This is a genomic window from Acinetobacter sp. ANC 3929 (genome assembly GCF_000369405.1).
In the GTDB taxonomy this organism is placed as follows: domain Bacteria; phylum Pseudomonadota; class Gammaproteobacteria; order Pseudomonadales; family Moraxellaceae; genus Acinetobacter.
Window position 1 is genome coordinate 16,433 of record NZ_KB849994.1, and the last position, 112,821, is coordinate 129,253.

At 39.7% G+C, this 112,821-nt stretch carries 131 protein-coding genes, 3 tRNA genes and 2 pseudogenes (1 of these 136 running past the window's edge); 99 read left to right on the plus strand and 37 right to left on the minus strand.

What is annotated here, in order from left to right; genetic code table 11:
• On the plus strand, positions 1-558 hold a 558-nt coding region (locus F909_RS19670), incomplete at its 5' end, for a YagK/YfjJ domain-containing protein (protein ID WP_032877450.1).
• A 1-nt stretch (position 559) separates the two neighbouring features.
• Positions 560-1,489: a hypothetical protein gene (locus F909_RS19665; RefSeq protein ID WP_004699700.1), complete on the plus strand. Its 930-nt coding sequence runs from the start codon at positions 560-562 to the stop codon at positions 1,487-1,489.
• A gap of 71 nt (positions 1,490-1,560) precedes the next feature.
• Here the strand turns inward: F909_RS19665 and F909_RS19660 are convergent, their stop codons facing one another.
• Positions 1,561-2,070: a hypothetical protein gene (locus F909_RS19660; protein ID WP_004699703.1), complete on the minus strand. Its 510-nt coding sequence runs from the start codon at positions 2,068-2,070 to the stop codon at positions 1,561-1,563.
• Positions 2,071-2,183: 113 nt separating this feature from the next.
• The gene (locus tag F909_RS19655) at positions 2,184-3,305 is read right to left on the minus strand and encodes a putative periplasmic lipoprotein (protein WP_005003187.1); all 1,122 of its coding nucleotides are present in this window, start codon (positions 3,303-3,305) and stop codon (positions 2,184-2,186) included.
• A gap of 800 nt (positions 3,306-4,105) precedes the next feature.
• Here F909_RS19655 and F909_RS19650 point away from each other — a divergent pair.
• From F909_RS19650 to F909_RS19635, 4 genes are all read left to right on the plus strand, one after another.
• Complete coding sequence (locus F909_RS19650; protein WP_004801552.1) at positions 4,106-4,423, plus strand: hypothetical protein; 318 nt, start codon at positions 4,106-4,108, stop codon at positions 4,421-4,423.
• A 63-nt stretch (positions 4,424-4,486) separates the two neighbouring features.
• Complete coding sequence (locus F909_RS19645; protein WP_004801549.1) at positions 4,487-5,542, plus strand: DUF932 domain-containing protein; 1,056 nt, start codon at positions 4,487-4,489, stop codon at positions 5,540-5,542.
• A 146-nt stretch (positions 5,543-5,688) separates the two neighbouring features.
• Positions 5,689-6,816 carry a YqaJ viral recombinase family nuclease gene (locus F909_RS19640; protein WP_004801545.1) on the plus strand — a complete coding sequence of 376 codons (1,128 nt, stop codon included), beginning with the start codon at positions 5,689-5,691 and terminating at the stop codon, positions 6,814-6,816.
• A 146-nt stretch (positions 6,817-6,962) separates the two neighbouring features.
• Positions 6,963-7,862, plus strand: a complete 900-nt coding sequence (locus F909_RS19635; protein ID WP_004801544.1) for a recombination directionality factor — start codon at positions 6,963-6,965, stop codon at positions 7,860-7,862.
• Positions 7,863-7,965: 103 nt separating this feature from the next.
• Here the strand turns inward: F909_RS19635 and F909_RS19630 are convergent, their stop codons facing one another.
• From F909_RS19630 to F909_RS19620, 3 genes are all read right to left on the minus strand, one after another.
• Complete coding sequence (locus F909_RS19630; RefSeq protein ID WP_004722342.1) at positions 7,966-8,235, minus strand: hypothetical protein; 270 nt, start codon at positions 8,233-8,235, stop codon at positions 7,966-7,968.
• Positions 8,236-8,249: 14 nt separating this feature from the next.
• Positions 8,250-9,131 carry a copper resistance D family protein gene (locus tag F909_RS19625; RefSeq protein WP_004801541.1) on the minus strand — a complete coding sequence of 294 codons (882 nt, stop codon included), beginning with the start codon at positions 9,129-9,131 and terminating at the stop codon, positions 8,250-8,252.
• Between the two features lie 67 nt (positions 9,132-9,198).
• Entirely contained in the window at positions 9,199-9,579 is a 381-nt protein-coding gene (locus F909_RS19620; protein WP_004722340.1) for a copper resistance CopC family protein, read from the minus strand.
• Positions 9,580-9,860: 281 nt separating this feature from the next.
• Here F909_RS19620 and F909_RS19615 point away from each other — a divergent pair, with 281 nt between their 5' ends.
• Positions 9,861-12,224 carry a heavy metal translocating P-type ATPase gene (locus tag F909_RS19615; RefSeq protein WP_005144782.1) on the plus strand — a complete coding sequence of 788 codons (2,364 nt, stop codon included), beginning with the start codon at positions 9,861-9,863 and terminating at the stop codon, positions 12,222-12,224.
• A 78-nt stretch (positions 12,225-12,302) separates the two neighbouring features.
• On the opposite strand, the gene F909_RS19610 is transcribed toward F909_RS19615, so the two are convergent.
• Positions 12,303-13,679, minus strand: coding sequence for a heavy metal sensor histidine kinase (locus F909_RS19610; protein ID WP_004801537.1), 1,377 nt, complete (start codon positions 13,677-13,679; stop codon positions 12,303-12,305).
• A complete protein-coding gene (locus tag F909_RS19605) occupies positions 13,669-14,352 on the minus strand; it encodes a heavy metal response regulator transcription factor (protein WP_004722337.1) in 684 nt (227 codons plus the stop codon). Before F909_RS19605 ends, F909_RS19610 begins: the two co-directional genes overlap by 11 nt.
• A gap of 150 nt (positions 14,353-14,502) precedes the next feature.
• Here F909_RS19605 and F909_RS19600 point away from each other — a divergent pair, with 150 nt between their 5' ends.
• From F909_RS19600 to F909_RS19590, 3 genes are all read left to right on the plus strand, one after another.
• Positions 14,503-14,853 carry a hypothetical protein gene (locus F909_RS19600; RefSeq protein WP_004801531.1) on the plus strand — a complete coding sequence of 117 codons (351 nt, stop codon included), beginning with the start codon at positions 14,503-14,505 and terminating at the stop codon, positions 14,851-14,853.
• Between the two features lie 89 nt (positions 14,854-14,942).
• A complete protein-coding gene (locus tag F909_RS19595; RefSeq protein WP_005003194.1) occupies positions 14,943-16,823 on the plus strand; it encodes a copper resistance system multicopper oxidase in 1,881 nt (626 codons plus the stop codon).
• The gene (locus F909_RS19590) at positions 16,810-17,694 is read left to right on the plus strand and encodes a copper resistance protein B (protein WP_004801527.1); all 885 of its coding nucleotides are present in this window, start codon (positions 16,810-16,812) and stop codon (positions 17,692-17,694) included. The genes F909_RS19595 and F909_RS19590 overlap by 14 nt, the downstream gene beginning before the upstream one ends.
• 49 nt (positions 17,695-17,743) lie before the next feature.
• On the opposite strand, the gene cadR is transcribed toward F909_RS19590, so the two are convergent.
• A complete protein-coding gene (cadR, locus tag F909_RS19585) occupies positions 17,744-18,148 on the minus strand; it encodes a Cd(II)/Pb(II)-responsive transcriptional regulator (RefSeq protein WP_005144789.1) in 405 nt (134 codons plus the stop codon).
• Between the two features lie 84 nt (positions 18,149-18,232).
• On the opposite strand from cadR, the gene F909_RS19580 reads away from it, so the two are divergent.
• The 15 genes from F909_RS19580 (at position 18,233) to F909_RS21705 (ending at position 33,034) form a co-directional block, all read left to right on the plus strand.
• A complete protein-coding gene (locus F909_RS19580) occupies positions 18,233-19,513 on the plus strand; it encodes a cation efflux transmembrane domain-containing protein (RefSeq protein WP_005144792.1) in 1,281 nt (426 codons plus the stop codon).
• Between the two features lie 10 nt (positions 19,514-19,523).
• Complete coding sequence (locus tag F909_RS19575; protein WP_004699719.1) at positions 19,524-19,781, plus strand: FeoA family protein; 258 nt, start codon at positions 19,524-19,526, stop codon at positions 19,779-19,781.
• Positions 19,771-21,600, plus strand: coding sequence for a ferrous iron transporter B (gene feoB / locus F909_RS19570; protein WP_004699721.1), 1,830 nt, complete (start codon positions 19,771-19,773; stop codon positions 21,598-21,600). The genes F909_RS19575 and feoB overlap by 11 nt, the downstream gene beginning before the upstream one ends.
• Before the next feature lie 125 nt (positions 21,601-21,725).
• On the plus strand, positions 21,726-22,130 hold the full coding sequence (locus tag F909_RS19565) for a hypothetical protein (protein WP_004699723.1): 405 nt from the start codon (positions 21,726-21,728) through the stop codon (positions 22,128-22,130).
• An 80-nt stretch (positions 22,131-22,210) separates the two neighbouring features.
• Positions 22,211-23,515: a TolC family protein gene (locus F909_RS19560; RefSeq protein WP_005144794.1), complete on the plus strand. Its 1,305-nt coding sequence runs from the start codon at positions 22,211-22,213 to the stop codon at positions 23,513-23,515.
• Entirely contained in the window at positions 23,515-25,005 is a 1,491-nt protein-coding gene (locus F909_RS19555; protein WP_004699726.1) for an efflux RND transporter periplasmic adaptor subunit, read from the plus strand. The genes F909_RS19560 and F909_RS19555 overlap by 1 nt, the downstream gene beginning before the upstream one ends.
• 14 nt (positions 25,006-25,019) lie before the next feature.
• The gene (locus F909_RS19550; protein ID WP_005144795.1) at positions 25,020-28,154 is read left to right on the plus strand and encodes an efflux RND transporter permease subunit; all 3,135 of its coding nucleotides are present in this window, start codon (positions 25,020-25,022) and stop codon (positions 28,152-28,154) included.
• 33 nt (positions 28,155-28,187) lie between these two features.
• On the plus strand, positions 28,188-28,550 hold the full coding sequence (locus tag F909_RS19545; protein WP_004699729.1) for a copper-binding protein: 363 nt from the start codon (positions 28,188-28,190) through the stop codon (positions 28,548-28,550).
• Positions 28,551-28,696: 146 nt separating this feature from the next.
• On the plus strand, positions 28,697-29,131 hold the full coding sequence (gene arsC / locus F909_RS19540; protein WP_004699732.1) for an arsenate reductase (glutaredoxin): 435 nt from the start codon (positions 28,697-28,699) through the stop codon (positions 29,129-29,131).
• Between the two features lie 59 nt (positions 29,132-29,190).
• Entirely contained in the window at positions 29,191-29,511 is a 321-nt protein-coding gene (locus F909_RS19535; protein WP_004699734.1) for a metalloregulator ArsR/SmtB family transcription factor, read from the plus strand.
• Positions 29,512-29,517: 6 nt separating this feature from the next.
• Entirely contained in the window at positions 29,518-29,991 is a 474-nt protein-coding gene (locus F909_RS19530) for an arsenate reductase ArsC (RefSeq protein WP_004699737.1), read from the plus strand.
• Positions 29,992-29,998: 7 nt separating this feature from the next.
• Positions 29,999-31,039: an ACR3 family arsenite efflux transporter gene (gene arsB, locus F909_RS19525; protein WP_005144801.1), complete on the plus strand. Its 1,041-nt coding sequence runs from the start codon at positions 29,999-30,001 to the stop codon at positions 31,037-31,039.
• 5 nt (positions 31,040-31,044) lie between these two features.
• On the plus strand, positions 31,045-31,749 hold the full coding sequence (gene arsH, locus F909_RS19520; RefSeq protein WP_004699742.1) for an arsenical resistance protein ArsH: 705 nt from the start codon (positions 31,045-31,047) through the stop codon (positions 31,747-31,749).
• Between the two features lie 18 nt (positions 31,750-31,767).
• The gene (gene trxB, locus F909_RS19515; protein WP_004699744.1) at positions 31,768-32,718 is read left to right on the plus strand and encodes a thioredoxin-disulfide reductase; all 951 of its coding nucleotides are present in this window, start codon (positions 31,768-31,770) and stop codon (positions 32,716-32,718) included.
• A gap of 157 nt (positions 32,719-32,875) precedes the next feature.
• The gene (locus F909_RS21705) at positions 32,876-33,034 is read left to right on the plus strand and encodes a hypothetical protein (RefSeq protein WP_324097330.1); all 159 of its coding nucleotides are present in this window, start codon (positions 32,876-32,878) and stop codon (positions 33,032-33,034) included.
• Positions 33,035-33,055: 21 nt separating this feature from the next.
• Here the strand turns inward: F909_RS21705 and F909_RS19510 are convergent, their stop codons facing one another.
• Together F909_RS19510 and F909_RS19505 are read right to left on the minus strand one after the other, a co-directional pair.
• Entirely contained in the window at positions 33,056-34,327 is a 1,272-nt protein-coding gene (locus tag F909_RS19510; RefSeq protein ID WP_004699746.1) for a tyrosine-type recombinase/integrase, read from the minus strand.
• Positions 34,328-34,531: 204 nt separating this feature from the next.
• Positions 34,532-35,128 carry a LysE/ArgO family amino acid transporter gene (locus F909_RS19505; RefSeq protein WP_005144803.1) on the minus strand — a complete coding sequence of 199 codons (597 nt, stop codon included), beginning with the start codon at positions 35,126-35,128 and terminating at the stop codon, positions 34,532-34,534.
• Between the two features lie 443 nt (positions 35,129-35,571).
• Between F909_RS19505 and F909_RS19500 the strand changes: the two genes are divergently transcribed.
• Positions 35,572-36,735, plus strand: a complete 1,164-nt coding sequence (locus F909_RS19500; protein WP_005144806.1) for an MFS transporter — start codon at positions 35,572-35,574, stop codon at positions 36,733-36,735.
• Between the two features lie 233 nt (positions 36,736-36,968).
• Entirely contained in the window at positions 36,969-37,856 is an 888-nt protein-coding gene (locus tag F909_RS19495; RefSeq protein ID WP_005144808.1) for an ArgP/LysG family DNA-binding transcriptional regulator, read from the plus strand.
• Positions 37,857-38,025: 169 nt separating this feature from the next.
• On the opposite strand, the gene F909_RS19490 is transcribed toward F909_RS19495, so the two are convergent.
• The gene (locus F909_RS19490) at positions 38,026-38,361 is read right to left on the minus strand and encodes a hypothetical protein (RefSeq protein WP_005144811.1); all 336 of its coding nucleotides are present in this window, start codon (positions 38,359-38,361) and stop codon (positions 38,026-38,028) included.
• Between the two features lie 299 nt (positions 38,362-38,660).
• Between F909_RS19490 and F909_RS19485 the strand changes: the two genes are divergently transcribed.
• The 3 genes from F909_RS19485 to F909_RS19475 all read left to right on the plus strand — a co-directional run bounded on the left by F909_RS19485 (position 38,661) and on the right by F909_RS19475 (position 40,508).
• On the plus strand, positions 38,661-39,071 hold the full coding sequence (locus F909_RS19485; protein WP_005144812.1) for a J517_1871 family lipoprotein: 411 nt from the start codon (positions 38,661-38,663) through the stop codon (positions 39,069-39,071).
• 72 nt (positions 39,072-39,143) lie between these two features.
• Positions 39,144-39,767: a MarC family protein gene (locus tag F909_RS19480; RefSeq protein ID WP_005144814.1), complete on the plus strand. Its 624-nt coding sequence runs from the start codon at positions 39,144-39,146 to the stop codon at positions 39,765-39,767.
• A 219-nt stretch (positions 39,768-39,986) separates the two neighbouring features.
• Complete coding sequence (locus tag F909_RS19475) at positions 39,987-40,508, plus strand: acyl-CoA thioesterase (RefSeq protein ID WP_004801507.1); 522 nt, start codon at positions 39,987-39,989, stop codon at positions 40,506-40,508.
• A gap of 135 nt (positions 40,509-40,643) precedes the next feature.
• Here the strand turns inward: F909_RS19475 and F909_RS19470 are convergent, their stop codons facing one another.
• Positions 40,644-40,838 carry a hypothetical protein gene (locus tag F909_RS19470; protein ID WP_004801506.1) on the minus strand — a complete coding sequence of 65 codons (195 nt, stop codon included), beginning with the start codon at positions 40,836-40,838 and terminating at the stop codon, positions 40,644-40,646.
• Between the two features lie 478 nt (positions 40,839-41,316).
• On the opposite strand from F909_RS19470, the gene F909_RS19465 reads away from it, so the two are divergent.
• The 7 genes from F909_RS19465 to pgaD all read left to right on the plus strand — a co-directional run bounded on the left by F909_RS19465 (position 41,317) and on the right by pgaD (position 48,047).
• Positions 41,317-42,342 carry a CobW family GTP-binding protein gene (locus F909_RS19465; RefSeq protein ID WP_005144815.1) on the plus strand — a complete coding sequence of 342 codons (1,026 nt, stop codon included), beginning with the start codon at positions 41,317-41,319 and terminating at the stop codon, positions 42,340-42,342.
• Between the two features lie 54 nt (positions 42,343-42,396).
• Positions 42,397-42,927: a YaeQ family protein gene (locus F909_RS19460; RefSeq protein ID WP_005144816.1), complete on the plus strand. Its 531-nt coding sequence runs from the start codon at positions 42,397-42,399 to the stop codon at positions 42,925-42,927.
• Positions 42,928-42,956: 29 nt separating this feature from the next.
• Positions 42,957-43,298, plus strand: a complete 342-nt coding sequence (locus tag F909_RS19455) for an FKBP-type peptidyl-prolyl cis-trans isomerase (protein WP_005144817.1) — start codon at positions 42,957-42,959, stop codon at positions 43,296-43,298.
• A 373-nt stretch (positions 43,299-43,671) separates the two neighbouring features.
• Positions 43,672-44,073, plus strand: a complete 402-nt coding sequence (locus F909_RS19450) for a hypothetical protein (protein ID WP_005144819.1) — start codon at positions 43,672-43,674, stop codon at positions 44,071-44,073.
• A 256-nt stretch (positions 44,074-44,329) separates the two neighbouring features.
• Positions 44,330-46,327: a poly-beta-1,6-N-acetyl-D-glucosamine N-deacetylase PgaB gene (gene pgaB, locus F909_RS19445; protein ID WP_005144821.1), complete on the plus strand. Its 1,998-nt coding sequence runs from the start codon at positions 44,330-44,332 to the stop codon at positions 46,325-46,327.
• A 13-nt stretch (positions 46,328-46,340) separates the two neighbouring features.
• Positions 46,341-47,597: a poly-beta-1,6-N-acetyl-D-glucosamine synthase gene (gene pgaC, locus F909_RS19440; RefSeq protein WP_005144825.1), complete on the plus strand. Its 1,257-nt coding sequence runs from the start codon at positions 46,341-46,343 to the stop codon at positions 47,595-47,597.
• Between the two features lie 33 nt (positions 47,598-47,630).
• Positions 47,631-48,047 (plus strand): poly-beta-1,6-N-acetyl-D-glucosamine biosynthesis protein PgaD, encoded by a 417-nt coding sequence (gene pgaD / locus F909_RS19435; RefSeq protein ID WP_005144830.1) that lies wholly within the window; start codon positions 47,631-47,633, stop codon positions 48,045-48,047.
• Between the two features lie 143 nt (positions 48,048-48,190).
• Here the strand turns inward: pgaD and F909_RS19430 are convergent.
• Positions 48,191-48,276 (minus strand) — tRNA-Leu (locus F909_RS19430).
• A 212-nt stretch (positions 48,277-48,488) separates the two neighbouring features.
• On the opposite strand from F909_RS19430, the gene F909_RS19425 reads away from it, so the two are divergent.
• Entirely contained in the window at positions 48,489-50,282 is a 1,794-nt protein-coding gene (locus F909_RS19425) for an alkaline phosphatase D family protein (RefSeq protein WP_005144834.1), read from the plus strand.
• A 126-nt stretch (positions 50,283-50,408) separates the two neighbouring features.
• Here F909_RS19425 and F909_RS19420 read toward each other — a convergent pair.
• Positions 50,409-50,494: transfer RNA gene (locus tag F909_RS19420), tRNA-Leu, on the minus strand.
• A gap of 8 nt (positions 50,495-50,502) precedes the next feature.
• Positions 50,503-50,576 (minus strand) — tRNA-Cys (locus F909_RS19415).
• 152 nt (positions 50,577-50,728) lie between these two features.
• On the opposite strand from F909_RS19415, the gene folD reads away from it, so the two are divergent.
• The 3 genes from folD (at position 50,729) to F909_RS19400 (ending at position 52,737) form a co-directional block, all read left to right on the plus strand.
• Positions 50,729-51,577, plus strand: coding sequence for a bifunctional methylenetetrahydrofolate dehydrogenase/methenyltetrahydrofolate cyclohydrolase FolD (gene folD / locus F909_RS19410; RefSeq protein WP_005144837.1), 849 nt, complete (start codon positions 50,729-50,731; stop codon positions 51,575-51,577).
• 51 nt (positions 51,578-51,628) lie between these two features.
• The gene (locus F909_RS19405; RefSeq protein WP_005144839.1) at positions 51,629-52,297 is read left to right on the plus strand and encodes a class I SAM-dependent methyltransferase; all 669 of its coding nucleotides are present in this window, start codon (positions 51,629-51,631) and stop codon (positions 52,295-52,297) included.
• Between the two features lie 155 nt (positions 52,298-52,452).
• A complete protein-coding gene (locus F909_RS19400) occupies positions 52,453-52,737 on the plus strand; it encodes a GNAT family N-acetyltransferase (RefSeq protein WP_005144840.1) in 285 nt (94 codons plus the stop codon).
• 61 nt (positions 52,738-52,798) lie between these two features.
• On the opposite strand, the gene F909_RS19395 is transcribed toward F909_RS19400, so the two are convergent.
• Positions 52,799-53,221, minus strand: a complete 423-nt coding sequence (locus tag F909_RS19395; protein ID WP_005144843.1) for a hypothetical protein — start codon at positions 53,219-53,221, stop codon at positions 52,799-52,801.
• 261 nt (positions 53,222-53,482) lie between these two features.
• On the opposite strand from F909_RS19395, the gene glpK reads away from it, so the two are divergent.
• The 3 genes from glpK (at position 53,483) to glpD (ending at position 57,588) form a co-directional block, all read left to right on the plus strand.
• Positions 53,483-54,997, plus strand: a complete 1,515-nt coding sequence (glpK, locus tag F909_RS19390) for a glycerol kinase GlpK (RefSeq protein ID WP_005144845.1) — start codon at positions 53,483-53,485, stop codon at positions 54,995-54,997.
• A 50-nt stretch (positions 54,998-55,047) separates the two neighbouring features.
• A complete protein-coding gene (locus F909_RS19385; protein WP_005144847.1) occupies positions 55,048-55,806 on the plus strand; it encodes a DeoR family transcriptional regulator in 759 nt (252 codons plus the stop codon).
• A 261-nt stretch (positions 55,807-56,067) separates the two neighbouring features.
• Positions 56,068-57,588 (plus strand): glycerol-3-phosphate dehydrogenase, encoded by a 1,521-nt coding sequence (gene glpD / locus F909_RS19380; RefSeq protein WP_005144849.1) that lies wholly within the window; start codon positions 56,068-56,070, stop codon positions 57,586-57,588.
• Positions 57,589-57,641: 53 nt separating this feature from the next.
• Here the strand turns inward: glpD and F909_RS19375 are convergent, their stop codons facing one another.
• Complete coding sequence (locus F909_RS19375; RefSeq protein ID WP_005144852.1) at positions 57,642-59,834, minus strand: TonB-dependent siderophore receptor; 2,193 nt, start codon at positions 59,832-59,834, stop codon at positions 57,642-57,644.
• 197 nt (positions 59,835-60,031) lie between these two features.
• Complete coding sequence (locus F909_RS19370) at positions 60,032-61,861, minus strand: phosphoenolpyruvate carboxykinase (GTP) (RefSeq protein WP_005144854.1); 1,830 nt, start codon at positions 61,859-61,861, stop codon at positions 60,032-60,034.
• Positions 61,862-62,258: 397 nt separating this feature from the next.
• On the opposite strand from F909_RS19370, the gene F909_RS19365 reads away from it, so the two are divergent.
• The 4 genes from F909_RS19365 to groL all read left to right on the plus strand — a co-directional run bounded on the left by F909_RS19365 (position 62,259) and on the right by groL (position 66,104).
• On the plus strand, positions 62,259-63,197 hold the full coding sequence (locus F909_RS19365) for a diacylglycerol/lipid kinase family protein (protein WP_005144856.1): 939 nt from the start codon (positions 62,259-62,261) through the stop codon (positions 63,195-63,197).
• A complete protein-coding gene (locus F909_RS19360) occupies positions 63,178-63,945 on the plus strand; it encodes a metallophosphoesterase family protein (RefSeq protein ID WP_005144858.1) in 768 nt (255 codons plus the stop codon). Before F909_RS19365 ends, F909_RS19360 begins: the two co-directional genes overlap by 20 nt.
• Positions 63,946-64,120: 175 nt before the next feature.
• A complete protein-coding gene (locus F909_RS19355; protein WP_005144860.1) occupies positions 64,121-64,411 on the plus strand; it encodes a co-chaperone GroES in 291 nt (96 codons plus the stop codon).
• 58 nt (positions 64,412-64,469) lie between these two features.
• The gene (gene groL / locus F909_RS19350) at positions 64,470-66,104 is read left to right on the plus strand and encodes a chaperonin GroEL (protein ID WP_004801460.1); all 1,635 of its coding nucleotides are present in this window, start codon (positions 64,470-64,472) and stop codon (positions 66,102-66,104) included.
• Between the two features lie 138 nt (positions 66,105-66,242).
• On the opposite strand, the gene F909_RS19345 is transcribed toward groL, so the two are convergent.
• From F909_RS19345 to F909_RS19300, 10 genes are all read right to left on the minus strand, one after another.
• Positions 66,243-66,467 carry a hypothetical protein gene (locus F909_RS19345; protein WP_005144866.1) on the minus strand — a complete coding sequence of 75 codons (225 nt, stop codon included), beginning with the start codon at positions 66,465-66,467 and terminating at the stop codon, positions 66,243-66,245.
• A complete protein-coding gene (locus F909_RS19340; RefSeq protein WP_005144867.1) occupies positions 66,468-66,842 on the minus strand; it encodes a hypothetical protein in 375 nt (124 codons plus the stop codon).
• On the minus strand, positions 66,839-67,273 hold the full coding sequence (locus tag F909_RS21375) for a hypothetical protein (protein WP_005144881.1): 435 nt from the start codon (positions 67,271-67,273) through the stop codon (positions 66,839-66,841). The genes F909_RS19340 and F909_RS21375 overlap by 4 nt, the downstream gene beginning before the upstream one ends.
• Positions 67,270-67,707, minus strand: coding sequence for a helix-turn-helix domain-containing protein (locus tag F909_RS19330; protein ID WP_005144883.1), 438 nt, complete (start codon positions 67,705-67,707; stop codon positions 67,270-67,272). The genes F909_RS21375 and F909_RS19330 overlap by 4 nt, the downstream gene beginning before the upstream one ends.
• A gap of 139 nt (positions 67,708-67,846) precedes the next feature.
• On the minus strand, positions 67,847-68,968 hold the full coding sequence (locus F909_RS19325; RefSeq protein WP_005144885.1) for an ATP-binding protein: 1,122 nt from the start codon (positions 68,966-68,968) through the stop codon (positions 67,847-67,849).
• Between the two features lie 2 nt (positions 68,969-68,970).
• Positions 68,971-69,429, minus strand: coding sequence for a hypothetical protein (locus F909_RS19320; protein ID WP_005144887.1), 459 nt, complete (start codon positions 69,427-69,429; stop codon positions 68,971-68,973).
• 300 nt (positions 69,430-69,729) lie between these two features.
• Positions 69,730-70,020, minus strand: coding sequence for a hypothetical protein (locus F909_RS19315; protein ID WP_005144889.1), 291 nt, complete (start codon positions 70,018-70,020; stop codon positions 69,730-69,732).
• A gap of 21 nt (positions 70,021-70,041) precedes the next feature.
• Positions 70,042-70,269 carry a hypothetical protein gene (locus F909_RS19310; protein ID WP_005144891.1) on the minus strand — a complete coding sequence of 76 codons (228 nt, stop codon included), beginning with the start codon at positions 70,267-70,269 and terminating at the stop codon, positions 70,042-70,044.
• Positions 70,270-70,299: 30 nt separating this feature from the next.
• Positions 70,300-70,599 carry a hypothetical protein gene (locus tag F909_RS19305; protein WP_005144892.1) on the minus strand — a complete coding sequence of 100 codons (300 nt, stop codon included), beginning with the start codon at positions 70,597-70,599 and terminating at the stop codon, positions 70,300-70,302.
• A gap of 57 nt (positions 70,600-70,656) precedes the next feature.
• Positions 70,657-71,388: a S24 family peptidase gene (locus F909_RS19300; protein ID WP_005144894.1), complete on the minus strand. Its 732-nt coding sequence runs from the start codon at positions 71,386-71,388 to the stop codon at positions 70,657-70,659.
• 119 nt (positions 71,389-71,507) lie between these two features.
• Between F909_RS19300 and F909_RS19295 the strand changes: the two genes are divergently transcribed.
• The 5 genes and pseudogenes from F909_RS19295 (at position 71,508) to F909_RS0120050 (ending at position 73,010) form a co-directional block, all read left to right on the plus strand.
• Complete coding sequence (locus F909_RS19295) at positions 71,508-71,786, plus strand: hypothetical protein (protein WP_005144896.1); 279 nt, start codon at positions 71,508-71,510, stop codon at positions 71,784-71,786.
• Between the two features lie 8 nt (positions 71,787-71,794).
• Positions 71,795-72,091: a hypothetical protein gene (locus tag F909_RS19290; protein ID WP_005144899.1), complete on the plus strand. Its 297-nt coding sequence runs from the start codon at positions 71,795-71,797 to the stop codon at positions 72,089-72,091.
• Between the two features lie 17 nt (positions 72,092-72,108).
• Positions 72,109-72,369: a hypothetical protein gene (locus F909_RS19285; RefSeq protein WP_005144901.1), complete on the plus strand. Its 261-nt coding sequence runs from the start codon at positions 72,109-72,111 to the stop codon at positions 72,367-72,369.
• On the plus strand, positions 72,366-72,662 hold the full coding sequence (locus F909_RS19280; RefSeq protein WP_005144903.1) for a hypothetical protein: 297 nt from the start codon (positions 72,366-72,368) through the stop codon (positions 72,660-72,662). The genes F909_RS19285 and F909_RS19280 overlap by 4 nt, the downstream gene beginning before the upstream one ends.
• Positions 72,659-73,010: pseudogene (locus F909_RS0120050) on the plus strand (hypothetical protein). Before F909_RS19280 ends, F909_RS0120050 begins: the two are co-directional and overlap by 4 nt.
• A gap of 11 nt (positions 73,011-73,021) precedes the next feature.
• Here F909_RS0120050 and F909_RS21460 read toward each other — a convergent pair.
• A complete protein-coding gene (locus F909_RS21460) occupies positions 73,022-73,240 on the minus strand; it encodes a hypothetical protein (protein ID WP_005144904.1) in 219 nt (72 codons plus the stop codon).
• A gap of 79 nt (positions 73,241-73,319) precedes the next feature.
• On the opposite strand from F909_RS21460, the gene F909_RS19275 reads away from it, so the two are divergent.
• The 41 genes from F909_RS19275 (at position 73,320) to F909_RS19085 (ending at position 104,302) form a co-directional block, all read left to right on the plus strand.
• Complete coding sequence (locus F909_RS19275) at positions 73,320-74,180, plus strand: hypothetical protein (RefSeq protein WP_005144906.1); 861 nt, start codon at positions 73,320-73,322, stop codon at positions 74,178-74,180.
• A gap of 5 nt (positions 74,181-74,185) precedes the next feature.
• Positions 74,186-74,932: an ATP-binding protein gene (locus F909_RS19270; RefSeq protein ID WP_416202058.1), complete on the plus strand. Its 747-nt coding sequence runs from the start codon at positions 74,186-74,188 to the stop codon at positions 74,930-74,932.
• Positions 74,932-75,159: a hypothetical protein gene (locus tag F909_RS19265; protein ID WP_005144913.1), complete on the plus strand. Its 228-nt coding sequence runs from the start codon at positions 74,932-74,934 to the stop codon at positions 75,157-75,159. The genes F909_RS19270 and F909_RS19265 overlap by 1 nt, the downstream gene beginning before the upstream one ends.
• The gene (locus tag F909_RS19260) at positions 75,156-75,593 is read left to right on the plus strand and encodes a hypothetical protein (protein ID WP_005144914.1); all 438 of its coding nucleotides are present in this window, start codon (positions 75,156-75,158) and stop codon (positions 75,591-75,593) included. The genes F909_RS19265 and F909_RS19260 overlap by 4 nt, the downstream gene beginning before the upstream one ends.
• Positions 75,590-75,805, plus strand: coding sequence for a hypothetical protein (locus F909_RS19255; RefSeq protein WP_005144917.1), 216 nt, complete (start codon positions 75,590-75,592; stop codon positions 75,803-75,805). Before F909_RS19260 ends, F909_RS19255 begins: the two co-directional genes overlap by 4 nt.
• Positions 75,802-76,230, plus strand: coding sequence for a hypothetical protein (locus tag F909_RS19250; RefSeq protein WP_005144922.1), 429 nt, complete (start codon positions 75,802-75,804; stop codon positions 76,228-76,230). The genes F909_RS19255 and F909_RS19250 overlap by 4 nt, the downstream gene beginning before the upstream one ends.
• Entirely contained in the window at positions 76,227-76,385 is a 159-nt protein-coding gene (locus tag F909_RS21190; RefSeq protein ID WP_005144923.1) for a hypothetical protein, read from the plus strand. Before F909_RS19250 ends, F909_RS21190 begins: the two co-directional genes overlap by 4 nt.
• Positions 76,386-76,399: 14 nt before the next feature.
• Positions 76,400-77,164 (plus strand): hypothetical protein, encoded by a 765-nt coding sequence (locus F909_RS19245; protein WP_005144931.1) that lies wholly within the window; start codon positions 76,400-76,402, stop codon positions 77,162-77,164.
• Between the two features lie 391 nt (positions 77,165-77,555).
• Entirely contained in the window at positions 77,556-77,816 is a 261-nt protein-coding gene (locus F909_RS19240) for a hypothetical protein (RefSeq protein ID WP_005144933.1), read from the plus strand.
• A 140-nt stretch (positions 77,817-77,956) separates the two neighbouring features.
• Positions 77,957-78,187, plus strand: a complete 231-nt coding sequence (locus F909_RS19235) for a hypothetical protein (protein WP_005144934.1) — start codon at positions 77,957-77,959, stop codon at positions 78,185-78,187.
• Positions 78,188-78,252: 65 nt separating this feature from the next.
• Positions 78,253-78,444, plus strand: a complete 192-nt coding sequence (locus tag F909_RS19230) for a hypothetical protein (RefSeq protein WP_005144935.1) — start codon at positions 78,253-78,255, stop codon at positions 78,442-78,444.
• Positions 78,441-79,094, plus strand: a complete 654-nt coding sequence (locus tag F909_RS19225; protein ID WP_005144936.1) for a putative metallopeptidase — start codon at positions 78,441-78,443, stop codon at positions 79,092-79,094. The genes F909_RS19230 and F909_RS19225 overlap by 4 nt, the downstream gene beginning before the upstream one ends.
• A 47-nt stretch (positions 79,095-79,141) precedes the next feature.
• Positions 79,142-79,618: a DUF2280 domain-containing protein gene (locus F909_RS19220; protein WP_032877457.1), complete on the plus strand. Its 477-nt coding sequence runs from the start codon at positions 79,142-79,144 to the stop codon at positions 79,616-79,618.
• Positions 79,596-81,122: a phage terminase large subunit gene (gene terL, locus F909_RS19215; RefSeq protein ID WP_005144938.1), complete on the plus strand. Its 1,527-nt coding sequence runs from the start codon at positions 79,596-79,598 to the stop codon at positions 81,120-81,122. The genes F909_RS19220 and terL overlap by 23 nt, the downstream gene beginning before the upstream one ends.
• An 11-nt stretch (positions 81,123-81,133) precedes the next feature.
• Positions 81,134-82,435 carry a DUF1073 domain-containing protein gene (locus tag F909_RS19210; protein WP_005144939.1) on the plus strand — a complete coding sequence of 434 codons (1,302 nt, stop codon included), beginning with the start codon at positions 81,134-81,136 and terminating at the stop codon, positions 82,433-82,435.
• A 7-nt stretch (positions 82,436-82,442) separates the two neighbouring features.
• Positions 82,443-83,876: a phage minor head protein gene (locus tag F909_RS19205; RefSeq protein WP_228129381.1), complete on the plus strand. Its 1,434-nt coding sequence runs from the start codon at positions 82,443-82,445 to the stop codon at positions 83,874-83,876.
• On the plus strand, positions 83,876-84,103 hold the full coding sequence (locus F909_RS19200; RefSeq protein ID WP_005144946.1) for a hypothetical protein: 228 nt from the start codon (positions 83,876-83,878) through the stop codon (positions 84,101-84,103). The genes F909_RS19205 and F909_RS19200 overlap by 1 nt, the downstream gene beginning before the upstream one ends.
• Before the next feature lie 185 nt (positions 84,104-84,288).
• Positions 84,289-85,506 carry a DUF2213 domain-containing protein gene (locus F909_RS19195; RefSeq protein WP_005144948.1) on the plus strand — a complete coding sequence of 406 codons (1,218 nt, stop codon included), beginning with the start codon at positions 84,289-84,291 and terminating at the stop codon, positions 85,504-85,506.
• An 11-nt stretch (positions 85,507-85,517) separates the two neighbouring features.
• Positions 85,518-85,985 carry a structural cement protein Gp24 gene (locus tag F909_RS19190; RefSeq protein WP_005144949.1) on the plus strand — a complete coding sequence of 156 codons (468 nt, stop codon included), beginning with the start codon at positions 85,518-85,520 and terminating at the stop codon, positions 85,983-85,985.
• Positions 85,986-85,988: 3 nt separating this feature from the next.
• On the plus strand, positions 85,989-86,984 hold the full coding sequence (locus tag F909_RS19185; RefSeq protein ID WP_005144951.1) for a DUF2184 domain-containing protein: 996 nt from the start codon (positions 85,989-85,991) through the stop codon (positions 86,982-86,984).
• A 71-nt stretch (positions 86,985-87,055) separates the two neighbouring features.
• Positions 87,056-87,403 (plus strand): hypothetical protein, encoded by a 348-nt coding sequence (locus tag F909_RS19180; protein WP_005144952.1) that lies wholly within the window; start codon positions 87,056-87,058, stop codon positions 87,401-87,403.
• A gap of 12 nt (positions 87,404-87,415) precedes the next feature.
• Entirely contained in the window at positions 87,416-87,901 is a 486-nt protein-coding gene (locus tag F909_RS19175) for a hypothetical protein (protein ID WP_005144953.1), read from the plus strand.
• Positions 87,902-88,288, plus strand: a complete 387-nt coding sequence (locus F909_RS19170; protein WP_005144955.1) for a gp436 family protein — start codon at positions 87,902-87,904, stop codon at positions 88,286-88,288. It abuts the gene before it with no gap.
• Positions 88,289-88,290: 2 nt separating this feature from the next.
• Positions 88,291-88,734 (plus strand): phage tail terminator protein, encoded by a 444-nt coding sequence (locus F909_RS19165; protein WP_005144964.1) that lies wholly within the window; start codon positions 88,291-88,293, stop codon positions 88,732-88,734.
• A 7-nt stretch (positions 88,735-88,741) separates the two neighbouring features.
• Positions 88,742-88,939 (plus strand): hypothetical protein, encoded by a 198-nt coding sequence (locus F909_RS19160; protein ID WP_005144966.1) that lies wholly within the window; start codon positions 88,742-88,744, stop codon positions 88,937-88,939.
• Positions 88,932-89,666 (plus strand): phage tail tube protein, encoded by a 735-nt coding sequence (locus F909_RS19155; protein ID WP_005144967.1) that lies wholly within the window; start codon positions 88,932-88,934, stop codon positions 89,664-89,666. The genes F909_RS19160 and F909_RS19155 overlap by 8 nt, the downstream gene beginning before the upstream one ends.
• Before the next feature lie 69 nt (positions 89,667-89,735).
• Positions 89,736-90,311 (plus strand): hypothetical protein, encoded by a 576-nt coding sequence (locus F909_RS19150; protein ID WP_005144968.1) that lies wholly within the window; start codon positions 89,736-89,738, stop codon positions 90,309-90,311.
• Between the two features lie 67 nt (positions 90,312-90,378).
• On the plus strand, positions 90,379-91,014 hold the full coding sequence (locus tag F909_RS19145) for a hypothetical protein (RefSeq protein ID WP_157407557.1): 636 nt from the start codon (positions 90,379-90,381) through the stop codon (positions 91,012-91,014).
• A gap of 67 nt (positions 91,015-91,081) precedes the next feature.
• A complete protein-coding gene (locus F909_RS19140; protein WP_005144971.1) occupies positions 91,082-94,672 on the plus strand; it encodes a tape measure protein in 3,591 nt (1,196 codons plus the stop codon).
• Positions 94,672-95,094 carry a hypothetical protein gene (locus F909_RS19135; protein WP_005144972.1) on the plus strand — a complete coding sequence of 141 codons (423 nt, stop codon included), beginning with the start codon at positions 94,672-94,674 and terminating at the stop codon, positions 95,092-95,094. Before F909_RS19140 ends, F909_RS19135 begins: the two co-directional genes overlap by 1 nt.
• Positions 95,078-97,036 (plus strand): hypothetical protein, encoded by a 1,959-nt coding sequence (locus tag F909_RS19130; RefSeq protein ID WP_005144976.1) that lies wholly within the window; start codon positions 95,078-95,080, stop codon positions 97,034-97,036. The genes F909_RS19135 and F909_RS19130 overlap by 17 nt, the downstream gene beginning before the upstream one ends.
• 2 nt (positions 97,037-97,038) lie before the next feature.
• Positions 97,039-98,658 carry a hypothetical protein gene (locus F909_RS19125; RefSeq protein ID WP_005144978.1) on the plus strand — a complete coding sequence of 540 codons (1,620 nt, stop codon included), beginning with the start codon at positions 97,039-97,041 and terminating at the stop codon, positions 98,656-98,658.
• 53 nt (positions 98,659-98,711) lie between these two features.
• The gene (locus tag F909_RS0120055) at positions 98,712-99,941 is read left to right on the plus strand and encodes a hypothetical protein (RefSeq protein ID WP_005144980.1); all 1,230 of its coding nucleotides are present in this window, start codon (positions 98,712-98,714) and stop codon (positions 99,939-99,941) included.
• Complete coding sequence (locus F909_RS19120) at positions 99,941-100,222, plus strand: carboxypeptidase-like regulatory domain-containing protein (protein WP_005144982.1); 282 nt, start codon at positions 99,941-99,943, stop codon at positions 100,220-100,222. The genes F909_RS0120055 and F909_RS19120 overlap by 1 nt, the downstream gene beginning before the upstream one ends.
• On the plus strand, positions 100,219-100,614 hold the full coding sequence (locus F909_RS19115) for a hypothetical protein (protein ID WP_005144983.1): 396 nt from the start codon (positions 100,219-100,221) through the stop codon (positions 100,612-100,614). The genes F909_RS19120 and F909_RS19115 overlap by 4 nt, the downstream gene beginning before the upstream one ends.
• A 14-nt stretch (positions 100,615-100,628) precedes the next feature.
• Positions 100,629-102,587 carry a hypothetical protein gene (locus F909_RS19110; protein ID WP_005144987.1) on the plus strand — a complete coding sequence of 653 codons (1,959 nt, stop codon included), beginning with the start codon at positions 100,629-100,631 and terminating at the stop codon, positions 102,585-102,587.
• The gene (locus tag F909_RS19105; protein ID WP_005144989.1) at positions 102,580-102,810 is read left to right on the plus strand and encodes a hypothetical protein; all 231 of its coding nucleotides are present in this window, start codon (positions 102,580-102,582) and stop codon (positions 102,808-102,810) included. Before F909_RS19110 ends, F909_RS19105 begins: the two co-directional genes overlap by 8 nt.
• 56 nt (positions 102,811-102,866) lie before the next feature.
• Entirely contained in the window at positions 102,867-103,151 is a 285-nt protein-coding gene (locus F909_RS19100; protein ID WP_005144990.1) for a phage holin family protein, read from the plus strand.
• Complete coding sequence (locus F909_RS19095) at positions 103,135-103,644, plus strand: endolysin LysAB3 (RefSeq protein ID WP_005144993.1); 510 nt, start codon at positions 103,135-103,137, stop codon at positions 103,642-103,644. The genes F909_RS19100 and F909_RS19095 overlap by 17 nt, the downstream gene beginning before the upstream one ends.
• Positions 103,644-103,940 carry a ubiquitination-like system serine protease family protein gene (locus F909_RS19090; RefSeq protein ID WP_005144994.1) on the plus strand — a complete coding sequence of 99 codons (297 nt, stop codon included), beginning with the start codon at positions 103,644-103,646 and terminating at the stop codon, positions 103,938-103,940. Before F909_RS19095 ends, F909_RS19090 begins: the two co-directional genes overlap by 1 nt.
• Before the next feature lie 2 nt (positions 103,941-103,942).
• Positions 103,943-104,302: a hypothetical protein gene (locus tag F909_RS19085; protein ID WP_005144995.1), complete on the plus strand. Its 360-nt coding sequence runs from the start codon at positions 103,943-103,945 to the stop codon at positions 104,300-104,302.
• Here the strand turns inward: F909_RS19085 and F909_RS0120060 are convergent.
• On the minus strand, positions 104,267-104,950 hold the full coding sequence (locus tag F909_RS0120060; RefSeq protein ID WP_050559980.1) for a hypothetical protein: 684 nt from the start codon (positions 104,948-104,950) through the stop codon (positions 104,267-104,269). The two genes, F909_RS19085 and F909_RS0120060, sit on opposite strands and share 36 nt — an antisense overlap.
• Before the next feature lie 26 nt (positions 104,951-104,976).
• Here F909_RS0120060 and F909_RS19080 point away from each other — a divergent pair, with 26 nt between their 5' ends.
• Positions 104,977-105,219 carry an Rz1-like lysis system protein LysC gene (locus tag F909_RS19080; RefSeq protein WP_005144997.1) on the plus strand — a complete coding sequence of 81 codons (243 nt, stop codon included), beginning with the start codon at positions 104,977-104,979 and terminating at the stop codon, positions 105,217-105,219.
• Between the two features lie 18 nt (positions 105,220-105,237).
• Here the strand turns inward: F909_RS19080 and F909_RS19075 are convergent, their stop codons facing one another.
• The 5 genes and pseudogenes from F909_RS19075 to F909_RS20645 all read right to left on the minus strand — a co-directional run bounded on the left by F909_RS19075 (position 105,238) and on the right by F909_RS20645 (position 108,248).
• Positions 105,238-105,867 (minus strand): SEC-C domain-containing protein, encoded by a 630-nt coding sequence (locus F909_RS19075; RefSeq protein ID WP_005144998.1) that lies wholly within the window; start codon positions 105,865-105,867, stop codon positions 105,238-105,240.
• A gap of 48 nt (positions 105,868-105,915) precedes the next feature.
• On the minus strand, positions 105,916-106,734 hold the full coding sequence (locus F909_RS21465) for a hypothetical protein (RefSeq protein WP_005145000.1): 819 nt from the start codon (positions 106,732-106,734) through the stop codon (positions 105,916-105,918).
• Positions 106,734-106,955, minus strand: coding sequence for a hypothetical protein (locus F909_RS19065; protein WP_005145001.1), 222 nt, complete (start codon positions 106,953-106,955; stop codon positions 106,734-106,736). The genes F909_RS21465 and F909_RS19065 overlap by 1 nt, the downstream gene beginning before the upstream one ends.
• Positions 106,956-106,960: 5 nt before the next feature.
• Positions 106,961-108,001 (minus strand): annotated as a pseudogene (locus F909_RS19060) (DUF4113 domain-containing protein); the annotation flags it as partial.
• Positions 107,952-108,248: a hypothetical protein gene (locus F909_RS20645; RefSeq protein WP_005145003.1), complete on the minus strand. Its 297-nt coding sequence runs from the start codon at positions 108,246-108,248 to the stop codon at positions 107,952-107,954. The gene F909_RS20645 and the pseudogene F909_RS19060, both read right to left, overlap by 50 nt.
• A gap of 304 nt (positions 108,249-108,552) precedes the next feature.
• On the opposite strand from F909_RS20645, the gene F909_RS19050 reads away from it, so the two are divergent.
• Positions 108,553-108,852 (plus strand): DUF4258 domain-containing protein, encoded by a 300-nt coding sequence (locus F909_RS19050; RefSeq protein ID WP_005145005.1) that lies wholly within the window; start codon positions 108,553-108,555, stop codon positions 108,850-108,852.
• An 8-nt stretch (positions 108,853-108,860) separates the two neighbouring features.
• On the plus strand, positions 108,861-109,322 hold the full coding sequence (locus F909_RS19045) for a helix-turn-helix domain-containing protein (RefSeq protein WP_005145006.1): 462 nt from the start codon (positions 108,861-108,863) through the stop codon (positions 109,320-109,322).
• Between the two features lie 29 nt (positions 109,323-109,351).
• On the opposite strand, the gene F909_RS19040 is transcribed toward F909_RS19045, so the two are convergent.
• Positions 109,352-110,563, minus strand: coding sequence for a tyrosine-type recombinase/integrase (locus tag F909_RS19040; protein ID WP_005145007.1), 1,212 nt, complete (start codon positions 110,561-110,563; stop codon positions 109,352-109,354).
• A 246-nt stretch (positions 110,564-110,809) separates the two neighbouring features.
• Positions 110,810-111,184 (minus strand): diacylglycerol kinase, encoded by a 375-nt coding sequence (locus F909_RS19035; protein ID WP_005145008.1) that lies wholly within the window; start codon positions 111,182-111,184, stop codon positions 110,810-110,812.
• Positions 111,185-111,374: 190 nt separating this feature from the next.
• On the opposite strand from F909_RS19035, the gene F909_RS19030 reads away from it, so the two are divergent.
• Both F909_RS19030 and epmA read left to right on the plus strand, forming a co-directional pair.
• Positions 111,375-112,442 (plus strand): 4-phosphoerythronate dehydrogenase, encoded by a 1,068-nt coding sequence (locus F909_RS19030; protein ID WP_005145009.1) that lies wholly within the window; start codon positions 111,375-111,377, stop codon positions 112,440-112,442.
• Positions 112,439-112,821 carry the 5' portion of an EF-P lysine aminoacylase EpmA gene (epmA, locus tag F909_RS19025; protein WP_032877461.1) on the plus strand. It continues 601 nt past the right edge of the window, so the window shows 383 of its 984 coding nt (coding positions 1-383); its start codon is at positions 112,439-112,441; its stop codon lies off the right edge, out of view. Before F909_RS19030 ends, epmA begins: the two co-directional genes overlap by 4 nt.

The window sequence follows — 112,821 nt, forward strand, 5'->3', positions numbered from 1 at the left end:
ATTGCTCGTGTCGATTTTCGTTATGGAAAAACACAAAACCCTGAACTTGCCCAAGTCAAAGCAGATTTAATCACATGCCTTCGTTATTTAAAGCGTACTTCAAATTTACGTATATTGGGCTATCTATGGAAATTGGAATTTGCCGAAAAAACGGGCTATCACTACCACTGTTTTTTCTTTCTCGATGGTCGTAAACACTCACAGGACATTAAGTTAGCACAACAGATTGGTGAGGTCTGGAAAAGAGTGATTGGTGATGAGGGGACTTACTATAATTGCAATATTGATGCTCACAATGGCAAATACAAAGATGTCGGTATTGGCACCTTACATCGCAGTGATAAACAAAAATACGAGTATTTGATTAAAGCCATCCGTTATATAACCAAAAGAGACCAATTCATTGTGCATAAAAGGATTAAGCAGGATGAAGAGAATGAGCAAAACCTTAGAAATGATAAAGCCTACTTCATACGTGTATTTGGTAAAAATATTGCTAAGGATGTTGCGATAAAAATGGGTAAATCTCTTAAAAATACTGGTCAAAAGGAGGCATGAAATGACTCATTATTCAGCGACTCCTCAAGCACACTATATACCGCAGACACCAATTATCCCATTCATGCTGGATGTTAATACTCATTTGTTCTTAGGACAGAGTATTCAAAATGCAGCTCAAATTGAAAATGGGAAACTAGCGGTTATGGATAAACGATCACCCAAATGTTTGGATAAGAATTATCGTATATTTTTAAATTCTCTACCTTGGCTGCATTATCACCGTTTGGTATTACATGGATTTCAACTAAATCCTTATTGGGCTGCAATCTTTGATACAGTAGGCTTTTCTCATTACGGTAATATGAATTACCTTGTAGAGAATGCAGAGCTTATTCATGATCAATTTAAACATAAGTTTCTGAAACGACGGATTGCACTGGAATATACAAAATTTATTGAACCAATTAATGAAAGTATTAAATTCCAAAAGGCATTGTTTAAACGTTGTCTAGACAAACATAAGCAGATCAATTGTATGATCTATGATTTACCTTGTATGTTTACTATTCCCTTACAATTTGATGCCGAAGTTAAATTACCAAAACTTGCTAGTAAATGGCTGGAAAGATTACATCAATCCGAAGAATTAGCTGGCAAGCTGTATGATGTGCAATGGCGTATTGTGAAATCACTGAATGGATTTTATTCAGTCCATGCCATCATTTATGTGATTGGTGATGAGTGTAAATATTCTGATTTTATCTTACGGGTATGGAGAGGGGCTTGTTTACACAAGGGACATGAGCTTGTGCAAGGATCACCTTATTTGGTTTGGGAAAAACACTGTTACTTTGCGGACAGTGATATGCGTAGCTACTGGAGTAAACAGCTTGAGTTTCTAAATGGCCCCCTCAAACTTTATCGGTATATGAGTCAGCATATTTCCTATTTATGGCAAAGCTATACAGGGAATATCCCTGCTAAGTAAACTTTTCAAATATAAGGCGCTTTGATTAGAACGCCTTTTTTATGCTTGTATAAATCGCTGTGATTAAATCTCTAAAAATTATAGGTATAGGTCAAACCACTGTTGGTGGTGATGGTCACTTCACGGACATATTCAGCGGAACAGCCCAAGTAGACTTTTGCCACTGAGCCATAGCGCATATTTTGGTAATCGTAAGTGCCTTTGCTTCTGCAATTACCACGGTTGATTAAAACCCCTGTGATGGTGGTTGGCGCATCGTTCAAGGACATGATGTTTAACAAATCGGTATAGCCTGTCATGGAGTATTGTGATTCTTCACGACGGACACGGACTTCAAATTGTTCTTGTACAGTGGGTTCAGTCCCTTCCTCAGCATTATATGACTCATCTTCCAGAAAGGATTTATCAACGGCTGGAAAATCATCTTCAGATTGAGGCGGAGTTTCAGTCGCATCAGCAGTGCTATGCTCACTTGTTTGAGTTGGGGTATCCTTTGGTTTTGGTGCATCGTTACCTGAATTACACGCAGTTAAAGTCAGTAGCAACACACTGGATAAAACAATCGATGGAATAAAATTCATTACACATGCCTATATTTAATCGAATATTGTGATCTACAGGGTTGGGTGAAAGCCCAACTCTGTGTATTTAATTGTTTGGTCAATCAATTTTTTACTTTTTATAAAAGTGGGAATTACTCATCGATCTTTTTAAATACCTTTTCGATCGGCGTGTAGTTTTCCAAGCTAAAATCAAAAGGAATTGGCTTTTTCAGTGTCACATCAAATTGCTTTAATCGAGCATTTTCTATGCCGTTGAAATGTTTGCGTTGAAAGGACATGGTGCTCGGTTCAAGGATGGCAATCGGTTCATTCGCAGAATCAGCTTGAGTGTTGTTGGCCTGATAAATGACTAAGCTCTCTAATTCCAATTTATGATTATTGAAGTTAAAAATGTAACCGACATACTTCTGTCCACCAGCCGTAATAATATTTTGTGCTAACTCTGGCGTGGATGGGGCTGTGAAATTCACAATAAGATCAGATGCGAAATTCATATTCTCAAAATGTAATTGTTTCGAATCAGCATCGTAATAAACAAAATTATCAATCGGACCATTTGGTCGATCATTCGGTGTATAGCTGCTTGGCATAAACAGACTTTGACCAGACGTAGCATTTAAACTGAGTTCTAAAAGCTTCAAGTCATAATTTAGATGGGCATTTTTAGTATCCAACTCATTTTGAAGTGTCTGAATACGTTGTTGATATTGTTCTGTACTCTCAAATTGATCTTTTTGTGGTGGAGTCACCTGCATTGTCGATCTTATATAATTGATTGCCGTATCATGCGCTGCACGCAAAGAATAGTCATCACCTAAAGCAAAAGTGAATGCAGGAAACTGTTGATCAGTATGTCCGATCACTAAAACTTGATTGTTTTTTAAAGCCAGCACATTTCTTAAATCATTGAGAATGGACTGGAAATACACGCAGTTTGCACAATAATCTGCAACATCGTCATTTTCAGCAAACATCTGCAATCCATAGATGGTTTTATACGGTGGATAAAAGGAAAAATACCCCTCATCTTTGATGAGTTCCTGAAAGTCTTCTCCAGTCTTTGTTAGCGGAGGTGTAATTTTATTGCGAGCGATAATCAAAGGAGAAGAAACAGCCTGTGCAGGGACAGCATCATTCAATGACATGTTTTCAATCTTTTGAGATAGTTCTTTATTCTCTACATCATCTTGTTGTGGTTTTGAGCAGCCGACCAACGCAAGGCTGGTGAGCAGCGCAATTGAAATGTATTTCATCCTATTATTTTCCCCATCCAATATTTTTTAAGTTTTTAAAAATGAATTATGAAATTGCCTGTAATTTCAAATACATTTTGCTTGGCTGTCATAGGCTCTAGCGATGCTGTTACTGAGCACAATAAGGACAACCAAAATAAGCTGTGCGATGAATTTCATGATTTTTATCCAGCACAAAACACCACTGACCAAAATGGATGCAGCAGTTAATTGATGCCTTGAGTCAATCAGGACACAGTGAAAGCGTGTGATAAATGAATTGGAATAAAATGCCTGAGAGGCAGAGAAAGTGCAGGGGAATAATAAAGCACAGTAAATTGCGTCATGGTTGACTCCTAGATGAATTAGAAGTTCTACCGAATCACTGTCAATTGATTATGGTGGCAGAACGAAAAGGGGTTGACAGACTGGACATCTAGAACCAGCACGCGCGAACGCGTCCCCCTCCCGTTCTACCGCAAAGGGGGACGAGAAGGTTTTTACACATACAAAGAATACTCAGATGAATAAACTCCGATGCGCTAGATGAGCGGTCTGTCAAAACCGACTGACAATGTAGGTCAGCCCTTGCATCATAATCGCTGCTAAAAAACAGGTCAATTGATCTGTTTAATCATCATTCAAAAATTGCCTAAAACTGATGAAAAAAAACGCATTCTAAAAAAATACAAATACATAGCATCTAATTGAGAACAGTGTTTCTCCATTTGAGATAGCACCAATACATGCTTCAGCTACATTGCAATCATTTTGCCTGCTTCCCCAGCAGGTTTTTTTATTCATTTACAGGAAATACCACAATGAGTTTGCCATGTCCTTATTGCCAGTCCCGAGAGACGGTACTGCTTGAATCAACCCAACATTTACCCAGTACCTCAACCAATAACCCCATTTCCAATAGTGTGATGTCACCGATGGCACTTGCCACATTAGGAGTGAGTGTTTCCAAAAGCCTGAATATTCCTCCAATTGCAGGTGCAATCGTTGGGGTACTGATTGGCGGTATCTGGATGTTGATCACTGAAGATGAACAGCAACAACCGCTTCACCCAACTTATCGCAAACAGTATTACTGCAACAACTGTGACCGCAGCTTTAGCCCGAATTTACGCAATTAAGTATTTAGCAAAATTTAAATCGAACCCTTTTACCCATTCAAAATCGATACAGGAATTATTCTTATGGCACATTTAGTTGAAACTATGGCATTCACTGGACAAACCCCTTGGCATGGGTTAGGCAATGAACTCACACCAAACCAACCCATCGAGGTTTGGGCACAACAAGCAGGCATGGACTGGCGGATAGAATCCTCGGATGTCAATTACATGGCACAGAATGAACGTGGACAAAGCATCATCATGCCTTTTGAAGAACAACGAGTGCTTTACCGTTCAGATACGCATGCACCTTTATCCGTGGTCAGCCAACGCTTTCAAGAAGTCCAACCGATGGAAATCCTACACTTCTACAAAGACCTGACGGAGCAATCAGGCTTTGAACTGGAAACCGCAGGGGTACTGAAAGGTGGCAAGAAATTCTGGGCATTAGCCAAGACTGGACAGACTTCAGCACTCAAGGGTAAGGATGTGAGTAATGGCTATATTCTACTAGCGACGGCTTGTGATGGCACTCTAGCAACCACTGCACAGTTCACCAGTATCCGGGTGGTATGTAACAATACTTTGGCAATTGCTCTCAAAGGACAAAATACCAGTGCAGGTGTGGTTAAAGTCCCACACAGCACTCGTTTCGATGCTGAGAAAGTTAAACAACAGTTGGGTATTTCAGTCCGTGCATGGGATGAACACATGTATGAAATGAAACAACTGAGCCAGCGTAAGGTAACTCAGCAGGAAGCAGCAGCCTTCTTTGATGCGGTGTTTAACAATACCAACCTAACTATGGCTGAACAAGATGAAAGCATCATTCAGTTCTATCGAAATGCTGCTATGCCAAACCAAGGCATCAACACCCCAACCAAAGCGGACAATAAAACCGAGCCAAATGGACGTGCCATGTCGAAAGTCATGACCATGTTTAACGGACATGGACGTGGTGCAGAACTGAGTTCAGCCAAGGATACCGCTTATGGATTATTGTGCAGCATCACCGAGTTCTGTGACCATGAACGTCGAGCGATGAGTACCGATCATCGACTCGATTCAGCATGGTTTGGTGCAGGGGCTGCCATTAAACAGCGTGGTCTGGAACAGGCATTGAGAATGATTGCCTAAATTCAGTTTCAATTAAGCCAGCTCCATTAGCCTAAGCATACAGTAACACCGTACAAGCACAGCAACACCTTTAGCCGCACCCTCATGCGGCTTTTTTATGCCCAAAATTCAGCTTTTACGATTTTATCGATACAGGAATAATTGCAATGAATAGTCATACTCAAATTCAAAACACGCTAAATAACCCACCACTACAACCCTATTTACCGAATCTAAATCAATCCATTCAGCAGATTGAGGTGGGAACCCGAACCAAACGAGATCGACCGAATACGCAACCACGAAAGACCAAAGCCCTTACAGCAAAAAGACTTGCCAACACCAAACAGATGAACTATCAACAATGGTTAGAAGTCAGAAAACAGGGTATTGGCAGCAGTGATGCAGCAACGGCCTGTGGACTGAATCCCTATATGTCGATGCTGGAACTGTGGATGATCAAGACAGGGCGGATGCAACAAAACATCGAGGATGAAAGTGCAGGTTACGCACCCTTGTACTGGGGAAAAAAGCTAGAACCTTTGGTGGCTGAATACTACAGCATGCACACCAATCATAAAGTCCGTCGAGTTAATGCAGTATTGCAACACCCTGATGAAGACAAACAGTTTATGTTGGCGAACTTGGATTATGCTGTAGTCGGTAATGAAGAAGTGCAAATTTTGGAATGTAAAACCGTGGGGGAATATGGCGCAAAACTATGGCGAGATGGCGTGCCTTTATATGTGCTGTGTCAGGTACAGCATCAATTGGCAGTGACAGGTAAACAGGCAGCGCATATTTGTGCCTTGATCTGTGGGCATGAAACCAAAATCTATAAAGTGACTCGTAATGAAACTGTGATTCAGCACATCATTAATGCGGAACGTCATTTCTGGCAATGTGTCGAAACAGGTATTCCACCCAGTGTAGATGCTTCGGATTCAGCAGCTAAAGCCTTGCAACAACTTTATCCTGAACAGATTCCATTAACAGTAGAAGACCTGACCCAAAATGAACAAGCTAATTATTTGTTTAATCAGTTACTAGAGGAGCGACATAAAGTTGAACAACACCAGCAGTATTTTGATGAACTGAAACATCAACTACAAATGATGATGAAAGAAGCAGAGCGAGCGGTATTTACAGGTGGTTCAGTCACATGGAAGAAATCACAAGACTCAATCAGCCTAGACAGTAAATCATTGCTTAAACAGCATCCTGAATACCTACAGCAATTTCCCCAAACCAAAGCAGGAACACGACGCTTTCAGATTTATCCGAATGGTGGATAGGGCTGATACCCAAGTAACCCATTTCAATTTAACTAACACCCCAACCAACTGATCCCATACCCCAAACAAGTATGGGATTTTTTATGCCCAAAATTTATTTATCCAAATTTAAACGCCATTTCAACATCTATATAGAGTACATCATCATGATTAAAGGTTTAGCTATTACCCCACCTGTGTTGGGGCGTATCAGTATCGGCAAAATTGTCGAAAAGAATGGAAAACGTCTGCCTGAAAAAGATGATCAATTTACCATTACCAGCCAAATCCAAAATAAAGATGGGTGGGTCAAACATCCACTGGATGAGCAACTACGTGCCAAAGCGCCCAATCAGAACCAAAAGCTGAGAAGCATTCCAGTCCGCATGATCTTCAATGATCCCGATCTCAACTTAAGAGCAGAGTACAGCCTATTTGACCGCCAAACTGGACGTTTAATCTGTTCAGGCAATGGCGAAAGCTGTCAGCGACTCGGTCAAAATGGCATTGAACAACATCCTTGTCCATCCCCTGATTTATGTCCATTGGCACAGGGTGGATTATGCAAGCCCTATGGCAGACTCTACGTCAACTTAGATGAATCAGATGAGTTTGGTACTTTCATCTTTAGAACCACAGGCTTTAACAGCATCCGCACTTTGGCAGCTCGACTTCGTTACTATCACGCAGCATCGGGTGACTTACTTTCTTGTTTGCCATTGCAATTGACCTTGCGAGGTAAAAGCACCACACAAAGTTACCGTACCCCGATCTACTACGTGGATCTGACTTTACGTGATGGCACAAACCTGAAAGATGCGATTAGTTCAGCCAAACAGATGGATGAACAAAGTAAGACAGCAGGGTTCTATCAGGAGGCTTTGGATCATGTGGCACGGCAGGGTTATGGTAATGCCTGCTTTGAGGTGGGAGGTGAAGAGGGTTTGGATATAGTGGAGGAGTTTTACAGCGTTGAATCTCAAACAGAGCATCAGCAAACGCATGATCTCACTCATGTTCAAGATATTCAGAAAGGCTTACAGCAGTCGGTTCAAGCTCTGAATTAAATACTGTTGGGGGCTAAGAAGCCCCCAACAGTAATATTGCTACTATTTTTTATTAAAAAATTTGAACTACTTATTGAATCAATAAACATTACTTAAGTATCGTTTATTTGGAGGGCGGTAGTACGTTAGGCTTTTGTAACATTAATCCATTTATAACTTTTTGTTGTCTACTATCTTCATTACGTAGTTGTTTATCTTTAGAATGATGGTCTTTATTCTCTTCGACTTTGGTGTCGCCATGATTATGATCAGTGATATTACGTAATTCGGTATCATCTAAGGAGCGAATCGTTTTTGAAGTGCTAGGTTCAGCCCATGATGTCGTATTCAAAAAAATGAAAAATAATAAATTGTACTTCATCCATGAAGTCATAGCGTGATCCTTTTTTACTCAATACCGACTACAGTGGTGATATAACCAGTGGCTAAAAGAATTGATAGACCTAATGACATCTCAAATAAAATGGCATAGCCCAATTGTTTCGCAAATTTCGGGTCTTGTAAGCGAGGTGTGAAATACCATTTGTTAAAGGCTGCTAACAATAAAATACTTAGGACAAATAATATTTTAATAATAAATCCATGCCCATAAGGTGTATTGATTAGAGTATTAAAATCTTTAAAGAGTAATAAAGCAATACTAAGACCACAAGCGATGAGTATTCCTACAATAAAGGCTGCTATTTGCCCAAATAGATGCATACGTTCTTTAAGTGGTAAGCCATTAATTTTTTTGCTTGTTTTCCATAATGGATAAAGCGACCCCATCCATAAGGACATTACAAGTACATGTATTGATAACAAAGCTTGAGCGAATAAGGGTAAATTCGTGACGTGTCCGAGTTGTGAAAAACTTAAAACGATTGGTGTGAGCAGTATGGTAAAGATTGCTCCTTCAGTTTTGGAAATATCAATCGTCCCTTTACTAAGTTTGACTATCATAAATATGAGTAAAAGTGCAAAACTGATTGATCGAATGATAGAGACATGTCCAGTAGGAGTATTGACTAGTATATTTATATAGTTGCTATCCCACATACCTGAAAGGCCAGTGTTGGCAAAACTTCCTATAAGAATGAAGAAGCCGAGAACACTTGAAAAAAGGCCTAAACCTGTACCAATAGTCATGTATTTTAGAATAGTCTCCTTGATTTCAACATAACGTCCAAGTAAGAAATAGCAGAAAGCACCGCCAATAACAAATGCAATCCCTAAATATAAAATGACTTTAACCAACCATGTTGCATATATCCAAGTCTCAGGAATCATATTTTTCTCCCTTTATTATAGCAACATGCCAGCAAGCTGCTGGCATGTTGACTATTTTCACTCATTGTTATTTTGCCGATTTAATAGTGAAATTATATTCACCATTCATGTTATGGCCATCGGTACCCATTGTGGTCCAAACCACCGTATATTTTCCTTTTTTTAGTTTTGGAACCGCTACGTCAAATGATTTTTTCATATCATGAGTTATTTGGTAGTTCAAAGGGATATCCTTACGTTGGGCATCAAGTAACTTAACGTTCATTAGCATGACTTCTTCACCAAAATTGAGTGTTATGTTTTTTGGTTGACTTGCTACAGAAGCATTGATCGCAGGAATTGCACTTTCAAGTTTCACGTGTGCAAATGCACTTGAAGCAGTAACAATCAGTGTTGCACCTACGAGAGTGTTACGTAGAGCTGACATTTTATTTTTGAAAATTTTCATTTCTTCATCCTCTTTAAACTAATCTTGGGCTCAGTAATGACCGAATGAAATGCATCAATTGGTTGCTTGGTCATCACCTTTCTCATGCTTATTATTAAAGGATGAGAGAAACATCCCGATGACTTCAAAATTACATTTTTGTCATTTTAAAAATTAAAAAACCACAAGTGGTACACTGGCTTTAAAGAAAACAATGATCACTAAACAAACTAATAAGAGGGAGTCTATTTCCATCTTAATGAAATTATTAATTTAAAAAATTAAATATGAAGGAGGCTTTTATGGACCATCATCATGAAAACAAAGTACTCAATAACAGACTTACTGACCCTGTCTGTGGTATGACAGTTACAGAAGCATCCAAGTTTTATGAAGAAGTTAAAAATAGAACTTTTTACTTTTGTAGTGAGAAATGCCACATAAAGTTTAAAAGTGATCCTCATTTTTATATTACTAAAGTTGAGAATGTAGTTACGTTAAAAGAACCACAAAAGAGGGATGGTGAGGATTCAAATGAAGTTAATCAGCCTGCTCATGTTAATACCTTCACGATATACACTTGTCCAATGCATCCTGAAATTAGACAGAACCATGCGGGAAATTGTCCGATCTGTGGTATGTCGTTAGAGCCTTTACTTCCTGACTTAGATGACGCTGATGAAAACCCAGAACTCAAGAATTTTAAGCATAGATTTTGGTGGACCTTACCGCTAACCATTATTGTAGTTTTCTTAGCAATGTTTGGTCATCAATTGAACTGGTTCGAAATGCAGGTGCAAAGCTGGATGGAACTGGTACTGACTTTACCAATTGTTTTGTGGGCAGGAATGCCATTTTTTGTGAGATGTTGGCAGTCAATCTGGAATCGGAGTCCAAATATGTGGACCTTGATTGGAATAGGTACAGGAGCTGCTTTTATATACAGCCTTGTTGGAACAATAGTACCTCAAGTATTTCCAGACTCATTTGTATCTATGGGGCGTGTTGCTGTGTATTTTGAGGCGACCGCAGCGATTATTTCTCTCACATTGTTAGGTCAAGTGCTAGAGTTAAAAGCACGTTCCCAAACTTCAGCGGCAATTAAATCCCTACTTGGGCTAGCACCTAAAACAGCAAGAAAAATCAGTGTTGATGGTATAGAAGAAGATATTCCACTATCTCATGTACACGTAGGCGATTTATTACGGATACGCCCCGGTGAAAAAGTTCCTGTTGATGGAGTCATTACAGAAGGTTCAAGCTCTGTAGATGAATCGATGTTAACTGGTGAACCTGTGCCAGTTACAAAACGTGTGGGTGATCAAGTCATTGGTGCAACAATGAACATGAATGGTTCATTGGTGATGCGATCAGAAAAAGTTGGATCATCAACCGTACTTTCTCAAATCGTGCAAATGGTTGCTCAGGCTCAACGTTCAAAAGCACCTATGCAGCGGATGGCGGATCATGTTGCAGGACGATTTGTTATGGGGGTTATAGGTATTGCTGTTCTAACTTTTTTGGGGTGGGGGCTATTCGGACCTGAACCTAGTTGGGTTTATGGATTAATCAATGCAGTAGCTGTTTTAATCATCGCATGCCCATGTGCTTTGGGATTAGCTACGCCAATGTCAATTATGGTAGCAACAGGGCGAGGTGCATCAAATGGAGTACTTTTTCGAGACGCTGCCGCAATAGAGAATCTACGTAAAATTGATACATTGATTATTGATAAAACAGGAACTTTGACAGAAGGACAACCATCATTCAATAAAGTAGTAGCCACTTCAGGATATGAAAAGAATGAAGTCCTCCGTTTAGCTGCGAGTTTAGATCAGGGCAGTGAGCATCCTTTAGCAAATGCAATTGTACGTGCCGCCCGTGAGCGAAATCTTACTTTAAGTAAACCTACTTCATTTGAATCAGGTTCAGGTATTGGTGTTAATGGAGAGATAAACGGACAAAAATTAGCGCTAGGCAATACGGCACTGATGAAGCAATTAGGGATATCTGTTAACACTCTTATTCCACAAGCAGAGGTATTAAGAGCTGAAGGTGCCAGTGTTATGTATTTGGCAGCCGATGGAAAACTGCTAGGTCTTCTGGCAGTTTCAGATCCAATCAAAGCAAGCACTCCAGAGGCCCTTTTATCGTTGGAAGACTCAGGTTTAAGAATCATCATGGCAACAGGTGATGGGCTAACTACAGCAAAATCAGTTGGGGCTAAGTTAGGAATTAGTGAGGTTTATGGTGAGGTTAAACCTGCTGATAAATTAGATTTGGTCACAAAATTGCAAAAAGAAGGGAGAATTGTTGCTATGGCTGGTGATGGAATTAATGATGCACCAGCCTTGGCTCAAGCTGATATTGGAATCGCAATGGGCACGGGTACTGATGTAGCAATGAATAGTGCCCAAGTTACATTAGTAAAAGGTGACTTACGTGGTATTGAAATTGCTCGTTCTTTATCAGAGGCAACTGTTAAAAATATGAAACAAAACTTGATGTTTGCTTTCCTCTATAATGGATTAGGTATCCCTTTGGCTGCTGGTGTACTGTATCCATTTACTGGCTGGTTACTCTCGCCTATGATTGCTGCATTAGCAATGAGCCTAAGCTCAGCATCGGTAATTGGTAATGCCTTACGATTACGTCATCAAAAATAATCACGACTTACCACTCATTAGCGTAAGTTAATGAGTGGTAAGCATCATTAGAATGAGTGCTTAATAACCGAGATATCACTAATTTTTAAAGATAATTTTAAAAGAAATATGTCCCTCGTTATAAGTCGCTTGAATGGAAGCTCCATGCACATCAAGAATAGATTTGGTAATTGCTAAACCAAGGCCAGTACCTTCTTCAACTCTCTGTCTAGATACATCTGTTCGATAAAAACGATCGAATAACCGATTAAGTTGTTCTGATGATAGTGGGGAGCTTTCATTTTCAATGATGAATGTTGTTGTATCAAAGTTTTGTTGGCATGTGATTTTGATGACCGAATCTGATTTGCCATATTTAATTGCATTCGATAACAAATTACTTAAAGCGCGGCGTAGCATTAAAGGATCACCTTTTATACTACCTGAACCACTCTGTTCGAGTGACATTCCCTTTTCAGCAGCGATAGCATCATAAAAATCAAATAATGCTGAAACTTCTTTAACTAAATTAACCTGTTGTAGGTTAGGTAAATGTAGACCATGTTCTGCTTTTGCCAAAAATAGCATATCAGAGACCATGCGAGCTAAATGCTCAAACTCTTCTAAATTTGAAAATAGAACTTCCTGATAAGTATTAATATTTCGACTACGAGATAAACATACTTGAGTTTGAGTCATCAAATTGTTAATAGGTGTTCTTATTTCATGAGCAAGATCAGATGAAAAATCTGAAAGTTTTTCTACTGCGGCTTCTAGCCGATCTAACATATCATTAAAAGCGACAGCCAGTGATTTAAGTTCGGTTGGAGTATTTTCGACTTCTAAACGTTCAGAAAGATGTTGGGCTGAGATACCCTCTGCTACTTTTGCCATTTGTTGTACTGGACGTAGCCCTCGCCATGCTGCGAACCACCCTAAGAACATTAAACAAATTGTACCCACAAATCCAATGTATAAAAGTTGACGTCTAAAGTCATTTAAGAAATGTAGATGCTCAGAGGTATCGATTCCAACAATAATCTGAGCTGATATAAACGAGTCATTATGATCAAAAGTCTTTTTATAAATTAAGCCACGATAAGTCTTATTTTTAATTTTCCATTCAAGCCATGGATCTTGTTTTGATTTGTTGAGTGCTTGGGGATGAATTACTGATGGTGCTGAGCTAAAAATAACTTGACCTGTTGGACGTTCAATCTGAACAATCAGATCGTGATGTCCAATTAAGGCATCTTTTAAATATAAATTTAGTTCTTGAGAGTTAGATGGGTTCTGTTCAAGTAGATTCTCTATAAGTTGAATTTTGCCTTCTAATTGAGTTCGGTCTTGAGCTTCAAAATGATGCATTACGAGCTTGTGAATAACCAACCCCATAATCATTAAGATGATAACAGTAGAAAGAGAAAAGATGATTGCTATACGAAAGCTGATTGCATTAAACAATTTACGAGTCATCTTCTACCTCTAAAACATACCCCATTCCACGTATGTTCTGTATCAGCTTTGGGCTAAAATTACTGTCAATTTTACTGCGCAAACGTTTGATAGCGACTTCTACAACGTTGGTATCACTATCAAAATTCATGTCCCATATTTGAGAGGCAATGAGCGTACGAGGTAATATCTCACCACGTCTACGCATAAATAATTCCATCAGCGCGAATTCTTTAGCTGTTAAGTCAATACGTTGCCCAGCGCGAGTGACGCGGCGTTTACGAAGATCAAGTTCAAGATCAGCAATTGTAATAAGGTTACTATCTTCTTTTTGTTGTCCCCGTCGGAGTAAGCTTTTAATTCGTGCTAATAACTCAGCAAAAGCAAAAGGCTTGACTAGATAATCATCAGCACCTAAATCCAAGCCTTTCACACGATCTTCAATTTGATCACGTGCTGAAAGAAAAAGAATAGGCATAGTTTTGCCACTTTTTCGGATATCATAAATGATATCCCAACCATCTAGCTTTGGAAGCATCACATCTAAAATGATGAGGTCATATTCTTCGGAAAGCGCTTGATGTTTACCAGATAATCCATCCGTTACCCAATCCGTTATATACCCAGCTTCAGATAGACCTTGTTTAAGGTAGTCACCGGTTTTTTGTTCATCTTCAACTAGTAAGATTCTCATTGATAAAAATCCCATATCACTCATTAAGAACATAATAACGTTATAAATACGTGATTCGTTGTAGATTACAAAAATGTCATTTTCATGTCACATAGATGTTTAGTGAAGGCCTTTAAGGTATTTACATAAAGTTAATTTTTGGAGCAAAACATGAAAACTCTATTCAGCCGTAGCTTAACCACTCTTATGTGTGTTGGTACTTTAATTGTAGGAACTCAGTCTTGGGCAGCAGATGTGAAACAAGGAACTACAGTTGTGTCTGAAATTAAAGCCGATTCAAAGACGCAAGAGAAATGTCAAAAACCTTGTAATATGAAGAATGATGATAAAACCCAACAGGATCATAGTCAGCATGAGCATGGTAACATGACGGATATGTCTCAGATGGATCATTCTAAGATGATGAATATGGGGCAATCTAAAATGAGTAATATGGATAATTCCAGTATGATGAACATGGACCACTCAAAGATGAACATGTCAAATACATCAAATAAATAACAAATACGATAAATGAAAGATCGGGGGAAATTAAAGCGAATAATAGGTTTGCTTGATTCTCCCATCCTTATATTAGATAGGTGAAATAAATGTCTACAAAATTAACGCATGTCCTTTTAATAGGAGTCGGTTTATTTTCATCAACTTGGGTTGTGGCAGCAGTTAAAGAATATGATTTAACAATCGCTGAGCAAACGGTGAATATCACAGGTAAGCCTTTAAAACGAATTACGGTTAATGGGAAATTTGTTGCACCTCTTCTTGAGTTTGAGGAAGGTGATGATGCTATTATTCGTGTCCATAACAAGCTAAAAAAACAAGATTCTTCTATTCATTGGCACGGGTTAATTCTACCGGGCATCATGGATGGCGTACCCGGATTTAATCAGTTTGACGGTATTGCCCCTAATAAGACCTACGAATATAAGTTTAAGGTACGCCAAAATGGTACCTATTGGTATCATTCGCATAGTAAAGGTCAAGAACAAGAGGGCTTGTATGGTCCGTTAGTCATTTACCCCAAAAATAGGACACCTTTAACTGTAGCTGAGAAAACAGATAAGGATTATGTCGTATTACTTTCAGATTTTCATGATTCAACTAGTGATAAAATCATGAATAATCTAAAGAAAGAAGCTGACTATTATCAGAACCGTCGTGAAACTGTTTTTGATGTTTTTAAACAAATTAAAAAAGATGGTTTAAAAGCAACATGGCAAGACCGTTCGATGTGGAACCAGATGCGAATGCTCAAGACAGATATGTCTGATGTGACAAAATATACTTTTTTGATGAATGGTAAGACTCCAGAACAAAATTGGACTGGTAATTTTAAGACGGGTGAAAAAGTACGTCTTCGGTTTATTAATGCCTCAGCAATGTCATTCTTTGACGTCAGAATCCCTAACTTGAAAATGACGGTAGTCAGTGCAGATGGGCAACCAGTGAAACCTGTTCCGGTTGATGAATTCAGAATAGGGACGGCTGAAACGTATGATGTTATTGTAGAACCCAAACAATCAAATTATCAAATTGAAGCAGAATCAATTGATAGGAGTGGTTTTTCAGTTGGTTCCTTACATGATGAGAATACTCCTCCAATAAATCAAATCAAAATGCCGAAGTCACGTCCTCGTTCTTTATTAACTATGGAAGATATGGGGATGGGGCATGATATGTCTTCTATGGCGGGCATGAATCACGACATGTCTTCAATGAAAGGCATGGATCATGATATGTCGCCTATGACAGACAGCTCAAAAGATCAGTCAATGTCTGGAATGAACCATGACATGTCTTCAATGAAAGGCATGGATCACGATATGTCGTCTATGACAGACAGCTCAAAAGATCAATCTATGTCAGGTATGAACCATGGCATGCAAATGACTACATCTAATGCACCTACACAAGAAAAGAATGGTGATGTTGTATATGGCTGGGCAAATGCTTCAACACCTGTTGGTCAAAAAGCACTTCAATATAGTGACTTACAATCTTTAAAGCCTCAACCAGATACTCGTGCCCCTGAACGTGAAATGGAAATCCGTCTTGGTGGGAACATGGAGCGCTATATTTGGACAATTAATGGTAAGAAGTTTAATGAAACAGAACCATTCAAAGTGAAATACGGGGAACGTATACGCTTGAAATTTGTGAATGACAGTATGATGGCTCACCCAATGCACTTGCACGGTATGTTTATGCAGCTTGAAAATGGTCAAGATCCAAGTAATATGCCAAATAAACACACGATCATTGTGCCACCGGGGAAAACAGTTACAACTTTACTTACTGCTGATGAATTGGGTGAATGGGCTATCCACTGCCATTTGTTATATCACATGGCAGCTGGAATGATGAACAAACTCATTGTGGCAAATGTAGATAGCAATGATGATGATACGAAAAGTATCGTTGCCCAACCTCAAACTAGCCATGAGGGAGTGAATCAACATGCACATCACTAAACAGTTATATTCAAAAACAATTTTATCTGTTGCTTTAATTGGCTTAGCGGGTATGGCATTTGCGAATGATAATTCGACTGAAAATCTAAATAAGAGTACGTCAAGTATGAGTGTGCTTTTACGCGAATCAGGCGGATTAGGCTATGTTGAACGTAATACTGATCAAAAGTCTTCAAACAGCAAAGGGTCTGAAACTTTAGCTTTTAGCCAAAATCATATGAACGAGCATGGTGGGCAAATTTATCAGACAACTAAATTTTCCAATGAGTGGATAGTTGATAAAGATGGAAAGGGCAGCTTAGGTTCGAGTTTCGAGGCATTGATTGGAACAGATGAAAATCGAATGTTTGTTGAAGCTAATATGAATAAAGCGGAGAGTAATGATCCCAAATATGATGTATCAGCTCTTTACAGTAGAAATGTTGCACCATTTTGGGATGTACAAGCTGGGGTAAGGTATAGTGAGGACAAAAATAACCGTAATAGTAATCGCATTGATGGCGTTATTGGATTATTAGGCCTTGCACCTTATTTCTTTGAGACAAAAGCCTACCTTTATGGTGGTGAAAATAATTTTTGGGGAGCCAGTTTTGAGTTTGATCGAGATCTATTACTCACTCAAAAGCTAATTACTCAGCCATATATTGCAGCAGATATTGTGTTTAATGATAATTCTGATTTTGCTACAAAGTCAGGTTTGTCTGAGTTAAAGACAGGTCTAAAAACTCGTTACGAGATTAATAAGCGTATAAGACCATTTGTTGATGTCGCTTATCAATATGAAAAAGGACAGAAATTAACAACTTTTCAAGAAGCTACAAATTCTGAAAAGGGGTGGTTATACGGGGCAGGTATTGAATTAGTTTTCTAAATATTTTATTAAGAATGAATAATGGTGATATTCCATTATTCATTCTTAATTATTTTAAACTTACGGATAACCCTTCAAGTACTTTACAAGAGTTAATTTCCAAAAAACCAGAGCATTTGCTTCTTAAATCAGAAAGTTGTTGCTTAAGCTGAATCTGTTTTTGGATATTCTGCTCTAATTGATGAATATGTTTATCAACTAAGATGTTAATAGAACTACAGTTTCCACAAGGTTTGTCTTTGTATGCTAATAAAATTTTTATTTCGTCCAAGCCCATATTCAAAGTTCGGCAATTAAGAATAAATAGAAGTCGCTCTAAGTGGTCTTTGTTATAAAGTCGATAATTAGCTTCCGAACGATTAGGGGCTAGTAATAAAGCTTCTTTTTCATAAAACCGTATTGTAACAACAGGGCAACCGGATAGCTGAGATAATTCACCAATTTTTAAGTTCATTTCAAGTCACCTGATCTATTGACTCTATAGTAGCTATAGGGATTTTAATATGCAATACGTGAAGATATGACTATAGGCACATCAATGAGTGGTTGCGGTTGTAATCAAGAAAGTTCTTGTGAAGACACTAAGCAAAAACAAAATGAATCAAAAACAGATTCTTGTAAAATTAAAGATTTAGCTACAGAAGAAAGTGAAAGTTCTTGTTGCGATAATGAGGTACAGCAAGAACCTAACCCTGATGAAAAAGATTCATGCGGTAGTAAGCAGTCGAATTCATGCTGTGGTTCGGATTCGATAACTTCACCTGAAAAGATTAGGGGGAGTGAAGATACAGCGACTTTCATCAGTGACTATAGCATCCCGAAAATGGATTGTTCCGCAGAGGAACAAATGGTTCGGATGACTTTATCTTCATTGGTAGATGTTAAGAGCTTGGTTTTTGATTTGCCGAACCGAAACCTAAAAGTTCTGCATAATGGTGAAAGTAATGAAATCACTGCAAAACTTGAAGCTCTTGGATTTGGGGCAAAATTAAATAAAACTGAAGCTTATGAAAATAAAGAACAAGCACAAGAAGCTAGTACTTTTCTGATTCCGAAGATGGATTGTTCGGCAGAAGAGCAAATGGTAAGAATGGCACTTTCTCCCTTGCATGAAGTTAAAGGTTTATCTTTTGATTTGTCGCAAAGACAGTTAGTTGTTTTCCATACCAATGGGATTAATGAAATTACCACAAAACTTGAAGCCCTAGGTTTTGGTGCAAAGCTCGTGGAAACAGTAAAAGCCACTGGGGAATTGCCTGAAACACCAGATCCGACTAAGCAGGCGAAAGTCCTTAAATTATTACTAGCGATTAATGGTGTTCTTTTTTTTATTGAGTTCATAAGTGGAATTATTGCCGCATCGACGGGGCTCATTGCGGACTCTCTTGATATGTTTGCTGATGCGGCCGTTTACGGTATAGCACTTTACGCGGTAGGGAAAGCGGCTAAATACCAATTAAAAGCAGCTCATTTTGCAGGATGGATTCAACTTTTATTAGCTTTGATCGTTATTATTGATGTTGTCAGACGTTTCATGTTCGGTAGTGAACCAGAGTCAGATTTGATGATCATTATTGGCTTCTTAGCACTTATTGCCAATGTGACGTGCTTGTATCTCATTTCTGGGCATAGAGATGGCGGAGCCCATATGAAAGCGAGTTGGATCTTTTCAGCTAATGACGTAATAGTAAATATGGGGGTTATTTTAGCAGGTGTACTTGTTGCATGGACTGGTTCAGCTTACCCAGATTTGATTATTGGTATTCTTGTTTCACTGTTTGTACTGAATGGCGCTCGAAAAATTTTGGCGTTGAAGTAGGGTGCTGACAATGAATTTATTTCAAGTAAAGCAAGACCAGACTGTAAAAATCATTGATCTTAAAAAGGGTGAACAGTATCAAGATAAAAATGATCCTGTTCTGGAGCGTTTAGAACTGCTGGGCTTTAGAGTAGGTGAATCCTTACAAGTGCTTGCGAAAGGGCTTTTTGGTGGTGATCCTGTGTTGGTTCAAATCGAAACCTCACGTTTCGCCTTAAGAAAAAATGAAGCAGAACGAATTTTTGTAGAGATTACCAATGGACACTAAAAATATTGCACTTGTTGGTAATCCTAATTGCGGTAAAACATCACTTTTTAACACCCTCACAGGGACTCGTCAAAAAGTTGCAAATTATGCTGGGGTAACGGTAGAACGGAAAGAGGGATTTTTTAAACTGCCATCTGGTGATACCGTTCGAGTATTGGATTTGCCTGGGACTTATAGTTTAAAACCGAGCAGTTTAGATGAGGAGGTAACTAGAGCAGTATGCTTTGGTGAATTAAAAGGCGAAGTTATACCTGATATTTTTGTATGTGTTGTCGATGCTACGAATCTTCATCTTCATTTAAGTCTTGTACTTGAAGTCAGGGCTTTAAACAGACCAATGTTACTTGTTCTTAACATGATGGATGAGGTTAGAAAGCGTGGGATTTCAATTGATACAACGAAGCTATCTCAGCTTTTAGGTATTCCTGTTGTTGAGTCAGTAGCTGTAAAAACAAAAGGCATTCAGGGGCTATTGACCCAATTGGATCAAAAGAATTTGTTTGTTGCCCCTTATCATTCTGATCTGAGTCACTTTGACCAAATCAAATATATTACAAAACAAGTCATCTTGAAAAATGATAATGGTGATAAACGAACGGCTTTCTTGGACAAAATATTCTTACATCCAGTTTTTGGATTATTAATATTGACCTTTACCATGTTTGTAATGTTTCAGGCTGTCTTTATTTGGGCTCAACCGTTAATTTCCTTTGTTGAGGATTCGATTTCATGGTTTGGTGGGGCGATAGGACCTCTGATTACTCATCCACTTTTAAGAAGTTTGGTCGTTGATGGTGTAATTGCAGGTGCTGGTAGTGTACTCGCGTACATGCCTCAAATTCTGATCTTATTTTTCTTTATTTTAATTTTAGAAGAATCGGGATACTTACCTAGAGCTGCTTTTTTGTTAGATAAGCTGATGTCTAAAGCTGGTTTAAGTGGGCGTTCATTTATTCCACTACTTTCGAGCTTTGCTTGTGCAATTCCCGGAGTCATGGCGACTAGAAGTATTAGCTCTGAAAGAGATCGTTTAGCAACGATTATGATTGCACCTTTAATGACGTGTTCTGCACGACTACCTGTATATGCTTTGCTGATCGCTGCATTCATTCCAAACAAGTTGGTTTATGGTTGGCTCAGTTTACAAGGTCTAGTTCTGTTCGGGCTTTACATGTCAGGAATCGTATCCGCTTTATTGGTTTCTTTATTCCTGAAATTAGTCAGAAAAGATAAAACTGAAAGTATTTTCATTTTTGAATTACCTACATACCGTATTCCAGATGTTCGAAATGTAGCTTTGGGGCTTTATGATAGAGCAACTATATTCTTAAAAAGAGTTGGTGGAATTATTGTCGCACTTTCTATTTTATTATGGTTCTTGGTAACGTTCCCTTTACCACCTGATAATCCAACAATGCCACCAATCAATTATAGTATTGCTGGACAGTTAGGGCATCTAATCCATCCAATATTTGCTCCGATTGGATTTACTTGGGAAATTTGTATTGCTTTGATTCCTGCAATGGCAGCTCGTGAAGTGATTATTGCTGCGTTAGGGGTGATCTATGCAATGTCTGGTGATGAAGATGCAGTTACCCAGACTTTATTATCTCAAATATCTGGTCCGGATGGATGGGGGCTAGCGACAGGTATGTCATTGTTAGTTTGGTTTATCTTTGCCCCGCATTGTTTAGCAACACTAGCGACCATTCGAAGAGAAACAGGGAGTTGGAAACAACCAGTCGTAATGGCTGTATATCTCTTTTCATTGGCTTATTTATTTTCCTTTATAACTTATCAAGTTATAAGTCGGTTTTAATTTAGAAGGCGGTTGTTGATATAAACCAACAACCGCTGTTTAATGAATTAGTTTAATTAATTATAGGATTGTTATTTACAGGATAATCTGTAAAACTAAAAAGGTTAAATTTTGGTCTTGATGTTATGCACTTGTTAAGGACATGCTTATCGCTGTTTTTATCTTTTGCTATCCTAATTGTAGGATCGGCAGCAGCTGCTGCATCTGTACATAGCCCATGTTTAATGTCATCTCAAGATACACAATCCATGCAAATGATGAATTCTGAAGATCATGAAAAAGCAAGTGCTATGCACATGGATTGTATGAAAGCTGAGGTAAAGATTAAGAAGCAATTACATGATCCATCATGTATGTCTAAGCAAGATTGTATTATGTCATTTTCTAAAATTGCATATACATCTACAGCGCTGGATGTTTTGCAGTCGATGATTTTTTTACCTGCGGAACAGTCTACTTTTTCTCCATTAAATCAAAATTTCATCTCATCTGATCTTTCCAATTTATGGAAACCCCCACGCTTTAACTAATTTGATGATTCTTCATCATTCATAGAGTTTTCTATGGGTGTTCTGCACGTGCGCGTGTACATCATTTTAGAGCTAAAAATATGAACTTTAATAAAGGAAAGCTGTCCCTAAAATGGGGTGGATGCTCGATTGCGACGATCTGTTTTTTCTTGAGTTATGGACATGCTTATGCCCAGCCACTGACTTTGGATACAGCATTGAAGCTTGCTGAGCGATATGCGCCTGCTCTAAGAGCTAATAGTGCTCAGATTGAAGGTGCTGAGAATATAGTTTCAGCTTCAGGTATTTTGCCCAATCCTAAACTATTTGTGGGTCTCGATAATTACCCTGTATCAGGTGATGCTGCATGGTCTGTCACACAAGAGGGGATGACGATGCAAAAGATTGGCATCATGCAAGATTTTCCAAATCGTGCCAAAAGATTAGCTGAAGTTGAATTAGCAAAAGCTGAATTGGGTTCAGCAAATGCTCAAACAGAAATTCTGCGAATTGAGTTACGTCAAAAAGTAGCATCGGCATGGCTTAAACGTTTTTATCTTGAGCGTAAACTGGCGTTATATGATGACCTTCTTTCAGAAAATGGATTGCTATCCCAGATTACACAAACACAGGTTGCGTCTGGTCGAACCATGGTTGCTAATACAATTTCCCCTAGGCTGGACAAAACTATTTTGCTTGATCAAAAAGATGATTTGCTTCGAGATATAAATAAGGCAAAACTAGAATTACACCGATTAATCAGTGAGGATTCTAGTGGTACAACTGAAATAGAAAGTTTGCCTACCCAAGAACCTATAATTAATTTTGATACATCACGTTTATATCATCATCTGCATCAACACCCTGAACTAAAAGCATTCCAAGCAGAAAAGCAAACTGTTGAAGCAAAGCTTAAGCAAGCCCAAGCCCTTCAAAAACCAGATTGGGGTATTGAGCTTGCCTATCAGCATCGTGCTCCTGAATTTGGAGATATGATTGGTGTACAACTGACAACAGAACTACCAATATTTTCAAAAAAACGTAGTGGTCCGCTCATTCAGGCAGCATTAGCTGAACAAAATCGGATTACAGCAGATCAGGAGATAAAATACCGCGACCATCTCACCATGTTAGATGAGGGGCTATCGGATTTAAAAGCTCTTGAAAGACAAATCCAACGTACCGTTCAAAGTACACTTCCTTTGGCTAAAGAAAAAGTAACTTTACAGTTAGCAAGTTATCAGGCTGGTAAAGCCAATTTGTCAGATGTCATTGAGACACGACAAGCATTACTAAATCAGCGATTACGTCTCATCGATTTACAACAACAGCAAGCAATGATCAAAGCCCAGCTCTATTTTTCTTTTGTAGAACCCACCTTAAACCATGCTGAGGAGTCAAGATAATGTTAAAAAATAAATTGGCATTTGTAATTGCTGGCTTGATTGTGGGCAGCTTGGGAGTCGGTAGTGGGATTGGATATTGGTATGCGCATCAAAATGATGAAAAGCAAACTGTAAGTGATCAGGCAACTGCTAAAGTGTTGTACTGGTACGATCCAATGAAACCAGAACAGCATTTTGATAAGCCAGGGAAATCCCCTTTTATGGATATGCAGTTAGTCCCTAAGTATGCGGATGAAAGTACTTCTGGAATAACTGAAAGTGCAGGAGTAAAGATTGATCCAGCTCTTCAACAAAATCTAGCCATTCGTTATGCCACAGTCGAACAGGCTGTAATGGGCAATACCTTGTTAACCAATGGCATATTACAAGCGAATGAACGACAGGTAGCAATTCTGCAAACACGAGCAAGTGGTTTTGTTCAGCGTGTTTATGGCCATGCAGTCGGGGATATAGTGACTCAAGGGAGTCCGATTGCTGATATTTCAATCCCTGAGTGGACTGGGGAACAGACTGAGTTTTTGGCAGTACTTAAAATAGGAGACCGTTCTCTTATTCAAGCAAGTCGACAACGCCTACAGCTTCTGGGAATCCCACCAAATGTGATCCATCAAGTCGAACGGACACATCAAGTACAGTCTAATATGACTTTGAGTGCTCCTTTGAGTGGATTCATTGACTCACTAGAAGTTCGTAGTGGAATGGCTTTAGCTATGGGGCAAACACTTGCCACCATTAAAGGCGTGAATCCAATTTGGTTAGAAGCAGCAGTGCCTGAAACGCAAATTGCTGGGATAAAGCGAGGAGATAAAATCGAAGCAACTTTTGCTGCGTACCCTCAAAAAGTGTCTGGCAAAGTCATTGATATTTTACCGACATTAGATACTACAAGCAGAACCATAAAAGTTCGTATTGAGTTACCCAATAGAGAGGGGCAACTCAAGCCCGGAATGTTTGCTTCTGTCAAATTTTCCAACAATCCTCAAAGCAGTTTAGTTGTGCCAGAGCAAGCTGTTATACGTACAGGTACTCGTAATATTATTATTGTCGCACATGAAAAAGGGCGTTTCGAACCTGTTGTTGTACAGTTAGGACAGAGTGACGGAAATAAAATAGCAATTCTACAGGGTTTGAACGCTGGTCAGAAAATCGTGATTTCGGGACAATTCCTAATTGATTCTGAGGCCAATTTACAGGGTGTACTGGATAAGCTGAACACTGGACAATCGATTACATCATCTCAAGTGACTAAGGCATCAATATACCAAGGCATTGGTAAAGTGGAAAAAGTTACAGCTCAAGACATTACCATTTCACATCATGCAATTGCTGAATTGGGGTGGGGGGCTATGACCATGAGCTTTAAACAACCAGTACAACCATTTACCCAAATTCAGCAAGGCGAGCAGGTCAGTTTTCGTTTTACACGTGTTGGGGATGCTTATGTTATTTCTGACATTTCCAAGATGTCTATGACATCTATGCAGAACTAAACGGGAGAACCATTATGATCGCCCGTATTATTCGTTTTTCAATTACAAATCGAGTATTTGTCTTATTAGCTGCTGTAGTTCTTGCCGTTTGGGGAACTTGGGCTGTCAAGAATACTCCGGTTGATGCTTTGCCAGATCTGTCTGATGTACAAGTGATTGTGCGAACTAATTTTCCCGGTCAAGCACCACAAATTGTTGAAAATCAGGTGACTTATCCTTTAACAACGACCATGTTATCAGTACCCGGTGTTAAAGCTGTTCGGGGCTATTCTTTTTTTGGTGATTCGTTTGTTTATGTCATTTTTGATGAACATACTGATCTTTATTGGGCACGTTCTCGTGTATTGGAATATCTCAATCAAATACAAGAAAGAATGCCTGCAAATGCAAAATCTTCATTAGGACCAGATGCTACAGGTGTTGGTTGGATCTACGAATATGCTTTGGTTGATCCAACAGGGCAACATGATCTCTCACAACTGCGAAGCATACAAGATTGGTTTTTGAAGTATGAACTGAAGACAGTACCAAATGTGGCTGAGGTCGCCACAATTGGGGGGATGGTTAAACAATATCAAGTTGTTTTAGACCCAACCAAAATGGCAGCATTCGGTATAACTCAGCGAAGCATAATTGAAGCAATTCAAAAGGCAAATCAGGAAACTGGCGGTTCAGTCCTAGAAATGGCTGAAACTGAATATATGGTGAGAGCTTCAGGTTATTTAAAAACATTAGAAGATTTTCGGCAGATTCCGTTACGTACAAACGATTTAGGTGTTCCAATCACTCTTGGAGATGTTGCAATGATTCAACTCGGTCCTGAAATGCGTCGTGGAATTACTGAACTCAATGGACAAGGGGAAACTGTTGGAGGTGTTGTGATTTTACGTGCTGGTAAAAATGCACGTGAAACCATTACTGCTGTAAAAGAAAAACTTGCTGAATTACAACAAAGTCTACCGAAAGGTGTACAAGTTGTTTCTGTGTATGACCGCAGTCAATTGATTGATCGGGCGGTAGAGAATCTCAGCCATAAATTAATTGAAGAGTTTATTGTAGTGGCTTTGGTTTGTGGGCTATTCCTCTGGCATTTACGTTCAGCAATGGTTGCGATTGTTTCTTTGCCTTTGGGAATCTTGTCAGCCTTTTTATTGATGTATTATCAGGGACTAAATGCCAATATCATGTCATTGGGTGGGATTGCAATCGCGATTGGTGCTATGGTTGATGCATCTGTGGTTATGGTCGAAAATGCACATAAGCATATCGAAGCTTGGCAACATGAACATCCTGATCGAGTTTTAGAAATACAAGAGCGTTGGGACATCATTACACGTTCTGCCAGTGAGGTTGGGCCTGCTTTATTTTTCTGTTTACTCATCATTACTTTATCCTTTATTCCCATTTTTACTTTGCAAGCACAAGAAGGACGATTGTTCTCTCCATTGGCATTTACTAAAACTTATGCCATGGCTGCTGCTGCGGGGCTATCTATTACATTGATTCCAGTTTTGATGGGATACTGGATTCGCGGGAAGTTACCATCTGAACAACGGAATCCATTAAACCGTTTTCTCATCAAAATATACCGTCCTATGTTAGATAAAGTCTTAGCTTATCCAAAGACAACGTTATTAGGTGCGTTACTCATTTTTCTTATCAGTCTTTTTCCTTTAACGCAATTAGGTGGAGAGTTCCTGCCTAATATGGATGAAGGTGATTTACTGTATATGCCTTCAGCTTTACCGGGATTGTCCGCAGCAAAAGCTTCTGAATTACTTCAACAGACTGATCGAATGATTAAAACTGTTCCAGAGGTTGCCACTGTATTTGGTAAAGCTGGGCGAGCAGAGTCGGCTACAGATCCTGCACCTTTAGAAATGTTTGAAACCACGATTCAGTTTAAACCACGATCTGAATGGCGTTCAGGTATGACACCAGATAAGTTGATAAAAGAACTGGATAAAGCTGTTCAAGTACCGGGTTTAACAAATATCTGGGTGCCGCCTATTCGTAACAGAATTGATATGTTGGCGACCGGGGTTAAAAGCCCAATCGGGATCAAGATTTCAGCAAATGATTTGCAAGATATTGATCGGGTAGCACAACAAATTGAACAGGTTGCCAAAAAAGTGCCCGGTGTTAGCTCAGCTTTAGCTGAACGACTCACTGGTGGGCGATATGTTGATATCGATATTAATCGAATGGAAGCTGCACGCTATGGTCTCAATATCACCGATGTACAGCAAATTGTGTCATCAGCAATTGGTGGGGAAAATATTGGTGAAACTGTTGAAGGGTTAGCAAGGTATCCTATTAATGTACGTTATCCGCGAGAAATTCGAGATTCACTTGAGGCATTAAGAAATTTACCAATTCTGACTGAATCAGGTCAGCAAATTGTTTTGAGTAGTGTTGCCAACATTCAAATCACAGATGGTCCTCCGATGTTAAAAAGTGAGAATGCTCGTCCAAGTGGTTGGGTCTATGTTGATGTACAAGGACGTGATTTAGCCTCCGTTGTTCGGGATTTGAAACAGTCTATTGACCAACAAGTGAAACGCTCTGCGGGTATGAGTATTAGTTATTCAGGTCAATTTGAATTTATGGAAAGAGCAAATGCTCGCCTAAAGGTAGTAATACCAATCACTTTGATGATCATTTTTCTATTGCTGTATCTGATTTTTAGACAAGTACAAGATGCTGCTCTGATTATGCTGACTCTACCATTCGCTTTAATTGGTGGTATTTGGGCAATGTATTTCAGTGGTTATAATTTCTCAATTGCCATTGCAGTAGGCTTTATTGCACTTGCCGGTGTTGCCGCAGAGTTTGGAGTGGTCATGTTGTTTTATTTAAAGCAGGCGATAGAACATGCTCAACAAAATTTATCATCTTTAACTGAGCAGCAACTCAATGATGCCCTTCGTACAGGGGCAGTACTACGGGTTCGCCCTAAAGCGATGACTGTAGCTGTCATTCTGGCGGGTTTGATTCCTATCCTTTTAGGAACTGGAACGGGCTCTGAATTGATGAGTCGTATTGCTTTACCTATGGTTGGGGGCATGATTTCAGCTCCACTTTTATCAATGTTTGTTATTCCCGCTGCATATCAGCTTTTAATCAAAAGAAAACTATCAAAATCTTGATAGTTTTCTTATTTCGTTCAAAGAGGTTTTATTATGTTTAAATTTATTAAAATTGTCGCTCTTGTTGCCACTGTTACTGCGTTAAGTGCATGTAGTAAAAATGAGGCGTCAGAGCAAAAGAAAGCGGAAGCGCCTATGGAGCAGATGAGTAAAGAATCATCTACAGCAACGACAACTCAAGCAGTTGGAGTGATTACGGCTATTGATACGAAAGAAAATATTTTGACACTCGATCATGAGGCAATTCCTGCGATTAAATGGCCTGCGATGACCATGGGCTTTAAAGTTGCTGATCCTGCATTATTGAATGGGCTTGCAGTAGGGCAAAAAGTTGATTTTGAATTAAAGGCTGAGGGAGAAACATACACAGTCGTAGCTGCTAAGTTAAAAAAATAGGATGATTTAGTAGATAGAATTTTGATAGTAATGAGGTTCTTTTCAAAAGAGCCTTATTCTCTAATAAAAAACAAAACATATGGTATTGCATATATATGGTAATTCGAATATAAAGATATTATAAATTATCAAAAGAGCTCAATTCGATGACAACTTCATCAACTGTGACGATTTATCACAACCCAGCTTGTGGGACATCTCGCAACACTTTGGCTTTGATCCGTAATACAGGGATTGAGCCAACTGTGATTGAATATCTCATTACACCACCTAGTCATGACGAATTAGTTAAATTGATTCAGGATGCAAAATTAACAGTAAGAGAGGCCATTCGCCAGAATGTAGATCCTTATCGGGATTTAGACCTTGATCGTAGTGATTTGAGTGATGAGCAGTTACTTAGTTTTATGCTTGATCATCCAATATTGATTAATCGACCATTTGTTGTTACTGAATTAGGCACTCGCTTAAGCCGTCCTTCTGAAGTTGTCTTAGATATTCTACCATTACCTCAGAAGGGTGCCTTTACGAAAGAGGATGGTGAAAAAGTGATTGATGAAAATGGTCAACGAGTGAATTAAAAATTTTACTTTTTGTATGTGATTATCCGCATATCCAAATAAGTGAATGGGAGTTAAGAATGGACCAAGTTAATTTTTTTAAATGCTTATCAGATGAAACTCGACTAAATATCGTGACTTTAGTCGCTGAGAATAAAGAATTATGTGTTTGTGATTTGACTGAAAAGTTGCAACTGAGTCAGCCAAAGATTTCTAGGCATTTAGCGTTATTGCGTTCTTCTGGTCTCTTACAGGACAGGAGACAAAGCCAATGGGTGTATTACAGCATTAATCCGCAATTACCAATGTGGTGCCATGACGTTCTGAATCTTTTGGTAAGCAGTCAAACCATAGTAAATAAAGATTCCCAAAATATCCAAATAAATAGCTATTGTGAGTAATAGAATATGAAATTTCTTTTTTTGTGTACTGGAAATAGTTGCCGTAGCATCCTCTCAGAAGTCCTTTTTAACAGTCGTGCGCCTGAAGGATGGAAAGCATACAGTGCAGGTAGTAAGCCATCAGGGCAAGTACATCCATTGACTATAGAAACTTTAGAAAATCTTGGTCTCTCAACAGATGGTTTGTGGAGTAAAACCATTGATGACTGCGAACAATATCAACCTGACGTCGTGATTACTGTTTGCGATTCAGCAGCTCAAGAAGCGTGTCCACTTTATTTAGGTGGAGCGATTAAGGCACATTGGGGCTTGGCTGATCCTTCACATTTAGATTTGCCGAAAGAAGAAAAATTAAAAGCATTCCAAGTTACTGTTGATCATATCAACCGCCGCTTAGACGCTTTATTGGCACTAGATACAACTCATATGTCTCGCCCAGATTTGATTGCAGCAATCAATCAAATTTCGCATATTGAATGAGAACATCATGGCTCAACAAAGATTATCTTTTCTAGATCGTAACCTCACTCTATGGATTTTTATCGCCATGGCATTGGGGATTGCGATAGGTGTGTTCTTTCCGCAAGCTTCCGTTACTTTAGACAAAATGAGTGTGGATTCCGTCAATATTCCAATTGCGATTGGTTTGATTCTGATGATGTATCCACCTTTAGCCAAAGTGGACTATGCTACTTTGCCACAAGTGTTTAAAGACAAGAAAACCTTAACTTTGTCTTTGGTGCAGAACTGGGTGATTGCGCCTGTATTAATGTTTGCATTAGCAATTATTTTTTTACATAGCTATCCAGAGTACATGACAGGCTTGATCCTGATCGGTTTGGCTCGCTGTATTGCAATGGTCTTGGTGTGGAATGGTTTAGCCTGTGGTGATAACCAATATGTAGCAGCGTTGGTGGCATTCAATAGTATTTTCCAGATTCTGTTTTTTAGTACCTATGCTTGGCTGTTCCTCACATTCTTGCCACCCTATTTCTGTATTGCAGGGCAAGTGATCAATGTTGATTTCTGGACGATTACCCATGCGGTGTTGGTTTACTTGGGGATTCCATTTCTTCTTGGTTTCTTGACTCGTTTGGTTTTGGTCAAAGCCAAAGGCTTAGATTGGTATCAAAATGTCTTTTTACCCAAGATCAGCCCACTCAGTTTATTGGCACTTCTTTTTACCATCGTGGCAATGTTTAGCCTAAAAGGTGGTGATGTAGTGAGCTTACCATTGGATGTTCTGCGTATCGCAATCCCACTCACGATTTATTTTATTGTGATGTTTTTCATCAGCTTCTTTATGAGTAAATGGATGGGCAATGACTATCCTAAAACCACAGCAATTTCTTTCACGGCTGCTGGTAATAACTTTGAGTTGGCTTTGGCTGTAGCGATTGCAACCTTTGGTTTGGCTTCACCTGTGGCATTTACCACCGTGATTGGTCCTTTAGTTGAAGTACCTGTATTGATCGCTTTAGTGAGTGTGTCTCTATGGCTCAGAAAAAAGTATTTTAAATCGGTGTAATTGTAATGAATCTTCCTAATGTTGATATGGAGCTACTTGAACAGCCAACTTTGGAAAAAGTTCAAGCTAAATCGTTAGATCATGCGCCACGTATTTTGTTGTTATATGGTTCTAACCGTGAGCGTTCGTATAGTCGTTTAGCCGTGATGGAAGCAGGTCGAATCTTGGAACAGTTTGGTGCTGAGGTTAAAATTTTTCATCCGAAAGGGCTACCTTTGCCAGAAGATGCGGATATGGAACACCCAAAAGCAAAAGAACTACATGAGCTTTTGGCATGGTCAGAGGGCATGGTGTGGTGTTCGCCTGAACGTCACGGTTCAATGAGTTCGATCTTTAAGTCACAGATAGATTGGATTCCATTGGCAGGTGGTGCGATTCGTGCCACTCAAGGAAAAACACTGGCACTAATGCAAGTCAGTGGTGGTTCGCAATCTTTCAATAGTGTCAATCAAATGCGTATTTTAGGGCGTTGGATGCGGATGATCACGATTCCGAATCAGTCTTCAATTCCAAAAGCATTTTTAGAGTTTGAAGAAGATGGGCGAATGAAAGCATCATCGTATTACGACCGTATCGTGGATGTGATGGAAGAGCTGTATAAATTCACCTTGCTGACACGGGGGCAAAGTCAGTATTTAACTGATCGTTATTCTGAGCGTAAAGAATCTGCTGAAGAATTATCAAAACGTGTTAATCAGCGAAGTTTGTAGAATGCTGGAGAAAATTAAATGCAAAATCAACATTCTCGTTTAATTATTTTAGGTTCGGGACCTGCGGGTTATAGTGCAGCCGTATATGCAGCTCGTGCCAACCTCAAACCAACATTGATTGCTGGACTACAATTAGGCGGGCAATTAACAACAACGACTGAAGTTGATAATTGGGTTGGCGATGCTGAGGGCTTAACTGGTCCTGTACTCATGGAGCGTATGCAGGCGCATGCAGAACGCTTTGGTACAGAAATGGTCTATGATCACATCAATGAGGTGGATCTCAAAACTCGCCCATTCGTACTCAAAGGTGACATGGGTGAATATACTTGTGATGCACTGATTATTGCAACAGGTGCAACGGCTCAATATCTAGGTCTTGAGTCAGAGGCAGCTTTCATGGGGCAGGGTGTGAGTGCCTGTGCAACCTGTGATGGTTTCTTCTATAAAAACCAAAATGTCATGGTGGTTGGTGGTGGTAACACTGCGGTTGAGGAAGCTTTATATCTGTCAAATATCGCTGCACATGTGACACTGGTACACCGTCGTGACAGTCTGCGTTCTGAAAAGATTTTGCAAGACCATCTTTTTGCCAAAGAAAAAGAGGGCAAAATCAGCATTATTTGGAACCATCAAGTTGATGAGGTTTTAGGTGACAACACAGGTGTAACGGCGGTACGTATTAAATCCACTCAAGATGCAAGTATCCAAGATGTTCAAGTGCAAGGCTTGTTTGTTGCGATTGGACATAAACCCAATACAGGAATGTTTGAAAGTCAATTGAACCTACGTGATGGCTATATCCAAGTCCAAAGTGGAACTACGGGTAATGCAACAGCTACATCTATCGAGGGTGTATTTGCTGCGGGTGATGTGGCAGACAGTATTTATCGTCAAGCGATTACCTCGGCTGGTTCGGGTTGTATGGCAGCATTGGATGCTGAAAAGTATTTAGACAATCAAGAATAATCAATACATTCACTGAAATAAATCAAGCTAACTCCACCTCTCATGGGTGGAGTTAGATTTTCTATATTGTTTTTTTATTTAGCTACTTATAGTGTTACGCCAGCGTTTCTCTATTTCGGATTCGCTTACTTAAAGCGAGTGTGGGATAAGTAAGCAGATCCTTTTTAGTAATTGGTATGCTCATTACAAATTCTTTTGGGAACATCAAATTAGTTGGATGGATGAGCAATTAAAATTCAGATTTATAAGAGATAAAATTCCTTTATCTCTTATTTTTATATTAAGTGTTTTTGTAATTGGGATTGTACTTTTTTGAGCTGTACCACATGGCTTCAGGCTATTTGTGCATGATATATGTTGCCCAATCAGCCATTAAGCCTTTACGTTTTTCTAAATAGCCTCCACGTAAATAAGAAGCTTCAACCTTATCTGGAAGTTTGTGTGCGAGAACATGTTCACACACTTCTCTACGGTAATCTGTTTTGTCTGCCGACCAATCACGGAAAGTAGACCGAAAGCCATGCGTTGTAATGACTCGGTTTTGTTTGGGATCAATATAGCCTAAGCCATTTTCTTTAAGCTTTTGCTCATGCAGTCGTTTGATTAGGGTCGTCAAAGACATATCAGAAAGCATCTCACCACTCCGTGGCGCAGGGAAGATGAAATCTTGAATTAGAGTATGATTTTGAATTGATTCAAGCAAACTTATCGCTTCTTTCGACAAAGGCACATGATGTTCCTTTTCTGCTTTCATACGTTCTTTAGGAATAATCCAGACTTTATTCTTAAAATCAATTTCCTGCCATTTCGCCCCAAAAATCTCACCAGAGCGACAGGCGGTTAAAATTGCAAATTCCAGAGCTTTTGGTGAAATTCCTTTTTTCTGTCTTAAGTGTTGGATAAACTCAGCAACCTGTTCATAGGGCAGGGATGGGTGAGGGCGTGATTCCTGCTTTAAATTACCTAATATAGGTTCAAGATTGCCTTTCCATTCGGCAGGGTTGTCACCCTCAAAATATCCCATTGCTTTGGCATAATCAAAAATGGTTTCTATACGACCACGGATACGTTTGGCTGTTTCGTTTTTCTCAACCCAAATAGGTCTTAAAACTTCAGCAATATCGGCTTTGGTAATGTTACTAATAGTAAGATTGCCCAAAGTTGGGTAAATATAAGTTTCTAGTGTTGATGACCATTGTCCAATATGTTTTTCATTTTTGAGTTCACGGGTTTTATTGGCAATAACAACTTTTGCACATTCCATGAATGTTTTGTTCCGTAGTTGCTGAACATGAAGCTTTGCAAGCTGTTCCTGTTGATGGACAATTGGATCAATACCACTTCGTATTTGTAATTTTAATTCAGTGGCTTTAGCACGAGCTTCAGCTAAAGAAACTTCAGGGTATGGACCAATACCAATATCACGTCGATGAGGTTTTAATTTTCCATCTTTATCCAGATGTTTTCCCACCACCGCACGTAAAATCCAGACACGGGAAGTTCCTTCGACGTTTAAACAAAGACCATCAACACCACCTACGTGATATCGACCAGTCTCTTTAATTTTTGCTACACTAAGCGCAGATAGCTCTTTAGCTTTCTTTGGCATGTTATTGTCTACCCCTCAAATTACCCCTCATAAAATACTGGAAATAGTCGGATTAGACAAGACTGAGTTGGATGGGTGTAATTGTAATTAATTGAAAAATATTAATTTATAATATTGGATTGGACTTCTTAGGATTGGTGTTAGACGGACACCGCTTCCGCCAAATACGAAAAAGCCCTTATGCAAATAAGGGCTTTTTTATTTTTACATAATTAACTTGGTAGCAATTGCCCACATCATAATTCCAACCAAAACATCTAAAACTCTCCAAGAGCTGGCTTTTTTGAACAAAGGCAATAAAACTCTTGCGCCATAGCCCAAAGCGAAAAAGAACAGCCAAGATGAAAGGATGGTTCCAGCAGCAAATAAATAAAGGTCATCTGCAAATTGAACTGAAATCGAACCAACTAAAATCACAGTGTCTAAATAGACGTGTGGATTTAGCCACGTAAAGGCGAGACACATGCCAATAATTTTAAGTAAGGAATCTTTTTCTATTTCACTTGGATTGAGTGCGGAGCTATTGTTTATGGCTGAGTAAAAGTTTCGAAGTCCATAAAAAAATAAAAAAGCAGCACCAAAATATTTGGCAATGGTCACGATCAAGGGGAAGTCGACCACGATTTTCGAAAAGCCCGTGACGCCAAGATAAATCAGAATAGAATCTGAAAGTGCACAGATCAAGCAGACCCAAAAGACATGTTGCTGCTTTAAGCCTTGTTTTAGAACAAAAGCATTCTGCGCACCAATCGCTAAAATTAAAGAAAAGCCAATACCCAGTCCATAGAAAAATGCAGTCATGTTTGAGTTCCTCAATCGTATAGGGGGGGCTGTGTTGGCTTTGGATGGAAAAAGAATTTATAGATGGCTTTAGATAAAGGCTGTCTGTCTAACCACTTGAATGAAGTGTTAGATGCTTTTTCCATTAAAAATTTACTGTTTGCTATTATCTTTCTTTATTTATAAAAGTCAGTAAAATTAAGATTGTTTTGGATTGGCTAAATTTTTTTTAGGTTGTTTGAGGGATAATGTAAAGTATTTTTTTTGCTGTGTTGAATTGGTGTATGGGGGCGGTTTACGCAACAACGCTGCTTAAATAATTGTTGTCCGAATTACCCCCCTTATTTTTCAATTATTGCCCTTATTTTCAGAATCGTTTTAGATCAAAATTCAAAATAATCGACACCGGAAGTGTTCGAAGAAATATCCAAGCACATATTTAAAAATAATGAAGTGAGTCAGGCATGGACCTCAATCATAATATTCAAGATGTAAACAACCTAATGCTCGGCAAAACGAGGAAAGTGATTGCGCTTGGGTTTGCGACACAAGGTCTTGGCTATGCGACCGTGATGACAGCACTTCCTACGATAAAAGGTCGATTTAGACTTTCAGAAGATCAGTTATCGCTGATTATTCTGGGTGTATGCATTGCAGCAGCGCTCGGTTCAATTTTAGCTGATCGTATAGCGGTCAAACTTGGCTCACGACTTGCTATTGTGACAGGTTTTATTTTTGAAGCCATCGGAATAGCAATTGCTGCATTTAGTCCAAATATGATTCTCATGATTGCGAGCTTTTTGCTTTATGGACTTGGACTAGGCTGCTTAGATGCAGCACTGAATATGCAAGCGGTTATGATGGAACAACGGCTTGGTAAAAGTGTATTTGGTGGTTTCTTTGCTTGTTACACAGCAGCTGCATTTTTAGGGGCATTAATCATGTCTGCGACTGTTTCAACTACGTTTGGAGCAACGACAGCATTATGCATTGCGGTGGTGCTTGCATTCATCACCTCGCAACTTTCCAGAAAATGGTTATTTGAACAAAAACAATGTGCAGAATTACATCCGCAAACGAAACCAGCGATTCCATATCAACAACTTTTGATTTTTGGGCTGATTATTCTGATCGTGTTTACAGTCGATTCTGCAATCAGTACATGGAGTTCAATTTATCTCAAAGATGTTTTAGCAAGTTCTGCAACGGTTGCTCCTTTAGGTTATGCAGCTTATCAAGTTGGAATTTTACTGACACGATTAAGTCTTGATTATTTACTGCAATTTAAAACAGCGACATGGGTGGCTTTGGTCACTCTCCTGATTGGAGCATTCGGATGTGTATTATCTGGAATAAGTCATTCATTAATTACAGTTATTTGGGGTTTTGCATTGGCTGGTGTTGCTGTAGGAGCATTGGTCCCGCTTACATATTCTGCTGTGGGGCGTTTAGATGAAAGTCGACGAGATGAAATTATTGCTCGCGTTAATATTTTTAATTATGGCGGTGCGGTCGCAGGTGCTGTCATCGTTGGGCTGTTAGCAACGCCTTTTGGTTATGCTCCGTCCTTTATCGGTTTAGCGTTTGCCTTACTCGGTCTTATTTATTTGAGAAAAAGGCTGGTTTAATCGACATCAATCAGGACAAAGGCATTTTGTGTTGATCATGATCAGAGTGACCTTAGAAAGCCAGTGATGCAAAGGCAAATAGAATTGTACCTGAAAGTATGCAGATTTATTGCCGAACAGAATTGGAAGTTTTTTCAAATAGAACATTTACTGATTGTGATCATCTTTTTTTATTTTTAAAATTCAGTAAGATTAAGCTTATTTAAATTTTCCTAAAATTTTTTAAGGTTTTTATGCTGGACAATAAACAATGTGAAGCATTTTTTGCGGTTGCTGAAAATGGTAGCTTTGAACAAGCAGGTGCCAAGCTCTGTATTACTGCATCAGCGGTGACATTAAGGGTGCAGGCACTTGAAAAAGAATTGGGACAACTGCTGCTGATTCGGGGTCGCCCTTGTGTCTTAACACAAGCAGGTCAGCAGATATTCGAACATATACAGCACATCCGACGTTTAGAACAAAACTTGCTGCATGGTTTGACGGGTGGTGGGGAGTCACACTTTTTTAAGACTGTGATTGGCTCAAATGAGGACTCTTTAGCGACATGGTTACTTCCTGCATTAAAGGGAGTGTTGCTGAAAGAAAAGATTGTGATTGAGCTGAGAACGGATGATCAGTCTCATACCTATTCATTGTTAGAAAAAGGGACGGTAAGTGCCTGTATTTCGATTGAAGATCAACCCATGCGCGGTTGCCGTGCGGAATATTTAGGTTTGATGCGTTATCAAATGATGGCGACAGAGCAATTTGCAAGGAAATGGTTTGCTGAAGGCGTTCACCGAGAAAGTTTACGTGCTGCACCAGCCATTATATTTAATGAAAAAGATCGGATGCATTTTGATCTTCTTGAAAAAAACTATGGGTTGATGAAAGGTACTTATCCTTGTCATTTAATTCCATCATCAGAGTCTTTTGTGACAGCCATTAAATTGGGGTTAGGCTATGGCATGGTGCCCGAGCTGCAACTGAATAATGACAATAAAGCAGAAGTATTGGTTGGGTTATTACCTGATATTAGAATTGATATTCCACTGTATTGGCATCATTGGGATCAACAATCAAAGCCATTACAGCTTTTAACAGAGCATATTGTAAATCACGCTCGATTAATTTTGGCCTAAGTGAATAGGATAACAATAAAAACTATTATATCGTATATAGCCTAAGAATTTTAAATACATGAGTTAACATTGCTTCTAAATCATTTAATGAGCGAAATTAAACCTAATGAATTTTTAAAAGCAATGTCAAAACTAAATCAAGCCTAAATATTTTATTGGACTACAGTGATTAGAAAATTCTAGAGCTTTCAATATATTGTTTAGAGACATTATTTAAGGCTGTTAATATAAGGGCAGCATCTTTCGTGCTCAATGCTTCATTGAGCTCATGCATATAAGCTATAATTTGTGCTTTTACTTTGTCTGCGAAAACTGGTGTGACAGCTTGATCTTCATAGAGTAGGACATAGTTTTTTGCAAAACCATAAATGAGAAATAAAGCGTTGTATTCAAGCGGATGCTCAGCAGCAGCAATGGCTTGTTCACATTGATTTTTTAATTGTTGGTAGGCATCTGTTCCATTCGGAAGAGTTTGAAACGTTTCAAATATAGATTGGAAATTCATTTGAATTACTCGTTCAAAAAGAAAATCTACAGATGATTGAGCTAAAAATCAAGAAAAATTTATTATTTTTGATGGTTAATTATTTATGCCATCATTCAGATTATTTTGCATCAAAGAATTAAATATTTTATTGGTAGATGTATTTTTATCTCGTACAAAATTTGAATATAGCTGTGGTATCACAGAATTATTTAATGTTTTTACATTTCTGATACTAGTCATATACATGCTGTACAAATCAAAAAAGGCCTTAATATGGGAAAATGATAACAATTATTTGATTTTGATCGTTTTAGGTGATGGTTGTGAAGCATATTTTATTACCCGCTATTTTGGTATTTGGTTTGGTTGGCTGTACTTCAATCACGACAATGTCTCCTGCTCAATTTAACCAACTCAGCACAACACAAATTCCATTTTCAGGAAATTGGACGGGGGAGGTGGGGGCTGCATCTGTTGCGTTAAATCTGAACCGTCAAGGCCGCGGGATGCTGTGTATGGATGACCGTAAGGAAGTCATGTCTTATCAGGTAAAGTTGGTTGATAACACGCTGTACAGTGATAAAGGGGTTAAGTTTAAAGTCAAAGAGCTGAATAACAGCAAGGCCAACATTCACATGAGTTTATTGGGGCTAGGGGTTAATCTTGATCTGAATAAAGATGATTCGTTAAAGAATGCCACTGTAAGTTGCAAACAAGCCCTAAATTAATTTTGTATGCGATTCTAAATTTTGCCTGTGATTACAGGCATTTAAAATTTTCCGCAGATTAAAGAGACTGTTATGTTTTCTCCTTATATTCATGCGTTTGCATTATTTTTCTCATTGCTTAATCCCTTTCTGATGAGTGTTTACATGGTCGGGATGATCCGTAATACCGATGCAAAGGTATTTAGTAAAGCCTTGATACAGGGGAGTGTGATTGCCTTTGGGGTGTTTATTCTATTTGCCTGGGGTGGTGAGAATATTTTTAGTCGTTATTTGAATGTTCGTTTCGAATCTTTTCAAATTTTTGGTGGCTTAATTTTCTTGGTGATCGGTTATCGTTACGTATTCCAAGGTGCGGAAACGATCGGAGAAATGCGTGGTGCGCCTGAGCATCTGGCGGGTACCATCGCGATGCCATTTATGATTGGTCCAGGCACAATTAGTGCAGCGGTGGTCACAGGAGTGAGTGTACCTTTTACAGGTGCCATGGCCGTGATTGCAATTACCTTGATTTTAACCTGTAGTATTTTGATCCTGATGAAGTTTGGTCATGATCATTTACGCTATAAGCATGCAAAATATATCGATCGATATTTTGATATTGTCGGACGCTTATCAGCTTTGCTGATCGGTACGATTGCAATTGATATGATTGTAAACGGTATTATTGGACTGATTCGTTCAGCCAATCTGAGTTGAATGGTATAAAGTCCAGATTTTCACGTCTCAAGTATTTTATTTAAACATTCTCTTTCTTATGAGAACGCACTGAATCAAAAATACTTGGGATGTCATTATTTTGAATTAAACTATAACAAGATCATAAAAAGAATTGATGATGTTTTATCGTTTTGCGCATATGTTTATACCCATGAATAAACGATAATAATCATGTTGTATTCTCTATGAGCTCTTCCCATGTATCAATTAGATCAAGCAAACCAAGCACCTGATGACCAGTCAGAGCTTACAATGACCGTTTTGATGACACCTGATATGGCCAACTTTTCAGGTAATGTTCATGGTGGAACGATTTTAAAGTTACTTGATCAAGTAGCTTATGCTTGTGCAAGCCGATACTCAGGCAGCTATGTTGTGACTTTATCAGTGGATCGCGTTAATTTCAAAGAACCCATTTATGTGGGAGAGCTGGTGACATTTTTGGCTAGCGTGAATCATGTTGGGCGTACTTCGATGGAAATCGGTATTCGTGTTGAAGCACAAAACATTCAGAAGCGTACCATCCGTCATACCAATACCTGTTATTTCACCATGGTTGCAGTCGATGAGCAGCGTAAGCCAAAAGAAGTGCCACAATTAAATTTAGATACTGAATGGAAACGTTGCCGCTTTGAAGCAGCAGAGCAGCGTAAGGCAACACGCTTGCAAGAAGTTCATCAACCTTCATGCAGTATGTTTAAAAAAACAACGCAGTGTTAATTTTTTCATACATTCTTTCTCCAAAAATAAAAGATCGAACCGCAGCATGGTTCGATCTTTTTACATTTGTAATGAAATAAATTTTAAATCATTACAAATGTTGGTCTAAAGGTCTGGAGGAACCTTAAGATCTGATTAGTTTGTTGGCGCAGGTGTAGATGCAGGTGCTTCAGTTGCTGTTGCATCAGTTGCAGCTTGACCTTGAGTTTCAGGTTGCTCTTGAGTTGAAACAACAACCTTTTCTTCAGTTTGTTGTTCTACTGGTGCTGCAAATGTAGAAGCTGCTGCAAGAGTAAGTGTAGTTGCAAGAACAGTTTTGATAAATTTCATTTTAGGCATCCTTATTTCATTTAAAATAACAACCTCAATAGGAGGGTTGGTTAATTCCAATCTCTCAATTTCGGCATGAGGTTCATGCTATGTGCCAAACGTATTTGCGGCAATGTTCTTAACAATCTATTACGCCTATCTTAACAATATGAAATATTGAATCGCTTTATGTAGTTGCTATGTAAAACAGCATGAAGAAATTAAGGATTAAAATGTATGGAAATATGTTTTTGTGGTTAGAAAATAACCTATAATTTTACGTGTTTTAAACACTAGCCTTAATTTTCTAAAAAGTTGTTAATTGAATAAACCATTTATATTTTATTTTTAAATAAAATTTTTAGATTGAATGTGTGATGAGTGTCTCTTTATTTTTATTTAATAGCTTTTGAGTCCGATTATACGAAAAAAACATTCTTTATTTTATTTCATCGATTTTTCTCTTTAGAATGAAATAAATTCCGAATTAGAGTGTGTCGTGAAACTTCTTGCCCCCAAAACTGTTGCTACACATATTATTTCTGGCTTTTTGGGCGCAGGTAAGACCACATTATTACAGCATTTACTGACTCAGAAGCCTGAAAATGAAGTATGGGCCGTTTTGATGAATGAGTTTGGGCAGATTGGGGTTGACCAACAACTTATTAGCCAGCAGCAAGGCTATGCGGTGAAAGAGCTATTGGGAGGTTGTTTGTGTTGTAGCAGCCAGTTGCCAATGCAGATTGCACTTTCTCGCTTACTTAGTGAAAGCAAACCTGATCGTTTATTTATCGAGCCCACAGGTTTGGGGCATCCTGCGCAATTATTGGAACAACTGACTGAACCGCATTGGCAGAGCAGTTTGGCAATGCGCGCTTTGGTGATTGTTGTGGATGGGAGTCGCCTGCATGATCAGGATTGGGTGAAACAGAATCTATATACCGATCAATTAAAAGCAGCACAAATTGTTGTGTTGTCGCATATCGACTGTATGACAGCAGCAGATCATCAAGCTTATGCAGATTTAAAACAGGAGTATGAAACTTATGTTCAGTATTGGATTGAAGCTGAAAATGGACAAGTGGATATTCAACAATTGGACATTCAACAACAACCTATACAACGTAAGATTCAACCTTTATTAAGATTGCAACAAACGCAAGCTGTAGAGCAAAAACCAGAGATAAAGCAACTCCCTTATCATTATGTTGAAACAGCTCAGGGTTATACAGTCGCGGGTTGGAAATTGCCGAAACGCTGGCAGTTTAATTTTCATGATTTATTGGATGTGTTGTGTGAGCAACAAGACTGGGTGCGAATTAAGGGTATATTTAATACCGATCAAGGTTGGAAAAGTTTTAATTTTAATCCGCAGCAATTTAACTATAAGTCGGCGGAAGAGAGTATTGATAATCGAATTGAAGTGATTTGTCAGTCAGCACATGACTGGCTCGCTTTTGAAACACAATTATTGCAGTGCCGTATCGATCCGATTAATGATCAAATCGCACATGCTTCTTGGTAAAATAGAGTATGCTTAGCGCCAAATTTGAGAACACTGTATTTAAGAGTTTAGTTTATGGCGTTAAAAGCAACAATATATAAGGCAGACCTCAATATTGCCAATATGGATGAGCATATCTATGCAGATTATCAGCTCACTCTTGCTCAGCACCCCTCTGAAACCATTGAGCGTTTAATGGTTCGTATTCTGGCTTATGCTCGTTTTGCCGATGAACGTTTAGAGTTTACCAAAGACTTATTTGAAACAGATGAACCTGCGTTATGGCAAAAAGACCTGACAGGGCTGTTAGAGAAATGGATCGAAGTCGGTTGTCCATCTGAAGATAAAGTGAAAAAGGCGAGTGCGCGTTGCAAGAGTGTTGCAGTTGTGACTTATGGCTCTCAATCGGATGATTGGTGGCAGAAGAATACCAAGATTAAAACCTTAAGCAATGTGCAAGTGTGGCAATTGGCCCCACAAACCACGCAAGCACTTGAGGGTTTATGCGAACGTACTATGCAATTGCAGCTGAATATTATGGATGGAGAATGGACATTGTTAAGCGACAAAGGTCAGGTCGACATTCAATGGCAACAATTGCAATAATTTAGCTTGAGTGATTTGGAGAGATAGAGATGAGTACAGAATTAGAAATTATTGATTTGAAAGTAGGCGAAGGTAAAGAAGCGGTTCGTGGTGCTTTGATCACGACCCACTATACGGGTTGGTTAGAAGATGGAACCAAGTTTGATTCGTCACTTGATCGCGGTAATTACTTTGAAACGGTGATTGGTACTGGACGTGTGATTAAGGGCTGGGATCAAGGTATCATGGGTATGCGTGTGGGTGGAAAGCGTAAATTGATTGTCCCTGCACATTTGGCGTATGGCTCACGTAAAATGGGCAAGATCATTCCAGCCAATGCCAATCTGACCTTTGAAATTGAATTATTCGATGTAAAAACACGCGACGAATAACCATTTTGGTCGTCAAAAACAAAGCGGTTTGGTCGATTTTTGGACTAAATCGCTTTAAAATCATAAGCATAAAATAATATCAATAAACCTATAATAAAGTTTTGATTTTTAAAAATATTTCTTTCATCTGAATTTTATTGCAGCCCAGGAAAAAAATATTGATTCTCTATATACAGTCCTGTATATCTTTGAGTTAAAAGAGCAATTTTTCTGAAAGCCTTCATTTTTTGAATCACAAGTGTTGATTCTAAGGTCATGAAAGTTTGCTCTTTAGGTCACTATAAGGCGATCGGGGAAGATGTCACTTATAGTTTATCCATTATAAAAATGCGGCAATAAGCAACGATAAAAATTTGAGTGTATAGAGGTCGATATGAATGATTATTTGGATATCACGGCATCGGAATTGTTAAGAGAGTTAGATCATTTTTTTCTGATCGATACTCATGATGGCGCACAAACGGGTTTTTGGGTGAATGAAAAGGCCTTGATCGATAAGCATTACTGGATTGATGGTGACTATAAAATTGAAATTCTCAGGTCGTTACAGCCTTCACATCAGTATGCACCGCATGACTATAAAATAACGCGCTTAGCGGCAGGTGAGAATGATAGTAATGTTGTACTGCTGGAATATGATGGTGTGCATAAAAAGATACTGACTTTCCGCCGTGGTGAGTGGGTGAATCGTCTGAATAAATATTTTTATCAAAAAGAGCGTCACTATTTACAGCAACTTGCAGATGATCCTAATTTTCAGTTAATTCAGTATTAATCATTCAAAAATTGTTCAAAGCCCCTGATCTAAAAGATGGAACAGGGGCTTATTATTTTTTGACAAAAAATATTCAGTTAAAATGTGATTGATATCATAAAAAATGCATTTAAGTTTATTTTCAGTTTTTAAAATTATAAATACAATCCGTACTTCCCGCTGACCATTCAAAAACATCTTATTTATCCATAAAACTGTAAGATGGTATAGGCATGATCTGCGATCAGCGAATTTCTAATCTTGAGACGATATCTCTATGACAACACGTTTAGTGTCCCCGACGTTAAAAACTTTTTTAGGTCTTGTGTTTGGGGTGGTTGCCAGCACCACAACTTTTGCGGCAAATCCAAAAATCGATGCGACTACATTGACCGTCATTGGGTATCACGAAATTACAGATCGCAAAGATGCACTGATTCCAAGCTATGCAGTGACTGCGAAGCAGTTTGGGGAGCATATCGACTGGTTACAAAAGAATGGTTATCACTTTATTAATGTCGATCAACTGATCAAAGCGCATCAAGGTAAATATAAATTACCGAGTAAACCTATTTTGTTGACGGTTGATGATGGTTATCAGTCTTTTTATCAAAATGCGTATCCGATTATTCGTGCCAAAAAGATCCCTGTGGTTTTGGCTGTAGTTGGTTCATGGTTAGAGCCCAAAGCAGGTCAAAAAGTTGATTTTGGTGGTGAGCCGATTGAGCGCAATAAAATCTTGAGTTGGGATGAACTCAAGGAAATGCAAAACAGTGGTTTGGTTGAAATTGCCAGTCACAGTTATCATCTACATCAAGGGGTTAATGGTAATCCACAAGGAAATTCAGAACCTGCAGCCATCACCCGTATTTATGATCCGAAAACCAAGAGCTATGAAAGTGATGCAGTGTATCAAGCACGGGTTTATCAAGATTTAAAAACCAATAATGATCTATTAAAAGCACACGGTTTACGTTCACCACGCGTGATGGTCTGGCCTTATGGTCGTTATAATATGCAATTGGTGCAAACGGCTAAGCAGTTAGGTATGCCGATTACCATCACCTTGGATGATGGGGCAGACCACGCCAAACAATCGCTACAAAATATGAGCCGTATTTTGATTCAGGGCAATATGTCGACCAGTGCTTTGGCGCAAGAGATTAAGAATCGCGAATTGAATTTGAATGATAACAATCGACCGCAAAAAATTATGCATGTCGATTTAGACTATATTTATGATCCAGATACCAAACAGCAAGAACGTAATCTAGGTCATTTGATTGACCGTATTAATGGCATGGGTGTAAATACCGTATATTTACAAGCTTTCTCTGATCCAGATGCCAATGGTTCTGCCGATATGGTGTATTTCCCAAATCGTCATATTCCAATGCGTGCAGATTTGTTCAATCGTGTGGCTTGGCAGATTCAAACCCGTACGCCAGTGCAGCGTTTATATGCATGGATGCCACTTTTGGCTTGGGAACTGCCTAAGACTGATCCAGTGTCGAAAGATTTAGTGGAAACCCAACAAGCAAAAGTAGGTGAGCACTTAAATATGGGCTATCTTCGTCTCAGCCCATTCTCGCCAGAAGCACGTCAGACCATTAAAGAGATTTACCAAGATCTTGCTAAATCAACGCCGTTCGATGGCTTGTTGTTCCATGATGATGTGACTTTGTCAGATTATGAAGATGCCAGCCCAGATGCATTAGCGGCTTATGCAAAACAAGGTTTACCAACAGATTTAGCGAAGATCCGTGACAACGATGCAGATTTGCAAAAATGGACAGCGTTTAAAACACGTTATCTAGATGATTTCGCCATGGAGCTTGCAGGAGAGGTGCGTCAGTATCAACCATTCCTTGTGACTGCACGTAATCTTTATGCGCAGGTGGCTTTAAATGCCTATGCAGAAAATTGGTACGCGCAATCTTTGGAACAATCGCTGAATCGTTATGACTTTACAGCGATTATGGCGATGCCTTATATGGAACAATCGGACAATCCAGCTAAGTTCTATTCCGATATCATGAATCGTGTGAAGCAGTATCCAAATGGGATTAAAAAGACCGTGATGGAGTTGCAGGCGGTGAACTGGCGCAATGACCAAAAAGTACCGTCTGAAGAAATGGCGGCGACGATTAAGTCTTTATATGAGCAAGGTGCAATGCATGTAGCGTATTATCCAGATGATCCGATCAAAGGGCATCCAGATGTAGAAACTATGCATAAGGCTTTTAGTCTAAAATCATCTCAATTAGTACCATAGTCGAGTAATGTAGATGAGTTGGATTGCTTTATTGTGGTCATATGCCATTAAGTTTGTTTTTTACTATCCATTATTTATGTCGTATTTATGGATGGTTGGGGCAATTATTTTTTACTGGAAAGAGCGTCAAGATCCACCCTATCAGCAACCTGTAGCTTTGCCCGAGTACCCCAAAGTCGCGGTATTGGTGCCTTGTTTTAATGAAGGGGATAATGCTGAAGAAACGATTAGTCATGCACTCAAATTGGATTATCCTAATTTTGAGGTCATTGCGATTAATGATGGTAGTTCAGACAATACGGGTGAAGTACTAGATCGATTAGCGACGCAGTATGAAAAATTACGTGTCGTACATTTGGCACAGAATCAAGGCAAAGCAATGGGGCTACAAGCGGGTAGCTTGATGACCAATGCTGAATTCCTGATTGGGATTGATGGCGATGCTCTGCTTGATCCACATGCTGCCAAATGGATGATACGACACTTTCTGGAAGATCCAACAGTCGCGGCTGTAACAGGTAATCCACGTATTCGGACACGTTCGACTTTACTTGGGCGAATTCAAGTGGGGGAATTCTCTTCGATTGTCGGCATGATCAAACGTGCACAACGAACATTTGGACGCTTATTTACCGTATCGGGTGTGATTACGGCCTTCCGTAAAAGCGCAGTGCATCAAGTTGATTATTGGTCACCGAATATGTTGACTGAAGACATTGATATCACATGGAAATTACAACGTGCAGGTTGGGATGTACGCTTTGAGCCAAATGCGCTGGTTTGGATTTTGATGCCTGAAACCTTAAATGGTTTATGGAAGCAGCGTTTACGTTGGGCCATGGGTGGGGCGCAGGTGCTGGTTAAAAATATTGATGTGTTTTTAAAGCCTAAACTTAATTTTTTATGGCCTTTGATGTTTGAACTGTGTTTGACACTCATTTGGTCATATTTGATGCTTATTATGGCGGTGATCTGGTTATTGCATTTTATCTTTGCAATTCCAGCTCTCGCTGTGGTGAGTTCACCATTTTTACCATACGGTAGTGGAATTTTATTAGGTGCGACCTGTTTAATTCAGTTTGCTTTAAGCAAATGGATGGATAGTCGTTATGAGCCAAGCCTAGGGAAAAATTATTATTGGATGATTTGGTACCCGTTTGTGTTTTGGTTGATCACGATTACTGCTACAATCGTCGCCTTTCCAAAGGTGCTGTTGCGTAATGATGAGAAACGTGCCCGTTGGATTAGCCCAGATCGTGGAATTCGTTGAATCGGAAAGATTCATTTTGCTGAGTAATAAGCAATGAAAGCTGACAGTTTAATTATTGATGTACGTCGCCAACTCCCATGGCATAAACGTTATTTTTCAACTACAACCACCGCAATGATGTGGGCGGGATGGTTATTGTTATGGCGTCCATTTATTTTAGTATGGGTGTTGGTTGAGCTGCAAAAGACCCATATTGCACAGCGTTTAATGTCCGCATTTAGCGATGGCATTGAGCATGGGGTGACTGCATTATTTATGTGCGCGGTTGCATTGTTGTTGTGGGGGCTGTTACCTGCCAAACGTGTACATAAAAAGCATGCTGTTGAAAAGACCTTGCCAGATTATGCGCGTTATTTCGAATTACCTGAGCAAGAGATTCAGGTAGGACGTCAGCAGAAAGTGAGCATCGTACATCATGATGAGAATGGTAAAATTATTCGCGTAGAATAATTACGTATTGTTCTAAATCAAGAATATCAAATGCCTTAATTTTTTAATTAAGGCATTTTTTTGTGCTAGACCTTAAATTTCAGACATAAAAAAACCAGCTTACGCTGGATTTTTATGTGCACCATATTTCATTAGCTGAAAGATGGTGCCCGAGGCCAGACTCGAACTGGCACGCTTTGTGGGCGGGGGATTTTAAATCCCCTGTGTCTACCGATTTCACCACTCGGGCATGTGCGCAATAATAGAGGACACGTTAAAACTTGGCAAGAGCAAAACTTGCTATTTGCTTTCTTTTCAATCAATTCATGTGCTTATCTGATGAAAATTAAGCATTGTCATCATATTTTCATGATTCTTTCATCAAATTGAGATCAAAGCTTCATCTAAGCCCATTAATTTCAATCATTTACTTATAGTGATAAAATTAAGGTAGCTATCCAAATGACAGCAAAAATTTCACGACGGGAACTCATTCAAAAAAGTCTATTCGGTTTCGGGGCGTTGTCTTTATCTGCGGGATTTACAGGCTGTAATGACAGTTCAGACCAAGAGACAGCAGCATTACAGGTGAACTTTGAACATGGGGTGGCCAGTGGCGATCCATTACAAGATCGTGTGATCTTATGGACGCGTTTGACACCGAATGATAGCAGTGCACGTTTGCAAGTGACTTGGGAAATCGCGTTAGATCAGCAATTCAAGCAAATCATTAAAACCGATAAAGTCACGACAACTGCAGCGTACGATTTTACTGTAAAAGTCGATGCCACAGGGTTAAAACCAGATCAGTCTTATTTCTACCGTTTTATCTTTGGTGATAAAGTTTCACCCGTGGGTCAAACCAAGACATTGCCAAGCAGCACAACGCAAGTCAGCTTTGCAGTATGTTCATGTTCTTATTATCCCGTGGGTTATTTCCATGTGTATCGTGAAATGGCCAAGCAAAATGTCGATGTGGTAATTCATCTAGGGGACTATATTTATGAATATGGTGAAGATGGTTATGCAAAAGATGAAGCTGTTCGTAAACTTGAGGCAGACAACAATACAGAAATTATCAAATTAAATGATTATCGCAAACGTTATGCGCTTTATCGTAAAGATAAAGACTTACAGGCCTTGCATCATCGTCATCCATTTATCGTAATTTGGGATGACCATGAGTTAGCCAATGATGCATGGCGTGAAGGGGCTGAGAATCATACGGAAGAAACACCAGAAGCAAAGAATGAAGGTAAGTTTTTAGAAAGAAAGCTAGCGGCTTTACAAGCTTATTTTGAATGGATGCCTATCCGTCCTGTTGATGATCAGCACACCAAGATTTATCGTCAGTTTGATTTTGGAGGGCTAGTCAATTTAATGATGTTGGATACCCGAATTATTGCGCGTGATGAGCAATTGGATTATGCCAAGTATATGACAGCGAATGGTTTAGATATTGCAAAATTCCAGACAGATTTGACCGATCCTGCTCGTACTTTAATGGGAGATACCCAACGTGATTGGTTATTGGGGAATAAAGAAAAAAATATAGTAGGTGTCTTACAAAGTTCAACCGCAACTTGGGATGTTCTGGGACAACAGATTCTAATGACCAAGATGTTGGTTCCTGCTGAGCTGCTACTTGCTTTGGCAGAAATTACTTCGGGGAATCCGAGTGATGAAACTTTAGAAAAAATGAATGCTCAAATCACTGAATTGGTGGCTCTCAAAATTCGTTTATTACAAGGCGACCCTCGTTTAACCGCACAAGAAAAAGCACGTGTTCTAACCGTTGCACCTTATAACCTAGATGCATGGGATGGTTATCCTGTTGAGCGTGAGATTGTGTATGGCACTTTAGCGCAATTAAAGAAAAAAGTGGTGGTGTTGGCAGGGGATACTCATAATGCATGGTCTTCTAATCTATATAACAAAGATGGTGCATTTGTTGGGGTTGAGCTGGCAACCAGTTCAGTATCTTCACCAGGCTTAGAAAAATATTTAGATATTCCGCTGGCACTGTTGCAACAGTTTGAGTTTGCATTCACCACATTGATTGATGAGTTGAATTACTGCAATTTGAATCAAAGAGGTTATTTGGTGGTGCAGTTTGATGAAGCTCAAGTGCAATCACAATGGATTTATCTGGATTCAGTCAAAAAGCCTGAATATACACTTGATAAAACACGTGGCTATCAATTGAGTTTGGATAAAAATTTATTGCCAGTGAAAACAGGGCAGCAAGTGGCTTAAATTTAAATAGTGAGGGAAAAGGTCAAGTCGTCGTGCTTGGCTTTTTTATTGTGATCCAAATTCTAGGCATAAAAAAACCAGCTGACGCTGGATTTTTATTTGCACCATATTTCATTTGCTGAAAAATGGTGCCCGAGGCCAGACTCGAACTGGCACGCTTTGTGGGCGGGGGATTTTAAATCCCCTGTGTCTACCGATTTCACCACTCGGGCTTTACCAATGGAGGCGGAGGTCGGAATCGAACCGGCGTACACGGAGTTGCAGTCCGCTGCATGACCACTCTGCCACCCCGCCATCTCTTGGTGATGCACATATTAGCAATCTTTAAAAAAAAAACAATAGTGTTTATAGCGAATATGCACATAAAAACAACATCTAAAAGAATATTGCTCAAATTATCATGTATTATTTACGCAATTGATTCATACCCACTTTGGAGATGCGCTGTGGCATTGGTTTTAGACGGTCGTGCATTAGCAAAACAAATTGAAACGGATTTGTTGGTACGTGTAGAAGCATTAAAAGCAAAATCGGGGCGTACCCCAATCTTGGCAACGATATTGGTTGGTGATGATGGTGCATCTGCAACTTATGTGCGTATGAAAGGCAATGCTTGTCGCCGTGTGGGCATGGATTCATTGAAAGTTGAACTTTCAAAAGAAACCACAACTGAACAATTATTGGCTGAAATTGAAAAATTAAATGCCAATCCAGATGTACACGGAATCTTGTTACAACATCCAGTACCTGAACAGATTGATGAAAGAGCATGTTTTGATGCAATCTCATTAGCAAAAGATGTCGATGGCGTGACTTGTTTAGGTTTTGGCCGTATGGCAATGGGTGAAGCGGCATATGGTTCTGCAACACCTGCTGGTATCATGACCATTTTGCAAGAAAACAAAATTGAAATCGCGGGTAAACATGCAGTTGTCGTGGGGCGCTCTGCTATTTTAGGTAAACCAATGGCGATGATGTTATTACAAGCCAATGCAACGGTGACGATTTGCCATTCACGTACACAAAACCTGCCTGAATTGGTGAAGCAAGCTGATATTGTTGTGGGTGCGGTGGGTAAAGCTGAATTGATCCAAAAAGATTGGATTAAACAAGGTGCAGTTGTGGTTGATGCAGGTTTCCATCCACGTGATGGTGGTGGCGTCGGTGATATCCAATTGGTCGGTATCGAAGAGATTGCTTCTGCTTATACACCTGTACCAGGTGGCGTAGGCCCAATGACGATCACTACGTTAATTCGTCAAACTGTAGAAGCTGCTGAAAAAGCATTAGCGTAAAGATGATTAATAACCCCTCGTGAAGAGGGGTTTTTTTAGAACTAAACAGATATGAGCTGTACTTTTCAATTTGCCAAAGCACCCGAGCAATTGCTTAAAGCCTTGCATGAGGTGATTCCAAACACGGATCTGTTGGCACAACAGTTACCAGAAACACCGATTTCGCTTTGGTTGATTCCACCAGTGTTCCCAACAGATCGCTTAGACGATGAAGTGATTCGACGGATTTGGAATGAAACGCCGTATTGGATTTTTTGCTGGGCTTCGGGTCTAGCGATGGCACAATGGCTATTGGCCGAGCCTCATCATGTAAAAGATAAAGTCGTTTTAGACTTTGGTGCTGGTTCAGGCGTAGTGGCGATTGCGGCAAAAATGGCAGGCGCAAAACGGGTGATTTGTTGTGATATTGATCCAATCAGTCTCGCATCTTGTCGTGAAAATGCTTTATTGAATGATGTTGAACTTGAGTATTTGGACGATTTGTATCAGTCCGAGCAAGTTGATGTATTACTGGCTGCAGATGTATTGTATGACCAATCCAATCGCTTCTTTTTGGATGAATTCTTAAAGTTTGCGCCTGAAGTGTGGGTTGCGGACAGTCGAGTCAAAAATTTCAGCCATCCCCAATACCTTAAAATTGATGAGCGTAGTGCAACGACTTGGCCAGACTTGGATGAAGCCAAAGAGTTCAGAAACGTCAGTTTTTATCGCACCAAATAAAATAAACAATTTCTATCAAAAATACATTGTGTTGTGATTATCAAATCTCAACACAATCTCCTCATTGCACATGCTAAAACATTCAAATGAAATAAATAGATGGTCTTTGGTGGCTATTCTTAAAGATATTGTTTTGATGGAAAAAGGGAAAGTGTATGGGTATTCAACAGGTTGATGATGGAAAACATGGTGCATTTAAGCTTTTTGAGGGCGAGGTGCTCGCGGGGGAAATGGCATACACTTGGGCAGGAGATAGTATGCTCATTATTGATCATACTGATGTGAATGATCAATTTCGTGGGCAAGGCGTAGGGCGCAAGTTGTTAGACGAACTGATTAAATTTGTCCGTGAACGTCAAGTGAAGGTGATTCCTTTATGTCCTTTTGCAAAATCCGTATTTGATAAAGACTTATCTATTCATGATGTTTTAAAGGGATAAAATAAAATGGATGTATTCCTGATGATGGAATACATCCATTTTTAGTCGTCAATCTATTCGATTAAGAGCAGGTATAACGAACCACTTTCAGTGTGGTTGGGCGAGTTTCAAGTGCCTGACGGGTTGCATAGCCTTCACTATTATTTAAATCAGGTGAATTTGATAAGCCAAAAGTTGTCCGACTGTTGCCTAATTTGACACCGTATTGTTCTTGTTGGGTTGGGTTCATGATTTCATTGACACTGAGTACTGCAAGTTTATAGGTTTTGTCCGCACCTAAAATTTGCTTACATGCATGTTGTAATTTTTTCTCATCCAAATCGCTATTACTGCGTGCGGCGAGTGTATAAGCAACAGTTGCAGATGTGGCAGTTTTATTTTCGATTTGATAGCCCGTTGTGCCATTGTATTGATGTGGACTACTTTGACAGGCTGCAAGAACAAGAGCACTGCTCATAATTAACAATAAATAGGTTTTTTTCATATCAATGGTCCTGTTATTTCTGGTTTCAGTATCGCATAAAATAAGTTTTTTATTGTGAGGAATCTTTAAAACACAGGCTATTCATCGATTTTTAGCTTCAATTTTAAAGAAAGAATTTTCGTTTTCGAACAATTTTGCATATAATCTGCCAAGTTTTTTATTTAATACAGAAGTCATTGCTTTTTTGCAGTATTGGAGCCCGTTTTTTAACGGGCGTTTAATTTATTGCACTATACATAAGCAAGTCTGGATAGGTATGTCATGATCTCTACAGATAGTCAAAAAAAATACGTGGTTGCATTTGACCAAGGTACAACGAGTTCACGTGCGATCGTATTGGATCACGATGCGAATGTCATCAGTATTGCTCAGCGTGAATTTACGCAAATTTACCCACAACCAGGTTGGGTTGAGCATGATCCAATGGAAATCTGGGCGACTCAAAGTGCAGTGTGGGTTGAAGCTTTAGCGCAAGCCAGTATTTCTAGCGAACAAATCGCAGCGATTGGGATTACCAACCAACGTGAAACCACTGTCATCTGGGATAAAAAGACAGGTAAACCTATTTACAATGCAATTGTATGGCAAAGCCGACAAAGCAATGAAATTTGTAATCAACTGCGCCAAGATGGCTGGCAAGATTACGTTCATAAAGTCACTGGTCTGGTTCTTGATCCATATTTCTCTGCAACTAAAATTAAGTGGATTTTGGATCGTGTTGAAGGCAGCCGTGAACGTGCAGAACGTGGCGAGCTTTTATTTGGTACGATCGATACATGGTTGCTTTGGAAATTGACCAATGGCCAAGTGCATGTGACTGACTATACCAATGCATCACGTACGATGTTATTCAACATCGAAACGCTTGAATGGGACGATAAACTGCTTGAAGCGTTAAATATTCCTAAAGCGATGTTGCCTGAAGTTCGTGGTTCTTCTGAAGTCTACGGTTATACACATACCATTAGTGGTCAAGAAATTGGGATTCCAATTGCGGGTATCGCAGGGGATCAACAAGCTGCATTGTTTGGACAAATGTGTGTTGAAGCGGGTCAAGCCAAAAATACTTATGGTACAGGCTGCTTCTTGCTCATGAATACGGGTAAGCGCATTGTTCAATCTGATCATGGTTTATTAACTACGATTGCATGTGGTCCACGTGGTGAAGTGAACTATGCATTGGAAGGTGCAGTGTTCAATGGTGGTTCATGTGTGCAGTGGCTACGCGATGAACTGAAAGCGATTAATGATTCGCATGATTCTGAATATTACGCAACCAAAGTGAAAGACAGTAATGGAGTCTATGTTGTACCTGCCTTTACAGGTTTAGGTGCGCCGTATTGGGATCCGACAGCACGCGGTGCGATCTTGGGTATTACTCGTGGTGTAAGTATCGAACATATTATTCGTGCCACACTAGAGTCGATTGCTTACCAAACGCGTGATGTATTAGATGCTATGCAGCAAGATTCAGGTGAGAAATTACGTACCTTGCGTGTCGATGGTGGTGTAACCGCCAATAATTTCTTGATGCAATTCCAAGCCGATATCATGGGCACTTCAGTAGAACGCCCTGCGATGAAAGAAACCACGGGGATGGGTGCAGCATTCTTGGCGGGTTTGGCGGTCGGTTTCTGGTCGGATTTAAATGAATTGAAGAGTAGAATGACCATCGAAAATACCTTTGTGCCAGAGTGCAGTCAGGATGTGACTGAAAAACTCTATAAAGGTTGGTTAAAAGCAGTCGGACGCACTCGTGATTGGGCTGAAGATTAAGCTAAAATAGACCTTTTAGTATGACTTAAAACAACACAGGATGGATGAGCATGAGCTTGATACTACGCCAACAAAAAACCCTCGAATTAGTGAGAGAGCGTGGCTATATCAGTATTGAAGAACTTGCTCAGCATTTTGATGTGACGCCCCAAACCATCCGTCGTGATATTAATCAATTGGCGGATGAGGGGTTGTTACGGCGTTATCATGGTGGTGCAGCGCATGATTCGAGTGTGGAAAACACTGAATATACGATGCGTGTGGGGCATATGTTAGAAGAAAAGAGACGAATTGCTGCCGCTGTTGCAGCAGCCGTTCCAGATCATGCCTCTTTATTTATCAATATTGGGACCACAACCGAAGCAATTGCACATGCGTTGTTGAACCATACTGGTTTAAGAATCATTACCAATAATCTTAATGTCGCCAAAATCCTCAGTACCAAAGAGGATTTTGAGGTATTGATTGCCAGTGGGCGCGTGCGTCCAGATGGTGGGGTAATTGGTCAGGCCACAGCAGATTTCTTTAAGCAATTTAAAGCAGATTATGCCTTGGTCGGGATTAGTGGGATTGAAGAAGACGGTACTTTGCTAGATTTTGATTTCCAAGAAGTATGTGTATCCCAAGAGATTGTATCCAGTGCGCGTCAGGTATTTTTGGCTGCGGATAGCAGTAAATTTGGTCGTAATGCCATGATTCGTTTAGGTTCTCTGAAGCAAGTGGATTGTATTTTTACCGATCAACAGCCGAGTGATGAATTTGTAAAAACCATCCGTGATTTGGATGTTGGGTTAATTGTTGCGACATAAATCTTCATTTTCGAAAAATTGTTACTTTTCTTGAGCTGAGTGCTTTTAGCTCAAGAATCATTAAATAAAAATAATGCTATAAGCTTGAGCAGCCTTCGTGTTGCCAGACGATCATCGTTTTAATCCTTTTATTTTCAATTTTGACCATTTATCTAAAAATGTCTATAAATTGGCATTTCTTTGACTGTTTTTTATTGTTTATTTTCATTTTAAATGTTTAAATGTTCGTTATTGAACAATAATGAATATTTGCGGTGATTTATGCAAACTTCTCCTCAGTCAAATGACAAAATTTATGACCTTGCTGTGATCGGTGGTGGTATCAATGGTGTTGGTATCGCAGCAGATGCTTCGGGTCGTGGCCTATCGGTATTCCTGTGTGAAAAAGATGATTTGGCCAGCCACACATCTTCTGCAAGTAGTAAGTTGATCCATGGTGGTTTACGTTACCTTGAACACAAAGAGTTTCGCTTGGTACGTGAAGCCTTGGCTGAACGCGAAGTATTGTTAGCAAAAGCACCCCACATTATTCGTCCCATGCGTTTTATCATGCCGCATCGTCCACATTTGCGCCCAGCGTGGTTGATTCGTACAGGTTTGTTCTTTTACGATCACTTGGGTAAACGTGAAAAATTATTGGGCTCGAATAATGTCTATTTTAAAGATGATAGTCCATTAAATACTGCAATCACACGCGGTTTTGAATATTCAGACTGTGCGGTGGATGATTCACGTCTGGTTGTGCTGAATGCAATGCATGCGCGTGAAAAAGGTGCTGATATTGTGACACGTACTCGCTGTTTGTCGGCGCAACGTGAAGGCGAATACTGGGTTGTTGATTTGGAAAATGCACAGGGTCAATTCCAGATTAAAGCCAAGGCTTTAGTGAATGCGGCTGGTCCTTGGGTTGCGCAATTCATCAAGCAGGATTTACAGCTTAAATCACCATATGGCATTCGCTTGATTCAGGGTAGTCATATCATTGTGCCAAAGCTGTATGAAGGTGATAAGGCGTTTATTATGCAAAATGATGACCGTCGTATTGTGTTCGCCATTCCGTACTTGGACCAATATACAATGATCGGAACCACGGATCGCGAATATCAGGGTGATCCTGCACAAGTCAAAATTACCCAAGAAGAGATTGATTATTTAATTGAAGTGAGCAATGCACACTTTAAAAATCAATTAACGCAAGCCGATATTATTTCGACTTTTGCGGGTGTACGTCCATTATGTGATGATGAATCAGATAATCCATCGGCCATCACCCGTGACTATACTTTGGCTTTAACTCAAGAGTCTGCTGATCAAGCACCATTACTTTCAGTGTTTGGTGGTAAATTGACAACTTACCGTAAGTTGGCAGAATCTGCAATGCAGCAGCTCAAAGCATTTTTCCCAGAAATGAAAGGCAGTTGGACAGCGACAGAAGCTTTACCGGGCGGCGAAAATATGGAGTCGGCTGAACAATTGGCGAAAGAGATTCGTGCACAAATCACCGACGCATCTGAGGCTTTGGCAAAACGTTGGGCATCTGCTTATGGTTCACGTATTTGGAATATCTTAGGTGAAGCAACATCAGTTGAGCAGTTAGGTCAGTATTTTGGTCAAGGTTTGTATGCGAAAGAAGTGGATTATTTATGCCGCTTTGAGTGGGTAACGACCAGCCAAGATATTTTGTGGCGACGTTCAAAGCTAGGTCTCAATTTTGCACCAAGTGAAATCGAAAGCTTAAATGTGTATTTAGCAAATAAACCAAATAGCACGGTTGCTGCTTAAAAGCTCTCAATAAAAAAGCCCCTTTGAATAAGGGGCTTTTTTATTGGTCTTAATTAGTACTTGAAGCGGAATGCAACGGTGTAATTCGCAGGTGCTCCGTAGAAGGCTTGCCCATCGGTAAAGCTATTTAAATATTTTTTATCAGTCACGTTATTGGCATTGGCTTGAATAGAAAGATTTGAACTAATGTCATAGCTTGCCATCAAATTCAGCAAGGCATAATCACTTTGTTTGAGGTAAGTGCTATAGCTTGGGTCAAAACGTGTGATTTTACTTTGCCATTTTACACCTGCACCAACTTTCAGTTTTGGTAGCTGAGTGGGGGAATAAGTCGTCAATAGATTAAAGCTTTGTGTTGGGTTGTAAGTTCTTGCAGCCCCACCATTCTTTAGATCTTGCAGGCTAAACTGGGTATAGCCGAGTGAAACATTGACTTGATCTGTTAGTTGTCCAGCCAGACCAACTTCTACGCCTTGCGAACGCAAATCGCTAATTTCAACTTTACGATTGATAGAGGGGTTATCCGTTGAGCGAAGCGGGTAGTTATTTTCCTCGGCTCTAAATACGGCCAGTGTCCCAGTAAGCTTGTTATCTAACCAAGAACTCTTAAACCCAACCTCATAGCTTTTACCTTCAATGGGATCCGCAATTTTGCCCGTTGCTTTGTCAACGGAGGTTTGTGGGCGGAAAATTGAGGTATAACTCATATAACCTGTATATTCAGGGCTAAAGTTATAGGTAAGACCTGCATAAGGCGAAACTTTACTTTCATCATAGACCATTGGTGCATCATAACTTGTACCTTCACTCTTGGCTTGAACGTAGTTTGCACCTAGGGTTAATTTTAAATCGTCATTGACGTGTAGGCGAGTTGCTGCATAAAGCGATTGATTACGTTGTGTATAGTCTGCTGTTTTTGCGAATGAACCCCAAGACACTTGGTTTGGTGTCCAACTTGCCCAGTCTGTTGTACATTGTGCATTATAGGTGTTTGGACTTGTACCACGAACACATGTTCCAATATTGCTGTCTTGAATATCACCCACAATTTGAGCGTCATTTTGTTTGCTCTGAGTAAAGCTGTAGCCAACAATTGCTTCATGTTGCTGACCAAATAATTCAAACTTTCCATTTAGGTTGAGGTCAACACTGTGCTGTTTATTTTTTTCACTAAAGCCTTTAGCAGTCAGATCGACATCAGCTCCGTTTGCCGTCGGATAGCCATAATAATATAACAGTCGGCTGTCACGGTTCTTTTCATTGTAGTTATAGCTTAGGTTAGCAGACCACATGTCTGAGAGTTTTTGTTTAAGCTCAAAAAATGCATTGCGCGAAGTATTGTCCCAATAGGCCCAATCAGGGTTTGGATTGTAAGAGCGATCATAATTGATTTGTTGACCTGAAGAATCCATGAGGGGTAAAGCACCCCAGTTATTGGCATTGGGTTTATTTTTCTCCTGACTCGCACCAATGGTAAGCAATGTGCTATCTGTAAGGTCTGCTTCTAAGACACCTGCAATCCCATTTTTCTCAGAACTATAACGATCTAGGTGTGAATTGCCTGTTTGTTGAAAACCTGAAACACGGCCACGAAGACGACCATCTGATACGAGGCTGCCTGAAGCATCTGCTTCATAACGTTGCGTATCCCATGAGCCATAGCTTAGACCCGCATTGGCTTGGAACTCTTTAGTTGGGCGTTTACGGATATAGTTGATGGTTGCACTTGGATCGCCAAATGCATTGGTCAGTGCATCAGCGCCTTTAATGACTTCAATTCGATCATAAAAGTAGCTGTCTGGATTGGTGTCATTATAATTCCATTCACCAGAAGGGAAGCCGACGCCATCAATCAGAATGTTTGATATTTCAAAACCGCGTGCCATATACACTGAGCGTTCAGTTTCCAGCGAATTGACAGTCACACCAGGGGTATTGTTTAGTACATCTCTAGAGCTGGTAAGGCCAAAATCTTCAATTTGCTGGCGTGTTACCACATTGATGGTTTGTGGAATTTCTTTGGTTTCAATATTCAGTTTGGTTGCGCTTGAGCTATTTTTAATACTGTATGCTTTGGTTTTCTCACTGATGTCGCTGTCCTGAGTTGCTTGGACTTTGATGGCTGGAAGTTGCTGTGATCCCTCATCAAGTGCATAACTATAAGAACTGATACTGACTAATGTTGATATAGCTAAAAAGAGTGGAGTGTGTTTAAACAGAGGGGATGAACTCATACCTACAACCATGTAAATGAGAAATATTATTATTACAATTATTATTAGTATTCATTAATTTTGCAATTTATTTTGTCTAAAGCTTAATGGGAATAGTTAGGGCTAAGTGGGGGATTAATAGAAAATTTCGAAAGGCCATTAAAAAAGGCCACCGAAGTGACCTTTCTATTCTCTCTGAGTCCCTCTTTTAAAGAGGGAGGCGACAGAAATTAAGCAGATTTAACAGCTGCTAATAATTCATTTTGACGATCTTTAAGGGCTTGAGGTAAGCGAGCACCAAGTTTAGTGAATAACTCAGTGTGGCTTTCAAGTTCTTTGATCCATTGATCTTTGTCTTGTGCTGTTACTGTATTGAATTGCTCTTTAGAGAAATCAATACCATTCCAGTTCAACTGTTCGTAACTTGGAACATAACCGATTGGTGTTTCAGTCGCTTCAGCACGGCCTTCACAACGATCAATAATCCACTCAAGAACACGCATGTTTTGACCGAAACCAGGCCATACGAAGTTGCCTTCAGCATCACGACGGAACCAGTTTACGTTGAAGATTTTTGGTAATTTATTACCAGCAGCTTCAGCTTTCGCACCAACTTCTTGACCAAGTTGTAACCAGTGGCCGAAGTAGTCAGCCATGTTATAACCTGCAAATGGAAGCATTGCGAATGGATCGCGACGAACGATACCTTGTTGACCAACAGCTGCAGCAGTTGTTTCAGAACCCATGGTTGCTGCTTTATAAACGCCATCAACCCAGTCAAATGCTTCAGAAACTAAAGGTACTGTATCTGCACGACGACCACCGAAGATGAATGCAGAGATTGGTACGCCTGCTGGATTTTCCCAGTCAGCATCAATCGAAGGGCATTGACCAGCAGAAACAGTAAAACGTGAGTTTGGATGTGCTGCTTTTTCGCCTTCAACGTATGGTTGGCCTTTCCAAGTGATCAGGTCAGCTGGAACTTCTTTAGTTAGACCTTCCCACCATACTTCGCCATCTTTGGTTACTGCAACGTTGGTGTAAATCACATCTTTATGCATAGTTGCAATACAGTTCGGGTTGGTTTTGGTATTTGTACCAGGTGCAACACCGAAGAAACCTGCTTCTGGATTGATTGCATATAAGCGACCATCTTCGCCTGGTTTGATCCAAGCAATATCATCACCTACAGTTTCAATTTTCCAGCCTTCATAACCTGCTGGTGGAATTAACATCGCAAAGTTTGTTTTACCACATGCAGAAGGGAATGCTGCTGCGATGTAGTGTTTTTCACCTTGTGGGTTTGTCACACCTAAAATCAGCATGTGTTCAGCTAACCAACCTTGCTCGCGACCCATTGCAGAGGCAATACGTAATGCTAGGCATTTTTTACCAAGCAATGCGTTACCGCCGTAACCAGAACCGTAAGACCAGATTTCACGAGTTTCTGGATAGTGAACGATATATTTTTCGTTGTTACATGGCCAAGCAACATCTTTTTGACCATCTTTAAGTGGTGCAGCAACAGTGTGTACACATGGGATAAACTCACCATCAGTTCCTAACACGTCATAAACTGCTTTACCCATACGCGCCATTTTAGTCATGCTGACTGCAACGTAAGGTGAATCTGTTAACTCGATACCGATGTGAGCAATGTGGCTTCCTAAAGGACCCATCGAGAAGGGAACCACATACATGGTACGGCCTTCCATTGCGCCGTCAAATAATCCATTTAATTTTTCGCGCATTTCTGCAGGAGCAACCCAGTTGTTAGTTGCGCCAGCATCTTCTTCATTTTGCGAGCAGATATAAGTACGGTCTTCAACACGAGCAACATCAGAAGGATCAGAATTTGCAAGATAAGAACCAGGATGTTTTTCTTGGTTAAGTTTTTGCATGGTGCCGTTAGCGATCATCAAGTCCATAAGACGTTGATATTCTTCTTCGCTTCCGTCACACCATTCGATTTTTGCTGGTTTGGTTAATTTTGCAATTTCTTCCACCCATGCAATTAGCTTAGGGTGACGAACGAATTCTGGTGCGTTCACTTGGGTCATGGTGATGCCTTTTTAAAGTGTGTACGACGTACAAATTCTATCCACTGGATGGCAGTGAGACAGATGAAGTAAAAAAAGTGGCTGTATTAAAGCATAAAATCATAAAAAATATAAGACTAAAGAATAGGTGGGTGATGAAGGGTGGGAATATTGATTTGAATTTATACCATTGTTTTTTAAGTATTTTATTATTCTACATTTTGTTATTTTGTTTTTTTATATGTAATATTTTTTTTATAAATTTTTTTAATAATCAGTATTTTAGTTTGTTTTTAATTTTTTGAGAATTGTTATTGATTATATGAATAATGTTCATTCAAAATTTACATAAACTTGCTTTTATTTGTTGATTTTGTAAACAAAAATAGGCTTATCTAAAGCCTTGAGGTTGATGCGAATGAGTCAAAATTTACAGCCTTTATCTATTATTTATAATCAAAAATCAGGCTTTCATGCTACGCAGCAAGATGATGAATATGAACGTCTTATGACCTATTGGACACAATATGGATTTGAAATTCAGGTTTTTGAGTTAAATCAACAGGTTAATTTTGATGAAATGATGCAGACTGTATTTGCAAGACATCAGCAGGCAGATTCACGGGGTGTGGTGGTTGCGGCTGGGGGCGATGGAACGTTGAACGCCGTAGCAAAGAAGCTGATCCATACTGATATTCCGATGGGAATTATACCGCTGGGTACGTTTAATTATGTCGCACGGGCGTTGAATATCCCGATTGATGTTGCCCAAGCGGCAGAAGTGATTGCAACCGGTCGGGTACAAGCAGTACATGTTGCGGGAATCAATGATCAAATTTATCTCAATAATGCGAGTTTGGGACTGTATCCTTTATTTATAAAAAAACGTGAATTATACAATCAACGACTTGGACGTTTTCCGTTAAATGCCTATACATCGGGTTTGGATGTGTTACTGCGTGAATCTAAATCTTTAAAGTTGGCGGTGACTGTGGATGGTCAAAAGTATCCAGTGGCTACACCGTTGATTTTTTTTGGCAATAATCAATTACAGCTCAGCGATATGAAATTAAGAATTGCCGAGTGCGCTGCCAATGGAAAGCTAGCAGGAGTTGTAGTTGCTAAAAGTGATCGCCTCAGTTTATTAAAAATGTTATGGAAATTGATTCAGGGAAAAATTGATCAGGCTTCAGATGTGTATTCATTTTGTGCTGAACATATACAGGTTGATTGTAAAAAGCCAAAATTAACAGTTGCCGTAGATGGAGAGCTTATGGAGATGCAAACTCCATTAAAATTTTCAGTGAAAAAGTCAGCGTTAAAAGTGATGGTTCCGAATGTTATTACACCTGTCTGATCTGCATTTTGGGACGGAACGTGAAGTGTGTATTGAGGCGATCAAGCAGTTTTGTCAGCAGCATCGCCCTGAAGCTGTGATCGTGAGTGGTGATCTGACACAACGCGCACGCTTTAAGCAGTTTTATGCATGTCGTCAGTTTTTGGATGCTCTCAATCTTCCTTATCTGGTGGTGCCAGGCAATCACGATATTCCACTTTATCATGTATGGAATCGTTTCTTTTCTCCTTTTGTGCGTTATCAGGCCTTCTTTGGTCGTTTGGAGACAACGTTGGAAACGGAGCATTTTTATATTGTTGGGATGAATAGTATCCGTCGGCGCTATCATACTAGAGGACATATTTCTCTTGAGCAAATTCATGAGGCTTATGAGCAGTTAAAAAAAGCGCCACCCAATAAAATCAAACTGGTGGTTTTCCATCAACCCTTTTATACCTTTCCAAATGAGCATGGTGATAAGGATTGCCCTGTGCTAGGAAAAATTGCTTTAGAGCGCTGGGGAGAAACAGGGTTATTTGGTTTATTACATGGACATTTACACAAAGTGGCCGTCCATGATTTAAATCAAATTTTTCAATTGGGTTTTGATCATCCGATCTTTGATATTCATGCTGGAACAGCAACCTCAAATCGATTACGTTTTGGATTCTCGAATAGTTTTAATGTGATTTTGGAGGATGGTGCGATCGAACATTATTGGTTTGATGAGTCGCTTAAAACATTTGTGAAATCCCAAACTGTTGTTTAATTCGGCACCTATAGATTTCGATGTTTAAAAAAACATCTATAAGTAGAATTTTTTTTCATTTTCCCCTTGAAGCTATTTTTTTTAACCCCACAAAAGTGACATATCAAAATTTTATGTATTGCCATGAATTGGCGATACGAATTAATCAAAAAGACTAAGTCTGATGGAGTTAACTATGAGCAACATTCGTCCATTACATGATCGTGTTGTTATTCGTCGCGTAGAAGAAGAAACTAAAACGGCTGGTGGTATTTTACTTCCAGGTTCTGCTGCTGAAAAACCATCTCAAGGTGAAATCATTGCAGTAGGTAATGGCCAAATCACTGACAATGGCGTTCGCGCTTTAGACGTTAAAGTTGGCGATAAAGTATTGTTCGGTACTTATGCAGGTACAACAGTAAAAGTAAGCGGTGAAGAACTCTTGATCATGAAAGAGTCAGATATCTTAGCTGTACTTGAAGGCTAATCGATACATAACTCACAAATTAATCAGATACAGTATTTAAAAAGATTCGGAGTTAAACATGTCAGCTAAAGACGTAAAATTTGGTGATTCAGCTCGCTCAAAAATGATTGCAGGCGTAAACACACTTGCAGATGCAGTAAAAGTTACTTTAGGTCCTAAAGGCCGTAACGTTGTCATCGACCGTTCTTTCGGTGCGCCACACATCACTAAAGATGGTGTTACTGTTGCAAAAGAAATTTCTTTAAAAGACAAGTTTGAAAACATGGGTGCTCAACTTGTTCGTGAAGTTTCTTCTAAAACAAATGACATCGCTGGTGACGGTACAACGACTGCAACTGTACTTGCTCAAGCCATCTTAAATGAAGGGATCAAATCTGTAACTGCAGGTATGAACCCAATGGATTTAAAACGTGGTATCGACATCGCAGTGAAAACTGTTGTTGAAAATATCCGTACCAATGCAAAGCCTGCTGATGATTTCAAAGCAATTGAACAAGTAGGTTCAATTTCTGCGAACTCGGATACGACTGTTGGTAAACTTATCGCTCAAGCGATGGAAAAAGTAGGTAAAGAAGGTGTTATCACAGTAGAAGAAGGTTCTGGCTTCGAAGACGCTTTAGACGTTGTGGAAGGTATGCAGTTCGACCGTGGTTATATCTCTCCATACTTCGCGAACAAGCAAGATACCTTAACTGCTGAACTTGAAAATCCGTTCATTCTTCTTGTTGACAAAAAAATTGGCAACATCCGTGAATTGATTGCGGTATTAGAAGCTGTTGCTAAAACAGGTAAACCTCTTCTTATCATCGCTGAAGATGTTGAAGGCGAAGCGCTTGCAACACTTGTAGTGAACAACATGCGCGGTATTATCAAAGTATGTGCGGTTAAAGCACCTGGTTTTGGTGACCGTCGTAAAGCAATGCTTCAAGACATCGCGATCTTGACTGGCGCGACTGTGATTTCTGAAGAAGTCGGGATGTCTTTAGAGCAAGCTTCTCTTCAAGATCTAGGTACTGCACACAAAATCACTGTTTCTAAAGAAAACACAGTAATTGTTGATGGTGCTGGTAATGCTGCACAAATCGCTGAACGTGTTCAACAGATCCGTGCGCAAATCGAAGAATCTACTTCTGAATACGACAAAGAAAAACTTCAAGAACGCGTTGCTAAATTAGCTGGCGGTGTTGCAGTTATCAAAATTGGTGCAGCAACTGAAGTTGAAATGAAAGAGAAGAAAGATCGTGTTGACGATGCTCTTCACGCAACTCGTGCAGCAGTAGAAGAAGGTGTTGTTGCAGGTGGTGGTGTTGCACTGGTACGTGCTGTAAACGTATTGGATGGCTTAAAAGGCGCGAACGAAGATCAAACTGCAGGTATCAACATTTTACGTCGTGCGATTGAAGCGCCACTTCGTCAAATTGTTTCAAACGCAGGTGATGAGCCTTCAGTTGTGATCAATGCAGTTAAAGCGGGTGAAGGTAACTTCGGTTATAACGCTGCAACTGGCGAATATGGCGATATGCTAGAGATGGGTATTCTTGACCCTGCTAAAGTAACGCGTTCTGCACTTGAACACGCAGCTTCTGTTGCTGGTTTGATGTTGACAACTGAATGTATGATTACTGATATCCCAGAAGATAAACCAGCTGGTCCAGATATGGGCGGTATGGGGGGTATGGGCGGCATGATGTAAACCGCTCAATTTTATCATAACTAGTTGATATTTAAATTTAATTTAATATTAATTAGAGTGATTACTCACAGTATTACTCACATTTGGTTTTGCTGTAAGTATAAAGGCCGCTAAATGCGGCCTTTTTATTGCTTAAATTTAAGCAGTTAAATCATTAGCTTCACTATCCTGTACTTTCTTTAAAATACAAGACAGCACATAACTATTAAGCCAGACATTCTTTCGACCATCCTTAGCAGGTGGTTTTACTCGACCATCCTGAATACGAGCATAAAGTTCTTTTTCAGTAATGTTTAATCGGAAAGCAAATTCAGCTGTAGAAACTAAACGCTCAGTATTTGTTAAATCAATTGCAACGCCCATTTAAGTTTCCTCCGCATCCGCTTTTGCTTCTTTATATCCTGCCCACTGGTTGCAATTACATTTTGGGCAGTGGCCATATAATTTGACAGAGGGCTTTTCTGTTTCAGCCCAATGAAGTTTATCTAGTTTCGTATCACAAACTTCACAAACAAACTCATCTCCATCATGTTCTTTCATGTAGTCCGCATGGTCGGCTGGGTTACAAAATGGGCAAGGAATGTCCCCACCACTTGTGAAACCTTCATCATCACCGCTATCCTCATCCCATAAATAACCTTCAATACATTGTGAATCAGGATAGGACGCACCAAAATAAGAAACTGGCATTTGAACAGGGCATTGCTGAGGCTCTGTAGGTATCAATTGTTTAATCATTTTCCGCCCCTTGCTGATTCTAATGTCAGTAAATAGTCTGTTTGCAAACTCACAGCTTTTGATTCAATCCATCTTTCTTTAAAAAGTTGCATTTCAATAGCCGATAGGTTGGCGTATTCACGCGCAAGATAATTTTTTGCGCCCTGATAAATATATTCGGCACGCTTCCTTGCTAAATCTAGGCTTAATGTTTCTGGCACCACCACGCAGCCTTCAAGCTTTTGGGCTTTGGCTGCTTTCCAAAATTGCCATAACTGATGTGCATGGGTTTTCATCCACCAAATTTCATTTTTATCATCAATCGTATAAGCAAAAGGTTCTGTGTTTTGGTATGAATCTGCCCAACGCTCAACCACATAAGCTTTCATTGCTTCAGCAATGAAAAGTTCAATTTCGGCTACTAAAGCCTCTCGTTCTTTTTCAATATTCATGCTGCCACCATTTTTCTATATTCTTTATAGCGTTTCGATAATGTTCCGCGATTTACACCAATCATTTCTGCTGCTTTAGTTAAATTGCCATGAGATAACTCTAAGGCCTTTGTTGCCAGCACTTTATCTAAATGATCAGTAATGTCCTTAACGGCGTTAGGGCTCTCTTGGATAGCTTTTTCAATATCAGAAGAGCGAATCACAACATCATGGTTTTTCCGCAACGCCTCCTCATGTTTTGCTTTCAGCCACATACCCCAAGCTGTATTTACCGCCATAAGGGCAGATATCAAATCTTCCTTGGAGAGAGTCCCGCTAAAGCCAGTTAATTCAAACTTTTCATATTCAGGGTTATAGTCAACAAACTTAAAATGACCATTACTATCAAGCCATGCTTTCTTAAAGCTTTCGATTTCGTTTTTAAGGCTAATCATTATTTTCTCCAAATCGATTCTTTAAATTTGGCATTGGCAACCAACGCCGTTACTTCTGATTCATTCACATTGTCAAAAATGTGGGTCATATTGGGCCCGAATACATGGAGTATTCGGGTTAGGGTGGAGTAGTTGAATCTCATGACTTAACGCCTTGTTTAGCTAAGTTATCGATATCTTTTTTTACGGCGTTAAGGGTTTTGACTTCGATCTGCATAAGGCTATCAATGCCCAGATGCTCACAAACTGTTTTAGTATCCAATCCACGTTCATCAATGAAGCCAAGTAGCTCGTCACGTTGAGCATTAGAAATGCCTTGAAACTCAGGCTGACCAATCCATCTGTTTTGATTTTTATCAAACGTGCAACCAAGCTCTTTAGACCGAGCAAGCATGATTTGGCGCATATTTTGGTAATACATGTGGTCTTTGATAAGAGACTCAGTGAGCTGGTTTAAATCGCCTTCGTGTTCAGCTTCGGCACAGCTTTGTTGCCAGTTAGTGAGGTCCTCAACAGCTTTGGTTAAAGCCAATTGTTCAGGTGTGAGTGTGTTGATGTGGTCCTTAGCTGATTTAATAAGATCAGCAAGAAACGTTGGATTAGCTTTTAGATCAGGTACCCAAACCTCACCAGTTTCACCACCTAAGGCACCTGAGTTTTTCGCATGGTGGGTAGGTGATGGTTTGAAGCTGATAACACGGGCATTCTTACCTTCACCAGTGGTGACGGTTGTTAGATAACCCATGATGTCAGCAATGCGGTAAAGCTCATTACGGTTTTTACCACCTAGATCTGGACGATATATAACTTGATCGCCGTTTTGATCTTCTGAGGCATGAGCAATGAATACAACATCTTTGCCAAGGCTAATCAGTGTATTGATGTATTGTTTAAATGTTTGGTTAGCCAATCCCTGAGCTTTTAATTTAAGTGCACCATCTTTCTGGCGATTGTTTGCAGTTAAGAGAAGGTGAGTTTTAATGCTTTCAAGCATTGCCCCAACAGTATCGATTACCACAGTGTTATATGCCGCTAAATCACTTGGAGTTAGATCCGCAACGTCTTTCCATTGTTGGACCTGAACTACTGCACCACGGCGTAACTCACCAGTACGGTGAGAACCACGGTCAAAGTCGAATGAAATAGCCTTATCCGCAGTAAAACCTAATGATGTTTTACCTAGACCAGGATCAGCGTAAATGTATGTGATGATTGCATTAACTTGTAATGGTTGATCAGCACTAATGATATTTATAGCCATGATTACACTCCCTCAACCATTTTATTTTTTTGAATGTGAGCAGTGATGATCGAGATCATGTTGCGTATGTCATCAGCATTAGTGAAGTCGCCGTAACTACCACCATCTGGTGTGAATACCTGGTCAACAGCCAAGTTGGTTATATGAATTGTTGGTTGTTCACCACCTAAAGCACCGTTCCACTCTTCTATTAGCTCAAAGTCAAAGCTAGCGTAGACACGGAAACCATCAAGATTAACTACGGCTTGTCCTGTGGTATCAGAAGTGATTTGAACCGCTACTGGCCCGTAAACAGATTGAGTGTTCGCATAAGAGTAAACAGGTGCGGGATCCATTGGCTTGGTAACAAGTGCATAAGTACCAGTTAATACACCAACACCAAGAGCTGCAACTGTGCATTTTTTTAACAAACCCTTGCGAATTGCGTAGCTACGATTGTGATTTAAAACATTTTGTTCCATAATCTACCTCAAGTAAGTGAGAAGCCCTGTTCGCCGTCGTAAGTGTTCAGGGCTTTTTGCTGTTCATGAGATTTATTAAACCAAAGATTTAATTTATGTGCAATACATAATTAAACCAAAGATTGAATTATTTTTAAATTTTAGATTTAATAGACAAAAGAAAACCCACCGCAGGGGTGGGTTGAATGGAGTTTATTAATATGATTGGTATAACTAAAGATGGTCAAAAAATTACATTAAACAAGCAAACACCTGTTACTGGAAAAAGATTTATTGCGATCATTCTAGAGAAAGGAGAAACTAAAGTTTTGTCCACACATCTAAGCCATCTTGTGAAAGATCACCAAATTGATTTTCTAAAAGATCATCAAGTTCTCCAAGACGTTTCACATAAATATCTACATGATCATCCGTTGAATAAACAACAGTCAAAACTTCAAAAATGTAAGCATCTTCTTCAAGAAGCACTTCAATCCATTCTCCATTGCGTGGAAGTTTTGAAAACTTAAATTCGCCCAAGAGTGGCTTATCTTTTTGACTTAAATCAATTACACCAATTTGCACATTTTTCTCCACCCGATCTGTTGTCATGACTGTGTCGGGTTCACAGTTTTAGTTTTTTCCATTTTTGGAAAAGATCGGTTTACCTAAGGTGCCTTCTTCACACATTTGAATTATTTGTTCATTTGTTAATACAGGAACAAAGTATTGATCTCCAAAATCCTCAGAAACAATTTTTACTTCTTCAGCGCTTAGAGTTAGCGATTCATTTTTTAAAGCCGCTTCATTAATTTTCTTAATAATCAAATTAATGGGTAAATTATCGTTGTTTAATTCCATCTCTATCTCGTAATATTTTAAGGGAAATTGTTAAGCGCTGTACTTTTCTAAAAACTCATCAATCCAACCTTGCGCTTGATCCAAATTGCTTATATCTGCCAACTTTAGATTAGTACCTTCAGCCTCATTAAATCCCTCGATTATTGCTTCAAAAATATTTGCTTCGTTAATGACTTCCCTTGCCATTTCCGCAGCATCATAGTTTTGCTTGGCTTTCTTAAGTGATGCCACCTGCTTATCAATACCATCACCTATTTTAGACAATGCTGCTTTAAATTCCTGTTTGTTAATAGATAAGGCTGTTTTGGATTTATTGAGTGTACCGATCATGATTTTATTCCTGTAAGGAGTAGTTTGTTTTCAAAAGAGATCTAACTCCTTCTATAACTAGATATCGCCGTCAAATGTATGGGAAACATATCTGCCAATGATACTTATATGCTCAAGCTGATTGGGTTCTACAATTTCTCTTTCGTAGTTTGGATTGTCGCTATCTATGATTAAACTACCATCATATCTACGAGACAACCTCTTGATTTTTAGTTCATCACCATACCTTATTGCATATACCTTTCTATTCTGAACTTGCTCCAAGCTGTTAATAGACTTATCAATAATTACAACACTACCATTTGGAATTCTTGGTTCCATACTGTCACCATCAACATCCACCTCTACAAGATTTTTGGGTGAAACTTTTTTCTTTTGAAACCACTCCATCCGTTGTGCGCACCCAGTCGTCTTGGGTGCTGGTTCAAATTCAACCAGTAGACCATTGCCTGCGGAAAACTTCACATCGACATGAGGGATGATCATAAAAGAGTCTGGATCTAGATCGCTAGGTGCTTCCCAAGCCATAACTGGTCTATAGGTTTCATTGCTTTCATTATTATCAACAACATCAATCATCAAGCCAGACCCATCAAGTAGCCATCCAGAATTCACACCTGTTAAAGATGCTAAAGACTTTAATGTGTCTCTACCTATTTTTCCTTTTTTCCAGTTTGTAGCAGCTTGAGCGGAAAGACCAAGCTTCACAGCTGCACCAGACCAAGATAGGCCAGAATAATCCAAAGATTTTTGAATTCGCTCAACAAGTAGATCCATAGTGATAATCATACAAACAAACCATTGGTTTAAAAGTTTAATGATAAATTTAATTAGATTGAAGCAATCGTAGATTGTATTGATATTAAATCTATGGTTTAATTTTTTAGAAATAACCAAGGGTTTAAATTATGGCTTTAATAACTTCAGAAACTGCCGATCAGTTAGAAATCAACAATCCAATTAAATTTGCATTTCAAAAAGTAGGTGGTCGCACACGTGCAGCACTTTTACTTGGTCGCTCATATATGGCAATGAGCAAAATGGAAAAGCGTGGAGTTTTGCCAAGAACGGAATACACAGGCGAAACAAATTATGCCGAAACTTTAGCAGAACACTGTGAGGGTGCGTTCACGGCTGAATGGCTTAAGGAGCGAGCTAAACCAGATCAAACATTAACAAAGGGGTGAAATCCACAATGAGAGTAATTAAGTCTGGAGAAAAGTTACTTGAACCAATGACGACACGTGTACCAGCTGAAGTTAAACAGCTAGTAGATGATTTAGCAGATGGCAATCGAGCGAAATGGTTGAGAGAGGCCATAGATTTAAAGCTACAAAGTGATTTAGGCCAATCATCAGTTGAAATGTTCAAAAAGGCAAAGAATACAAAGTATTCAAGTGAATACATGAATGTATTCAAAACAATTATTTCTGTATTCCAGATAAGCAAAAAGCCCGAAGTTGCGATTCGAGCTTTTGGCAGTGTTCACTAATCGGAGAGATCAAGAACATGACCAATATATCAAATCAAGAAACAGCGGACAAGGGCGTTGAGTTTAGACCTGGCAATGCTGTTGTGATCAAAACTCAACTTGAATTTGTAGATCGTGCAATCGATTCAGATCAGATCTTTATCGTTTTGAAAGTCAAAGACAGTGGGATAACCATTTTATCTGATGGCCTGCAATTGACAGTTGCTGAGTCTGAAATCCGCCCAGCTACACAAACTGAGCGTGAAGACAAAAAGCGCTTGAACAAGGAGGCTTTATGACAAGTCTCACTCAACAAATGAAAGATTCACGCCAACAAAGCGAAATCCAATCATTTCATGAACCTGCATTGTATTTATTTGGGCATATTTTTGAGATTAAGAAGCAAAGTTCGCTTAGCAAAGGTTATGACGAAAAGAATGCTGCTGTTTCTAAAGAGGAACTAACACATTTAATGATGCGTCAATTTCGTATCACCCAGTGGTTAGCTCAACAGATCATAGTGAGTTTAGTTAAAGCTGATCTCGTACAGGCATTTGGTGGCTATCTAAAGCCAAAGGATGATCAAGCATGAAAAAAAATCAAAAGAAAAAACAAGATGTGACTGTTTCAAAAGCACCTATAGAAACTGTTATCCCGCTTGAACAGCCAGTGAAAATCTACACGGCGAAAGAGCTTGCCGCCATGCCTTTGACTGTTATGAATGCAGCAATAGAGGCTCAAGAAAAATTTTACATGCTTGAAGAAACCACGCATATGGGGGGGGCAAGCTATAAGTGTTCGCCGTCTTATGGAAGATGGGCATTTATTGATTCAAGTAAAAGAAAAGTCACGTACACGATACAAGATCAACAACGAGTTTATTCCACCAAGAATTATTCGTCAGCTTGCATACCGTGGTTTGGTAAAGCTAGGGGGATAATTATGAGTCACTCAACCGTTTTGAACCTCACCACCTTGGAGGATCTCAGCTTTGCATTTTTGAAGAGCTTCAATAACAGCATCAATATGAGTTACATCAATATTAATTATTGCATCCTCAAACTCACCTTCACGTTGATTAAAGTGACCATCAACCTCGCATATAGAAACAAACTTATCTTCTGGATTTGCATATACATCAATTTCATTTTGTTTGCGAATAAGGGCCATTTCTTTTTAATCCTTGAAGTTTTGAAAGAATTTACACCTCTTAAGAGGGGCTTGCAAGGGGCTTCGAAGGGGGTGTTGCATGCGTGATTATGGAAAAGTCTCTCCACATTTTTGGACAGGCACTACTGGAAAAAAACTCCGCAGCAGCCCAGAGGCTGTGATTGTTGCCTTGTATTTAATGACAAGCCCGCATGCAAATATGCTCGGCCTTTATTACATGCCTATTTTATACGTTGCGCATGAAACTGGTTTGGGCTTTGAAGGGGCTTCAAAGGGGCTTCGAAGTGCATGTGAAGCGGGGTTTTGTAGCTATGACGACACTAGCGAAATGGTTTGGGTGCACGAGATGGCACGTTTTCAAGTAGCTGACTCATTAAAGCCAGCAGATAACCGTTGCAAGAGTGTCCAAAAGGATTATGACTCTTTACCGTCAAACCCTTTCCTAGCGGGCTTTTTCGACAAATATGCTACGGCGTTTTGCATGACTTCTCGCCGTGGCGAAATTGCTAAAACAAATAGCCCCTTTGAAGCCCCTTCGAAGCCCCTTGCAAGCCAAGAACAAGAACAGGAGCAAGAACAGGATCAAGAACAAGATAAATCACACACACAAAACGCGGGTGAAAATTCTTGGTCTCCAAATCCTGAAAATCTTTTGAACGTTATCCGCCAAAGCATGGGTATTCAAGCTGAGCAAGTTATCGCTATGCCTGAATTCAATTTTCACTTGGGCAAGTTCAATGCTCATTGGGAAAACAAGATGGATCTCACTGATAACCAACGCACATACAAGTTTGCTACCTGGTTGATCGATGAGTTCAAAAAACCTAAACGCAATGCATCACCGAATAACAAACAAAATCTAAACGTCAATGCTGCACATGGCCAAGTTAAGCAATACGCAACATGTGCTGATGACGTAGACACAGGAGATTCACTGTGAACGCTATGACCAACTTTTTAAAACCAGAGATTCAAAATTCAAACCGTTTTTGTGAAATCCACAAAGAGCGAATGATTTTAGTTGCTGGGCGTGATTTCTGTAAAACCTGTGCGATTAAGGCGGTGGAAAAGGCTCAATCTGAACATATGGTTTCAGTGAATACCTCAGTTCGTGAGAAACACTTTGCAGGTGCATTGCTTCCTGTTCGCCATGCTGAAAGTGGTTTTAAAAATTACAACGTGACCCATGAAGGCCAACGTGATGCAAAGGCAGCATGTCATGCATATGCAAAGGATTTTAACAACCCTGAAATCAAGCAAAAGCGCAATTTGATCATGTATGGACGCACGGGCACAGGTAAAACACATCTTGCATGTGCAGTTGCTAGAAACGTTTTAGATCAGCGTAGTTATGTTCGGTATGTCACCAGTGAAGATATGGCAAACGAGATTGCAAACGCTTGGACAAAAGCGGATGACAGTGAAGCGAGTGCAGTTTGGCGATTCACTGATTACGACTTACTAATCATTGACGAGTATGGTTTGCATGACCAACACGAAAGCCGCTTGCAGCTTGTCCATAAGGTTTTGTATTCACGCTATGACGCAAAAAAACCAACAGTTCTAAGTTCAAATTGGACTAAAGAACAACTCAAGGACAATTTGGGCGATCGACTTTGGTCTCGCTTTCAGCACGATGGGCTTACGATTGTTGAATGCAATTGGGCTGATGCGCGTGCAGGAGAAGGGTGATGAGTGCAAATATAACAATTCAATCAGAAGTGACCGAGATTTCAATAGAGCACGATGTATATAGCGATCTAACTGTATCTGTAGAACAGCACAAATTTAACGATCAAATCAAAGTCACAATTAATGATTTAGCTATCAATCTCGATGATGGCATTGCACTTGAAATGCTGCACTCATTAGCTCAGCACTTTAATTATGAGTTGATTGACAAGGAGCAAAGCCAATGAGTATCACGTTAAATGGACACCAATTAAAAAGTTTACTTGAGTTTTCTGCCCCTGATGGTGAAACCGATATAGATCAACTTGAAACAGAATTGACGATTGCATTTGTGGAGGATGGTCATAGCGGTAAAGGTTATTACTTTTGGATGTCTGAATATCCAGAGGAAGGCTGCATGTTTTTGGCTGACTTGGAGCAAAAACCAAAGAGCAAATACAACTGGTCATTAATACCTGAGCATGTTCAATTCATGGCAACTGATGAGGATGGTATGGCATGTGGTTGGTTAGTGAAGCCACAAATTATGGGAGATGCGTGGAGGAACCAGTCTCATCTATCAGCGTTTTTCAATATCAATGCCAGAGATAATTATTTGAACCATTACCGTGGCGACTGGAAAGAATCACTAGAAAAACGTCCAGAGGAACAAAGCCAATGAAATGTAGTCGATCAGATTGTCTTGTCAGTATTTCAAACGACTTGCCTTGTTTTTGGGGAAACGCTGGACCTGAGGAATGTGAATACGGTGTAAAAGTTAAAGAGCGTCCGATTTCCCGCAGACGTAAACGCAAATTAAGCAAACAGGGCAAAACCGTTTACTGGTCCAAGCATTTAGAACAATACGTGTATGTGATGGAGGATAAAGCATGATTCGAGTTGGTATCGATTGCGGCGTTAAGACAGGTTTTGCCGTAGCAGAAAAAGGGGTTTTGAACCGTGTTGAGACTTTAACCATTACCAAGGCCATGGAAGAAGTCAAAGAGCTATATGTCCAGCATCCAGATTTAATCGTCCGAATTGAAGATGCACGTTTGCGGAAATGGTTCGGATCTACAGATGCGCGACAAGCTAAGTCGGGAGCTGGTGTACGTGAGGGCGTTGGATCTGTTAAACGTGACTGCAGTATTTGGGAGCAATTCTGTAAGGAGCAGGGTATTAAATTTGATTTGGTACATCCTGCGGCAAACATGACTAAAACAAAAGATGAATATTTTAAAAAAATAACTGGCTGGGTTGGTGGAACAAGCGAGCACAGCCGCGATGCAGCAATGCTTGTTTATGGACGGTTGAAATGAGACAGAAAAATAACGATTGGTTGTTAATTATTGCATTCATTGTATTCGTCATTTTTGCAGTGGCGATTAATACATGGAATACGGTTCAAGTTTGTAAAGGTCAGGATGTGTATTGGGTTAATGGAACTCAGCACACATGCAAGTTTTTTAAGTAATAGGAGCGCAAAGTATGTTGATTGAAAAGTTTGATTTTTTAGAATTATTGCGACTAGCTATTGCTCAAAGTGAGGGTAAGGGAAAGATCACTAAAAGTATTGTTTTAGGCGAAATGGCATTGTTATCACCTGGTGCAAAGTTGTGGGCAGAATTGCTACTCGAGCGCGTTGATTTTGAGAGGATTGCAATAGTTACAGAAGCTAAAAAGATATTTGAAACAAATATCATAAACGGTGTGGAAGTAAAAAAACGTATTGATGAGATACCAGGCACAGTGGAAATTAAGAAAGGCAATATTAACTCTGCAGATTTTTTCCGTGTCCGAAATTTACTTGCTGGTAAGATTCATAAGGAAATGATTAAAAAGAATTTTAAACCGAACAATTGCCAGGGTGATTTAACCAATGTGGCCAAAGGTATCGCAGAGGTCGTTTTACGTGGTCATTTATTTGTTAAAAGTATGTGTGGTGGGTGTCAAGGACTAGGCAAGTTAGAAATATACGATTCAAAAGGATATCCATGCGGTGCGAAACCATGCAGTAAATGCAATGCGACAGGAAAGAGACCTTACACACTTTTTGAAAAAATAACGATTGCTAAATTGGATGTTTCTAAATCTGGATATTCGGAACGTTACGAGCGGTTTGAACTTATAGCTGAATCCCAAATCACAATTTGGGAGCACATCATACGAGATCAATTGAAACGATCATTTCATTATGAAGAAAGTGATTATGAAATTACTTTAGAGCAAACCAATTATATTGCAGTGACTTGACATAAACAGAACGGTTCAGTATAAGTATTTCTAAAATGGGCGTTTTATTAATTAGATGCCCTTAAAGGTTTCCAAGGCTCGCTTATGCGGGCTTTTTACGTTTCTGGTCCTACCTATTAGGGATCTTTAAGTTAATAGGCATCTTATCTGGTCAATGAGGTGAGAGAGGGGTGCGGAGTTTTGATAGATAAAACACTACCCTTGGATTGACCACCTAAAGAGGTGAGTATTTACTTGCGGATTGGCGACCCCTTAACACATCAGTCAGCCTTAAACTACGGTACCACTCAGCCCAGTTGTTCATTTTGGATAGCTGGGCTGTTTTATGTTTGGCTTTTTATTTCTGTCATATCATTATGCTATCTTGTAGAAAAACACAGGAATAACAATTATGGCAAAGTTACCAAGTCTTAAAGATCTTTCTAGGGAAGAGTTAGAGGAATTATATAAGTCTCTATATATAGATTATTTAGACCTAGAAGAAGAAAACGAGAAATTAACTTTTGTTGCGGTTGATGCTGTTAAGCAAATGAAAGATAGCAACACTCAGTTAGAAAATAATCAGCGAATTATTGACGAACTTCTTAAGTTAGTACATAAGCATATTGATCAGAGCTTTTCCCTAGACGATATTCCTAAGTTTTTAAACTAAACCCTCACTCGCATTAGCGCAATGCGAGTCACCTAGCCGAACGGATTACGGCATATGAAGCCCCGCTGACATACATGTTATTGGCGGGGCTTTTTATTTTATGTGTTAAGCTGCAATTCATAATTTCATGGATTGTTAAGATGCTTATTTGTATTGGTGGTGATTTGGATGGTGAAGTTGTTCCGAATCGTGAAAGCACATATTTTGAAGCAAGCGAAATAGATCCTAGCAAAGCATCAACATACAATCGTCAGACTTATATTGTAGGTGAAAATACATATCGATTCTGGCTTTGTGCTGAATTGCCATATGCTGAAACTACCGTTATTGCCAACAAACTTTTGGCTCAGAAATATTCTTACCTTTCTTAATATTAATACCCAATAAATTAAGCCCGCCAATTTGGTGGGTTTTTTTATGCCTGTTCGGAGGCTCTATGACTGAATTCCAAAACTTAAAAAAACAAATTAGAGACCTTCAGATTGATCTAAACCATACAGGGAGTTGCACTACTAAAGGTCTCACACAGGAAGAGATAGCCCTTTTAGACGAGCGATTTTTTTCGACTCTAAAAAATAAAAATAAAGTAATCGCCAGAATTAATAATAAACCTGAGGGATTTTTATGAACAGACCTTACCCACCAATACAAGATAATGATTGTGATGACAATATCGGCTATGCCAATACGCAAGGCTTATTACATTTTGAGCCAGCTAATAAAGATTTATGGCCTTGGATAGTAGAAACGTTCTTAGATCCAGCAAGTAAACTTTACAACAAGGATCATGATCACATTATTTGTTTCAGGCCTCCTAAGATCTCATTCCTATGGGCATATACAAAATGTGAAATGAAAGGTCGTGAAGTGATGGGAACAACTGAACAGGTCATGATTAATGTTGGTGGGTGGAAACGGGACAGACAAGAACTACAGTTAATTGATTGGTTCGGGGATGTTCCTAAATTCATTATCACGCTAGACGCTCGTAAGTGTCAGGTGATGGATGATACTGATTTTTGTGCCTTAGTAGAGCATGAGTTATATCATGTTGGTCATAAAATCAATAAGGACACCAACACTTTCGAATATAACTCAATGGGAGAACCTAAGTTATATCTACGTGGGCATGATGTAGAAGAATTTCACGGGGTTGTACGCCGTTATGGTGCTTCAGAGGATGTAAAAGAGATGGCGCGTTATGCAAATAGCAAACCAGAGATTGGCAGAGCTTCAATTGCTCAGGCATGTGGTACATGCCTTCTAAGAGTAGTTTGAATTTTTTTTTGCCATTTACGTTGATGTACGTTGATGGATTGGTGGAAATGGCACGTATTACTAAAAAGGTGAAGCTGTTCATCGTTAAGGTTCTTGCTGAGTTTGAAACTCCAACCAATACAGCAAAGCAGGTTAAAGAAACTTTTAATATCGAAGTATCACCGCAACAATGCGAAAGATACGACCCCACCAAACGAGCAGGATTTGAGTTAAGTGAAGATCTGCGAAATAAGTTTTTTGAATATCGCCGTATAGCCAATGAAGAATTAGAAGCAATCCCAATTGCCAATAAACGTTACCGACTTCAACTCCTACAGCAACTAGTCGATAAATTTCCAGACAATCCCATGTTGACACCAAAATGGGCAGAACAAGCTGCGAAGGAGATGGGCGGGCAATATACCAATAAAACTGAATTGACTGGTGCAGGTGGTGGGCCTTTGCAAAGCGAAAACACTACCTATGTGACTGCTACCGATGAGCAGGTAAGGCAGGCTATAAATGAACTCGAGAGCGAATATTGATCCTGTAAAAATCAAAGCAAAGCGGATTAAGTGTGAGGACGAGCATTTATTTTTTACCCGTGCATTTTTCTTACCACGCATGGGCTTTAAGTTCTCAGTCAACTGGCATCATGAATATATTGTCGACAAGATTGATCAGGTCATATCTGGAAAGGTTAAAAACCTTGTAATTAACGTTCCACCTGGTTCAGGTAAAACCGAATTATTAACTAATCTTATTGCCCGTGGCTTAGCGCGTAATTCACGCTCACGTTTCCTGTATTTGTCGTTTTCACAGTCACTGGTTGAGGATGTATCCGCAACAGCGCGAAACATTGTTAAATCGGTAGATTTTCAAAGCCTATGGCCAGTTAAGATCTCATCTAGTACTGACTCAAAATCAAACTGGAAAACCACTGTAGATGGTTACGATGCGGGGCATGTTTATTCTGCATCAATGGGTGGGCAGGTTACGGGCCGCCGTGCAGGTACATTAGCAAATGATGGCTTTACAGGTGCCATCATTCTTGATGACCCTTTAAAGCCTGAGGATGCATTTAGTAAATCGGCACGCAAGAAAGCTAACCGTAAGATACTGAACACGGTCAATTCACGTAAAGCTAAGTCTGACACACCAATTATTCTAATCATGCAGCGTTTACATGATGAAGATCCGACTAATTTTGTGATGACTGGTAATGTACCTGGTGATTGGGAGCAGATCTGTATTCCTGCTTTGATCGATGATGATTACATCAACCAATTACCTGAGCATATTCAAACCAAGGTACCAAGAGATGTAGAGCGTGATGAACATGGCCGTCAAAGCTATTGGCCATTAAAGGAATCACTTCAATCATTACTGCAGCTTGAAAAAGGCGGTGAAGATAAGGACGGCGCGATTGTTTCTCGTTATACATTTGCAAGCCAATACATGCAGAATCCTAAAAAGCTTGGTGGAGATCTTGTTAAGTCTGAGTGGTTTGGCCGTTATATCGAATTGCCAGTTCTCAAGTGGCGTGCAATTTTTGCAGATACGGCTCAGAAAACTAAAGAGCATAACGATTACTCAGTTTTCTTATGTGCTGGCCTTGGATACGACAATAAGCTTTACATCATTGATGTTCATCGTGGGAAATGGGAAGCACCCGAACTAATCAAAGAGGCTAAAAAGTTTATTACCAAACATAAAGTTAGTAATAACAAAATTGGCAATCTGCGTTATATGGCCGTTGAAGATAAATCTAGCGGTACAACATTAATTCAAACGGTTTCAAGGGAAACAACAATACCGATCAGGGCTATCCAACGTGGCACAGATAAACTTGTCCGCACGATGGACGTGGTCTTTTATGTTGAAGATGGAATGGTTGTATTGCCTGCTTCTGCGCCGTGGCTGTTGAATTATGTTGAAGAGGTAGAGGGGCTAACGGCTGATATGACGCATGATCATGATGACCAATGGGACCCAACTATTGATGCAATTAATAATATGGTTGTTAAGCCATATGATCTTTTAGACTAGGAGTAAGTATCTTGGAAGAGCGCAATCAAACACAAGCGCCAGTCATTGTGAATGATGGCGCTTATGTAAACTTTGTTAGTAACATCAATACAAACCGAGATAAGGCTGCTCATGGTCATTTCGCAAAGGAAACAACCCTTAACGATTATGATTTTGAGGCTGTTTATCAGGATTGGTTAGCTAAAAAAATTGTTAACCGTCCAGTCTTGGATATGCTTCGAGCTGGTTGGTATTTCACTGGGTTAGAAGATGGTCAGATCCTGAATTTGACGGATGAGGTTAAAAGACTTCGACTTTCGGAGCGATTAGCCAATCTTTTAATATGGTCGCGATTGTATGGCCGTGCATATTTGATTCTAGGTGTAGCTGATGGGCAGGCGATTGATCAGCCATTTGAATTGGATAAATTACGCTTAGGCGGTTTGCAATTCCTAACAGTCCTTAAAAAGGGCAAAGTGCAACCGTTAAATCAACAATACATTCCATTAGAGGAAAGTGCTGGTGAGCCTGAACAGCCAATGTATTACAACATCAATAACGGAAATGGAACGCAGACCAAGATTCATTATTCACGAGTAATTTGTGTAAAGCACGGCGATGAAGGTGAATCATTGTTATTGTCCATTTACTATACGCTCAGAAATTTCATTTCCACAAATTCAGGTGCAGCAAGCTTAGTGCATGAGGCAAAAGTGGATGTAATTCGCATTCCTGATTTGATGCCTAAAATTATCGATCGAGCAAAAGACTTGATGGAACGTTTCGGGGCTGCAGCACTGCTTAAAAGTATCAATGGAATGCTGGTGATTGATAAAGATGAGGAGTATCAATCTAAGACCTATACCTTTGGTGGCTTGCCTGAATTGATGCGTGAATTTGCACAGCAAACGGCAGGATCTGCTGATATTCCTTTTACGATTCTTTTTGGTCAAACAACCTCAGGGCTAAATAATAGTGGTGAGTTTGATTTAAGAAATTACTATGATCGGATCTCTACTGATCAGAACTGGATCTTGCGACCCTTACTTGATCGGCTATTTCCCGTGATTTTTAAAAGCCTGCTTGGAGCAATACCAGCAGGCTTTAATTTTGTCTTTTATCCACTGTGGCAATTAGATATTAAGACACGTTCAGAAGTTGAGAAAAACAACACTGAGCGAGATATCAAGTATTTGGAAAAAGGGATTATTACTGAGGCCATGATTGCTAAGCAGCTGCAGCAAGATGGCACTTATGATTTTCTTGATGATGCACATATAAAAGTACTTGAGCAACTGGATGGGGGCTTAGATGACGATACTGACCCACCTTAAACCGATCATGCAGCAGGCACATAAAAAAAAGCCTGGTAGAAAGTCAAAACCTCAGCCTATTTTCGTTTCAAGGAAAACAGAAATTGAATACTACAAGTCGCTATTAGCCATCAGCAATTTATGTCAAAAGGGTGTTAGCGAAGAGATTGAACCCATGTTGAGATACAACATGGGTGATTCAATTGAATTGCATGTTTCAGACGGCGTTTTTTCTAGCATTAAAAATTCAATTGAGAATTTAAAGAACAAAATCGTCAGCAGCATTGAGTTGATAGCAACTCAAGTCGCAACACAAATTGTGATTAAGCAAAAGCAGGCGAGTGATAAGCAGATAGGCGAGATTCTATTAAAAGCAACAGGCTTGGACTTTACTGGCCTTATGCGTGATGAGGATCTACAGAACGCCGTTGATGATGCGATTGCAGCAAATGTTCGGCTTATTCGATCTATACCAAGTCAGTATTTCGATTTAATTGAGGGAGCAATCCTCACAGGCCTGCAGACTGGCCAACGTGCAGAATTCATCAAGCAAGAAATTCTTAAGATTGGGAAGTCTACGGATTCACGGGCATTGCTAATAGCTGTTGACCAACTTGGCAAAATCAATGGGCGGCTAACGCAAATCAGACAGCAAAAACTAGGGATAACACATTATACCTGGTCAACTAGTCAGGATGAGCGAGTAAGGCATTCTCATCGGCTTAGGAATGGGCTTTTATTTGCTTGGGATGATCCACCTGATGATGGGCATCCTGGTATTCCCATTCGTTGTCGTTGTGTGGCCATTCCTTATACTAAGCATTTATTTGATCAGAATGCACCAACGCCTGAGCAGGTAATGGCTGAACAGAAAAAAGGTAAGTCACTTATTGAGCGGCAGAATGATGATTTACTTGGTTGGATGAACAAGAATCAAATTGGAAGAATTGCGAAAAAACTTGCCGAAGATTCTAAAATCCAACGTGTTGCAGAGGTATATGGCTTAACGCTGCCTGAACAGGTGGCTTTAAGATTCTACACAGGTAATGGCTATCGGGATTTAAACCAGATGCTTAACGGCGTTATTAAAGAAGGTGATGGGCTCTATACTGAATTGGTTGCTGCTTCCAAGGTTTTAAGTAGTGCCTTGGATCGTTTGCCTAACTGGGCTAGTCCTGTTGTCCGTAGAACTGAATTACCTGCTTCATTCCTTGCTCAACATCAGATCGGTGAAGTTGTTGAATATAACGCTTTTACAAGTGCTACATATGGCCTAGACGATGTGTTTGATTTTTACCCACATCGAATTGTGATACACTCAAAGACAGCTAAAAATGTTAACTTCATCAGTGAATATAAAGATGAAGAATTTGAAGTTGTTTTTAATCGACCTAAGAGATTTCGTGTATTAGATCGAGTTGAGCAAAATGGTGTTATTCACATTGAATTGGAGGAGCTGTAATGTCAATTTTAGATCTGCCATTAGAGCGACAGAAAGTTATTGCAGAGCAAGATGGATTTGGCAATGATGTAGATTCATGGCGTGAACACATCAAGACAAAATTAGCTGCAGGTAGAGATCGAGTGAACTTGCTTGAAGCAGTTAGTTTTAATGATTTAAGTAAGTCTGAACAATCTGATTACCGCCGTTGGGGTAACAAAGTTAATTCAGGCAATGCTGCAAAATAAATAAGTTGATCTTAGAGAAACCCACTATTAAAGGTGGGTTTTTTATTGCCTGTAGGAAAGTTACTAATGAATAAATGTCTTTGCCGAAACTGCATTTATACCAGTAAGCATGGGGGTTATATGCCTTGTTTAAATCAACCAAAAGGTGGGGGAACTATTCCACCTAAGAAACCTTAGGATGTGAAATGAAACGTTATTTGCTTCACTTAAAGTTAGGTGACTTTGCACCTGCTCAATCTACAAGAACCCTCACTCCTGAGGGTTTTTTATTGTGTAAAGATGCCCGACTTGGCAAGGCACCTCAGGTACGGCAGTACTACGCTGGTGAATTTAATGGGATCGAGGGTTATACCCCTGATCAAGTCATCAATGTCTACAGTTCTGCTGAAGAATTATTTAGACCTGAAACGATTCAAAGTTATCAAGGTGTTGATGTCACTGACAATCATCCACCTGGTAATACAGTAAATGCTGCTACATGGAAAACTCACTCGATTGGAACACTATCAAACGTGCGACAGGAGGGTGATTTCCTTGTAGGGGATTTACTTATTAAAGATAACGATGTGATCAATCAGATCCAAAGCCAAGAGCGTTTAGAGCTATCGCTAGGCTACGGCGCTGAATTGTATTTTGTCAGCGGCACTGCACCAGATGGTACGCCGTACCAAGCTGAATTTAAAAACTTCTACGGCGATCATATTGCCTTAGTCAAATATGGCCGATGTGGTGGTGATTGCCGCATTGGTGATCAAAACCCAAATCCAAACAATATGGAGAAAACAATGCAAATCATTGTAAATGGCATCCCTTTTGATGTTGCTGATAATTCTGCATTAGCTGCAGCACTAAAAAAGGATCAGGACCTTTTGGTCTCATTGCAACAGGCAGCTGATGCAAAAATCAAAATCGGGGATCAGGAATTTTCAGTTTCTGAATTAACGGCAGTTCAAGCCGTGATTGATAAGGTTGTTGCGGATTCAAAGGCCAATGCTGAAAAGGTTACTACCCTTGAAGCAAATCAAGTCACACCTGAAAAGCTTGAGGCATTAGCAAATGAGCGTGCAGCAGTTATCACTGATGCAAAAAAACTCAATGCAAGTGTGAAAACAGAAGGATGTTCATGTGAGCAAATTAAGCGCGAAGCCATCACTGCTAAAGCAGGCGATGCAATCGTTGGTGCAATCCTTGGAACAGTTGCAATTGGTGATGCAAAACCTGAGCAAGTTGACATGGTTTTCCGTGCGCTGGTTGCCACCAATGGCACACAAGGCACATCAAACCCCCTCAATACCATCCTTACAGGTGATAGCACAGCTACCCCACCAGCAGGAGGGAATGGCAGCCCATCTCCGCAGGACCAGGGCTATGACAAAACAACAGCTTGGAAGAAAGACATTTAAGGAGTTTGCGAATGCAACTTAATGCAAAAGTGGCGGTGGTAGGGCAACGCCTAAAAAGTACCCCTGAGGATGTACGCTCAATGCCTATGTCAGGCTCAGGAACGTTAAATGATGGTCAGGTTGCTTGTGATGCAGGTGACGGCGTTCGTTGTGCGGCTGTAAATGGTGTACTCCGACCAGTAGGCATCATTGTGCATCAGCACATTGGTAAAAACGGAACTGACGCAAATGGGAAAGAAGCATATAAGCAATTCGATGTGCCGCCTGTAATGCGTGTTGGACGAATTTGGGTAAAACCTGCAGTACCAATTACAGCCACTGGTGGGAAAGTTTATGTGCGTACAGCAAACGCCACTACTAATAACCCAATGGGCTCATTACAAGCCAGTGCAACAGATGGTACCGAATTGGTTGGTGCAACTTGGGACAGCATTACAAGTGCTGATGGCATGGCTATTGTTCAATTACGCGGGGCTTAATACATGAATCGTGAACAACTTATTAATCGAAAGCTCGCCCTGTTTGGTGGTGTAGCACCAGTGATGCAGGCTCAAGTAGGCGATGCATTTAATCTAAAAAACTTGGTGACATTGCTTGTTAACTTGGAAACAAGTAATGAAATGACACCACAAATGACAGAAGCAACTGAGTATGCTTCTTACATTCCAGTGAAATCTAACTTCCCTGCAGTTGTTGGTACCAAGCATTCTTTACAACGTAAAAACGGTGTTGGCGAAGGTCAGGACCATAGTGGGACTGGTAAAGATATACCTTTGGCCGAAGTCTTTTATGATGAGGTAGATCTAGGGGTTCGTTCTGGTTCAATTGGATATCAATATTCAATTCTTGAATTAGCGACAGCATCTCAGGCCGGTATCTCTCTACAAGAGGATAAGGTTCAAGCTGCACGTTTGGGCTTTGAGAAACACATGTCACGAATTGCTTGGGTTGGTGATCTAAACTCAGGTTTACGTGGCTTGTTTAATCAGACTGGTGTTAATGTTCAAACGGCGTTAAAGGCTTGGGAAACAGCAACACCTGATGAAATCCTAGCAGATGTGAATGACATCTTGTCTGATGCAATTGAGGCGAGTGAATTCAATCCCTCAATTACGCCTGATACGATGATTTTGCCATCAAGCTTAATGCGCGTTATCACTCAACGCCGTATTGCTGACAATTTAGAGACAACTTTGTATGAATGGATCTCTAAAAATAATCTTTTAGCTTTGGAAGGTAAAAAACTCACTATTCGTGGAACGAGTCGAACTGAATCTATGGGGGTAGGTGGTATTCGCCGTATCACTGTATATCGCCGAGATCCAGCTTGTATCGAAATGCGTATTCCGAAAGATTTGGAATTCTTAGCACCTCAGGCTGATGGGCTTGACCTCTTCACACCTGGTTATTACTTGTATCAAGGCGTATGGCTTAAACGTGTAGATAGCTTGCGTTATTTGGACGTTCCTAAAACCTAACCATTAAATTTTAATAATCATGACTAAATAGCCGCAATTAAGCGGCTTTAGTCATTTTTGGAGCAATGAAAATGCCGAAATATACATATCAGGGTGAAATGGGCCGCGTTTCTGCACGTACTGCAACGGGTCCTGTTATGCTGCCGAAAGGCGTAGAAGTAGAAATTACAGATGATCAGCATGAGGCTTTAGCCAATCATCCTGCATTCACTGCCTTAGAAAAATCAGGTGAATTGACTGTCACGGATGTTAAAAAGGCGAAGTCTGGGTCTAAAACTGGTGCTGCTGCAGAAGCGGCTAAGGCTGCTGAAGATGCCAAAATTGCCGAAATCAAAGCCAAGCTAACCGAGCTCAATGTCGAATTTGGTGAAGATGAATCACTTAAAGATCTGCAGGCTAAATTAGCACAAGCCAAATAATGGTGAATTTGCATGAAAGTAAAAGCTAGCATCGTGCAAAAGGGTAATTGGTTTTTTAACAAACTCGTTTCTCAAGCCACCAAGCTAACTGGCCATGCGGAAGTTGGTGTGTTTGGGGGAAAGCCACATATCACTGATTTGAAACAAGGCGGGAAGCGTTCAATTGATATGCCAGATCTTGCCGCGATTCATGAATACGGCGCACCTGGTCGAAACATCCCTGAACGCTCTTTCTTTCGTGCAAGTCTGCAACTGAACCAAAGCAAATATGGTCAGTACCTCATGGGGCAAATCAAGCCAATGCTTTTAGGTAAAAGCACCATGGCTGCAACTTGGCAGTTTCTTGGACAAGAGGCGCAAGCTGATGTTCAAACTTACATGATTAATGGAAAGTTTGTTCCCCTGAAGCCTAAAACAATTAAGCGCAAAGGTAGTAGCAAGCCTTTAATTGATACTGGCCAACTTCGTCAAAGAGTCAGTTATAGAGTGGTGAAATAAATGGGCTATTTATCCCGTGATGAACTTATTGAGCGTTTTGGTGAACTAGAGATAGTTAAGCTAGAACGCAATATTGCACGTACTGATGGTGAGCATCCACCAACATCAGTTAAAGCAATTTCTGATGCTGAAGAAATGGTAAATGGCTTTATAGCTGTTAGATACCCATTGCCACTACCAGTGACAACAGAGCCTGTGAAACGTGCTGTTGCAGTGATTTCACGTTATTTCTTGTACAAGGACAAACCAACTGAGATTGTGCGGCAGGATTATGAGGACATCATCAGTTGGCTTAAGCAAATTTCTGCAGGTAAAGCAGTTCTGATTTTCCCTGTTGCTGATGATCAGCCGGAGCGGATTATCGGGACAGGCATATTCGTGGTGTAAGTATGACAGCTATCAAAGACTATTTCGCAGTTGAGCCTATTTTGGTTGAGCAGATCAAAACTGGTATGCCTGAACTATTGGAGGTGAATACTCCGTTTACGATAGAAGCAATGCTTGAGAGTTCGAATAATGCGCCGTCAGTCAGTGTGATTTATTTTGATGATCGAGTTAGTGAGACTGTAAGTAACGGTAGTTCTTCAACCATATTTCAACAGTGGCTTGTTGTTTTATGCGTGCGTGATGCAGGTGCCCAATTGCAAAACACAAACAGTCTCCGAAAAGAGGCAGATCCATTCATTCGAAAACTATTAGACACATTGCAAGGCTTCAATCCTCAAATACCTGGTTATCGTATGTTCAAGCGTGCAAATTCACCTGTGCGTATTGGCAATTCGCCAGGCTTTGCATTTTTCCCTTTTATGTTTGAAATCCAAGCTTACACATGAGGTTTACATGGACAAGCAATACAAAGCTTTAAAACCCGTTGGCCGTTGGGCCATCGGGGAAACTATCGGTGCTTTGCCACAATTGCAAATCATCCAACTTCTAAAAGATGGTGCGATTGAAGAGATTAAGGAGATTGAAATTCCTGAATCCGAAATTAAGCCAACACAAAAGAAAGTAAATTCAGGAGAGAAGACAAATGGCTGATAGAACTTTATCGTTACAAGGTGAATTGTGCCTTGCAAAAATTGTAAGTGGTGTGGCGGGAGCATTACTTCCTATCGGTAATATGCCCACCTTAAAGCTCAATATCACAACCGATCAAGTTGATCATTATGATAGTCGTTATGGCTTTCGTGCTAAGGATGAAACGCTATACAAGCAAACAGGCGTAGGTGTTGAAGGGGATCTTGATACGATCAACGAAACCAACTTGGCTATTGTGATGAGTGGTAAAAGTATTGAAATTGCATCACAAACTATTACCGATGTTTCATTGGGTACTGTAACCACCAACGCTATGATTGATTTAGGTCATCGCAATTTAACTGGTGTAACTTTTAAAGATGGTTCAGACGCTGCAATTGATGCAAGTAAGTATGTACTTGATGCAGCTTTTGGTACTGTAAAATTTATTGAGTCAATCACTGGTGCTGTGAAGTGGTCTGGTACTGCAGCTGCAAAAACACGTACAACCATTGCTAATAATATTGGAACTGAGTACAAAGCTTTGTTCAAAGGGATTGATACTCTTAGTGGTGATAAAGTCGTGGTTGTTCTTCACCGTCTAACTCTTTCACCAGAGACAGAATTTGAGCTCGTCAATGAAGAATTTAATACATTCTCCATTACAGGTGAATGTAAAGCTGACAACAGTAAGGCCAATGACGCTGAATTAAGTGTTTGGGGCCATATTGAGCGTTTTTCAGTTTAAGTAAGCAACTACAGGCACAGGGGCGCATATGCGTCTTTTTTTGTGCCTGTACCTTTTAGGATTTTTTCTATGAATGACTTTTTTTTAGCAAACAATGAATCTTTACTACACACATTCATTGATCAGAAAATTGAAGTAAAACAGATCCAAGTTAAAAACTTAGATCGTTTTGCACAATATGCAAATAATATAAAAGATGGATTAAAAAGTTATTCAATAGAAACAATCACGCCGTTAGTTGAGCCTCAAATCCTTAATATCATGGGTATGTGTTCATTGGTGACAACTATGGAGCCGAAAACATTTGAAGCGAATACGGCGCAAACCAGAGCCATTGCAGAGCTGGTTTTAAAGATCATCCAAGTTAATGATGCATTTTTTAAAAAGCCTGAACGAAATCGAAAAACTAAAGGTAATGCTGTAAGTATAGAGGCATCATGGTTTGATTCATTTGGATTTCTAGTGGAGCATGGCCATTCAGAAACAGATATTTATAATATGTCTTATGGGGCATTCTTAGAATATATAAAATCTGCACAGCGCAGAGATAACCTGAAGCTTAAATCTATTGCTATCGCAACCAGGGTTGCAAACAATGCAAAGCAAAATGGATTTGAAAAATACATCAATTCATTAGGTGAATAACTTTTGAATGACACTATTTATTTCATTTGATAGATTAATCTCACAAATAAATTAAATGGTTTTGATTATGGGTATTAAATATTGCCAGTCGTGCAAAAAACCAATGAAATCCTCAGATTCAGAATGTAGAACTTGCGGTGAAAAATACAAGGGGTCATTTTTTTTACCAATTGCGATAATAATTGCATTGGTAGTTTTACTTGTTGGCTATGGCTGGTGGTCTTATGAACAAAAGCAGATAGAAGAAGAAAATGTCCTGAAAGCAAAGATTTCGGCATATACAATTGAACTTGGGAAACTTGATATTCCTAATAATGACGCTCAATTCATTGCAACATTGAGATATGCAGAAATTAAGGATTTGAAGAAAAGCGATTTTTCCACTTTAAAAACACAGGTGAGAGCTTTTGAGGATCAGCAGAAGCTAACAAATAATGTTATGCGATTAGCATTAGCTCAACCTATATCAGAACTTCAAAAAATCAAACGAGAAGTTGATCAAGAAAAATATAGTGCATGTTTAGAGGCAGGAAGAATGCTTTATAGTTTGTCCATGGGGGCATTTATTGAGGGTATGCTAACTTTCTTATCTAACGATAAGGGTGCAGATGATAAAATTACTTATTTATTCACCAAAAGTATAGTTCAAGGAAAAGAAGCCAACAAAGTGATTAATGAGTGTGAATCCAGAATTCCAAACTGAGTTAATAAACGTTTTAAAAAAACCGACTTTATAGGTCGGTTTTTTATTGCCCATAAAAGAGGAATATATGTCTGATTTAGTTTTTAAACTATTACTTGATGCTGATGTTAAAGATTACATCTCGAATGTTGATCGATCAGGCACAACAACCAAAGCAATTTTTGATGCTATTCAAAAAGAAGCTGAAAAATTAAAAGGTACAACAGAAGAAACATCTAAACAGCTTGGCGAGATAATTCCTAAGGGCACAAAAGAATTAGCTGATGCACTTACTGTATCACTCACCAAGGCTACTGGAATAATTGAAAATTCAGGAACTGAAGCCAGTAAAGTGGCTAAAAACTTTACTGATCTCGGTGTAAAGTCAAACAGAGCATTAGAACAATTAAAGCTAGATTTAACGCAATCGAAGCAAAAGTTATCAGAATTATCAGCTACTGATGCGAATCCTAAAAGTATAGCAATTGCTCAAAAATCTGTAGATCAACTTGAAAAAGAAGTGATGCAGGCGGATGCGGCTTTTAATAAATTTGAAGGTGCCGTATTAAATGCGAATAAAGAGTTAAAAAATTCTGAACCAGCAGCTCTTACAGCTCAGAAGGGTATCAATGGTTTAAAAACCAGTTACACATTACTTGCAACGGCGGTTGCTGCAGTCGGTATTGGAGTTGGTGTAAAGGATTTAATCCAAACAGCCGACTCATATACAAACTTATCTGCACGTATAAAAATCGCCGTTGGTGATACTGGAAATTTTGAAAGCGCAATGTCTGGCGTTCACCAAACAGCACTTTTAACAAATGCCAACTTGGAGTCAACAGCGGGGCTTTTTACACAAATAACCTATGTCGGAAAAGAAATGGGCCTTGCTCAAGAGCAAGTCCTAGGTTTGACCAAAACGATTACCCAGGCAGTACAAACAGGTGGAGGCTCTGCGCAGGCAGCAGACGCTGCTATTACACAGTTGATTCAGAGTTTAAATTCAGGACGGCTTTCTGGTGAGGAGTTCAATAGTGTAAGTGAGCAAGCCCCAGTAATTATGCGGGCTTTAGCTAAGGAGCTTGGTGTTACAACTGGTGAATTACGTAAGATGGCCGAAAATGGTGATCTAACATCCAAGGTTGTAATACGTGCATTGCAAAACCAATCTCAAGCTATTGATGAAGAATATAAAAAACTACCAATTACGGTAGAAAAAGCCTTGCAGACTATCCAGACTCAATGGCAAATAACAATTGGTGAAATTAATAAGGGTACTGGTACAACAGAAACAATTGCTAAAGGCTTATTGGTAATAGCGGAAAATCTGAAGATTGTTAAAACTTTCTTTGATGATATTGCGTTAGGTCTCAGTTACTTTAGTGAGCGATTTGCAGATATAGATCCAAGCACTATTAATGCAATCAGAGATACACTTTCTGACCTTTATCGGAATCTAAAGCAAGGTGCGAAAGATTTAATAGATTTTAGTGAGACTGTATTTAGTGCTTTTAGTAGTGCTTTAGATGCAGTATCTCCATTATTTGCAGCTTTATTAAGTGGTCAAGAAGATGTTAATGGACTGACTACAGCATTTAATGTCTTGAGAATGGGGCTAGCAGCAGTTAGTGATCTTGGTACAGGGCTTAATGTTGGATTAAAACTTGTATTGGCATCAATTCAATTTTTATCTGCTGGTATCTATGATTTAAGTGCATCAATTTTACAGCATATTCCTTTTATGGGGGCTTTAGCAGATCAGGCTGAAAAAACATCGGCAAGACTATTTGCTCAGGCTGAAAAGAATGCTCAACAAGCTGTGAAACTGTCAGAGGAACATAAATGGGCTGTGATAGAGACCTACAATGATATAGGTAAAACACAGTTACAGAAGGATCAAGAGGCGATAGCTAGTTCCAAGGCAAAACTTGAAGAACTGCTTAAAGATCAAAAAACTGAGGTCGAAGGCAAGAAAGTAAGCGAAGAGGAAAAGTTACGCGCCGTTCAAACGTATGCTGAAGCTGCGATAAAAGCTAATGGCGGTGTCATGGATGGCACCATGCAAGCCGATCTAATGACTAAGGGTTATATAGTCACATTGGATGAAGCTGGCAAAGTCGCTGTACAAGCATGGGATGCATCAGGTAAGGCAGCCAAGGAAGCAGCTGAGGCATCTAAGTTATCTATTGAGAAGGCTAAGCAAGCTGATGATGAATACACTGCATTTTTAAAAGAAAGTGCTATTCAGCGTGTGCAACTACAGAAACAGGTTGAGGAAGCTAAACGCACAGGCGATCTTAATGCCTTGAAGTCAGCACAGGATTCCTTGACGGCGATTGATGCCAAAGAAAAGGAACTGGCCGCAGTTAGAAAACAGCGAGCAATTGAAGCTCAGCAAGATGCTGGTGGATATGGCAAGGCAATTGAAAATGCAGCAAAACAAGGTGCATTGGCCTTAGGTGTTGATCTTGATGCGGCACTCAATAAAGTTTCGAGAGGCTTTAAGGAAAAGCAGGATCAAGTGAATGATCTTGCTGCAGGTGTTCAGAGACTAGGTGCAACGGGTGAACAAGCCGCGGGTATTATTTATGATGCTTGGACAAAATGGTTGGAAACAGCCAAGAGCCAAGCTGAAATTGATGCAGCGAAAGCCAAACTACTTGAGTTTGAAAAGCAGGGTGTTTTTTCTACAAAGCAAGTTGAAATGGGCATGTTGGCCATTAAACAAGTTACTGAGAAATTACCTAATGATCTTGATGAAGTAGGGAAGGCTTTCGATCGCCTAGGCATTAAAACCAAGGAGCAATTAAAACTTGCAGCAGAATCGGCAATTGCAGATTTCAATACAATTAAGGCAAGTGGTCAGGCAACATCAGAGGGCCTGAAACAAGCCTATGAACGAGTGATGCAAGCTGCTGCCGCATCAGGTGATCAAGCTGTTATTTCAAATGCTAAAGCCCAGGGCGCATCTGTTGGTTTACAGGCTCAGATTGATGCAACAGGTAAATCATCTGTTCAATCAACTCAAGAGATTGTAGATGGCCTTTACAATGTGGGTGAAACTGCACGAGGATCTGCTGCGCAAGGTTTTCGAGAGCTAGGCCGTGTTGCCCGCGAAGAAGCAAAAAGCACAGCAGATGAATGGGTTGATTCTATGGCTAAAGTTGATGCTGCACGGAAAGCGCAGGCAGCATCATCAGCAAAAGGTATGGGTCAAGCCATGGATGATATGAATGCCAAGGCGAAGGACTACGAGCAGCGTTTAATTGCCGCTGGAATGGACTCAGGACAAGCCAAAAGCAAAGCAGACAAGGCTCTACAAGCAATGTTGTTTGCATATCGCCAAGCACTCACACCAGGTTCTGTTACGGATCACAGCACACCACTTTTAAAAGAGATGGAAGACACGCTGAAGTACTGGGAGGGTAAGAAATCTGGATCTAGTGGTAGTTCGGTTTCAGTTGGTGGTAAATCACCTGCAGTGAAAGTACCAAACATTCAAGCGCCGTCTATTGAGTCACCAAAGGTGCCAAGTTCATCTGATTTAGGCAATCCAAAAACTCAAGTTTATCGCTTTGAATTCGGTGGGAAAGTAGTTGAATTAACTGGCGATCCATCGCAGCAAGACTTGGTTAATGACTTTTTTACTCAATTGGAACAAGCCAAAAAGAGGACATAATGAGACTTAACCGAAATTTAACCAATGAAACCGTCCAATTAGAGGACGGTTTTTTATGGTCTGATGAATTTACTTGGAAGCCAATTGAACAGAATCAAGAGTACGCCGTAGACGGTACCTTGATCATTCAAGAGGGCAAGAAGAAATCAGGCCGACCTATTACATTAACCCCGCCACCTGAACAAGGTTGGGTAAAGCGCTCGGTTCTATCAATCATTAAAGATTGGTCTGCACTTCAAAATGAGCAGTTCACTCTTATTTTTGAATATCCACATGACACACGTCAATTCAATGTGATTTTCAATCATTCAGAAGGCGCTATCGAGGCAAAGCCAGTGCTTGGGTTCCCAACAGTATCTGAGGGTGATTTCTACGAAGTCACTTTAAAACTTTTAGAGGTGCCAAATGCCGGTACAAACTAACAATCTAATTTTATATAAGTCTGAGCGTTTAACGGACACTCCCGACGGCGGCGGTAAATACTCTGGCCAAGTTGTCGTTGATGGGGAGAGTAATAACCTTTTCCCTGATGTGTCGGAACTGGACCGAACAATGGGCCGTGTATCGATGCGAAAGGTTTACGCAGGGATCAATAACAATGATACTGAGTTATTGATGGGCTCTACAGTATTCATTTCAAAGAATCCTGATGATCCGAATGTCTCAGCACTTTTGTTCAGCACTGAGAGTCATACAGATGTTCGCTCAAGTGCAGCGAACCGGGTAGAAAGTTATCTTGCAAAAGGTGCACAAGCTGTAGGTTCTTTGTTGGATACAGCATATTCAGGCATGAAGTCACTGCAAGTGGCCATGAGCAAGAACGAATCAGAAAACAATGTCGGCGATACGATTGTTCTTGTTGTGAATGAAGGGTTACCAACTGAAATCACTCAGTATGTCCGTTTGACTGCAGTATCAACACGTGCTGCTTTCATTCGTGTGAATAATGCTGACGTTGAATATAAGATTGCGACTTATGGCTTTCAGGATCCGTTGAGCCGTGACTTTATCGGTGTATCCGCTACACAGTGGTACAACAATACAAAGCCAGCAACGACTTTAAGAAATACTGTAGTCGCTGATTCAGGCAAGTATTCAGCAAGTGTGAATTTAAATGACAATGTGAATGTTGGCAGCTTTACTGTAGAAGCGAGTTCTATCTTTTCTCAGTTAATTCCATCTTCTCAAACTGAAACGCCGTTGTTAGATCTAAATGCTGTGAGTGAAAACCCTGCTTTGGTGGCAGGTAATTCTGGAACAATCTCAGTTCAGTACACCACAAACGTGAATACAGCTCAAAGCCTCTATATCGGTTCAAGCGTATTACCTGGCAGTGTTTCATTTACATTGTTTGGGCAGGCTATCATTGATAACGGCGGCACATTACGCACGGCGAATGGCACCCAGATTGGAACGATTGATTATCAGACAGGCCGCATCGTGTGGACCAATGCGATCGGAACGGGTAACGCCGTTATTACGATTACGTTTATCCCTGCATCAGCACCTGTTCAGCCATTTGAGTCATATGCAATTCCAGTAACACAAAACAACCAAGGTACAAACTGGACGAGTGTTTTGGTACCAATACCCGCACCTGGTGCACTTTCAATCTCGTACATGTCACAAGGTAAGTTTTACACCTTAAAAGACAATGGAACAGGGCGATTGGTTGGGGCAAGTGATTCGGTAGGTAGTGGATCTATTAACTATGCCACGGGTACATGGCTACTCACTACTGGTGCTTTGCCTGATGTTGGCACACCAATTTTGCTGCAATGGGGTAGTCCGATTACCACTTTTGCCCGTGCTAATTTACCCGTTGCACCTGCAGCAATTCCTTTCAGTTTGCCGCCTGGCACAACTTCAGGTGTCACGGTTACATGGCTACTTGAGGGGGTATCTAAAACCGCCACAAGTAACTCACAAGGTCAGTTTGTTGGTGATGCCACGGGAAATATTAACTATGCCACTGGTGAAGGAAAATTGATTCCTAATAAATTGCCGCAGAAAGGAGCAAACTTTAATTTCAACTTTGACCATGGCGATCCTAAGCAGCAAGTTAAATCGAATTTAACCCCTGATGGCAGTCAAAAATTAGTTTTCACAATTGGTACAGGTGTTGCGATTCAACCTAACAGTGTTCAGCTTGAAGTGCCTGTAACTGATGAACTCTCAAACCTAGGGCAAGTTTTGTATTTAACCGATAACCCGATCAATGCGACAACAGGCAATCTAGTTGATCCATTTGGCAACATACAAGGCACCATCACTTATGCCACTGGTTCAGTGGAAGTAACGCCTAGCTTGGATTCAACTGTTTATCACCGTGTATACACAACCGTCAGTTATGGAGCATCATAATTATGGGTTTCTATTTACCACAGACAGAAAGAATTGAATCGCAAAGTAAGATTCTAAAGGCTTTTGGTACCACGACAGTTAATGTGAAATATCGTGATAACCCTGGTACAGATAATGCAACCCTTCAACACACTGCAGATAAACTCAGTTTTGATTTAACAGCAGGTTTTAATGAGCAGATCCTATCGGGTGCGGTGCGCTTTAAAATTGGAGCTGACACCATTATTGATCGATCAGGGTTGATCTATCGTAATGTAGACAGTGCAACGGGTAGCGGTACTCAGTCTGGTACCATTCAATATGGCACAGGTATTGTTGAGCTCAGCAGCTGGACACCAAACGTTGATAACCAGATCACAATGCAGTCATTAACGACTACGACTGATATGTTGCCGATTCATCATGTGAGTTTTCGCACTCCGACTATCCCAATCCGACCAGGTTCTTTAACCGTGGTTGTAGCGGCGATGGCAGGTGGCCAACTCACTTTAACCGCAAATGAAGCAGGGTTGATTGAAACAACACAGGCACATGGTTTTATCAATTATGAGACTGGTTTTGTTGATATCTACTTTTACACAAAGACTGAAATCACTGTGGCCAATCGCCCAGCCATTGAAGCTGAAGAATGGTATTTACCTGAGCTTGAGTTTTCGGAAGCAGGTAAAACCTACATCAACGTGCCGTATTGGATTGATGCAACGAGCGTACGCTATAACGCCGTGGCGTATACCTACATTCCATTAGATAGCGATATCCTTGGTCTATCTGCTACACGTTTGCCACCAGATGGCCGTGTGCCGATTTTCCGAGTGGGTGATATTGGTGTGATTGCTTCATCTAAGAAACAGGAACTGCCTAGCCATGTTGCTGGGCAAACCTATGATCTGAATGATCAGCGTATTTCATGGTGTGAGTTAGAAGATAGCAACGGCGTAAAAGTTGCTTATGACATGTACACCGTTAACTATGACTTTGGCAAAGTAACTTTAAGTGGTGATTTTGCTTTGAATAGTCTGGTTGCACCGATCTTTGCTGCATACCGTTATCAAGATATTGGCTTGATCAATGATGTGCAGATCAGTGGCCAAGTGACTTTCACAAAGCCTGTAACGCACAACTACAGTAAAGATGATTCGATTGTTGGATCTGTGGTGGTGATTGGTGATATGTTCAGCCGATACACGAACAAGTTTGTTCAAGGGACTTGGAATAGCATTTGGGCAGATGAGCCGACAGGTCAGCCAATCACGCCAAATTACAATGATGCTTTGTATCCGATCCAAATCACAAACAAGGGCTCTATTCAGGAACGTTGGGCCTTGGTGTTTACCGATGCTACTTCATTCAGGATCATTGGCGAAACTTCTGGTCAAATTGGTATAGGTAGTACAACAGCAGATTGTATGCCCGTTAATCCTGTCACCAATGCGCCGTATTTCGTTGTGAAGAAAGAAGGATGGGGCACAGGTGGTTGGGCATCAAATAACGTTCTGCGATTCAACACAGTGGCCGCAATGTATCCTCTTTGGTGTATTCGTACAGTGAAGCAATCAGAACCAACAACCTTAAGTGATAACTTTCAAATCATGTATCGCGGTGATATTGACCGAGTTATTTAAACGATTACACCCAAAGGGCTGCATTTGCAGCCTTTTTTATTGAGTAAATGAAAATGGCAGCAGAAAACAAAGTTAAGTTTATTTGCAGTGATAATTTGAATGCACCACAACTCACTAATAGCTTTGGTGTGATGATTTCAGTTTTAGATGCGGCTTTAGTCAACGGTGTGACACTTCCTGCTATTGCCAGTGCTACGATTGACGGCGCAAATGTGCTTTTAAATTTTGGTGTTAATCATAATCTAAAATTATTTCAGGTCCTGAGATTATCTGTTTTTGTACCTACTGCTTTAAATGGTAATTTCAGAATTGTAGGGATTCCATCAACTACGACGATTGCTATTGAACTTCCTGCTGGTGTTACATCCATCACGACAGTAGGTACAGCTATCATTGCACCATTGGGCTATGAAAAAACGTATTCAGGCACGAATAAAGGTGCATATCGCAATGCAAATACAAGTGCAGAGCATCGACCATTTTTACGTGTAGATAACAGTTTAGATCCTGTATATAGCTCTACTTATGCAAAATACGCAAAAGTCGGTGTGTTGCGTACAATGACTTCAATTGATGATTTGACAGGTGAACAGATTCCATTTGATTCGAGCGCACCATCAAAAAATTGGGCGGGTTCTGGATCTGGAACAAGTGCGTATAACGGGTGGGCAAGATGGTATTACGCAAGAAGCTCAAACCCTTATGCAGGCTCTGCTGATTCTTCTGCACCACCTGAAGGTAGTCGACCTTGGATGATTGTAGGTGATGAAAATGCCTTTTATTTAATTACTACAACCGTACCCAATGAACTGCGTAAGATCCTTTATGGTTTTGGTGTTTATGATAACTACTTAGAAACAGCAGTTATTCCTTATTTTTTAGCTTCGACACTCTTATATGCAACTGTTGGTACATCTGTAGATTTTTCTGGTGGATCACCACAAAACAACCTCCCTTTAACTTATGGTCCATCTCAATCAGGTATTTTAATTTTTAATAATGTTGGTAAATCTACACAGGATGTGGCACTACCACAGCATGGGATATACACAACGGGTCGAACAAATACTTATGCAAATGCTTTTGTAGTTCGCCCCTATGTTTTGCTCTCTTCTAGTTACCTTGTGGGTGCGGCTCCATATATTCGTTATATCGACAAACAGAGAACAGATGCTGCTTTTTCAGGGATCTCATTCGAGAACACCATGTATGCTATAGATACTGTTATGGTGATTGGTGGTAGTGATGGTCGGATTGCATTCAATTTAGGGAGGCTTCAGTAATGGAAATACCCTTAGTGAGTACTAAGAATTTTGAAAATAACTTAGGTGCTTTAAATACCTTAGCATCTATAAAAGGCACAGTAAAAAAGCAGAATGTGATTTATCAATCGCGTGTTTATGTCTACAGCTTAAACGACAACTCGACACGAAGCGTAATGTCTAACATAGATGGGACTTATGAGTTCTTTGGTCTGGCTAAAGGCCGACATTATGTGGTTTATGCGCGAGACAAATTAGCGGATTTTAATGCTGTAATTCAAGATAGGGTGTTTGCAAAATGAGTGTGATTCCATCAGTGGCCGCAGGCTTAGCACAATTGCAAGCATTGGCAACATTCTTAGATACAGGTAGCGGCAATGCTACCTTTTCTTTTTATAACGATTCAAAACCCAGTAGTGTAGCAGTGGCCGCTAATCCAAGTGCAAAACTGGTTACGCTGAATTTGCCGAAACCATGTTTCAAATCATTGAATGCTGACAACATCGAGCTAAATCCAACGGATGCAGCAACTGTTACCAAGACTGGTACTGCAACATGGGCACGCTTGTATAACGGCAATGGTGACGGCGTTGCAGATTTCGCCGTGGGTTCCGACATTACTTTGGCTAACCCCAATTTAGTGCTCGGTAGTACTTTAATGATTAACTCAATCGTGCTTAGACCCACAACCTAAAATGAGGTGTGCATGTGTCAAATTACATTCCACCTGATGGCAATCAAGTAAATCTAAATTTCACCGAATTAATAGGTGATATTAATTCACATAACGTTGTATTGAACTTTGGTGCTGATGAGGTTGCTACAGCGAGTATTGATGCTGTTATAACCACAGCATTCATAGCTGAATTAAAAACAATTCAAGGTAATTTCGCTCAATTCGATTGTGTTGTTGCAACTGGTTTTAATGCTGAAATTGAAGCTGTAACGATTGGTCAGTTATGTACAGTTGATACTGTTATTAACACAGGTTTTAGTTCGGTAATTACTACGCATTTCGATATTAATTTCCTTCGTGGCCTCAACCATTTAAGCGTATTTGAATATCAAAGATCATTGCCAGCACTGCTAGAAAATCATCTCAGGTTTGGTAAAGCAATCATCAAGGCGCATAACAGCGCCTTTATTTTTGAGCGCGGTTTAACGATCTCAAACGCTGTAATTGTAGGCTTTGATAAATCCACTTTCTTGCAGCGAATGGTGAGGGCTGTTTTTGAAGAAACCACAGGATTATCGAGCACTTCAAAAGTGGTTTGGCAGGAAAACGATAAACGATTTATTTCTCGTAATTTGGTGTTTGAAGAATCTGAAAAGCTTCTGATCAATCGGCAGACCACATGGGATGAAATGATCAGAAAACATAAGAAAATTACGTTTAGTCATGAAGTCGCAGCAGTGTTTGAAAAGCGGTTCACGTTTTTGCAGGACAAGGGCTTGGAACTGGTCACAGCCGATTCTATCCCATGGGATGTAGCAAGGGCAGTCTATTTTAGAAAAACTAAAGTAGATCCAATCGAGCCACAGCCCAAGCCCGAATATGTTGGTTCACCAGATCTTAATTTCGTATGTTTATGTCATGACTTAGATCCGCATAACCTTATTTTAAATTTTGGTGCTGATGAGTGCCTTCCAAACTTAGCACCCGTTGACTGGTGGTATATCGTGAATGAAATCAAAGTAACCCGGTTAGACAACGGGCAAGAAATCAAAATCTATAGCGGTGATTACAGCACCGATCGCAGCAGTTGGAGTTGGTCCTATAACCTAACCACTCCATATTTTGAAAAGCCTAAAACTGAGCCGATTGATGGGAAACCAGTGATTTTAAAAATCATGATCAATGGCAATGAGCACCACATGTTACTTGAAAACATTTCACGTTCATTCCAATTCGGTAAAGAAGTTTATAAGCTATCTGGACGTAGTCCAACGGCAATACTAGATGCGCCGTATTCACCGACACGCTCATTCACTCAGGAAAATGAACGTTCTTCAGTTCAACTTGTTCAAGAGGAACTTGATCGAGTGAATAGCGATATTGTTTTGAATTGGGATCTGATTGATGCCTTAGGTTGGATCTTACCGCCTGAGAGCTTGAGCTATTCAAATCTAACACCCATTGCCGCGATCAAATTGATAGTAGAGGCTGCAGGTGGCTTTATTTACAGTGAGCCTGCAAGTAATACCCTAACAATCAAACCGCGCTATAAAAAGACCTGGTGGGATTCAATTGCGATCGATGATTATGATCGCTTAGTTCCTCAAAGCGTTGTCACGGATCAATCCACCAATTATGAGCCTTATCCTGACTACAACGGCGTATTCCTTACCAATGATCGCAGTGGTGATACAGGGCAGGTCAAACGAGTTGGCACTGCAGGTGATGTGCTTCAAGAGTCGATCAATAGCCCGTTACTCACTTCAACCACAGTGATGCATAGCAAAGGCCGTGAAGTACTGGCTAAAGCTGGTCTAGTTGAAAACCACAGTTTATTGATGCCAATCACGCAAGAAATTGGCTTGTGTTTACCTGGTGAATTGGTCGCGTTTAACGGCGATTGGTGGGGCACAGTTGATAGTGTGAGTGGTTCATTCACTCACAAGCTTGTGAATCAAACCGTATCAATTGAGAGGGTGAATCGTGAGTAATATCTTCAATCGCTTCTTTGATATGTTGCCGAAAACGCCTGAGTTTATCGGGACCATACAAAGTGCAGATCATCCAAATTACAAAGTCTTGGTGGCAGATGGTACAGGGCTTGTGCTTTGTACCAGTGCTACAGTTTTTAGCGAAGGAGCCAAAGTATATATAAGTGGTAATGAAATAAAGAGAAGTGCGCCCACGGGCGTTGTATATCAAATCGAAGTATAGACTTAATGAAATAAAAATAGCCGCTTAATTGCGGTTTTTTCTTTTGGAGAAAGAACGTGTCTGAGCAAGCACAAAACATCATAGAGGCTAGCGCAACGGTTACATCTGGCGCAGCCAAAACAGCAGTTGGGGGCAGTGGAGCATTATTTGTGGGGAAGGTATTCGGGTTAGATCCAATTACGGCCATTGGTTTATTAATTGGTTTGGGCGGCTTTTTAATTAGTATTTTTAGCTTTCTGGTTGGTTGGTGGTACAAGCGGAAAGATGATAAACGTGCTCAAGAGATCCACGAATTAGAGAAAAAGGCATGGTTGGAGAAGATTAATGCAAAACAAGACTAAGTTATCGGTCCTTTTATTGGCAGCTTCGGCTGCTTTTTTTACGGCTGTAAAAGTAGATGAAGGGTATACAGCTAAACCTGTTATTCCTGTGCCTGGTGATCGACCAACACAAGGACACGGCGCAACCTTCAAGCCTGATGGTACCGCCGTGAAAATGTCAGATCCACCAATTTCGCGAGCCACCGCAGATAAATGGTTGCGCCACGATGTGGCCAAGCGTGAGATCCCATTCAAGAATTCATTGAAGGGCGTGAAATTATCCCAAGCTGAATATGATGTGTACTTAGACTTTTCATATCAGTATGGCACAACAGCATTTGCGAATTCTTCAATGCTTCGCAACTTAAAAGCAGGCAATTACAAAGCTGCTTGTGACTCATTGCTGAAATACAAGTATGTGGCTAAGCGTGATTGTTCAATCCGTTCAAATCGCTGCTACGGCGTTTGGACACGGCAATTAGAGCGACATAAGAAATGTATGGAGGCACAGTGATGGCCGAATTCACCAAAGTAAGCCATGTCTTACTTGAATCAAATGGAATTTATTTTATTGAATGCCCTGGTTGTAAAAACTTACACCCGTTGCATGTTGGCCAACAGCACAAGATTCGATGGGATTTTGATGGGAACTTAGAAAAGCCAACATTCTCGCCGTCTCTGATGGTCAATGCTGGTCATTCACATCAATGTCATTCATTCATCCGAAATGGCCAGATCCAATTCTTATCAGATTGTCACCATGCTTTGGCAGGGCAAACAGTAGATTTGCCTGAGGTGGAGGAGCTTTAAAAATGTGGATAGTTGTAGCAGCAAAATTTTGGCGAGAAATCATAATCGGGTTTCTCGCTTTTTTTCTGGTTATCACATTGGCTTTACTCAATCACAAGATTGGCCAACTTAAAGAAGCTGACCAAAAGTGTAATGAGCAGATCCAAAAAATAGAACGTGCCCAGGTTGAGGCTTTGGCCAAACAACAAGACAAAGTAAATAAAGTGAGTGCTGATTATGAAAAGCAAAGGTCAGAACAACGTACAAAAGTCGAAACAGTTACACGTACAGTGCAAAAGATCGTGGAGCGTCCTGTTTATCTCAATCGCTGTATTGATGAGCAGGGACTAAGTATTATCAATAATCTTATCGATGGATCTTAAAGGAGTGGGCTTATTGAATTTGTGATTATTCTTACTAAGTACTCTATCAATAGGCCAACCCATTTCTAAGCGTTTCCGTAGAGTAATGACCCGAACGTCTAAGAATTTTGCCCAATCTGTGATTATCATTTTTCTTCCACCAAACTCATAAAGGACAGTATTAGTTTTATTTCTGGCTTGTTCCATGGGGGTTGCCCATCGGCAGTTTGAAGGCTCATAGTCACCATTAACATCAATACGCTCTATTGTGAAATTCGTAAATTCAGGACATCCCATATCTTCAAGGAATAGTTCAAATGAATTCCATCGATCACACATCTTAATGCCTCTAGCACCGTACTGATGATAGTTGGTGTCATTTGGGTTTGTGCATCTTTGTTTTGCAGAGGCCCATGATCTGTAAACACGTGTTTTTGAAAGCTTATGTGATGAGTTTAGGTTTGAAAAATACTCACTCTTATAACAACCACAAGAAGGTATTCGATCTTTCCTTCTAAGATTGTCCGCCATCATATCCTTAAAATTCCCGCACTCGCACTTACAAACCCAATATGTTCTGTTTTTTTTGTTTGGGGAGGTTTTTGTGTAATGCGAAATTGCTGTCAATCTACCAAATTTTTTACCAGTCTCATCTTTAAAAGCACTCACTTTATTCTCATTAAGGTATTAAAATTATGTTTAAATTATGCTTTATTTATATAGCTTTGGCAATTATGTTGACGGGTTGCAGCAAATCAACAGCCTTATACAAGCCCGTGATTCCAGCTAATCTTATGCAACCATGTGAAAAGTTCAGCACACTTGATGATGGGGTGGGTAAAGTTATTACCTTATGGGCAGTTGATACAGTTGCTAAAGGGAATGAATGTGCTGCTAAAGTGGATGCATGGATAGGAATTGGAAAAGCCCTCAGGTGAGGGCTTTCTTTCTTGATGTTAAATCTTGTGACACCATTTCGCCTTTTTCCCACTTCCACAGATGCATGGATCATAGTTTGTAAGTGGTTTAATTAGCTTATTTAGTTCTAATCCCAATATAAACAATGCATGCATTAAATTCTCATATTCTCTAAGTTCCAGAGGATCCGTTATATGAACTTCGCCATGAACTAATTTTCGATTACCTCTATTATTAAATTCGTACTCATAGTCTTTAACTTTTAAAAAATCATGTACGTTTCTATTATTAGTTAAAGGTAATCGAATATTATTTCTCTGAAAACCCTCATAAATTAAGTCTAATTGTGGTAAAAATAAAATATTTTCAGTCTTGTTTGGGCGATAATTTAAATCTAAATAATCACCTTCCTGTGATTTCCAGATGGCATGGAATTCTGCTTCAATGAAAAGGTTAGGCTGTTCCCATAGTGACCATCCATTAATTCTTTCCCCTCCATGTTCTTGAACGTATTGATCAACCAAAGGAAAACACTCATTTTCGACTCTCAATTGGTTTGGCTGGCATCTAACATAAAAAGGTTTTATCTCAGAATTCATTTTTTTTAATAAAGCCTTTACAGGTTCACCTTCTATACAAGGTGTAAGTGGAACTATAGGTTTTGTCATAAAATTCCTGTCATTAATACTTGTGCTTTAAATAACTATAAAACAATTTTAGCTGCTTTTACTTTTTTTGATTTTTAAGTGTTCGATACAATAGTCTTGGATTTGATTATGAATTTTAATTGTTTCTTCAAGCCAAGTTTCATAAGTAACGAATTTTAACTGATTATCGATATTAGCTGCTAATGCATCTTCTTTAAATACATTTAAGATTTCTGAAATGTCAATAAGTAATGAACTTTTTCTATTTTCAGAATATGGTCTAAAAATATCAAAAGATCTTGATGAATTATAATTATTTGTATTTAAGTCATTGTCCTTGTTGACTAATTCATAGTATCTTCTATATCTTGTAAAAAATAATTCACGATAAAAATCCTCCATTGTGAAGCAATATTTATCAAAAATATTGTATAGGTTTATTAACTTCTTATCTCCTTTAATTTCACTGTAAATTTTAATATTTGGGAAAAGACTGATAATTGATTGAAACATATCAATTCTTTCCCTTTCTAAATAATTAGTCTTAACAATAAGATTACTATCAATTTTCTTTAGATTTTGTGAGTCTGACCTTATTTTATGTAGTTCAATAAATATGGGTTTAAGGTCAATTAGAATATTTGTTAACAAAGAGTTTTCTAAATCATAATTTTTTTCATCTCTCCAATCATTAAATAAGTAAGCTGCTACTGCAGCCGCACCTAATGTGGCAATAGCACCAAAGATACTTCCTGTAGTTGAAAGGCTGTCTTGGATAGTCTTTAAATCGCCCCAATAAAAATAAAATATGCTAATAACACTGAATATAAGAATAAAGATTATCAATCCTATAAACATGATACTTACAGCAGAAGTACTTTTATTCATTATTCACCCACCGTACCAATAACTGGTATTAATTGCGGTCCAGCCAATCTAGCCTTTCCAATTATTTCTAATAGCTCATCATAAGATAATTCAAACTTATCTTCACTATCAAAAACATACTCAATATTCTTTCCTTCCAATTCTGGCGGCTTCTCAGGCACAAATCGTTTCGGAATAAGCATCTGTGCAAGTTGTTCGTTCGTTAATTTAAATAAATGCATGGGAGTTATCCTACTCGAAAGAGTTCTGACCAATTTGTTAAATAAGAAGGTGAGCGGCGGTTCTGATTCATCTGCCAGATAGCTTGCGTGTCGTTGCATAGGCCTAGTGAAACATGATCCTTGCCGTATTTAGCTTTGATTGCTTCCATTGTCTGAGATAGCTTTTCACGCTCATATCGATGCGTGTAATCAGTGAATAGATCCGGAACAAATTTAGATTTATGAATTAACTCGAGTAAAACGATACCGGCCTTTTTATACTTAAAGCCTGGCTTATAAATCTGATCAATTCCTTTCATTGCCGCACGTGTTATCTCGAGTAAATCATCAGTATATTCATGCATTTGTACAATGATATACGGCGAGTATTTTTCATCTTTGTTGAATTTACCTGTTTGAATAAAGACACCTACCAACTTGCATAACGACTCATCATTTCGCATTCTTTCAACGCCTCGAGTCACGAAAAGCCGTACTGATGACTTGATATCATTCTTCTCATAAACAGGGTGGCCATACGATCTGCTACTGATGATTTGCTTTTTAGATGGTGAATCCAGCTCGATGTCGATACATGAAACGCCTTGCAGCTCACGGACAGTTTTTTCCATCACAATTGAAAAGCTTTTCTTAATCTCTTTCGGATTTGACTCAATCAGATCCAGTACAGACTTAATGTTCATTAAGTTTAGTTTCTTACAGTTTTGTCGGCCTACGCCCCAAACTTCACCAACGTCCACTGCAGCAAGTAATTGTTCTGCAGAACAAGGGTCCATCTCTGCTAAATTACATACACCATCAAAATACTTATTTTTCTTCGCAATATGATTTGCGATTTTCGCCTCAGTTTTGCTGCGCCCAATTCCAATGCAACACGGCAAGCCAAGCCACTGCTGAGCCTTCATTCTCATGTCTTGAACGTATGCTGTTAAATCATAGTTTTTCGCGTAAGTTGTTAATTCTATGAAACATTCATCAATACTATAAATCTCTTGCTCACCTGGCGCGACATACTGGCCAAGCATCAACATAAAGCGCCGTGCCATTCTCAGCATAACGGAGTGGGACTAAATACATAGAAACTTCAATCTCTCCAAATTTAGCAGTCAGTTGTCTACCACCATTCCCTTCTGAAACACTTCCTTTAGGGAAGGAATCGGTAAAGAATTTTTTTAAGTCATTTTCATGTTTCTTTAGCAATTTTTTAATTTCTTCGTTTTGAGCTGTATCTAATTTAATTTGTTCTTCAATTTGTTGTGCTTCCGCTTGAATATTATCTAAATTAATTTTCATTGACTTTTTATACCTTAGTTTATATGGGAAAGTTATATATATGGTTGGAAGCATTTTTTTAAAGTGTTCGCGTAAGTTTTTGTGAAATGCTTTAACACAACTACACATTCGATGCTAACTACGACAGGCTGCGGCGCATAATACGCTGAAAATGCGGTGAAAATTACGCAATCAATTTCATTGCATGTTGACACTTTACCTTAAGTACGGTATTGACTTCGGCCTCTATTACGACGTATATTAGCATCACACCGTCAATTTTTGACGGTTATTTCTTCTTAACTTTTACCGCTTCGGTGTTTGTATGTGTTTAACCTTTAATGAAGCTAGACGGAAGCTGAAAGAGTTTGCAAAAGACACTAGTCGAATTAAGTTTACAAAGCATGCAAAAGAAAGAATGAAGGAGAGAGATATCTCGACAAAGCAAATTTTATGTTGTTTTGAACATGGAGATATTACTGAAGGACCGTACCCAAATACTCGTGGTGATTGTCAATTGAATGTATCTGTTCGCACTGCAGGCGAATACATAACAACTTCAGTTGCAATTAAAGAATCCGAGAACGGAGATTTTTCAGTAGTAGTTACTACATTTAAAGAGTAGGCTAAATTATGTATCACTATGAAGAAAGTGGCTTGAGTAATGTTTGGCTGCAAAATGGTTTTACTATAGAAGAAGATGAAGAATATGGTGAATTAGTATCTATTTCATCTGTTCATGAACTTCATAATGCTATTGGTCTTTATTTAATTACACAAAAGCCAGAATTAAATGGTGAAGAAATTCGATTTCTACGCAAAGAGTTAAACCTATCTCAAAAAAATCTTGCAGGTTTGTTGGGAGTTGGTGAAACTAGTGTAAGAAATTGGGAATCCGATCGTGGCTTAATAGGACGTCCTACAGAGTTATTGCTACGCGCATTATACAAAGAACAAGTGCATGGTGATGGTAAGCTTAGGAAGATGATTGAGGATTTAAATCATCAAGAAAGGACTCTTGTTTGTGACGAAATTAAATTCTCATATGGGAATAACCATTCATGGCACCATAATGGAAATATCAATAGATTATAAAAAAACCTCCTTCGGGAGGTTTTTTTATACTATTTCCCCCAACTATCAATATGATCAGCCCACCATTGCATCATAACTTTACGGTCATTGAGCCATTGTGCGTGATTGTAAGAAGCTCGTGTCTTATTATCTGATGCATGTGCTAGTTGCAACTCCACCCAATCAAGATTAAATCCATTTTCATTGGCTACGGTTGAAGCTGTTGCGCGTAATGAATGCATAGTAAATTCAAAATTCATGTTTTGTAATGCAGTATTCAGTGTTGTTTTACCCATCATGCCGCCATCTTCACCAGGGAAAATATACTCGCTGTTTGGGTAGAGGGCATATTGTTCTTTAAGTAAATCGATCATCTGATCAGATAGAGGAACTATGTGTAAGCGATTCTTTTTCATGTTCCTCTTACCCGCCAAAATATCAGCCCTCGATACTGCTGGAATCGTCCAAGTACGGTCATCAAAATTAATAAATTCTTTTAGACCTCTACGGATCTCAATACTTCTCAACCATGTGTAAGCTGCGGCGGTAATCGCATTTCTAGTGCTGGTAAGCCCACCATAATTTCTCAATCTAGTATGCAGCTCACGTTTTTCGATTTCAGTGAGTGGACGAGCATGAATGATTTCAGGTTTTTTTAAATACCCTCTTAATGCATATGTTGGATCTATAGAGATGCGTTTAGTGATAATTGCATATCGCATAACCTCACCAATCATTTGGCGTACAAATATGCCTCGGGTTTCTCCAGTGCCTTTTCCAGTCTTTCTGATTCTGGAAGTTGTACTATCCAGAACAGTTTTAATATCGATTGAATCAATCTCATGAATTGGTTTGCTACCAATAATAGGGAACACATCTCTATTAAAGTAGCTGTTACGACGCTGAAACCATTCCTCAGATTGCTGTCCCTTTTTGGATTCCATATATTCAGCAGTTACTAAAAAGAATGTTCCGTTACTGGCTTTAATCGCTTCAAGTCGTTCATGCTGAAGAAAGCTAGATGGATCTGTACCATCTGCTAACTGTTTACGATATTCTAAAGTTTTTAAGCGCGCTTCTGCTAAAGTTGTACCAGGGTATTGACCAATGGTTAGCATTTTTGCTTTAGTAAGGAAGCGATAACGATAACGCCAGAACTTACCACCTGATGGGCGGATCTCTAAACACAATCCTGAATGATCTGCAACACGGTAAATTTTTTCTTTGGGTTTTAACTGCTTGATTTTAAGATCGTTTAACATGATGTGTGAGTAAGGGTGTTTTTAAGCGGCGTTACTCACAATCTTACTCACAAATTTTAGTAATGTCATGTAATACTAGGTTAGACTAGGTTAGATTAAAAAAAACAAACCATAGAGAAAATAAAGTTTAGGTAATACAAGGTAATAGAACGTTATTACCACGTTAGGCATGATGTAATTACATCTGCGTCTAGATCAGAAAAATCCCTGCTTAGGCAGGGATTTTTTTATGCGTAAAATGAAAGTTTATCGAAATAAAATAATCATCCACGTAAAGAAAATAATCGCCAAAGAAACAAATTGTGCAGCACTGCCCATATCTTTGGCATTTTTAGACAGCGGATTTTTTTCCAAAGAAACACGATCCACAACAGCTTCAATCGCTGAGTTAAAAAGCTCGACAATGATTGCCAATAAACAGACAGCAACCATTAGGGCTTGTTCAACTGCGGTGACATGTACGAAAAAGCTCATCGGGACCAAGATTACATTAAGTAACAGGATTTGTCGGAAGGCAGCTTCATGGCTAAAAGCAGCTTTAAATCCCGCGATTGAATAACCTGTGGCATTTAAAATCCGCTTAATGCCACTTTTGCCTTTATAGGGAGAGTATTGCGTCATTACGATAGAGGAATGAGAGAAAGGCTTATTATAAGAGCAAAGATGTTGCAGTAAATTGGCAATATGTCGCATGCGTGTACGATGACCCACAGCTTTCTGCCATTAATCTCTACAAAGCTTGCATTTATAAATTGTCAATTTGTGCTGTGCTAAGGATAATAAGCAGAGATTTATTGATGGAAGGTTCTGCATGAAAATTATCGCAGATGAAAATTTGGCATTTACCGATTATTTCTTTGCGGAATTTGCAGAAATACAGCACCGAGCAGGGCGTACCCTGACCCATGCGGATGTACAGGATGCCGATGCACTTTTAGTTCGCTCCGTCACCAAAGTGAACCATGCTTTGATTGATCAGAGCAAGATTAAGTTTGTGGGGAGTGCAACGATTGGAACCGATCACCTTGATATTCCAGCCTTAGAACAACAACATATTGCTTGGAGTAATGCAGCGGGTTGTAATGCGCAAGCAGTCGCTGAATATGTGATTACCGCGTTATTACATTTAGATATTAATCTCTTGGAAAAAAATAAAGCCTTTACTTTAGCCATTGTCGGTTTAGGAAATGTCGGCAGTCGTCTTGCCGTGATGGCACAATTGCTTGGCTGGAATGTAATTGGCTATGATCCTTATGTGCAATTAGGCGGTATTGAAAATGTTTCCTTTGATGCGTTGTTAAAACGTGCCGATGCCATCTCAATTCATGTGCCACTCACTGTGTCTGGTGATTTCCCGACTCAGCATTTATTTGATACAGCAGCTTTGGCTGCAATGAAGCCATCCACCATTTTAATCAATAGTGCGCGTGGTCCAGTGATTCAACAGTCTGCATTAATAGCAGATATTATGGCGACGCAGCGTCAAGTTGTTCTAGATGTATTCGAGTTCGAACCTGAAATTTCAGAACAGTTATTAGACATGTTGGCATTAGCGACTCCGCATATTGCGGGTTATAGTCTGGAAGGCAAAGCTAGAGGGACACAGATGATCTATGAGGCTTTTTGCCAGACATTTGCTTATGATGTTACAAAGCGATTCGAGAGCCAGTTACCAAGTGTCGAACAGTATTTTGGGCAGCAAGATGTAAAAGCAGTGCTTAAACAGTATATGACTCAGATTTATGATATTACTGTCGATGATCAACAACTTCGTGCCTGTATCCAAGATGGTAAAGTAGAACAAACAGCATTTGATTTACTTCGTAAAAATTATCCTTTGCGCCGTGAATGGGCTGCACACGGTGGGCCAAAAGCATGAGTCAAGATATGAAAAACTACCAACCGACTTGTTCACTTGAGGCCTTAAAAGCGCGTGCTGAGATGTACAGCAAGATTCGCCAGTTTTTTGCTGAGCGTGAAGTCCTTGAAGTGGAAACACCCATCCTATCACAGGCCGGTGTGACGGACGTGCATTTGGCTTCGGTTCAAGTGCAGCGTCATATTCATGGCAAAGTAAATACTCATTATTTACAGACCTCACCCGAGTTTCCAATGAAACGGTTATTGGCAAGTGGCAGTGGGGCAATCTATCAAATCTGTAAAGTATTCCGTGATGATGAGCATGGCCGTAAACACAACAGTGAATTTACCATGCTGGAATGGTATCGTCCGGGTCTGGATCTAAAGGCATTGATGCA

What these genes read in the sequence shown, in the direction of transcription:
- F909_RS19485 (WP_005144812.1), top strand. Translation starts at nt 38,661, where the DNA reads ATGGTTGTGAAGCATATTTTATTACCCGCTATTTTGGTATTTGGTTTG.
- F909_RS19500 (WP_005144806.1), top strand. Translation starts at nt 35,572, where the DNA reads ATGGACCTCAATCATAATATTCAAGATGTAAACAACCTAATGCTCGGC.
- F909_RS19235 (WP_005144934.1), top strand. Translation starts at nt 77,957, where the DNA reads ATGCTTATTTGTATTGGTGGTGATTTGGATGGTGAAGTTGTTCCGAAT.
- F909_RS19140 (WP_005144971.1), top strand. Translation starts at nt 91,082, where the DNA reads ATGTCTGATTTAGTTTTTAAACTATTACTTGATGCTGATGTTAAAGAT.
- F909_RS19300 (WP_005144894.1), bottom strand. Translation starts at nt 71,388, where the DNA reads ATGATTATCACTATGGATCTACTTGTTGAGCGAATTCAAAAATCTTTG.
- F909_RS19635 (WP_004801544.1), top strand. Translation starts at nt 6,963, where the DNA reads ATGATTAAAGGTTTAGCTATTACCCCACCTGTGTTGGGGCGTATCAGT.
- F909_RS19365 (WP_005144856.1), top strand. Translation starts at nt 62,259, where the DNA reads ATGAGTCAAAATTTACAGCCTTTATCTATTATTTATAATCAAAAATCA.
- F909_RS21375 (WP_005144881.1), bottom strand. Translation starts at nt 67,273, where the DNA reads ATGAATATTGAAAAAGAACGAGAGGCTTTAGTAGCCGAAATTGAACTT.
- F909_RS19590 (WP_004801527.1), top strand. Translation starts at nt 16,810, where the DNA reads ATGCACATCACTAAACAGTTATATTCAAAAACAATTTTATCTGTTGCT.
- F909_RS19535 (WP_004699734.1), top strand. Translation starts at nt 29,191, where the DNA reads ATGGACCAAGTTAATTTTTTTAAATGCTTATCAGATGAAACTCGACTA.
- F909_RS20645 (WP_005145003.1), bottom strand. Translation starts at nt 108,248, where the DNA reads ATGAAAATTAATTTAGATAATATTCAAGCGGAAGCACAACAAATTGAA.
- F909_RS19550 (WP_005144795.1), top strand. Translation starts at nt 25,020, where the DNA reads ATGATCGCCCGTATTATTCGTTTTTCAATTACAAATCGAGTATTTGTC.
- F909_RS21460 (WP_005144904.1), bottom strand. Translation starts at nt 73,240, where the DNA reads ATGGCCCTTATTCGCAAACAAAATGAAATTGATGTATATGCAAATCCA.
- F909_RS21465 (WP_005145000.1), bottom strand. Translation starts at nt 106,734, where the DNA reads ATGAATAAAAGTACTTCTGCTGTAAGTATCATGTTTATAGGATTGATA.
- F909_RS19475 (WP_004801507.1), top strand. Translation starts at nt 39,987, where the DNA reads ATGTATCAATTAGATCAAGCAAACCAAGCACCTGATGACCAGTCAGAG.
- F909_RS19200 (WP_005144946.1), top strand. Translation starts at nt 83,876, where the DNA reads ATGTCAATTTTAGATCTGCCATTAGAGCGACAGAAAGTTATTGCAGAG.
- F909_RS19640 (WP_004801545.1), top strand. Translation starts at nt 5,689, where the DNA reads ATGAATAGTCATACTCAAATTCAAAACACGCTAAATAACCCACCACTA.
- F909_RS19260 (WP_005144914.1), top strand. Translation starts at nt 75,156, where the DNA reads ATGAGTATCACGTTAAATGGACACCAATTAAAAAGTTTACTTGAGTTT.
- F909_RS19270 (WP_416202058.1), top strand. Translation starts at nt 74,186, where the DNA reads ATGACCAACTTTTTAAAACCAGAGATTCAAAATTCAAACCGTTTTTGT.
- F909_RS19330 (WP_005144883.1), bottom strand. Translation starts at nt 67,707, where the DNA reads ATGATTAGCCTTAAAAACGAAATCGAAAGCTTTAAGAAAGCATGGCTT.
- F909_RS19265 (WP_005144913.1), top strand. Translation starts at nt 74,932, where the DNA reads ATGAGTGCAAATATAACAATTCAATCAGAAGTGACCGAGATTTCAATA.
- F909_RS19630 (WP_004722342.1), bottom strand. Translation starts at nt 8,235, where the DNA reads ATGACTTCATGGATGAAGTACAATTTATTATTTTTCATTTTTTTGAAT.
- F909_RS19455 (WP_005144817.1), top strand. Translation starts at nt 42,957, where the DNA reads ATGAGTACAGAATTAGAAATTATTGATTTGAAAGTAGGCGAAGGTAAA.
- F909_RS19295 (WP_005144896.1), top strand. Translation starts at nt 71,508, where the DNA reads ATGGCTTTAATAACTTCAGAAACTGCCGATCAGTTAGAAATCAACAAT.
- F909_RS19580 (WP_005144792.1), top strand. Translation starts at nt 18,233, where the DNA reads ATGAGTGGTTGCGGTTGTAATCAAGAAAGTTCTTGTGAAGACACTAAG.
- F909_RS19170 (WP_005144955.1), top strand. Translation starts at nt 87,902, where the DNA reads ATGGGCTATTTATCCCGTGATGAACTTATTGAGCGTTTTGGTGAACTA.
- F909_RS19665 (WP_004699700.1), top strand. Translation starts at nt 560, where the DNA reads ATGACTCATTATTCAGCGACTCCTCAAGCACACTATATACCGCAGACA.
- F909_RS19495 (WP_005144808.1), top strand. Translation starts at nt 36,969, where the DNA reads ATGCTGGACAATAAACAATGTGAAGCATTTTTTGCGGTTGCTGAAAAT.
- F909_RS19655 (WP_005003187.1), bottom strand. Translation starts at nt 3,305, where the DNA reads ATGAAATACATTTCAATTGCGCTGCTCACCAGCCTTGCGTTGGTCGGC.
- F909_RS19160 (WP_005144966.1), top strand. Translation starts at nt 88,742, where the DNA reads ATGGACAAGCAATACAAAGCTTTAAAACCCGTTGGCCGTTGGGCCATC.
- F909_RS19530 (WP_004699737.1), top strand. Translation starts at nt 29,518, where the DNA reads ATGAAATTTCTTTTTTTGTGTACTGGAAATAGTTGCCGTAGCATCCTC.
- F909_RS19180 (WP_005144952.1), top strand. Translation starts at nt 87,056, where the DNA reads ATGCCGAAATATACATATCAGGGTGAAATGGGCCGCGTTTCTGCACGT.
- F909_RS19040 (WP_005145007.1), bottom strand. Translation starts at nt 110,563, where the DNA reads ATGTTAAACGATCTTAAAATCAAGCAGTTAAAACCCAAAGAAAAAATT.
- F909_RS19150 (WP_005144968.1), top strand. Translation starts at nt 89,736, where the DNA reads ATGAATGACTTTTTTTTAGCAAACAATGAATCTTTACTACACACATTC.
- F909_RS19190 (WP_005144949.1), top strand. Translation starts at nt 85,518, where the DNA reads ATGCAACTTAATGCAAAAGTGGCGGTGGTAGGGCAACGCCTAAAAAGT.
- arsB (WP_005144801.1), top strand. Translation starts at nt 29,999, where the DNA reads ATGGCTCAACAAAGATTATCTTTTCTAGATCGTAACCTCACTCTATGG.
- F909_RS19425 (WP_005144834.1), top strand. Translation starts at nt 48,489, where the DNA reads ATGACAGCAAAAATTTCACGACGGGAACTCATTCAAAAAAGTCTATTC.
- F909_RS19120 (WP_005144982.1), top strand. Translation starts at nt 99,941, where the DNA reads ATGGAAATACCCTTAGTGAGTACTAAGAATTTTGAAAATAACTTAGGT.
- glpD (WP_005144849.1), top strand. Translation starts at nt 56,068, where the DNA reads ATGCAAACTTCTCCTCAGTCAAATGACAAAATTTATGACCTTGCTGTG.
- F909_RS19065 (WP_005145001.1), bottom strand. Translation starts at nt 106,955, where the DNA reads ATGCATTTATTTAAATTAACGAACGAACAACTTGCACAGATGCTTATT.
- F909_RS19305 (WP_005144892.1), bottom strand. Translation starts at nt 70,599, where the DNA reads ATGATCGGTACACTCAATAAATCCAAAACAGCCTTATCTATTAACAAA.
- feoB (WP_004699721.1), top strand. Translation starts at nt 19,771, where the DNA reads ATGGACACTAAAAATATTGCACTTGTTGGTAATCCTAATTGCGGTAAA.
- F909_RS19155 (WP_005144967.1), top strand. Translation starts at nt 88,932, where the DNA reads ATGGCTGATAGAACTTTATCGTTACAAGGTGAATTGTGCCTTGCAAAA.
- F909_RS19460 (WP_005144816.1), top strand. Translation starts at nt 42,397, where the DNA reads ATGGCGTTAAAAGCAACAATATATAAGGCAGACCTCAATATTGCCAAT.
- F909_RS19565 (WP_004699723.1), top strand. Translation starts at nt 21,726, where the DNA reads ATGCACTTGTTAAGGACATGCTTATCGCTGTTTTTATCTTTTGCTATC.
- F909_RS21190 (WP_005144923.1), top strand. Translation starts at nt 76,227, where the DNA reads ATGAGACAGAAAAATAACGATTGGTTGTTAATTATTGCATTCATTGTA.
- F909_RS19135 (WP_005144972.1), top strand. Translation starts at nt 94,672, where the DNA reads ATGAGACTTAACCGAAATTTAACCAATGAAACCGTCCAATTAGAGGAC.
- F909_RS19555 (WP_004699726.1), top strand. Translation starts at nt 23,515, where the DNA reads ATGTTAAAAAATAAATTGGCATTTGTAATTGCTGGCTTGATTGTGGGC.
- F909_RS19650 (WP_004801552.1), top strand. Translation starts at nt 4,106, where the DNA reads ATGAGTTTGCCATGTCCTTATTGCCAGTCCCGAGAGACGGTACTGCTT.
- F909_RS19185 (WP_005144951.1), top strand. Translation starts at nt 85,989, where the DNA reads ATGAATCGTGAACAACTTATTAATCGAAAGCTCGCCCTGTTTGGTGGT.
- F909_RS19030 (WP_005145009.1), top strand. Translation starts at nt 111,375, where the DNA reads ATGAAAATTATCGCAGATGAAAATTTGGCATTTACCGATTATTTCTTT.
- F909_RS19245 (WP_005144931.1), top strand. Translation starts at nt 76,400, where the DNA reads ATGTTGATTGAAAAGTTTGATTTTTTAGAATTATTGCGACTAGCTATT.
- F909_RS19610 (WP_004801537.1), bottom strand. Translation starts at nt 13,679, where the DNA reads ATGACTCGTAAATTGTTTAATGCAATCAGCTTTCGTATAGCAATCATC.
- F909_RS19225 (WP_005144936.1), top strand. Translation starts at nt 78,441, where the DNA reads ATGAACAGACCTTACCCACCAATACAAGATAATGATTGTGATGACAAT.
- F909_RS19510 (WP_004699746.1), bottom strand. Translation starts at nt 34,327, where the DNA reads ATGCCAAAGAAAGCTAAAGAGCTATCTGCGCTTAGTGTAGCAAAAATT.
- F909_RS19325 (WP_005144885.1), bottom strand. Translation starts at nt 68,968, where the DNA reads ATGGCTATAAATATCATTAGTGCTGATCAACCATTACAAGTTAATGCA.
- F909_RS19035 (WP_005145008.1), bottom strand. Translation starts at nt 111,184, where the DNA reads ATGACGCAATACTCTCCCTATAAAGGCAAAAGTGGCATTAAGCGGATT.
- F909_RS19275 (WP_005144906.1), top strand. Translation starts at nt 73,320, where the DNA reads ATGCGTGATTATGGAAAAGTCTCTCCACATTTTTGGACAGGCACTACT.
- F909_RS19450 (WP_005144819.1), top strand. Translation starts at nt 43,672, where the DNA reads ATGAATGATTATTTGGATATCACGGCATCGGAATTGTTAAGAGAGTTA.
- cadR (WP_005144789.1), bottom strand. Translation starts at nt 18,148, where the DNA reads ATGAACTTAAAAATTGGTGAATTATCTCAGCTATCCGGTTGCCCTGTT.
- F909_RS19320 (WP_005144887.1), bottom strand. Translation starts at nt 69,429, where the DNA reads ATGGAACAAAATGTTTTAAATCACAATCGTAGCTACGCAATTCGCAAG.
- F909_RS19175 (WP_005144953.1), top strand. Translation starts at nt 87,416, where the DNA reads ATGAAAGTAAAAGCTAGCATCGTGCAAAAGGGTAATTGGTTTTTTAAC.
- F909_RS19255 (WP_005144917.1), top strand. Translation starts at nt 75,590, where the DNA reads ATGAAATGTAGTCGATCAGATTGTCTTGTCAGTATTTCAAACGACTTG.
- F909_RS19480 (WP_005144814.1), top strand. Translation starts at nt 39,144, where the DNA reads ATGTTTTCTCCTTATATTCATGCGTTTGCATTATTTTTCTCATTGCTT.
- F909_RS19615 (WP_005144782.1), top strand. Translation starts at nt 9,861, where the DNA reads ATGGACCATCATCATGAAAACAAAGTACTCAATAACAGACTTACTGAC.
- F909_RS19360 (WP_005144858.1), top strand. Translation starts at nt 63,178, where the DNA reads ATGTTATTACACCTGTCTGATCTGCATTTTGGGACGGAACGTGAAGTG.
- F909_RS19290 (WP_005144899.1), top strand. Translation starts at nt 71,795, where the DNA reads ATGAGAGTAATTAAGTCTGGAGAAAAGTTACTTGAACCAATGACGACA.
- F909_RS19050 (WP_005145005.1), top strand. Translation starts at nt 108,553, where the DNA reads ATGTGTTTAACCTTTAATGAAGCTAGACGGAAGCTGAAAGAGTTTGCA.
- F909_RS19490 (WP_005144811.1), bottom strand. Translation starts at nt 38,361, where the DNA reads ATGAATTTCCAATCTATATTTGAAACGTTTCAAACTCTTCCGAATGGA.
- trxB (WP_004699744.1), top strand. Translation starts at nt 31,768, where the DNA reads ATGCAAAATCAACATTCTCGTTTAATTATTTTAGGTTCGGGACCTGCG.
- F909_RS19310 (WP_005144891.1), bottom strand. Translation starts at nt 70,269, where the DNA reads ATGGAATTAAACAACGATAATTTACCCATTAATTTGATTATTAAGAAA.
- F909_RS19560 (WP_005144794.1), top strand. Translation starts at nt 22,211, where the DNA reads ATGAACTTTAATAAAGGAAAGCTGTCCCTAAAATGGGGTGGATGCTCG.
- F909_RS19075 (WP_005144998.1), bottom strand. Translation starts at nt 105,867, where the DNA reads ATGACAAAACCTATAGTTCCACTTACACCTTGTATAGAAGGTGAACCT.
- glpK (WP_005144845.1), top strand. Translation starts at nt 53,483, where the DNA reads ATGATCTCTACAGATAGTCAAAAAAAATACGTGGTTGCATTTGACCAA.
- F909_RS19085 (WP_005144995.1), top strand. Translation starts at nt 103,943, where the DNA reads ATGTGGATAGTTGTAGCAGCAAAATTTTGGCGAGAAATCATAATCGGG.
- F909_RS19395 (WP_005144843.1), bottom strand. Translation starts at nt 53,221, where the DNA reads ATGAAAAAAACCTATTTATTGTTAATTATGAGCAGTGCTCTTGTTCTT.
- pgaB (WP_005144821.1), top strand. Translation starts at nt 44,330, where the DNA reads ATGACAACACGTTTAGTGTCCCCGACGTTAAAAACTTTTTTAGGTCTT.
- F909_RS0120055 (WP_005144980.1), top strand. Translation starts at nt 98,712, where the DNA reads ATGGCAGCAGAAAACAAAGTTAAGTTTATTTGCAGTGATAATTTGAAT.
- F909_RS19625 (WP_004801541.1), bottom strand. Translation starts at nt 9,131, where the DNA reads ATGATTCCTGAGACTTGGATATATGCAACATGGTTGGTTAAAGTCATT.
- F909_RS19115 (WP_005144983.1), top strand. Translation starts at nt 100,219, where the DNA reads ATGAGTGTGATTCCATCAGTGGCCGCAGGCTTAGCACAATTGCAAGCA.
- arsC (WP_004699732.1), top strand. Translation starts at nt 28,697, where the DNA reads ATGACAACTTCATCAACTGTGACGATTTATCACAACCCAGCTTGTGGG.
- F909_RS19605 (WP_004722337.1), bottom strand. Translation starts at nt 14,352, where the DNA reads ATGAGAATCTTACTAGTTGAAGATGAACAAAAAACCGGTGACTACCTT.
- terL (WP_005144938.1), top strand. Translation starts at nt 79,596, where the DNA reads ATGAACTCGAGAGCGAATATTGATCCTGTAAAAATCAAAGCAAAGCGG.
- F909_RS19240 (WP_005144933.1), top strand. Translation starts at nt 77,556, where the DNA reads ATGGCAAAGTTACCAAGTCTTAAAGATCTTTCTAGGGAAGAGTTAGAG.
- F909_RS19130 (WP_005144976.1), top strand. Translation starts at nt 95,078, where the DNA reads ATGCCGGTACAAACTAACAATCTAATTTTATATAAGTCTGAGCGTTTA.
- F909_RS19645 (WP_004801549.1), top strand. Translation starts at nt 4,487, where the DNA reads ATGGCACATTTAGTTGAAACTATGGCATTCACTGGACAAACCCCTTGG.
- F909_RS19620 (WP_004722340.1), bottom strand. Translation starts at nt 9,579, where the DNA reads ATGAAAATTTTCAAAAATAAAATGTCAGCTCTACGTAACACTCTCGTA.
- F909_RS19400 (WP_005144840.1), top strand. Translation starts at nt 52,453, where the DNA reads ATGGGTATTCAACAGGTTGATGATGGAAAACATGGTGCATTTAAGCTT.
- F909_RS19080 (WP_005144997.1), top strand. Translation starts at nt 104,977, where the DNA reads ATGTTTAAATTATGCTTTATTTATATAGCTTTGGCAATTATGTTGACG.
- F909_RS19230 (WP_005144935.1), top strand. Translation starts at nt 78,253, where the DNA reads ATGACTGAATTCCAAAACTTAAAAAAACAAATTAGAGACCTTCAGATT.
- F909_RS19045 (WP_005145006.1), top strand. Translation starts at nt 108,861, where the DNA reads ATGTATCACTATGAAGAAAGTGGCTTGAGTAATGTTTGGCTGCAAAAT.
- F909_RS19345 (WP_005144866.1), bottom strand. Translation starts at nt 66,467, where the DNA reads ATGGGCGTTGCAATTGATTTAACAAATACTGAGCGTTTAGTTTCTACA.
- F909_RS19470 (WP_004801506.1), bottom strand. Translation starts at nt 40,838, where the DNA reads ATGAAATTTATCAAAACTGTTCTTGCAACTACACTTACTCTTGCAGCA.
- F909_RS19125 (WP_005144978.1), top strand. Translation starts at nt 97,039, where the DNA reads ATGGGTTTCTATTTACCACAGACAGAAAGAATTGAATCGCAAAGTAAG.
- F909_RS19315 (WP_005144889.1), bottom strand. Translation starts at nt 70,020, where the DNA reads ATGACAACAGATCGGGTGGAGAAAAATGTGCAAATTGGTGTAATTGAT.
- F909_RS19595 (WP_005003194.1), top strand. Translation starts at nt 14,943, where the DNA reads ATGTCTACAAAATTAACGCATGTCCTTTTAATAGGAGTCGGTTTATTT.
- F909_RS19545 (WP_004699729.1), top strand. Translation starts at nt 28,188, where the DNA reads ATGTTTAAATTTATTAAAATTGTCGCTCTTGTTGCCACTGTTACTGCG.
- F909_RS19165 (WP_005144964.1), top strand. Translation starts at nt 88,291, where the DNA reads ATGACAGCTATCAAAGACTATTTCGCAGTTGAGCCTATTTTGGTTGAG.
- F909_RS19600 (WP_004801531.1), top strand. Translation starts at nt 14,503, where the DNA reads ATGAAAACTCTATTCAGCCGTAGCTTAACCACTCTTATGTGTGTTGGT.
- F909_RS19355 (WP_005144860.1), top strand. Translation starts at nt 64,121, where the DNA reads ATGAGCAACATTCGTCCATTACATGATCGTGTTGTTATTCGTCGCGTA.
- F909_RS19660 (WP_004699703.1), bottom strand. Translation starts at nt 2,070, where the DNA reads ATGAATTTTATTCCATCGATTGTTTTATCCAGTGTGTTGCTACTGACT.
- F909_RS19370 (WP_005144854.1), bottom strand. Translation starts at nt 61,861, where the DNA reads ATGACCCAAGTGAACGCACCAGAATTCGTTCGTCACCCTAAGCTAATT.
- pgaC (WP_005144825.1), top strand. Translation starts at nt 46,341, where the DNA reads ATGAGTTGGATTGCTTTATTGTGGTCATATGCCATTAAGTTTGTTTTT.
- F909_RS19250 (WP_005144922.1), top strand. Translation starts at nt 75,802, where the DNA reads ATGATTCGAGTTGGTATCGATTGCGGCGTTAAGACAGGTTTTGCCGTA.
- F909_RS19220 (WP_032877457.1), top strand. Translation starts at nt 79,142, where the DNA reads ATGGCACGTATTACTAAAAAGGTGAAGCTGTTCATCGTTAAGGTTCTT.
- F909_RS19205 (WP_228129381.1), top strand. Translation starts at nt 82,443, where the DNA reads ATGCAGCAGGCACATAAAAAAAAGCCTGGTAGAAAGTCAAAACCTCAG.
- F909_RS19340 (WP_005144867.1), bottom strand. Translation starts at nt 66,842, where the DNA reads ATGATTAAACAATTGATACCTACAGAGCCTCAGCAATGCCCTGTTCAA.
- groL (WP_004801460.1), top strand. Translation starts at nt 64,470, where the DNA reads ATGTCAGCTAAAGACGTAAAATTTGGTGATTCAGCTCGCTCAAAAATG.
- F909_RS19195 (WP_005144948.1), top strand. Translation starts at nt 84,289, where the DNA reads ATGAAACGTTATTTGCTTCACTTAAAGTTAGGTGACTTTGCACCTGCT.
- F909_RS19575 (WP_004699719.1), top strand. Translation starts at nt 19,524, where the DNA reads ATGAATTTATTTCAAGTAAAGCAAGACCAGACTGTAAAAATCATTGAT.
- F909_RS19375 (WP_005144852.1), bottom strand. Translation starts at nt 59,834, where the DNA reads ATGGTTGTAGGTATGAGTTCATCCCCTCTGTTTAAACACACTCCACTC.
- F909_RS19090 (WP_005144994.1), top strand. Translation starts at nt 103,644, where the DNA reads ATGGCCGAATTCACCAAAGTAAGCCATGTCTTACTTGAATCAAATGGA.
- F909_RS19405 (WP_005144839.1), top strand. Translation starts at nt 51,629, where the DNA reads ATGAGCTGTACTTTTCAATTTGCCAAAGCACCCGAGCAATTGCTTAAA.
- F909_RS19280 (WP_005144903.1), top strand. Translation starts at nt 72,366, where the DNA reads ATGACAAGTCTCACTCAACAAATGAAAGATTCACGCCAACAAAGCGAA.
- arsH (WP_004699742.1), top strand. Translation starts at nt 31,045, where the DNA reads ATGAATCTTCCTAATGTTGATATGGAGCTACTTGAACAGCCAACTTTG.
- F909_RS19145 (WP_157407557.1), top strand. Translation starts at nt 90,379, where the DNA reads ATGGGTATTAAATATTGCCAGTCGTGCAAAAAACCAATGAAATCCTCA.
- F909_RS19095 (WP_005144993.1), top strand. Translation starts at nt 103,135, where the DNA reads ATGCAAAACAAGACTAAGTTATCGGTCCTTTTATTGGCAGCTTCGGCT.
- pgaD (WP_005144830.1), top strand. Translation starts at nt 47,631, where the DNA reads ATGAAAGCTGACAGTTTAATTATTGATGTACGTCGCCAACTCCCATGG.
- F909_RS19505 (WP_005144803.1), bottom strand. Translation starts at nt 35,128, where the DNA reads ATGACTGCATTTTTCTATGGACTGGGTATTGGCTTTTCTTTAATTTTA.
- F909_RS19285 (WP_005144901.1), top strand. Translation starts at nt 72,109, where the DNA reads ATGACCAATATATCAAATCAAGAAACAGCGGACAAGGGCGTTGAGTTT.
- F909_RS19385 (WP_005144847.1), top strand. Translation starts at nt 55,048, where the DNA reads ATGAGCTTGATACTACGCCAACAAAAAACCCTCGAATTAGTGAGAGAG.